Source organism: Kitasatospora sp. NPDC058115 (assembly GCF_042884635.1).
Classification (GTDB): domain Bacteria; phylum Actinomycetota; class Actinomycetes; order Streptomycetales; family Streptomycetaceae; genus Kitasatospora.
On the sequence record NZ_JBHVTL010000001.1, the window covers coordinates 57,672 to 172,241 of the forward strand.

Annotated in this window: 89 protein-coding genes and 1 pseudogene (2 of these 90 running past the window's edge); 26 read left to right on the plus strand and 64 right to left on the minus strand. The window is 75.5% G+C overall.

Annotation, left to right across the window (positions count from 1 at the left end; genetic code table 11):
* From ACFVVL_RS00200 to ACFVVL_RS00235, 8 genes are all read right to left on the minus strand, one after another.
* Positions 1–80 carry the 5' portion of a hypothetical protein gene (locus tag ACFVVL_RS00200; RefSeq protein ID WP_387670121.1) on the minus strand. The gene continues 1,294 nt to the left of window position 1, outside the view, so 80 of the gene's 1,374 nt are visible here — the first part of the coding sequence; its start codon is at positions 78–80; its stop codon lies beyond the left edge, outside the window.
* A complete protein-coding gene (locus ACFVVL_RS00205; protein WP_380293457.1) occupies positions 77–721 on the minus strand; it encodes a DUF6084 family protein in 645 nt (214 codons plus the stop codon). Before ACFVVL_RS00205 ends, ACFVVL_RS00200 begins: the two co-directional genes overlap by 4 nt.
* The gene (locus ACFVVL_RS00210) at positions 718–1,371 is read right to left on the minus strand and encodes a DUF5947 family protein (protein ID WP_380293455.1); all 654 of its coding nucleotides are present in this window, start codon (positions 1,369–1,371) and stop codon (positions 718–720) included. The genes ACFVVL_RS00205 and ACFVVL_RS00210 overlap by 4 nt, the downstream gene beginning before the upstream one ends.
* Entirely contained in the window at positions 1,368–1,850 is a 483-nt protein-coding gene (locus tag ACFVVL_RS00215) for a thioredoxin (RefSeq protein ID WP_387670124.1), read from the minus strand. The genes ACFVVL_RS00210 and ACFVVL_RS00215 overlap by 4 nt, the downstream gene beginning before the upstream one ends.
* Entirely contained in the window at positions 1,847–3,631 is a 1,785-nt protein-coding gene (locus ACFVVL_RS00220) for a nickel-dependent hydrogenase large subunit (protein ID WP_387670126.1), read from the minus strand. The genes ACFVVL_RS00215 and ACFVVL_RS00220 overlap by 4 nt, the downstream gene beginning before the upstream one ends.
* Before the next feature lie 85 nt (positions 3,632–3,716).
* On the minus strand, positions 3,717–4,772 hold the full coding sequence (locus ACFVVL_RS00225; protein WP_387670128.1) for a hydrogenase expression protein HypE: 1,056 nt from the start codon (positions 4,770–4,772) through the stop codon (positions 3,717–3,719).
* 132 nt (positions 4,773–4,904) lie between these two features.
* Entirely contained in the window at positions 4,905–6,587 is a 1,683-nt protein-coding gene (locus ACFVVL_RS00230) for a hydrogenase maturation protein (protein WP_387670621.1), read from the minus strand.
* A 117-nt stretch (positions 6,588–6,704) separates the two neighbouring features.
* Entirely contained in the window at positions 6,705–6,899 is a 195-nt protein-coding gene (locus ACFVVL_RS00235) for a hypothetical protein (protein ID WP_387670130.1), read from the minus strand.
* Positions 6,900–7,261: 362 nt separating this feature from the next.
* On the opposite strand from ACFVVL_RS00235, the gene ACFVVL_RS00240 reads away from it, so the two are divergent.
* Together ACFVVL_RS00240 and ACFVVL_RS00245 are read left to right on the plus strand one after the other, a co-directional pair.
* Positions 7,262–8,908 (plus strand): ABC-F family ATP-binding cassette domain-containing protein, encoded by a 1,647-nt coding sequence (locus ACFVVL_RS00240; RefSeq protein WP_387670132.1) that lies wholly within the window; start codon positions 7,262–7,264, stop codon positions 8,906–8,908.
* A gap of 42 nt (positions 8,909–8,950) precedes the next feature.
* Entirely contained in the window at positions 8,951–9,514 is a 564-nt protein-coding gene (locus tag ACFVVL_RS00245; RefSeq protein WP_380293443.1) for a CGNR zinc finger domain-containing protein, read from the plus strand.
* A 120-nt stretch (positions 9,515–9,634) separates the two neighbouring features.
* On the opposite strand, the gene ACFVVL_RS00250 is transcribed toward ACFVVL_RS00245, so the two are convergent.
* On the minus strand, positions 9,635–10,069 hold the full coding sequence (locus ACFVVL_RS00250; protein ID WP_380293441.1) for an Ohr family peroxiredoxin: 435 nt from the start codon (positions 10,067–10,069) through the stop codon (positions 9,635–9,637).
* Between the two features lie 256 nt (positions 10,070–10,325).
* On the opposite strand from ACFVVL_RS00250, the gene ACFVVL_RS00255 reads away from it, so the two are divergent.
* The 3 genes from ACFVVL_RS00255 (at position 10,326) to ACFVVL_RS00265 (ending at position 11,957) form a co-directional block, all read left to right on the plus strand.
* Complete coding sequence (locus ACFVVL_RS00255) at positions 10,326–10,748, plus strand: XRE family transcriptional regulator (protein WP_380293439.1); 423 nt, start codon at positions 10,326–10,328, stop codon at positions 10,746–10,748.
* 92 nt (positions 10,749–10,840) lie between these two features.
* Entirely contained in the window at positions 10,841–11,392 is a 552-nt protein-coding gene (locus tag ACFVVL_RS00260) for a ParH-like protein (protein ID WP_387670135.1), read from the plus strand.
* Complete coding sequence (locus tag ACFVVL_RS00265) at positions 11,385–11,957, plus strand: MAB_1171c family putative transporter (RefSeq protein ID WP_387670137.1); 573 nt, start codon at positions 11,385–11,387, stop codon at positions 11,955–11,957. Before ACFVVL_RS00260 ends, ACFVVL_RS00265 begins: the two co-directional genes overlap by 8 nt.
* A 70-nt stretch (positions 11,958–12,027) precedes the next feature.
* On the opposite strand, the gene ACFVVL_RS00270 is transcribed toward ACFVVL_RS00265, so the two are convergent.
* From ACFVVL_RS00270 to htpG, 3 genes are all read right to left on the minus strand, one after another.
* Positions 12,028–14,232: a tetratricopeptide repeat protein gene (locus tag ACFVVL_RS00270; RefSeq protein ID WP_387670139.1), complete on the minus strand. Its 2,205-nt coding sequence runs from the start codon at positions 14,230–14,232 to the stop codon at positions 12,028–12,030.
* 49 nt (positions 14,233–14,281) lie between these two features.
* The gene (locus tag ACFVVL_RS00275; protein ID WP_380293431.1) at positions 14,282–15,493 is read right to left on the minus strand and encodes a hypothetical protein; all 1,212 of its coding nucleotides are present in this window, start codon (positions 15,491–15,493) and stop codon (positions 14,282–14,284) included.
* Between the two features lie 462 nt (positions 15,494–15,955).
* Positions 15,956–17,872 (minus strand): molecular chaperone HtpG, encoded by a 1,917-nt coding sequence (gene htpG, locus ACFVVL_RS00280; RefSeq protein WP_387670141.1) that lies wholly within the window; start codon positions 17,870–17,872, stop codon positions 15,956–15,958.
* A gap of 203 nt (positions 17,873–18,075) precedes the next feature.
* On the opposite strand from htpG, the gene ACFVVL_RS00285 reads away from it, so the two are divergent.
* Together ACFVVL_RS00285 and ACFVVL_RS00290 are read left to right on the plus strand one after the other, a co-directional pair.
* Positions 18,076–18,879, plus strand: coding sequence for a glycerophosphodiester phosphodiesterase (locus tag ACFVVL_RS00285; protein ID WP_380293427.1), 804 nt, complete (start codon positions 18,076–18,078; stop codon positions 18,877–18,879).
* On the plus strand, positions 18,876–20,264 hold the full coding sequence (locus tag ACFVVL_RS00290; RefSeq protein WP_387670143.1) for an MFS transporter: 1,389 nt from the start codon (positions 18,876–18,878) through the stop codon (positions 20,262–20,264). Before ACFVVL_RS00285 ends, ACFVVL_RS00290 begins: the two co-directional genes overlap by 4 nt.
* A gap of 21 nt (positions 20,265–20,285) precedes the next feature.
* Here ACFVVL_RS00290 and ACFVVL_RS00295 read toward each other — a convergent pair whose 3' ends face one another.
* From ACFVVL_RS00295 to ACFVVL_RS00370, 16 genes are all read right to left on the minus strand, one after another.
* Entirely contained in the window at positions 20,286–21,311 is a 1,026-nt protein-coding gene (locus ACFVVL_RS00295) for an LLM class flavin-dependent oxidoreductase (RefSeq protein ID WP_387670145.1), read from the minus strand.
* Between the two features lie 163 nt (positions 21,312–21,474).
* Entirely contained in the window at positions 21,475–22,473 is a 999-nt protein-coding gene (gene gap / locus ACFVVL_RS00300) for a type I glyceraldehyde-3-phosphate dehydrogenase (protein ID WP_387670147.1), read from the minus strand.
* Between the two features lie 186 nt (positions 22,474–22,659).
* Positions 22,660–23,619: a GlxA family transcriptional regulator gene (locus tag ACFVVL_RS00305; protein WP_387670149.1), complete on the minus strand. Its 960-nt coding sequence runs from the start codon at positions 23,617–23,619 to the stop codon at positions 22,660–22,662.
* A 137-nt stretch (positions 23,620–23,756) separates the two neighbouring features.
* Positions 23,757–24,479 (minus strand): DUF998 domain-containing protein, encoded by a 723-nt coding sequence (locus ACFVVL_RS00310; protein ID WP_387670151.1) that lies wholly within the window; start codon positions 24,477–24,479, stop codon positions 23,757–23,759.
* Positions 24,480–24,634: 155 nt separating this feature from the next.
* A complete protein-coding gene (locus ACFVVL_RS00315; RefSeq protein ID WP_387670153.1) occupies positions 24,635–25,933 on the minus strand; it encodes a diaminopimelate decarboxylase in 1,299 nt (432 codons plus the stop codon).
* A 289-nt stretch (positions 25,934–26,222) separates the two neighbouring features.
* Positions 26,223–27,098: a nitroreductase/quinone reductase family protein gene (locus ACFVVL_RS00320; protein WP_387670155.1), complete on the minus strand. Its 876-nt coding sequence runs from the start codon at positions 27,096–27,098 to the stop codon at positions 26,223–26,225.
* Between the two features lie 62 nt (positions 27,099–27,160).
* The gene (locus ACFVVL_RS00325; protein WP_387670157.1) at positions 27,161–28,186 is read right to left on the minus strand and encodes an RNA ligase family protein; all 1,026 of its coding nucleotides are present in this window, start codon (positions 28,184–28,186) and stop codon (positions 27,161–27,163) included.
* 108 nt (positions 28,187–28,294) lie between these two features.
* The gene (locus tag ACFVVL_RS00330; RefSeq protein ID WP_387670159.1) at positions 28,295–29,899 is read right to left on the minus strand and encodes an amylo-alpha-1,6-glucosidase; all 1,605 of its coding nucleotides are present in this window, start codon (positions 29,897–29,899) and stop codon (positions 28,295–28,297) included.
* Positions 29,899–30,738 carry a carbohydrate ABC transporter permease gene (locus ACFVVL_RS00335; RefSeq protein ID WP_380293406.1) on the minus strand — a complete coding sequence of 280 codons (840 nt, stop codon included), beginning with the start codon at positions 30,736–30,738 and terminating at the stop codon, positions 29,899–29,901. The genes ACFVVL_RS00330 and ACFVVL_RS00335 overlap by 1 nt, the downstream gene beginning before the upstream one ends.
* A gap of 9 nt (positions 30,739–30,747) precedes the next feature.
* A complete protein-coding gene (locus ACFVVL_RS00340) occupies positions 30,748–31,722 on the minus strand; it encodes a carbohydrate ABC transporter permease (RefSeq protein WP_387670161.1) in 975 nt (324 codons plus the stop codon).
* Positions 31,719–33,035 carry an ABC transporter substrate-binding protein gene (locus ACFVVL_RS00345; RefSeq protein WP_380295644.1) on the minus strand — a complete coding sequence of 439 codons (1,317 nt, stop codon included), beginning with the start codon at positions 33,033–33,035 and terminating at the stop codon, positions 31,719–31,721. Before ACFVVL_RS00345 ends, ACFVVL_RS00340 begins: the two co-directional genes overlap by 4 nt.
* Before the next feature lie 84 nt (positions 33,036–33,119).
* Complete coding sequence (locus ACFVVL_RS00350) at positions 33,120–33,890, minus strand: SDR family NAD(P)-dependent oxidoreductase (protein ID WP_387670164.1); 771 nt, start codon at positions 33,888–33,890, stop codon at positions 33,120–33,122.
* The gene (locus ACFVVL_RS00355) at positions 33,887–35,005 is read right to left on the minus strand and encodes an ATP-NAD kinase family protein (protein ID WP_387670166.1); all 1,119 of its coding nucleotides are present in this window, start codon (positions 35,003–35,005) and stop codon (positions 33,887–33,889) included. The genes ACFVVL_RS00350 and ACFVVL_RS00355 overlap by 4 nt, the downstream gene beginning before the upstream one ends.
* The gene (gene gcvPB, locus ACFVVL_RS00360; RefSeq protein WP_387670168.1) at positions 35,002–36,576 is read right to left on the minus strand and encodes an aminomethyl-transferring glycine dehydrogenase subunit GcvPB; all 1,575 of its coding nucleotides are present in this window, start codon (positions 36,574–36,576) and stop codon (positions 35,002–35,004) included. The genes ACFVVL_RS00355 and gcvPB overlap by 4 nt, the downstream gene beginning before the upstream one ends.
* The gene (gcvPA, locus tag ACFVVL_RS00365; protein ID WP_387670170.1) at positions 36,573–37,922 is read right to left on the minus strand and encodes an aminomethyl-transferring glycine dehydrogenase subunit GcvPA; all 1,350 of its coding nucleotides are present in this window, start codon (positions 37,920–37,922) and stop codon (positions 36,573–36,575) included. The genes gcvPB and gcvPA overlap by 4 nt, the downstream gene beginning before the upstream one ends.
* Positions 37,923–38,022: 100 nt before the next feature.
* Positions 38,023–40,014: a beta-galactosidase gene (locus ACFVVL_RS00370; RefSeq protein ID WP_387670172.1), complete on the minus strand. Its 1,992-nt coding sequence runs from the start codon at positions 40,012–40,014 to the stop codon at positions 38,023–38,025.
* Between the two features lie 157 nt (positions 40,015–40,171).
* On the opposite strand from ACFVVL_RS00370, the gene ACFVVL_RS00375 reads away from it, so the two are divergent.
* Complete coding sequence (locus ACFVVL_RS00375; RefSeq protein WP_380295632.1) at positions 40,172–40,816, plus strand: GntR family transcriptional regulator; 645 nt, start codon at positions 40,172–40,174, stop codon at positions 40,814–40,816.
* Positions 40,817–40,924: 108 nt separating this feature from the next.
* Here ACFVVL_RS00375 and ACFVVL_RS00380 read toward each other — a convergent pair whose 3' ends face one another.
* Positions 40,925–41,389 (minus strand): peptidoglycan-binding protein, encoded by a 465-nt coding sequence (locus ACFVVL_RS00380; protein WP_387670174.1) that lies wholly within the window; start codon positions 41,387–41,389, stop codon positions 40,925–40,927.
* 368 nt (positions 41,390–41,757) lie between these two features.
* Here ACFVVL_RS00380 and ACFVVL_RS00385 point away from each other — a divergent pair, with 368 nt between their 5' ends.
* Positions 41,758–42,249 (plus strand): AfsR/SARP family transcriptional regulator, encoded by a 492-nt coding sequence (locus ACFVVL_RS00385; RefSeq protein ID WP_387670176.1) that lies wholly within the window; start codon positions 41,758–41,760, stop codon positions 42,247–42,249.
* Between the two features lie 145 nt (positions 42,250–42,394).
* On the opposite strand, the gene ACFVVL_RS00390 is transcribed toward ACFVVL_RS00385, so the two are convergent.
* From ACFVVL_RS00390 to ACFVVL_RS00435, 10 genes are all read right to left on the minus strand, one after another.
* Positions 42,395–42,928 carry a MarR family winged helix-turn-helix transcriptional regulator gene (locus ACFVVL_RS00390; RefSeq protein WP_387670178.1) on the minus strand — a complete coding sequence of 178 codons (534 nt, stop codon included), beginning with the start codon at positions 42,926–42,928 and terminating at the stop codon, positions 42,395–42,397.
* Positions 42,929–44,218: 1,290 nt separating this feature from the next.
* The gene (locus ACFVVL_RS00395; RefSeq protein WP_387670179.1) at positions 44,219–45,496 is read right to left on the minus strand and encodes a WD40 repeat domain-containing protein; all 1,278 of its coding nucleotides are present in this window, start codon (positions 45,494–45,496) and stop codon (positions 44,219–44,221) included.
* Between the two features lie 210 nt (positions 45,497–45,706).
* Entirely contained in the window at positions 45,707–47,632 is a 1,926-nt protein-coding gene (locus tag ACFVVL_RS00400) for a N,N-dimethylformamidase beta subunit family domain-containing protein (RefSeq protein ID WP_387670181.1), read from the minus strand.
* A complete protein-coding gene (locus ACFVVL_RS00405) occupies positions 47,629–49,077 on the minus strand; it encodes a condensation domain-containing protein (RefSeq protein ID WP_387670183.1) in 1,449 nt (482 codons plus the stop codon). The genes ACFVVL_RS00400 and ACFVVL_RS00405 overlap by 4 nt, the downstream gene beginning before the upstream one ends.
* Positions 49,074–49,364, minus strand: coding sequence for a hypothetical protein (locus ACFVVL_RS00410; protein ID WP_380294774.1), 291 nt, complete (start codon positions 49,362–49,364; stop codon positions 49,074–49,076). Before ACFVVL_RS00410 ends, ACFVVL_RS00405 begins: the two co-directional genes overlap by 4 nt.
* A complete protein-coding gene (locus ACFVVL_RS00415; protein WP_387670185.1) occupies positions 49,361–49,585 on the minus strand; it encodes an MbtH family protein in 225 nt (74 codons plus the stop codon). Before ACFVVL_RS00415 ends, ACFVVL_RS00410 begins: the two co-directional genes overlap by 4 nt.
* 5 nt (positions 49,586–49,590) lie before the next feature.
* Positions 49,591–52,662, minus strand: coding sequence for an amino acid adenylation domain-containing protein (locus tag ACFVVL_RS00420; protein ID WP_387670187.1), 3,072 nt, complete (start codon positions 52,660–52,662; stop codon positions 49,591–49,593).
* On the minus strand, positions 52,659–54,188 hold the full coding sequence (locus ACFVVL_RS00425) for a class I adenylate-forming enzyme family protein (protein WP_387670189.1): 1,530 nt from the start codon (positions 54,186–54,188) through the stop codon (positions 52,659–52,661). The genes ACFVVL_RS00420 and ACFVVL_RS00425 overlap by 4 nt, the downstream gene beginning before the upstream one ends.
* A complete protein-coding gene (locus ACFVVL_RS00430) occupies positions 54,185–59,797 on the minus strand; it encodes an amino acid adenylation domain-containing protein (RefSeq protein ID WP_387670192.1) in 5,613 nt (1,870 codons plus the stop codon). The genes ACFVVL_RS00425 and ACFVVL_RS00430 overlap by 4 nt, the downstream gene beginning before the upstream one ends.
* Positions 59,794–63,108: an amino acid adenylation domain-containing protein gene (locus ACFVVL_RS00435; protein WP_387670194.1), complete on the minus strand. Its 3,315-nt coding sequence runs from the start codon at positions 63,106–63,108 to the stop codon at positions 59,794–59,796. The genes ACFVVL_RS00430 and ACFVVL_RS00435 overlap by 4 nt, the downstream gene beginning before the upstream one ends.
* 436 nt (positions 63,109–63,544) lie before the next feature.
* On the opposite strand from ACFVVL_RS00435, the gene ACFVVL_RS00440 reads away from it, so the two are divergent.
* A complete protein-coding gene (locus tag ACFVVL_RS00440; protein WP_387670196.1) occupies positions 63,545–66,079 on the plus strand; it encodes an ABC transporter permease in 2,535 nt (844 codons plus the stop codon).
* A gap of 82 nt (positions 66,080–66,161) precedes the next feature.
* Here the strand turns inward: ACFVVL_RS00440 and ACFVVL_RS00445 are convergent, their stop codons facing one another.
* Positions 66,162–66,992, minus strand: coding sequence for an oxidoreductase (locus ACFVVL_RS00445; protein WP_387670198.1), 831 nt, complete (start codon positions 66,990–66,992; stop codon positions 66,162–66,164).
* 98 nt (positions 66,993–67,090) lie between these two features.
* Here ACFVVL_RS00445 and ACFVVL_RS00450 point away from each other — a divergent pair, with 98 nt between their 5' ends.
* On the plus strand, positions 67,091–67,993 hold the full coding sequence (locus ACFVVL_RS00450) for a LysR family transcriptional regulator (RefSeq protein ID WP_387670200.1): 903 nt from the start codon (positions 67,091–67,093) through the stop codon (positions 67,991–67,993).
* Between the two features lie 28 nt (positions 67,994–68,021).
* On the opposite strand, the gene ACFVVL_RS00455 is transcribed toward ACFVVL_RS00450, so the two are convergent.
* Positions 68,022–72,329, minus strand: coding sequence for a CHAT domain-containing protein (locus ACFVVL_RS00455; RefSeq protein ID WP_387670202.1), 4,308 nt, complete (start codon positions 72,327–72,329; stop codon positions 68,022–68,024).
* A 168-nt stretch (positions 72,330–72,497) separates the two neighbouring features.
* Between ACFVVL_RS00455 and ACFVVL_RS00460 the strand changes: the two genes are divergently transcribed.
* Positions 72,498–73,055, plus strand: coding sequence for a hypothetical protein (locus ACFVVL_RS00460; RefSeq protein ID WP_387670623.1), 558 nt, complete (start codon positions 72,498–72,500; stop codon positions 73,053–73,055).
* Here ACFVVL_RS00460 and ACFVVL_RS00465 read toward each other — a convergent pair.
* Entirely contained in the window at positions 73,000–74,304 is a 1,305-nt protein-coding gene (locus ACFVVL_RS00465) for an MFS transporter (RefSeq protein ID WP_387670204.1), read from the minus strand. The two genes, ACFVVL_RS00460 and ACFVVL_RS00465, sit on opposite strands and share 56 nt — an antisense overlap.
* A gap of 27 nt (positions 74,305–74,331) precedes the next feature.
* Here ACFVVL_RS00465 and ACFVVL_RS00470 point away from each other — a divergent pair, with 27 nt between their 5' ends.
* The 3 genes and pseudogenes from ACFVVL_RS00470 to ACFVVL_RS00480 all read left to right on the plus strand — a co-directional run.
* Positions 74,332–74,859, plus strand: a complete 528-nt coding sequence (locus ACFVVL_RS00470) for a CGNR zinc finger domain-containing protein (protein WP_380294579.1) — start codon at positions 74,332–74,334, stop codon at positions 74,857–74,859.
* 137 nt (positions 74,860–74,996) lie between these two features.
* Complete coding sequence (locus ACFVVL_RS00475) at positions 74,997–76,247, plus strand: serine hydrolase domain-containing protein (protein WP_387670206.1); 1,251 nt, start codon at positions 74,997–74,999, stop codon at positions 76,245–76,247.
* 161 nt (positions 76,248–76,408) lie between these two features.
* Positions 76,409–77,290 (plus strand): annotated as a pseudogene (locus ACFVVL_RS00480) (alpha/beta hydrolase); the annotation flags it as partial.
* On the opposite strand, the gene ACFVVL_RS00485 reads toward ACFVVL_RS00480, so the two are convergent.
* Positions 77,282–77,722, minus strand: coding sequence for a nuclear transport factor 2 family protein (locus tag ACFVVL_RS00485; RefSeq protein ID WP_387670625.1), 441 nt, complete (start codon positions 77,720–77,722; stop codon positions 77,282–77,284). The pseudogene ACFVVL_RS00480 and the gene ACFVVL_RS00485 overlap by 9 nt on opposite strands.
* 143 nt (positions 77,723–77,865) lie before the next feature.
* On the opposite strand from ACFVVL_RS00485, the gene ACFVVL_RS00490 reads away from it, so the two are divergent.
* The gene (locus ACFVVL_RS00490; protein WP_387670208.1) at positions 77,866–78,438 is read left to right on the plus strand and encodes a TetR/AcrR family transcriptional regulator; all 573 of its coding nucleotides are present in this window, start codon (positions 77,866–77,868) and stop codon (positions 78,436–78,438) included.
* 59 nt (positions 78,439–78,497) lie between these two features.
* On the opposite strand, the gene ACFVVL_RS00495 is transcribed toward ACFVVL_RS00490, so the two are convergent.
* From ACFVVL_RS00495 to ACFVVL_RS00520, 6 genes are all read right to left on the minus strand, one after another.
* On the minus strand, positions 78,498–79,748 hold the full coding sequence (locus ACFVVL_RS00495) for an MFS transporter (RefSeq protein WP_387670210.1): 1,251 nt from the start codon (positions 79,746–79,748) through the stop codon (positions 78,498–78,500).
* Between the two features lie 1,252 nt (positions 79,749–81,000).
* Entirely contained in the window at positions 81,001–84,159 is a 3,159-nt protein-coding gene (locus tag ACFVVL_RS00500; protein WP_387670212.1) for a hypothetical protein, read from the minus strand.
* Positions 84,160–84,188: 29 nt separating this feature from the next.
* Positions 84,189–84,818: an FHA domain-containing protein gene (locus ACFVVL_RS00505; RefSeq protein WP_387670214.1), complete on the minus strand. Its 630-nt coding sequence runs from the start codon at positions 84,816–84,818 to the stop codon at positions 84,189–84,191.
* Positions 84,806–85,543 carry a 4Fe-4S cluster-binding domain-containing protein gene (locus tag ACFVVL_RS00510; protein WP_387670216.1) on the minus strand — a complete coding sequence of 246 codons (738 nt, stop codon included), beginning with the start codon at positions 85,541–85,543 and terminating at the stop codon, positions 84,806–84,808. Before ACFVVL_RS00510 ends, ACFVVL_RS00505 begins: the two co-directional genes overlap by 13 nt.
* Positions 85,531–87,771, minus strand: coding sequence for an AAA family ATPase (locus tag ACFVVL_RS00515; RefSeq protein ID WP_387670218.1), 2,241 nt, complete (start codon positions 87,769–87,771; stop codon positions 85,531–85,533). The genes ACFVVL_RS00510 and ACFVVL_RS00515 overlap by 13 nt, the downstream gene beginning before the upstream one ends.
* Positions 87,761–89,197 (minus strand): hypothetical protein, encoded by a 1,437-nt coding sequence (locus ACFVVL_RS00520; RefSeq protein WP_387670220.1) that lies wholly within the window; start codon positions 89,195–89,197, stop codon positions 87,761–87,763. The genes ACFVVL_RS00515 and ACFVVL_RS00520 overlap by 11 nt, the downstream gene beginning before the upstream one ends.
* Positions 89,198–89,509: 312 nt before the next feature.
* Between ACFVVL_RS00520 and ACFVVL_RS00525 the strand changes: the two genes are divergently transcribed.
* Both ACFVVL_RS00525 and ACFVVL_RS00530 read left to right on the plus strand, forming a co-directional pair.
* Positions 89,510–90,235: a hypothetical protein gene (locus tag ACFVVL_RS00525; protein ID WP_387670222.1), complete on the plus strand. Its 726-nt coding sequence runs from the start codon at positions 89,510–89,512 to the stop codon at positions 90,233–90,235.
* Between the two features lie 4 nt (positions 90,236–90,239).
* The gene (locus ACFVVL_RS00530; RefSeq protein WP_387670224.1) at positions 90,240–90,905 is read left to right on the plus strand and encodes an RES family NAD+ phosphorylase; all 666 of its coding nucleotides are present in this window, start codon (positions 90,240–90,242) and stop codon (positions 90,903–90,905) included.
* A 57-nt stretch (positions 90,906–90,962) separates the two neighbouring features.
* Here ACFVVL_RS00530 and ACFVVL_RS00535 read toward each other — a convergent pair whose 3' ends face one another.
* The 3 genes from ACFVVL_RS00535 to ACFVVL_RS00545 all read right to left on the minus strand — a co-directional run bounded on the left by ACFVVL_RS00535 (position 90,963) and on the right by ACFVVL_RS00545 (position 93,773).
* Positions 90,963–92,129, minus strand: a complete 1,167-nt coding sequence (locus ACFVVL_RS00535) for a PQQ-binding-like beta-propeller repeat protein (RefSeq protein WP_387670226.1) — start codon at positions 92,127–92,129, stop codon at positions 90,963–90,965.
* Positions 92,130–92,271: 142 nt separating this feature from the next.
* Positions 92,272–92,823 carry a hypothetical protein gene (locus tag ACFVVL_RS00540; protein WP_387670228.1) on the minus strand — a complete coding sequence of 184 codons (552 nt, stop codon included), beginning with the start codon at positions 92,821–92,823 and terminating at the stop codon, positions 92,272–92,274.
* 149 nt (positions 92,824–92,972) lie between these two features.
* The gene (locus ACFVVL_RS00545) at positions 92,973–93,773 is read right to left on the minus strand and encodes a siderophore-interacting protein (RefSeq protein ID WP_387670230.1); all 801 of its coding nucleotides are present in this window, start codon (positions 93,771–93,773) and stop codon (positions 92,973–92,975) included.
* A gap of 179 nt (positions 93,774–93,952) precedes the next feature.
* Between ACFVVL_RS00545 and ACFVVL_RS00550 the strand changes: the two genes are divergently transcribed.
* Positions 93,953–94,360: an ASCH domain-containing protein gene (locus ACFVVL_RS00550; protein WP_387670232.1), complete on the plus strand. Its 408-nt coding sequence runs from the start codon at positions 93,953–93,955 to the stop codon at positions 94,358–94,360.
* A gap of 24 nt (positions 94,361–94,384) precedes the next feature.
* A complete protein-coding gene (locus tag ACFVVL_RS00555; protein WP_387670234.1) occupies positions 94,385–94,846 on the plus strand; it encodes a hypothetical protein in 462 nt (153 codons plus the stop codon).
* Positions 94,847–95,163: 317 nt separating this feature from the next.
* Here the strand turns inward: ACFVVL_RS00555 and ACFVVL_RS00560 are convergent, their stop codons facing one another.
* Positions 95,164–96,189: an erythromycin esterase family protein gene (locus ACFVVL_RS00560; RefSeq protein ID WP_387670236.1), complete on the minus strand. Its 1,026-nt coding sequence runs from the start codon at positions 96,187–96,189 to the stop codon at positions 95,164–95,166.
* A 78-nt stretch (positions 96,190–96,267) separates the two neighbouring features.
* On the opposite strand from ACFVVL_RS00560, the gene ACFVVL_RS00565 reads away from it, so the two are divergent.
* Both ACFVVL_RS00565 and ACFVVL_RS00570 read left to right on the plus strand, forming a co-directional pair.
* The gene (locus ACFVVL_RS00565; protein ID WP_387670238.1) at positions 96,268–97,080 is read left to right on the plus strand and encodes a MerR family transcriptional regulator; all 813 of its coding nucleotides are present in this window, start codon (positions 96,268–96,270) and stop codon (positions 97,078–97,080) included.
* Positions 97,005–97,481 carry a hypothetical protein gene (locus tag ACFVVL_RS00570; RefSeq protein WP_387670240.1) on the plus strand — a complete coding sequence of 159 codons (477 nt, stop codon included), beginning with the start codon at positions 97,005–97,007 and terminating at the stop codon, positions 97,479–97,481. Before ACFVVL_RS00565 ends, ACFVVL_RS00570 begins: the two co-directional genes overlap by 76 nt.
* Before the next feature lie 66 nt (positions 97,482–97,547).
* On the opposite strand, the gene ACFVVL_RS00575 is transcribed toward ACFVVL_RS00570, so the two are convergent.
* Together ACFVVL_RS00575 and ACFVVL_RS00580 are read right to left on the minus strand one after the other, a co-directional pair.
* Positions 97,548–98,090 (minus strand): MOSC domain-containing protein, encoded by a 543-nt coding sequence (locus ACFVVL_RS00575; RefSeq protein ID WP_387670242.1) that lies wholly within the window; start codon positions 98,088–98,090, stop codon positions 97,548–97,550.
* A 43-nt stretch (positions 98,091–98,133) separates the two neighbouring features.
* On the minus strand, positions 98,134–98,493 hold the full coding sequence (locus ACFVVL_RS00580) for a putative quinol monooxygenase (protein WP_387670244.1): 360 nt from the start codon (positions 98,491–98,493) through the stop codon (positions 98,134–98,136).
* Positions 98,494–98,593: 100 nt separating this feature from the next.
* Between ACFVVL_RS00580 and ACFVVL_RS00585 the strand changes: the two genes are divergently transcribed.
* Positions 98,594–98,905, plus strand: a complete 312-nt coding sequence (locus ACFVVL_RS00585) for an ArsR/SmtB family transcription factor (protein WP_380296683.1) — start codon at positions 98,594–98,596, stop codon at positions 98,903–98,905.
* A gap of 11 nt (positions 98,906–98,916) precedes the next feature.
* Here the strand turns inward: ACFVVL_RS00585 and ACFVVL_RS00590 are convergent, their stop codons facing one another.
* A complete protein-coding gene (locus ACFVVL_RS00590) occupies positions 98,917–99,450 on the minus strand; it encodes a GNAT family N-acetyltransferase (protein ID WP_387670246.1) in 534 nt (177 codons plus the stop codon).
* A 184-nt stretch (positions 99,451–99,634) separates the two neighbouring features.
* Here ACFVVL_RS00590 and ACFVVL_RS00595 point away from each other — a divergent pair, with 184 nt between their 5' ends.
* Both ACFVVL_RS00595 and ACFVVL_RS00600 read left to right on the plus strand, forming a co-directional pair.
* Positions 99,635–100,165, plus strand: coding sequence for a MarR family winged helix-turn-helix transcriptional regulator (locus ACFVVL_RS00595; protein WP_380296687.1), 531 nt, complete (start codon positions 99,635–99,637; stop codon positions 100,163–100,165).
* Positions 100,162–100,992 (plus strand): alpha/beta fold hydrolase, encoded by an 831-nt coding sequence (locus ACFVVL_RS00600; RefSeq protein WP_387670248.1) that lies wholly within the window; start codon positions 100,162–100,164, stop codon positions 100,990–100,992. The genes ACFVVL_RS00595 and ACFVVL_RS00600 overlap by 4 nt, the downstream gene beginning before the upstream one ends.
* A gap of 78 nt (positions 100,993–101,070) precedes the next feature.
* Here ACFVVL_RS00600 and ACFVVL_RS00605 read toward each other — a convergent pair whose 3' ends face one another.
* From ACFVVL_RS00605 to ACFVVL_RS00640, 8 genes are all read right to left on the minus strand, one after another.
* Complete coding sequence (locus tag ACFVVL_RS00605) at positions 101,071–102,831, minus strand: dynamin family protein (RefSeq protein WP_387670250.1); 1,761 nt, start codon at positions 102,829–102,831, stop codon at positions 101,071–101,073.
* Positions 102,828–104,807, minus strand: coding sequence for a dynamin family protein (locus ACFVVL_RS00610; protein WP_387670252.1), 1,980 nt, complete (start codon positions 104,805–104,807; stop codon positions 102,828–102,830). The genes ACFVVL_RS00605 and ACFVVL_RS00610 overlap by 4 nt, the downstream gene beginning before the upstream one ends.
* Positions 104,804–105,241, minus strand: a complete 438-nt coding sequence (locus ACFVVL_RS00615) for a hypothetical protein (RefSeq protein WP_387670254.1) — start codon at positions 105,239–105,241, stop codon at positions 104,804–104,806. Before ACFVVL_RS00615 ends, ACFVVL_RS00610 begins: the two co-directional genes overlap by 4 nt.
* On the minus strand, positions 105,241–106,821 hold the full coding sequence (locus tag ACFVVL_RS00620; protein WP_387670256.1) for an Hsp70 family protein: 1,581 nt from the start codon (positions 106,819–106,821) through the stop codon (positions 105,241–105,243). The genes ACFVVL_RS00615 and ACFVVL_RS00620 overlap by 1 nt, the downstream gene beginning before the upstream one ends.
* A gap of 58 nt (positions 106,822–106,879) precedes the next feature.
* Positions 106,880–107,185, minus strand: a complete 306-nt coding sequence (locus ACFVVL_RS00625) for a hypothetical protein (protein ID WP_387670258.1) — start codon at positions 107,183–107,185, stop codon at positions 106,880–106,882.
* Complete coding sequence (locus ACFVVL_RS00630) at positions 107,185–109,431, minus strand: Hsp70 family protein (protein ID WP_387670260.1); 2,247 nt, start codon at positions 109,429–109,431, stop codon at positions 107,185–107,187. Before ACFVVL_RS00630 ends, ACFVVL_RS00625 begins: the two co-directional genes overlap by 1 nt.
* A gap of 224 nt (positions 109,432–109,655) precedes the next feature.
* Positions 109,656–109,913, minus strand: coding sequence for a hypothetical protein (locus tag ACFVVL_RS00635; RefSeq protein ID WP_380296701.1), 258 nt, complete (start codon positions 109,911–109,913; stop codon positions 109,656–109,658).
* A gap of 171 nt (positions 109,914–110,084) precedes the next feature.
* Positions 110,085–111,503, minus strand: a complete 1,419-nt coding sequence (locus tag ACFVVL_RS00640) for a helix-turn-helix domain-containing protein (protein ID WP_380296703.1) — start codon at positions 111,501–111,503, stop codon at positions 110,085–110,087.
* 453 nt (positions 111,504–111,956) lie between these two features.
* Between ACFVVL_RS00640 and ACFVVL_RS00645 the strand changes: the two genes are divergently transcribed.
* A protein-coding gene (locus ACFVVL_RS00645) for a M28 family peptidase (protein WP_387670263.1) crosses the window boundary here: on the plus strand, positions 111,957–114,570 show its 5' portion. The gene runs 578 nt beyond the window's last position; only the first 2,614 of its 3,192 coding nucleotides appear in the window; it begins with the start codon at positions 111,957–111,959; the stop codon falls past the right edge of the window.

Sequence of the window (114,570 nt, forward strand, 5' to 3'; positions counted from 1 at the left end):
AGCACGGCGTCGGCGATCTGCCGGGCCTGGGCGAACCTGGCCTCGATCTCGGGGGTGAAGGCGGGGCCGGGGGCGGTCACCGGGCCGCCTCCCCGACCTCGGCGCCGGCCAGCAGCGCGCGCACGGTCGCCTCCCAGGACGGCAGGGCGCGGCGCGAGCGGTAGGCGAGCAGCGCGTCCATCAGGTCCTCGGGCAGCCGCAGCCAGCCGCAGCCGGGGAAGTGCCGGTCGATCGCCTCGCGCCACACCCGTACCGGCATCCGCACGGTGGCCTCCCGGTCCCAGGGCACCGGGGAGACCTGGAAGCCGCCGGGGCCGGCGAAGGCGGTGCCGGAGAACAGCAGCAGCAGCGGGACCTCGCCGTCGTCCAGGGCCCTGAGGTAGCGGGCGGCGGCGACGTCCTGGTCGTAGGTGCAGGGGACGGGCAGGTCGAGCTCGGTCTCGCCGGTGAAGCCGGGGACCATCAGCGGCACCTGGGCGAACTCCACGGGGTGGAGGGTGGTGCCCCAGCGCGCGCGCTCGCCGAACAGGTCGGCGAGCCGGCCGGCCTCCGCCTCGGCGTAGCCGCGCCGGGCGGGCTCGATGCGCAGTTGGCAGCGCAGGGCCAGGGCGTGCACCCGGGCCCCGGGCGGCGCGGTGATCCGCAGCCGGAACAGCAGGGTGGGCCCGGCGGCGTGCTCGGCCGCGCGGACGGCGGTGCAGGTGAAGGCGAGCGGGGTCATCGGGGTCCGTCCTCTCGCAGCGGGCGGGCGCGTTCGGCGAGCCGGGCGAAGAAGGCGTCGAGTTCGGCCCGGGCCTCGGCCCCGCCGTCGAACCCCTTCCAGCAGCGCCGCAGCCGGCCGACCAGTTCGTAGCAGGTGTCGATCGGCACCAGCAGGCAGTGGATCCCGGCGTCGGTGCGGCGCAGCAGCAGCGCCTCCACGTCGGGTTCCAGGACGGCGGCGAGCCGGCTGCCGCCGAGGGCGGCCTGCCAGGCGGCCTCGTCCGGTTCGCTCTCGGTGGCCCCGCCGGGGCCGGGGTAGAGCAGCACGAGCCGCTCCTGGCGGGCGTTGCGGAAGAGGAAGGCGGTGCCGACCGGGATGCCGAGGGCCGCCCAGGCCCGCTCGTCGATCCGGTGACCGGGGTCGGGGTCGGTGAGGTGGCGGTCGGGGACGTGCCGGTAGCGGCCGCCGGCCGCGCCGGGCCGGCGGAACAGCAGCGCGCAGGCGGTGCAGACGCAGGTGAGGTTCTGCTCCTCGGTGTCCACCAGGTGCCGGTGGGACGCGGGGACGCCCTGGCCGCAGAAGGCGCAGCGCTCGGGCTGCGGCGGTACGGGCTCGCGCAGCCGGTGCAGCAGGGCGGTGCCGGGGCGGGCGAGTCGGCGGGCGCTCACCGGGCGGCCTCGGCCGGCTCGCCCGGGCGGGTGCCGATCTGCAGCAGCCGGGGGGCGCTCTCGAACACCAGGGTGGTCACCTCGGGGGCGTGGCAGGCGAGCTGGGCCTCGATGTCCTCCTCGGAGCAGCCGCAGCCGCCGCCGGTGCGGCGCAGCCGGGCGGTGCCGGTGGCGGGGTCGAAGCCGGCCGTCTCGACCGTCCCGGGCAGTGCGGCGAGCGCCCGGTGGATCCGGGCGGTGGTGTCCTCGGGGTGCAGGTCGTGCAGGACGAGCAGGGCGGCGACGGCCGGGTCGTCCAGCAGCGCGGCGAGGGCGGGCGCGGGCAGCGCGCCGACGATCCGGGCGAGGCCGTCGTGGTAGAAGTCCATGAGGTCGCGCACCAGTTGTTCGCCGGCCTGCTGGGCCGCCCCGTCGCCGCCGATCCGGTCGAGCCGGTCCAGGGTCTCCTGGACGCGCCGGCCGGTCCGTTCGGCCGTCATGCGGTGAGTCCGCTCAGGCCGGTGGGCACGTGCATCTGCTGCACGGTCCGCCCGCCGCCGACGTACATGTGCACGCCGCAGGGCAGACAGGGGTCGAAGCTGCGCACGGCCCGCATGATGTCGATGCCCTTGAAGCTGTCCGGCGGGTTCTCCTCGAAGATCGGGGTGTTCTGCACGGCGTCCTCGTAGGGCCCGGGCGTGCCGTGGCTGTCGCGCACGCTGGCGTTCCACGGGGTCGGCGGGTACGGGTGGTAGTTGGCGATCTTCCCGTCGCGGATCACCATGTGGTGGGACAGGACGCCGCGCACGGCCTCGGTGAAGCCGCAGCCGATGGACTCGTCCGGCACCTCGAAGCGCTCCCAGGTCTGGCTGCGCCCGGCCCGGACCTCGTCCAGCGCCTTCTCCGCGAAGTGCAGGGCGCAGGCGGCCGCGTAGGCCTGGAAGTAGGTGCGGGCGCGGTTGCGTTCGAGGGCGTTGCTCCACTGCGGGATCTTCCACTCGAAGGTGGTCTCCGGCTTGGTCATCGAGCGCGGCAGGTTGATCCGCACGCTGTGGCCGGTGGCCTTGACGTAGCCGATGTCGACCAGCCCGGACAGGGCGGTGGACCAGAGCCGGGCGATCGGGCCGCCGCCGGTGTCCAGGGCGAGGTGCTCGGTGCCGTCGAACCAGCGCGGGGACATCACCCAGCTGTACTTGTCGTCGAAGTCGCGCTTCTGCGGGGCGGGGATGGTGTGCTGGTTCCAGGGGTGGCGGGGGTCGACCGGGTTGCCGAGCGGGTCGTGGGTGACGAAGAGCTCCTCGCCCTGCCAGTCCCGGTAGTAGGAGCTGCCGAGTAGGATGCGGATGCCGAGGTTGATCCGGGTGAGGTCGTTGGTGACCAGCTTGCCGTCGACCACCACACCGGGGGTGACGAACATCTTCCGGCCCCAGTCGGTCATGTTGCGGTAGGTGAAGTCGCAGTGGTCGGGGTCGTTGAGGCTGCCCCAGCAGCCGAGCAGGACGCGCCGGCGGCCGACCTCCTCGTAGCCGGGCAGCGCCTCGTAGAAGAAGTCGAAGAGGTCGTCGTGGAGCGGCACGACCTTCTTCATGAACTCCACGTAGCGCATCAGCCGGGTCAGGTAGTCGGTGAACAGCTGGACGGTGGCGACCGTGCCGACCCCGCCCGGGTAGAGCGTGGAGGGGTGCACGTGGCGGCCCTCCATCAGGCAGAACATCTCCCGGGTGTAGCGGCTGACCTGGAGCGCCTCGCGGTAGAACTCGCCCTCGATGGGGTTGAGCGAGCGCATGATGTCGGCGATCGTGCGGTAGCCGTGGTCGCCGGCGTGCGGGGCCTCGGTGCGCTCGGCGCGCTCCAGCACGCCGGGGTTGGTCTCGCGGACCATCTTCTCGCAGTAGTCCACCCCGACCAGGTTCTCCTGGAAGATGTTGTGGTCGAACATGTACTCGGCGGCCTCGCCGAGGTTGATGATCCACTCGCCGAGGTGGGGCGGCTTCACGCCGTACGCCATGTTCTGCGCGTAGACCGAGCAGGTGGCGTGGTTGTCGCCGCAGATGCCGCAGATGCGGCTGGTGATGAAGTGGGCGTCGCGGGGGTCCTTGCCCCGCATGAAGACGCTGTAGCCGCGGAACACCGAGGAGGTGCTGTAGCACTCCGCGACCTTCTTCTGCTTGAAGTCGATCTTCGTGTGGATGCCCAGGCTGCCCACGATCCGGGTGATCGGGTCCCAGGACATCTCCACCAGGCCGCTGCCGTCCCCGGCCGCCCTGCTCGTCGCTGTCATCGTCTCTGTCGTGCCCTTCTCTGGAGGCGGGGAGGGGGTGCGGCGGCGGGGCCGCCGCGCACGGTGCGCGCGGCGGCCCGTCCGGTCACCGCGGCGGGCGGTAGCCGGTGGTCAGGGTGTGCCCGGTGTGGCGCCACCGGGGTTCCTCGTCGAGCGTCTTGAGGGTGATCGCGCGCAGCCGCCGGATCACCGAGCCGTAGGACCGGCTGACCTTGGTGGAGACGGTCGAGCCGGGCGGCGGGTCCATGAACGGCATGAACTTGTCGGGGAAGCCGGGCATGGTGCAGGCGATGCAGATGCCGCCGACGTTCGGGCAGCCGCCGATGCCGTTGATCCAGCCGCGCTTGGTGACGTTGCACTTAACGACCGGGCCCCAGCAGCCGAGCCGCACCAGGCACTCGGGGGTGCCGTAGTCGGTGGCGAACTGCCCCTGCTCGTAGTAGCCGCCGCGGTCGCAGCCCTCGTGCACGGTGGCGCCGAACAGCCAGAGCGGCCGCAGCTTGTCGTCCAGCGGGATCATCGGCGCCGAGCCGGCCAGCTGGTAGAGCAGGTAGGTCAGGGTCTCGGCGAAGTTGTCGGGCTGGATGGGGCAGCCGGGCACGCAGACGATCGGCAGGCCCGCCTTGGACTTCCACCCCCATCCGAGGTAGTCGGGCACGCCCATGGCACCGGTCGGGTTGCCCTCCATGGCGTGGATGCCGCCGTAGGTGGCGCAGGTGCCGATGGCGACGACCGCGGTGGCCTTGGGGGCGAGGCGGTCCAGCCACTCACTGGTGGTGATCGGCTGACCGGTATCCGGATCGTCGCCGAAGCCGCACCAGTAGCCCTCCTCCTTGATCCGCTCGTTCGGGATGGACCCCTCGACGACCAGGACGAACGGATCGAGCTCGCCGCGGTCCGCCTTGAAGAACCACTCGACGAAGTTGTCGGCGCCCTGGACCGGGCCGCACTCGAAGTCGATCAGCGGCCAGTGCACCGCGACCTTCGGCAGGCCCGGCAGCGCGCCGGTGACGATCTCCTCGATGCTCGGCTGCATGGCGGCGGTCAGCGCGACCGAGTCGCCGTCGCAGCTCAGACCCGCGTTGATCCAGAGAATGTGCACCACGTCGGTGTCGGTGGCGTTCGTTGCTGCAGCACCCATGAGGATGCCTCCTCGGAACTGGGAGCCGGACGAAATGGCTCAGAACCGTCATAACAGCCCCCGGCCGGTCCCGCCGGTCCACGGAGCCGGACGGAGCGTCCGAACGGCCGCAATCCGGGTGGACCGTCCGGGTCACGCCCCAGGGGCGGGGGCGGGCAGCTTGCGGACGAAGGCGGAGCGCAGCGCGTGGTAGGGCGCCTGCGGGTCGAAGAACTGGCGGTGCATCACGGCCAGCTCCGCCGTCCGGTGGTCGGCGAGCGGCCGGACGCGCTCGTCGGCCTCCCGGGCGGCCTTCTTCGCGGCGATCCGGCCGTACACCGTCGGCGAGGCGGCGGTCAGCCGGGCGAGGCGGGCGGCCGCGGGCCCGAACTCCTGCGGGGTGCAGGGCAGGACCCGGTCGACCAGCCCGGCCCGCAGGGCGGCCGCGGCGCTCACCGGCAGGGCGGCTCCGGTGAGCCTCGCGGCCTGCGCCGCGCCCACCCGGCGCGGCAGGCTGTACGTCCAGTACTCCGAGCCGTGCAGTCCCATCAGCCGGTAGTGCGGGTTGAGCACGGAACCCCGCCGGCACCAGACCTCGTCGGCGGCCAGCGCCAGCATCACCCCGCCGGCCGCCGCGTTGCCGCCGAGGGCGGCGACCACCAGGCGGTCGGTGGTGGTGAGGACCGCCTCGACCAGGTCGTCGATGGCGTTGATGTTGGCCCAGGACTCGGCCGCCGGGTCGGCGGCGGCCTCGATCACGTTGAGGTGGATGCCGTTGGAGAAGAAGTCGCGACCGCCCCCGAGCACCAGGACGGCGGTCGGGCGGGTCAGCGCGAAGCGGTAGGCGTCGAGCAGACGGCGGCAGTGGCCGGTGCTCATCGCGCCGCCGGGGAAGGAGAAGCGCAGGAAGCCGACCGGCCCGTCCTCGCGGTAGCGGATGTCCGACCAGACCGGGTCGTCCCCGGCCGGCATCACCGGGGCGGGCAGCTCCGGCAGCGCGGGCAGCGCGTCGCCGAGGGCGGTGACGGCGGGCAGCTTGAAGGTGGCGGGCCCGCCGGGGGTGCGGCGCCGGCGCAGCTCGGGGATCCACACCGCGCCGTCGCGGGTCGCCCGGCACAGCGCCCCGGCCCGGGTGGCCAGCAGCTCGCCGGGGCGCCCGCGCAGCGCCCGTTCGGGGTGGCCGCCGTGCAGGTACCAGGCGCCGCCGAGCAGTTCGTCCAGCACGCCGGGCCGGGAGTCGGCGGCCCGCAGCTTGAGCACCACCGTGTCGGTGGTGTCGCGCGCCCAGTCGATCCGCCGCACCTCCTGGCGCAGGAAGGGCCGGGTGTGGTCGGGCGCCCGCCAGTCGGGGCCGCTCTGCGGGCGGGGGGTGTGGGTGCCGGAGGCGAAGCGCCGCACCGCCCGCAGCACCGCCTCGACGGCGGCGTCGGAGACCTCGTTGCGGTAGAGGTCGCTCTTGGCGACGGGCGGCAGCGGGCAGGGCGCCGAGGCCCAGACGGGGCCGGCGTCCATCAGCTCGTCGGCCTGGAGCACCGTCACGCCCCAGAGGGGTGCGTCCTCGTGGATCGCCCAGTCGAGGGCGGACGGGCCGCGGTCGCCCGGCGGGCCCGGGTGCACGATCAGGCAGGTGACGGCCGACCAGACGTCGCGCGGCAGCGCCGTGGTGAGCATCGGCGCGATCACCAGGTCGGGGGCGAAGCCGCGCACCGCCGCCCGCAGCGGCTCGTCGCCCGCGGTGGCGAGGTGGACCTCGACCGTGTGACGGCGGTCCCGCAGTTCGGCGTGGACGCGCTGGGTGAGGCTGTTGAACGCGCTCGCGACGAGCAGGATCCGCATCTGCGCCTCCGGCGGTGTGGGCACCCGTGGACGCGGTGATCATCTCCCCCGGGCGCGCCGGGGCCCGCCACGCCGCTCCGCCGGGTCACCCGGGCGGCGGGCCGGGCCTCGGAGGGCCTACAGGCCGAAGTCGACGGCCAGGCAGTTGTAGAACCGGAAGGCGCCGTCGGGGTCGTAGGCGCCGCCGTTGCCGTCCTCCGGTGCGGCCGGCACCTCCTGCGTCATGTCCTCGAAGCGGATGCGCTCGGGGAGGCGGCCGAAGCGGGCGAGCCTCGCTTCGGCGGCGGGATCGTCGGTGCGTTCGCTGCTCATGACCACCCTCCGGGTCGGGAACGGTCCCAGGATGCGCCCCCGTTCGTCACCTGTCAAGGCGGTGACTGCACGCTTCCGGCCAGGGTGCCGGCCGGGCGGGCGGCGCGGCGGCCCGGCGCGTCCCTCGGCCGTCGCGGGTGTCGGGCGTAGCTGTTACGCTCCGAGGGCCCAGGACCTTTGAGCGAGGAGTGGCGGACATGGCGGGTGACGACGACATCTCCGGGTGAGAACCGGAGTCGACGGCCACCGGCCGGCGTGTGGAAGCGCCGGCGGCGTGGTCCGTTCCGTCGTGTCCCGCTCCGTGCCCGCCCCCGGGCAGCGGTGGTTCCGTCCCGCTGCCCGCAGCCGTCCCGAGGTTCCCCGTGCCCCACTCCGCCCTGCTCGCCCGTGACCTGGTCCGCAACCTCGCGGGCCGACGCGTCCTCGACGGCGTCCACCTCACCGCCTCCCCCGGCCGGCGCATCGGCCTGATCGGGGAGAACGGCGCCGGGAAGTCCACCCTGCTGAGGGTGCTCGCCGGCGTGGACGAACCCGACGGGGGAAGCGTCACGCGCCCCGCCGACCTCGGCTTCCTGCACCAGGAGCTGCCCTTCGCCGCCGGCTCGACCGTCGCCGCCGTGCTCGACGAGGCGCTGCGCGAGGCCCGCGCCGACCTCGCCGAACTCGACCGGCTCGGCATCGAGCTCGCCCGCGTCCCGGAGGACTCCCCCGGCCACCGGGAACTCCTCGACGCCTACGGCCGGCGCCTGGAGCAGGCCCGGCACCGGGACTCCTGGGACGCCGACCGGCGCGCGGCGCTGGTCCTGGAGGGCCTCGGCCTGGGCGGGGTCGCCCACGACCGCGCCCTCGGCTCGCTCTCCGGCGGCCAGCGCGGCCGGCTCGCCCTCGCCGCGCTGCTGGTGCGCCGCCCGTCGGCGCTGCTGCTGGACGAGCCGACCAACCACCTCGACGACCGGGCCGCCGCCTTCCTGGAGGAGCACCTGCGCGCCCTGCCCGGCGCGGTGGTGGCCGCCAGCCACGACCGGGCGTTCCTGGACGCGGTCTGCACCGAGCTGATCGACCTCGACCCGGCGGTGGACGGACCGGTCCGCCACGGCGGCGGCTACAGCGCGTACCTGGCAGCCGGGCGCGCCGAACGCGAGCGCTGGGAGCGGCGGTTCGCCGAGGAGCAGCAGGAGCTGGCGGAGCTGCGCCGGCAGGCGGGCGTCACCGCGCACCGGGTCGCGCCGGACCGGGGGCGGCGCGACAACGAGAAGATGGGCTACGGCCACCGGGCGGGCCGGGTGCAGAACCAGATCTCCCGCCGGGTGCGGGACGCCGCGCGGCGGCTGGAGGAGCTGGAGCGCGCCCAGGTCGCCGAGCCGCCGCGTCCGCTGCGGTTCGCGGCCCCGGCGCTGGCCGCCGCGCCCCCGGAAGGGACGGGGACCGCGGACGACCCGGGGCCGCTGGTGGCCCTGCGGGAGGTCCGGGTGCCGGGCCGGCTCGCGCCGGCCACCCTGGAGGTGCGGGCCGGCGACCGGCTGCTGGTCACCGGCGGCAACGGCGCGGGGAAGTCGACGCTGCTCGCCGTGCTCGCCGGTCTGGTCGCCGCCGAGGGCGAGGTGCGCCGCCGGCCCCGGCTCACGGTCGGGCTGCTCGCCCAGGACACCGTGTTCGAGCGGCCGGAGCGCACCGTCGAGGACACCTACCGGTTGGCGCTGGGGGCGGCGCGGGCCGAGCGGGTGCCGCTGGACTCGCTCGGACTGCTGGACCCGGCGGACCGGGACAAGCCGGTCGGCCGGCTCTCCGTCGGCCAGCGGCGGCGGCTCGCACTGGCGCTGCTGGTGGCCCGCCCGCCGCAGTTGCTGCTGCTCGACGAGCCCACCAACCACCTGTCCCCGCGCCTGTGCGACGAGTTGGAGGAGGCACTGGGCAGCGGCCCGGGCGCGATCGTGCTGGCGAGCCACGACCGCTGGCTGCGCCGACGATGGCGGGGGCGTGAACTCCGGCTGACCCCGGGGGTGCGGTGACCTGTCCTTGCGCCGGTCACAGTCACCTGTCAGCATGGTGATGTGAATCTCGACCATGTCTTCGTGTGCGGGCACCCGGCCCTGGACTTCGCGGCCACCCTCCGCGCCCGGCGCACGGTCCGCTTCGAGATGTTCGTGACGCCGGAGCGGCTGAACGCCTGGTACCTCGACAGCGGGCTGGTGGACACGATCACCCCGGGCGACGAACGCGACGTCCGGGAGGCGAGGACGGTGCGCGAGGCCGTCTACCGGCTGGTCACCAACCGGGTCGCCGGGGAGGAGTTCGACCGCGAGGCGCTGGCCGTGCTCAACGCCGCCGCCCGCAAGACCCCGGTGACCCCGCAGCTCACGGTGGCCGGGCGGCACAACGAGGCGACCCCGGAACAGGCGCTGGCGACCGTCGCCCGGCAGGCCGTCGAACTCCTCAGCGGGCCCGACGTACCGCTGCTGAAGGAGTGCGGCAACCCGGAGTGCACCCGGATCTACATCGACCGCTCCCGGGGCATGCGGCGCCAGTGGTGCGGCATGGAGTCCTGCGGCAACAAGATCAAGGCCGCCGCCTACCGCGCGCGGAAGAAGACCGCCGCCCCCGCCGGCCTGCGCTGAGTCCCGGCCGGACGACACCGCCCCTCGGCCCGGCCGTGAACCGGCCGGGGGGCTTGCGGCATGGTGCGGGTCCCGCGCAGGGGGAGGGCGCGGGACCCGCGGTCCGGGGGTCCGGCCGGGTCACACCGCCCCGGCGGCCCGGGCGTTGACGGTCACCGGGATGTTGTCGCGGGTGGCCTTGGAGTAGGGGCAGGTCCGGTGGGCGGCCCGGGCGAGCTCCTCGGCGGTGGCCTGGTCCACCCCGCCGAGCACCGGGTTGAGGACGGCGGAGAGGCCGAACTCGCCGTCGTCGCCGTGGGTCAGCGTGATCTCGGCGGTGACGGCGGTGCTGGTGAGCCGGATCCCGCGGGCGCCGGCGGCCAGGCGCAGCGCCCCGAGGAAGCAGGCGGCCCAGCCGGCGGCCAGCAGCTGCTCGGGGTTGGTCGCGGTGCCCGCGCCGCCGAACTCCTTCGGGATGGCGAGAGCGGTCTCCAGCAGACCGTCCGAGGAACGGACCCTGCCGCCGTTGCGGCCCTCCCCGTCGACGTCGACAACGGCGGTGTAGGTGACTGCCATGACTGGTGCTCCCCATCTGGATCGACTGCGGTCCGGCCACCCCGGAGTCACGGACCCTTTTCCCGTCACCGGTCGAGGTGGTGACGCCAGCATGGCAGCCATGCGCGTCACCAGTCAAGGCGGTGACGACGAACGAGGTGACGGCCCGTCCGGCGGCTCCGCGCGGGGCGAGGGGGAACTACAATGGGCGACCGTCGCGCGTGCTCGATCCACACACGCACCGCGCGTGTGCCCGGGGTGAGGGGAGAGGTGTGCCGTGCCCGACGCAGACTCCGGTACGTCCACGCTCGCAGGGAAGATCGACCGGCTCTTCGACGTGGTCCGCCGTCCCGACCGCGAGCCGTACACCCACGAGGAGGTCGCCCGCGCCTGCCGCGAGGCGACCGGTGAGAGCTTCTCGGCGACCTACCTGTGGCAGCTGCGCACCGGCCGCCGGGACAATCCGACGAAACGTCACCTCGAAGCTCTGGCCCAGTTCTTCCAGGTCCCGCCGGTGTACTTCTTCGACGACCGGCAGAGCGCCCGGATCGCCGAGGAGCTGGCCCTGCTCGGCGCCCTGCGGGACGCGGGCGTGCGCGACGTGGCACTGCGCGCGGTGACCCTGTCGCCCGAGGGGCTCGGCACGATCCGCGACATGATCGAGGCGATCGCCCGGCTGGAGGCCGGCGGCGGCAGGTAGCGGAAATCGGCGTCGAAGCGGTTCTCCCGGCGCGTCCCCGTCCGTAGGATCACCTCCCGGCTGAGGGTGGTCGAGCACCGGGGGGAACGGACGTGGGGCAACCGGGTGGGGCGGAGCGACGCGGGCTCTGGCAACGATGTCGCACCGTCGCGGACTCGCTGCCGCTCCCGGAGCCGTTCGGCATTCCGGCGCTGACCGAGGCGCTCGCCCGGCGGCGCGGCCGGCCGATCGAGCTGATCCCGCTCTCCGGCCCGCTCGACGCGCCCTGCGGCGCGCTGGTCAGCACCGACCGGGCGGACTACATCGGCTACCCGCTCGACACCACCGCGCTGCACCAGCAGCACATCGTGCTGCACGAGATCGGCCACCTGCTCTGCGGGCACACCGGTGGCACCGGGCCGGGCGCGAGCGTCGCCCAGGCCCTGTTCCCCCGGCTGCCGGGCGAGTTGGTCCACCGGGTGCTCGGCCGGTCCGCGTACTCGGAGCGCCAGGAACAGGAGGCCGAGCTGGTCGCCTCGCTGGCCCTGCACCGGGCGCTGCACCGGCCCCGGGCCACCGTGACCGCGCGGCTCGCCGAGCGGATCCTGCGGCTGGGGTACGCGCTCGACCGCCCACGGCCGCGCGGTGCGGCCCGGCGTGGCTGACCGACGCCGCAGCCGCCTCCCCCGGCTCCGGCGGGCCGTGCGCCGCGCCGTCCGGCGGGCCGACCCGGGCGGCCGGGCCGGGGCCCGGCGTGACCACCGCCGGCTCGGGCCGCTCTGGTCGGTGCTGCGCTCGGAGCTGCCGGAGATCGAACTCATGACGCCGGAGCGCGAGTTCGGTCCGGCCGGCGGGCGGCGGGACATCCGGTTCGCGCTCTACCGGCGGATCATCGAGATCCGCGACGGCCAGCTGGCCCTGCGTCCCCATCTGCACCCCCGGGTGGCGCACTGGGTGCGCGAGGTCGCCCGCCCCTCCGGTCCGGAGGAGTTCGCGGCGCTGGTGGAGGCCGCCGCGATCGCCGCCGCGCTGGAGGCCGCCCGGGCCGGGCACCGCTTCCCCGCCGGGCCCGGCCCCGGGTGGGTGCCGCACCCGGTGGTGGCCGGGCTCCGCGAGGAGGCGGCGTGGCTGGTCAAGGTGGCTGCCGCGTACCGGGGTTCACCCGTCATGGCGCACGTCCGCCGCCGGGTGCGGGCCGAACTGGCACAGGCCGGCGCCGCACCGTGCTGAGGTCCGTCCCCGGTCCCGGGGGACGCCGGTGGCGAGGACCGGGGACGGACCGGCTGGGGTGCGGGCCGCTTCAGGCGCGGGCCAGCTCGGGCATCAGCTCGTACACCTGGCCGGCGGAGTCCGGGTCGGCCGCCAGGCAGGCCAGCAGGTCCGCCCTGGCGGTCTCCGCCCGGTCCAGGCCGATCAGGCAGCGCGCCCGCTGCAGCCGGGCGTCGACGTCCTCGGTGGACTCCACCACCTCGTCCAGCAGCCGGACGGCCTCGCCGTAGCGCCCGGCGTCGTGGTGGACCACGGCCAGGTTGAACCGCAGGCCCGGCTCGGCGGACAGCTCGACGGCGCGTGCCAGGTTGCGGCCCGCTCCGTCCAGGTCGCCCTGCTGGTAGCGCAGTTCGCCGAGCAGGGCCCAGGCCTGGGCGTAGTCGGGGTCGGCGGAGAGCGCGGCCGCGTAGGCGTCGGCGGCCGCCGCGGGGTCGTCCGCCGCGGCCAGCAACTGGCCCTGGAGGCAGAGCAGCCGGGCGTTCCCGGGGGTGCGGGCCAGCCCGGCCCGGACCTCCGCGCGGGCGGCCTCGTGGGCACCGGCCTCGAACAGCAGCGAGGCCCGGTTGAGCCGGGCGTCGTCGAACTCCGGGTCCAGCTGGAGGACGTAGCCGAAGTCCGCCACCGCCGCCTCGGTGTCGCCGAGTTCGGCCAGCACGTCGGCGCGGTTGAAGTACGCCTCGGGGAACGGCGGGGAGAGCCGGACGGCGCGGTCGTAGTCGGCCAGCGCCCGCTCCGGTTCGCCGAGGTCGCGCCAGAGCATGCCCCGGTCGAAGTGGTACTCGGCGTAGTTGGGGTCGCAGTCGATCACGGCGGTGTAGTCGGCGACGGCCTCGGCGTGCCGGCCGAGGGCCGCGTACACCTGCGCGCGGTTGTAGCGCAGCACCGAGCGGTGCAACGCGTGCTCGTGCGGCTCCAGGGTCTCGTCCAGCTGCGCGATGCAGGCGTCCAGCAGCTCCAACGCGGCCTGCGGGCGGCCCTGGTGGACCTCGATCAGCGCGAGCCCGTTGCGGTTGAACACCACGCGCGCCTCGCGCTCCTTGGGGTCCGGGTGCCAGCGGGCGAAGGCGATCGCCTGGTTGGCCCAGGCGCGGGCCAGTCCGTGGTCGCGCCGGCCGGCCTCGAAGTGCCGGGTGTGCAGCATCGCGGTCGCGTACGCGGCCTGCATGTGGACCTCGGGCGAGGCGCTGAGCGTACGGGCCTCGTCGTAGAGCGGCAGGGCGCGCTCCGCCAGGCCGAGCGCGGCGAAGGAGGTGGTCATCTTGGTGGTGAAGGCCCACCAGTGGGTGGGGTGGCTCTCGTGGGTGACCAGCCGGCGGCCGCGCTCGCCGAGGTCGACGACCGCGTGGTAGTAGCCGAGGTCCATGCAGTGGTCGAGGGCGTGGCGCAGGATGTCGGCGCCGACGCCGGACGGGTCGCTGCCGTGCTCGGCGTGCCAGGCGATGGCCCCCAGCCTCAGCGAGGACTCGCCGACCGTCTCCAGCTCGGCGCGGCGCAGGTCGTGCAGCCGGGCGCGTTCGTCGGCCGGCAGCGCCCGGTAGGCGGCCAGCGCGGCGGGGTCGTCGCCGGTGCCGTCGGCGACGACGTGGGCGCGGCCGAGCCCGGGCCCCGAAGCGCCCGCCCGCGACGGGCCGTCCTCCCGGGCGGCGGGGACGTCCAGCACGGCGCAGTGCGCGGCGAGCGCGTCCGGCAGGGTCTCGCGGCCCGGACCGTCCGGGCGCTCCAGGGCCTCGGTGCCGGTGGTGACCACCACGGTGAGCAGCCCGGGGTCGATCCGCCGCAGCAGGACGGCGAGGAACTCGCCGTCGGTGGGGTCGGCGCGGTGGGCGTCGTCGACGACCAGGGTGCGCGGGCCGTCGCCGGCGGCGCGCAGGTACGCCTCCAGGAACTCGACCAGGCCGTGGGCGATCCGCAGGGTGCGCAGCGCGGAGTAGAAGCGGGTGCGCTCCTTGGGCACGGCCAGGGAGGTGAGCGTCTCACGGGTGGCGGGCACCAGCTCGCGCAGTTCCGGAGTGGTGGAGAGGAGTTCGATGTCGTGCCCGGAGACGGCCTCGGGGCAGCGGGCGAGCGCGTCGGGCACGATCGCCCGCAGCACCGAGCCGACCGCCGTGTAGGGCCCGCGCAGCCGGCGGTCGGCGTTCACCACGGCGAGCACGGGCGGCAGCTCCAGCCGGTCGCGGGCCTCGACGCGGGCGGAGCGCCGGGCGGCACGGACCCAGTGGTGGCGGTGTTCGGCCATGGCTCAGCTGCCTTTCGTGCGGTGACGTGGGATCAGGGGGAACGCGGTGTCAGAGCGCGCGGGCGGCACGCCGCTCGCGCAGGGCGATGACCACGACGACGCCGGTCTGGGCGAGGCTCAGCAGCATCAGCAGCAGCGAGTCGAGCCGTCCGGCCACGGACGCCTCGCCGGTCAGCCGCAGCCACATGTCGCGCAGCAGCCGGTAGGCGGTCGGTACGACGACGCCGGCGAACATGGTGAGCGTGAAGGCGTAGCCGGTCACCATCAGCCAGGCGTACCAGCGTGCGACCCGCCGGTCGACCGGGTGGTGCACCGACAGGTCCACCGGCGGGCGTCCGGTGAACCTCCGTGCGGCGTTGCGCAGGACGTCGCTCGCGGCGGCGTGCAGGTCGACGCAGCCCAGCGCGGTGCAGAGCAGGACGTAGAGGTCGGTGCGCAGGTAGAAGAAGGCCTGCCAGGCGAGCCGCAGCACGGTGGCGTAGGCGATCGCGAGGCAGAGCCGGGCGGCGCCCGCGTCGATCCCGCGCAGGAGGTCGGCGGTCAGGGTGAGCACGGCGATCGCCAGGACGTCGGCCAGCATGCCGGCCAGGATGGGCAGGTAGCGCTTGCGGCGCGGCACGCTGACCAGTCCGTCGAGCGAGGTCTCCAGCACCAGGTAGACCAGGCGGCGGCCGATCGAGAGCTTCGAGCGGAGCCCGAGCCGTCGGCCGGCCAGCGCGTGGAAGGCCTCGTGGAGGGCGAGCAGCGGCGCCTGGCCGAAGAACAGCAGCAGCACGACCAGGGTGTAGGAGGGGCTGAAGAACAGGTTGTCCATGCTCGGGACCAGGGCGGGCACCCGGATCATCTCGGCCGCGGCGAGGGCGGCGAGGAGTGCGTAGCCGATCAGCGCGGGCCGGCTGAAGACCGCCCGGCCCAGCCGCTGCCAGCGCACCGGCGCGGTCGCGGCGGCCGGCACCCCGGCGGCCTCGCCGGCGGGGCGGAGCAGGTCGAGGTCGGCGAGCACCTCGACCAGGTCGGCGATGTCGACGCTCTCGCCGTGCGCCTGCCGGTAGCGCTCGGCGGCCTCGCGGGGTGTGGCGCCGTCGGCGAGCAGCCGGACCAGTTCGGCGCCGTCGGCCGGGAAGACGGCGTAGGTGTCGTTCTCGGGGCTGCCGATGGTGACCTCGTCGCCCTCCTCCAGGTAGACGAGCCGGCGCAGCGGCAGCGGGCGGTCCAGGTCGAGGCCCGGGGCGTCGGAGCCGCTGTCGACGGAGGAGTACACGGGTCCTCCTGTGGGAGGTGGGCGGCGGACGGACGGGATCCGGGCGGGGCGGAGCGGTGCCGGCCGGGACGCACCCGGCCGGCACCGCGTTCCCCCGTGCCCGGAGCCGGGATCAGAGCTGCTGGGTCACGATGCAGTCCCACGGCAGGTACAGCGCGCGAGCCGTGCTGGTCAGACGGACCGGGCCGGTCTTGCGGACGACGATCTTCTTCATGACGGACATCTCCTTCCATGACGGGCGGTCAACAGAGTCGGCCATGAGCTGAGATGAATAGGAGTTTGACTCCCAGTCACCTCAGCTCGGCCAGCACCAAGGGTGGTGAACGTGAGCGGCCCGCGTCAAGAGATGCGCACCGGGTCTCGCGGGGTAGCGCCCCGGCAATGAATAAACTGAAATGAATGGCACGGGAACGCGACGACCCCGGCCGCGGAACGGCGGCCGGGGTCGCGGGGCGGGTGCGGTCAGAGGCCGCGGGCCAGCCGCTCGGTGAGCAGCCGGGTGAAGCGCGCCGGGTCGGGCAGGTCACCGCCCTCGGCCAGCAGCGCGCCGCCGTGGACCAGCTCGGCGATCTCCGCCAGGGCCGGGTTCGCGGGGTCGGCCTCGTGCGCCGCGCGCAGCCCGGTGATCAGCGGGTGGGCGGGGTTGAGCTCCAGGATCCGCTTGACCGGGGGCACCTGCTGCCCCATCGCGCGGTACATCTTCTCCAGGGTCGGCGTCATGTCCTGGGCGTCGCCGACCACGCAGGCCGCCGAGGTGGTCAGCCGCGAGGAGAGCCGGACCTCCTTGACCTGCCCGGACAGGGCCTGCGTCAGCCACGGCAGCAGCGCGGCGAACTCCTGCTCCCGCTTGGCCTTCTCGGCCCCGGCCTCCTCGTCGCCGCCGTCCGGGCCGTCGAGGTCGACCTGCCCCTTGGCGATGGACTGCAGCCGGTGGCCGTCGAAGTCGGGCACCCGCTCGACCCAGACCTCGTCGACCGGGTCGGTGAGGATCAGCACCTCGTACCCCTTGGCGGCGAAGGCCTCCATGTGCGGGGAGTTCTCCACCGTGGCGCGGTCCTCGCCGGTCAGGTAGTAGACGGCCTCCTGGCCGTCCTTCATCCGCCCGACGTACTCGCGCAGGGTGGTGGGGCGCTCCGCGTCGTGGGTGGAGGCCGCCGAGACCAGCTCCAGCAGGGACGCGGTGCTGTCGGCGTCCTCCAGCAGGCCCTCCTTCAGCACCCGGCCGAACTGGTCCCACAGCTTCAGGTAGCGCTCGGTGTCCTTGGCCTGGATGTCCTTGAGCGCGCCGAGGACCTTCTTCACCAGGCGCCGGCGCACCCCGCGGATCTGGCGGTCCTGCTGGAGGATCTCCCGGGAGATGTTCAGCGACAGGTCGTGGGCGTCCACGACGCCCTTGACGAAGCGCAGGTAGTCGGGCATCAGCGCTTCGCAGTCGTCCATGATGAACACCCGCTTGACGTACAGCTGCACGCCGCGCTTGGCGTCGCGGGAGAACAGGTCGAACGGCGCCTGGGAGGGGATGAACAGCAGCGCCTCGTACTCGAAGGTGCCCTCGGCGCGCATGTGGACGGTCTCGGCCGGGGCGAGCCAGTCGTGACTGATCTGCTGGTAGAACTCGGTGTACTCGGCCTCGGTGACCTCGCTTCGCGGCCGGGCCCACAGCGCCTTCATCGAGTTGAGGGTGTCGACCTGCCGGGTGGTGGTGCCGTCGGCGTCGGTGTGCTCGCTCGCCATCCGGATCGGCCAGCGGATGAAGTCCGAGTACTGCTTGACGATCTGGCGGATCTTCCGGTCGGCCAGGTAGTCGGCCAGGCCGTCCTCGCCGTCGGCGGGCTTGAGGTGCAGGGTGACCGAGGTGCCCACGGGAAGGCCGTCGACGGCCTGGATCTCGTAGGTGCCCTCGCCGTCCGACTCCCACCGGGTGCCGGCTTCGGTACCGGCCCGGCGGGTGTGCAGGGTGACCCGGTCGGCGACCATGAACGCCGAGTAGAAGCCGACGCCGAACTGCCCGATCAGGCTCTGCGCCGCGGCGGCGTCCTCGGTCTCCTTGATCTTCTCCAGCAGTCCGGCCGTGCCGGACTTGGCGATGGTGCCGATCAGCTCCACGATGTCCTCGCGGCTCATCCCGATCCCGTTGTCGCGGACGGTCAGCGTCCGCGCCTCGGGGTCGGCCTCCAGGGTGATGTGGAGGTCGGAGGTGTCGGCGTCGAGGCCGGAGTCGATCAGTGATTCCAGCCGCAGCTTGTCCAGGGCGTCGGAGGCGTTCGAGATCAGCTCGCGCAGGAAGATGTCCTTGTTCGAGTAGATCGAGTGAATCACCAACCGGAGCAACTGGCGCGTCTCGGCCTGGAATTCCAGCGTCTCGACAGTGCTACCCACTCGGGGGGCTCCTCTCTGGGGCGGTGCGTGAGCGACGGACGCGGAGGGACGCCGGGCGGCCCCCTCCGCATCCGCATGATAGGCGGCCACGCGGCCCCGTGGGCGTTACATCTTGACATCGGATGTAACAATGTCACGCGCCGCGGAGCACCTCCCGGGGCACCCCGTGGAGCACCCATGGAGCACAGAGCACGGAGCACCGCATGCACCCCTTCCTCGACCACCCGGGGCCGCTCGCCTTCGCCCACCGGGGCGGCGACCTCGGCCGCCCGGAGAACTCGCTCGCCGCCTTCGAGGCCGCCGTCGCGCTCGGCTACCGCTACCTGGAGACGGACGTGCACACCACCGCCGACGGCGTGCTGGTGGCGTTCCACGACCACCGGCTCGACCGGGTCACCGACCGCACCGGGGTGGTGGCCGAGCTGCCCTGGCGGACCGTCCGGCAGGCGCGGATCGGCGGCACCGAACCGGTCCCGCTGCTGGAGGACCTGCTCGACGCGTTCCCCGGCGCCCGGTTCAACATCGACGTCAAGGCGGCGCCGGCCGTCGGGCCGCTGGTCGAGGCGGTCCGCCGGACCGGGGCCTGGGACCGGGTCTGCGTCGGCGGCTTCTCCGACGCCCGGCTCGCCGCCGTGCGCGCCGCCGCCGGGCCCCGGCTGGCCACCTCGCTCGGCCCCCGCGAGGTCGCCCGGCTGCGGCTGCGCTCGCTGGCCGGGCCGCTGGCGCGCGGCGGCACGGCGCCGTGGGCCGGCCTCTGCGCGCAGGTGCCCGAACGGCACCGGGGCGTCCGGGTGGTGGACCGGGCCTTCGTGCGCGCCGCGCACCGCCTCGGCCTGCAGGTCCACGTCTGGACCGTGGACGACGCCACCCGCATCCGCTCGCTGCTCGACCTGGGGGTGGATGGCATCATGGCCGATCGCATCGACGTCCTGCGCGACGTCCTCCGCGAGCGCGGCTGCTGGACCCCCGGCGGCGACGGCTCCAGCACGGGGATGGGAACAGCATGAGCACCACGACAGACCGGCCGGAACATCCGGCGACCGCCACCGAGGACGACCGCCGGGCACTGCGCCGGATACAGGTCGGGTGGTACGTCAACGACTGGGCCAACGCGGCCTTCTCCGCCACCGTCCTGACGGTGTTCCTGGGGCCGTACCTGACCTCGGTCGCCAAGGCGGCCGCCGACGCCGACGGGAACGTCCACCCCCTGGGCCTGTCGATCCGGGCCGGCTCCTACTTCCCCTACACGGTCTCCTTCTCCGTGCTGCTCTCGGTCGGCGCGATGCTGCTGGCCGGGACGGTCGCCGACCGCACCGGGCGGCACAAGGAGCTGATGGGCGGCTTCGCCTACCTCGGCGCGACCGCCACCATGGGCATGTTCTTCCTCGGCGGCGACCGCTACCTGCTCGGCGGCGCCCTGCTGGTGGTCGCCAACCTCGCGTACGCGGTGTCGGTCGCGCTCTCCTACGCCTACCTGCCGGGCCTGGCCGCGCCCGACGAGCGCGACGCGGTGTCCTCCAAGGGCTGGGCGTACGGCTACGCCGGCGGCGGGCTGCTGCTGATCGCCAACCTGGCGCTGTTCCAGGGCCATGACGCCTTCGGCCTCACCGAGGGCACCGCCGTGCGGATCTGCCTGGCCTCGGCGGGCCTGTGGTGGGCGCTGTTCACCGTCGTGCCGATGCTCCGGCTGCCGTCCCGGGCCGGGGTGCTCCCCGGTCGCGCCGCCGCCGAGGTCCGCAGCGAGCCGGCCGCGGGCAGCCTGCGGGAACTCGGCCGCACCCTGCGCGGCATGCGGCGCCACCCGCTCACCCTGCTCTACCTGGCCGCCTTCCTCTGCTACAACGACGGCATCCAGACCGTCGTCTCGCAGGCCTCCCTCTACGGCAGCGAGGAACTGGGCATGGACCAGACCTCGCTGGTCACCGCCGTGCTGCTGGTGCAGGTGGTGGCGATCGGCGGCGCGCTGCTGCTCGGCCGGATCGCCCACCGCTACGGCGCCAAGCGGACCATCCTGGGCTCGCTGCTCGGCTGGGTGGTCACCGTCGCGCTCGGGTACGTCATGCCGGCCCACCAGCCGGCCTGGTTCTACGCCCTGGCCTGCATGATCGGCCTGGTGCTCGGCGGCAGCCAGGCGCTGTCCCGCTCGCTGTTCTCCCACCTGATCCCGCCCGGCAAGGAGGCCGAGTACTTCAGCGTCTACAAGGTCAGCGACCGCGGCACCAGCTGGATGGGGCCGCTGGTCTTCGGCCTGGCCTACCAGGTCACCGGCAGCTACCGGTCGGCGATCGTCTCGCTGCTGGTGTTCTTCGTCGTCGGCTTCGCCGTGCTGCTGAAGGTCCCGGTGCGGCGGGCGATCGAGGCCGTCGGCAACCCGGTGCCCGAGCGCCTGTGACGGCCCCGGCCCCGGCCCCGGTCAGGCGTCCTCGGCCGGCTTCCAGCCGAGGGCGGGGGCGAGGTTCGTGGCGATGTCGGTGAGGATCTGCACGTAGTCCTCGTGGCCGAAGGTGAACGGCAGCGCGAAGACCACCTCGTCGACCTCCCGGAACCCGGCGTGGGCGTACAGCTGTTCGGCGATCTCGGCGGAGCTGCCGATCAGGTCCCGGGCGTACATCACCCGCGCCGGGCCCTGCGGGGCGGTGGTGCGCGCCGTGCGGCCGTCGACGTAGGCGTGGTAGCGCGCCCGCTGCTCGGCGGTGGCGCTGTCGGTGGGGATCACCACCAGGCCCTGCGAGACCCGGGCCCGCGCACCCAGCGGGTGGCGCTCGCGGAAGGCGGCGATGTGCGAGCGCTGGATCTCGGCGAAGTCCTCGGACTCCTCCGCCCGCACCACGTTGCTGGTGAGCAGGCCGAGCCCGCGCTCACCGGCCCAGCGGGCGGAGCGCAGGCTCCCGCCGCCGTAGCGCAGGCGGTCCGCCAGGCCCGGCGAGACCGGCTGCACCCTGTCCGAGTACACCTCGATGCCCTCGACCCCGCTGAAGTCGGTGGCCGGGTCGCCGCGCAGGAAGCCCAGCAGCCGGTCCACCCGCCGGTAGCCGAAGTCCTCGGCGTCGGCGGTGTCCGGGTAGAGCGCGCCGGACACCTGCTCCCAGTGGCCGGGGCGGCCCACGCTCACACCCGGGTCGAGCCGGCCGCCGGAGAGCAGGTCGACGGTGGCGAGGTCCTCGGCCAGCCGCAGCGGGTTCTCCCAGCCGACCGGGATCACCGCCGTGCCCAGCCGGATCCGGCTGGTGCGCTGGGTGGCCGCCGCCAGCACGGCGACCGGGGAGGAGATGCCGTGCTGGAGGTGGCGGTGGCGCACCCAGGCGCTGTCGAAGCCCAGCCGCTCGCCGAGTTCGACGAGCCGCAGCGTCGACTCGTGGCCGGCGCCCGGGTCGGCCGGGTCGAACAGCCCGATGGTCAGGAAACCCAGCTTGCGCAGGGGCTGCGTGTGCGACGGCACCGGTCGTCCTCTTTCCTCGGTTCCCGCCCGGCGGGCGGACGGCCGGGCGTGCCGTCCACCGTCACACACCGGCCGGGGCCGCTCAAGGGCCGCCGGAGGATCGCCACGGGGCGCAACATCCGCGTCACACCCCCGCAGCGGTTCCCGGCGGCCCGGGCTCCCGTCAGCCGCGGGAGAGCAGCTCCAGGGTGTCGACGACCCGGTTGGAGAAGCCCCACTCGTTGTCGTACCAGGCGACCACCTTGACGTGCTTGCCGTCGACCCGGGTGAGGGCCGCGTCGAAGATGGACGAGGCGGGCTCGCCGGTGATGTCGCCGGAGACCAGCGGCTCGTCGGCGTAGTCGAGGATGCCCTTCAGCGGGCCGTCGGCGGCGGCGCGGTAGGCGGCGAGCACCTGCTCGCGGGTGACCTCGCGGGCGACGGTGGTGTTCAGCTCGACGATCGAGCCGACCGGGACCGGGACCCGGATGGAGTCGCCGGAGAGCTTGCCGTCGAGGTTCGGCAGGACCAGGCCGATCGCCTTGGCGGCGCCGGTGGTGGTCGGCACGATGTTGACGCCGGCGGCGCGGGCGCGGCGCAGGTCGCGGTGCGGGCCGTCCTGGAGGTTCTGCTCCTGGGTGTAGGCGTGCACGGTGGTCATGAAGCCGTGCTCGATGCCGGCCAGCGCGTCCAGCACGGAGGCGAGCGGGGCCAGCGCGTTGGTGGTGCAGGAGGCGTTCGAGACGATCACGTGCTCGGCCGGGTCGTAGGCGTCGGTGTTGACGCCGTAGGCCAGCGTGACGTCGGCGCCGTCGGAGGGGGCGCTCACCAGCACCTTCCGGGCACCCGCCGTGAGGTGGGCGCGGGCGGCCTCGGCGGAGGTGAAGCGGCCGGTGGCCTCCAGGACGAGGTCGACGCCGAGCTCCGCCCAGGGCAGGTTCGCGGGGTCGCGCTCGGCGAGCACCTTGATCCGGCGGCCGTCCACGACGAGCTCGTCCCCCTCGACCCGCACCGGGTGGCGGAAGCGGCCGAGCGAGCTGTCGAAGCGGAGCAGGTGGGCGAGCGAGTCGACGGGGGCGAGGTCGTTGACGGCGACCACCTCCAGTTCGCTGCCGCGCTCCACCAGGGCGCGCAGGCTGTTGCGGCCGATGCGGCCGAAGCCGTTGATGGCGATGCGGGTCATGAGGGCTCCCTGGGTCGGGCCGGGCGGTCCGGGTGCTCCGGGCGGTCCGTTCGTTCGGTGACGGTTCAATCATCGGACCGTTCGAAGCCGCCGGACAGGGGCTGGATCGACATGGTGCGCAAGGATCCCGCCAGCATCCCTGCCAACGGTCGCAAGGATCCCGCCACGCCCGGCCGGAGGGCGGCGTCAGTCCTCGGCGCGGGCCGCGAAGGTGTGGCGGTACTCGGTGGGCGAGGTGCCGAGGACGCGGTGGAAGTGCAGCCGCAGGTTCGCCCCCGTGCCCAGCCCGGCCCGGTCGGCGATCTGCTCCACCCCCAGGTCGGTGCGCTCCAGCAGCTCGCGCGCCAGGTCCACCCGGGCCCGCAGCACCCACTGCATCGGCGTGTAGCCGGTGTCCTCCACGAACCGGCGCGAGAAGGTGCGCGCGGAGACCCGGGCGTGCCGGGCGAGCCCCTCCAGCGTCAGCTGCTCGGCCAGGTGCTCCAGCGCCCACTCGCGGGTGCCGGCGAAGAGGTCGCCCAGCGGCTCGGGCACGCTGCGCGGCACGTACTGGGCCTGGCCGCCGCTGCGGTAGGGCGCGGCCACCAGCCGGCGCGCCACGTGGTTGGACAGGCCCACCCCGTGGTCGCGCCGCACCAGGTGCAGGCAGAGGTCGATGCCGGAGGCCGCGCCGGCCGAGGTGAGCACGGCGCCCTCGTCGACGAACAGCACGTTCTCGTCGACCCGGATCCGCGGGTGGCGCTCCGCCAGGACCCTGGCGTAGTGCCAGTGGGTGGTGGCCCGCCTGCCGTCGAGCAGCCCGGTGGCCGCCAGCGCGAACGCCCCGGTGGAGATCGCGGCCAGCCGGGCGCCCCGCCGGTGGGCGGCCACCAGCGCCTCGACGACGGCCGCCGGGGGTTCGGTGGTGGCCGGGTCGCGGTAGCCGGGCACGAAGACGGTGTCGGCGTGCTCGACCGCCTCCAGGCCCTCGGCCACGTGGTAGGAGAGACCGTCGCCGCCCGTCACCAGCCCGGGCGCCGGACCGCAGACCCGCACCGTGTAGGGCATGCTCGGCCGGCTGGAGAACACCTGCGCGGGGATGCCCACGTCCAGCGGCTTCGCCCCCTCCAGGACCAGCACGGCCACCTGGTGCTTCCTGCGGCCCATCGGACCTCCTCCGCTCCCCGCGGGTGCCGGCGGGCGCCGCGGCGCGCCCCGGCCGGTCCGACACCGGCCGCAAGCATCCTGCCATCGGCGCGGGTCCGCGGTCCGGCCCCGGCCGGGGGCCCGGGCCCCCGGGGCCCTCAGGGGCCGGCGGGGGCGGCCCGGCCGGCCGGGCGGGGGGCCGGACCGGCGAGGGCCTCGCTCTTCACCAGCCAGGCCACGCCGAAGGCGAGCACGGCGACCGCCTCGCCCAGGTAGGGCACGGTCAGCGGCCAGTCCCGGGCCAGGTGGAGCACCCCGGCGACCGCGACCGCCCCGACGGCCGCCACGATCACCCAGCCGCAGACCAGGTAGACGAGGTCACGCGCCGGCCGCCGGCCGCCCTCGGCCGGCGAGTCCGCGAACAGCCGCAGGCAGAAGTAGGCCAGCACGCCGAACAGCCCGGCAGCGAAACCGAGGTGAACCGTCCCGACGGCCGTCTGGGCGCCGCTGGGGTGCGCCGTGACGGAGTCGGGCGGCTCGGTCGGGAAGAGGGCCACCCCGATCGCCAGCACCCCGGCCACCGAGCTCAGCCGGTCCTCCCGGCGGTCGTGGCGGTAGCAGATCAGGAAGACGCCGATGGCGCAGAGGCCGCCGACGAAGACGTTGCGCATCGAGGTGTAGTAGGACGCGCTCATCGAGCTGAGCAGGGCGATCCGGGCGGAGGTGAGGCTGTTGCCGACGGGCAGCACGATCGGCAGCAGGGAGCCGAGCAGCCCGATCCCCAGCCGCAGACGGCGCACGGTGCGCGCGTCCTGGGCCTGGGGTGCGGCGGGGGGACGGACGGTGCCGGGGGGACGGACGGCGTCGGGGGTTCGGGGCATGACGAGGCCTCCTTCGACGAACTGAGGCTGTCGCGCCGCGGCCGGGAACGGCGGTCGCGGTCGCGGCAGGGTGATACCCGCCCTGCACCGCCCGGGAACCCCCACGGCCTGCCGTTCTGACAGAACGTCACCGGCCCGTCACCCCCGACGCCGGGTCAGCCGACCGGCCTCAGCAGCTCCTCGACGCGCTGGGCCCGGCGCAGCGGCTCGAAGCGCACCTCGCCGGCGGCGTCCACGGTGAACCCGTGCACGGCCGGCTCGGGCAGGCTGTTGTACTGGAAGTGGGTCGTCGCGTAGTACGCGCCGGTGTCGAGCAGCGCGACCAGGTCGCCCGGCTCCAGCGGCGGCAGCTCCCGGCCCCTGGCCAGCAGGTCACCGGCGAAGCAGCAGGGCCCGGCGACGTCCTGGGCCACCGGCGCCCCGTCCTTGGCGGCGCCCGAGGGGTGGTGCGCGGTGATCCGCAGCGGCCAGGCGTCCGGCATGAACACCGTGCGGGTGGCGACCTGGGCACCCGCGTGGGTGACGGCGATCCGGCGGCCCCCGGCCTCCTTGGTGTACTCGACGTACGCGGCGGTGAAGCCGTTCTTGGCGAGCAGCGAGCGGCCGAACTCGGTGGCCAGCCGGTACCGGCCGTCGAACAGCTCCGGGGCGTGCGCGCGCAGCCGGTCCACGTAGTCGGCGAAGCCGGGCGCGGTGGTGTCGTCCGCGAAGTTGACGGGCAGTCCGCCGCCGAGGTCGATGCCCGTCACCCGGCGGCGGCCCGGCTCGGCGTTGACCCGCTCGGCGAAGGCCGCGGCCCGGGCGACGCCCTCGGCCATGAGGTCCAGCGGGCAGCCCTGCGAGCCGACGTGCACATGGATCCAGGTGAGCCAGGGACGCGCGCGGAACGCCTCCACCAGCCGCTGCGCGTTCCCCGCGTCGGCCAGGGTGATGCCGAACTTGGAGGTCGCGGTGGCGGTGCTCATCGCGCCGATCCGCCCGGCGCCGACCTGCGGGTTGACCCGCACGCCGATCCGGGAGGCGGAGGCACCGGCCCGCAGCAGGTTGTCGACCCGGTCGAGCTCCTGCCAGTTGTCGATGTTGACGGCGGCGCCCAGCTCCAGGGCCCGGACCAGCTCCCGGCGGGTCTTGGCGGGCGAGTCGAGGACGATCCGCCCGGGGTCGAAGCCGGCCGCGAGGGCCTGGGCGAACTCGCCGGGGCTGGCCACCTCGCAGCCCAGGCCCAGCCCGCGCAGCCGGGCCAGCAGCGGGACCAGGCAGTTCGCCTTGGCCGCGAAGGTGTGCAGCACCTCGACCCCGGACGGGAAGGCGGAGTGCAGGTCGGCGACGCTCGCGGCCACGCCGTCGAGGTCGACGAAGGCGGCGAGCAGCGCGTCCTCCGGGTCGAGCAGCCGGTGGCGCACGGCCTCGCGCAGCACGAGTTCACGGCGGGCGGCGGGCTGGGGAAGGGTCATGGTGGGGCGCTCCACGGGCTCGTCGGGCGGCGGGTGGCCCGGCGGTCCGGCGGTCCCCCGCTCCGGGCGTGGCACCAGGCTGCCGGGCGGACGGCGGCCGCGTCCGCGTCCCACGGCGCGGATGTCCGGGAACGGCCCCGCATCACCCGGCCGGACGGCGCCGCCGGAGCGGGCGCACCGGTGCCCCGCGGCGAGGACGGGGCCGCCGCACCGCCGTGCGCGGCGAACCGGCAGTGCCCGGTCCCGGCCCCCGCCGGGGGTGCGCGGCGGCCGGCCGGGGAGGGGTCGGTCAGGACGGGTGGGGGACGTCGAGGGCCGGGAGCAGGTGTTCCTCCTCGTAGGCGAAGTGCTCCTCCAGGCCGTCGGTCACGCGGTCGAGTTCTGCCGCGAGTGCGGCGAGGTCGTCGTGCTCCGCCGCGAGGAGCCGCTCCAGGCGGGCGAGGGCCCGTTCGACCACCTCGTGTTCCTCGCGCAGCCGGGTGATCGCCGGTGCCAGGTGCGGGAAGTGCTGCTCGAAGGCGGTGAAGGAGCCGTCCTCGCGGGTGTGGTGGAGTTGCAGGCCGTAGCAGAACGCGAGGCAGCGGCGGTGGAGTTGCCGGGTGAGGTCGGGGGCCGGGCGGGCGGCGGGCCCGCCGTTCAGGGCGGCCTCGACGGCGGCGCGGACCTCGGCGATCCGGTCCCGCAGCTCGTTGTGGTGGGCGATCAGCTGGCGGCCGATCATCCGGTTGCGCTCACCGTCGGCGGAGAGGTCCAGCGAGTGCAGGGCGACCACCGGGATGACCCGGGTGGTCTTCTCCCGGTACTCGCGGAAGGCCGGGTTCACCCGGCACTGCCGCTCGTAGAGCTGGTCGCGCTCCTCGCCCTCCAGGACGACGGCGCGGGTGGCGAGGGGCTTCACATGCCCTTCCCCGGTGCCGGTCTCCAGGGTGACCTGCGGCGAGGCGACCAGGTTGTGGTACCAGTCGGGGTGCTCCGGGCCGCCGCCGTTGGAGGCGAACACCACGTACCGGCCGCCGTCGCGCAGCTGGACCACCGGGGTGGTGTGCGGCCTGCCGGTGCGGCGGCCCGCGGTGGTGAGGAGCACCAGCGGGACGCCCTCGAACACCCCTCCCACCCGGCCGTTGTTCTCCCGGAACTCCTTGATGATCCGTTCGTTCCCGCTCATGCGGACACCCCCATCGTTTGCTTTGAAAGCAAAGGCAAACTAACGGGGGCCGCCGAGGCCCGTCAACTCCCCCCGTCCGCAAGGGATCGGACGCCGCTCCGGTCGTCCGCGTCGAACCGGGCCAGGGTGCGGGCGGCCGGGGCGAGGGCGCGGTGGAGGGCCTCGCGGGTCCCGGCGGAGAGGCCGCCGAGGGCCTCGGCGAGTTCGTCGGTGACGTCGTGGGTGATCTCCCCGGCGACGGCGGCGGGCGGGGTGCGGGGGCCGAGCTTGCTGACGGCGGCGGCCGCGCGGGCCGGGGTGAGCAGCGCGGCGGCCTGGACCAGGAGCCAGGCGGGGACGCCGGCCGCGCCGTCCGGCGGCGGCAGGTAGGGGCGGGCGCCGTCGTAGCGCTCGTCCTCGGCGAAGGCGGGCTGCTTGACCTTCCGCAGCGGTCGCGGCCCGGCCTCGGGCGGCCAGGGGCCGGCCGGCTTGAGGACGTAGCCCTCGGCGAGGTTGCCGGACAGCGCGGGCAGGCCGAGCAGGGCCGGGACCCTGGTGGGGAAGGCGGCCGGCAGCTCCTGGAGGGCGGTCAGGGCGCCGTGCCCGAGGGCGGGCGCGCAGACGAGCCCGGCGGCGGCCGCGGCCTCCCGCAGGGTGCGGTCGGCGAGCCAGCGGCGCCCGGCGGCAGTCTCGACGGTGGCGTCGAACGGCAGCCAGTGCAGGCCCGGGGCGTACCAGACGCCGGTCTGCACCGGCTGGACCCCGTCGGCGGCGGCCACCCCGGGGTGCGGGTAGCCGCCGCCGGCGAGTTCGCCGTAGACGGTCACCACCGCCGCGGGGTCCGCGGCCTCGCGCACCGCCGCGGCGAAGCGGGCCGCCGCCACCGCCAGGGCCGGCCAGATCCGGCTGACCCCGAAGAAGTCGTCGAGCCCGTCGTCGCCGAGCAGTTCGCGCCGTTTCGCGGGCCGCACGCCCGACCGGTCGCAGACCACGGCGAAGTGCGCGCCGTGCACCTTCTCCACCGCGACCCAGGCGCGGGCGCCGGAGGCCGCGACGCCTCCGCGCGCCGGGATCTTGGGATAGGGCTGCAGGGCACGGTCGACGGTCATGCCACGGATCATCACCGGCCCGCCGCCGCCCGCGCAACGGGATTGCGGCGGGCCGGGCGGCCGGGCGCCGCGCGGCGAGGACGGCAGGGCGGGACAGGGGTGGTCAGATCATCCGGCCGCCCTGGCGAGGTCCAGGAACAGCGCCGCCGACCAGCCGAAGCCGGAGGTCGCGCGGGCCGCGCGGGCGCCGGTCAGCGGGTTCCAGTACTCGTAGAGGCCGCCCGCGTCCCGGACCATGGCGAGGGTCCGTTCCCTCAGCTCGGCGGCGGTCCCCGGGAAGCCCGAGCGCTCCAGGCCCTCGGCGAGCAGGTAGTTGACGTTGAGCCAGACCGGCCCCCGCCACATCGCCTCGGGGTCGAAGGCCGGGTCGTCGAAGGCCACGGTCGGCACCGGCCGCTCGCCCCAGTAGGCGGGCGAGCGCAGGGTCCGTTCCAGGGCCGCGGCGATCCCGGCGGGCAGCCGGCCGCTGAACAGGGGCATCAGGTCGAGCGCGGTGCGCACCGGCACGCGCGCGCCGGCCGACAGGGTGGTGAAGCGGGTGCCGTCCCAGCGCCGCTCCACCAGCAGCCGGGCGTGGGCGGCGGCGCGCTCGCGCCAGCGGGCGGCCTCGGCGGGGCGGCCGAGGGCGCCGGCGATGTCGGCCAGCCGATCGGCCTCCAGCACCAGGTAGGAGTTGAGGTCGGGCGGCTCGGCGCGCGGCCCGTAGTCCCAGACCGGGCTGTCGTCCAGGCCGGAGGAGTAGGGGTGCAGGTACTCGGGCAGGCCGTCGCCGTCCGGGTCGGAGGCGGCGAACCACCAGGTGTGGGCGCGCACCAGCCGGGGGTAGACGGCGGCGAGGAAGGGGACGTCCGGATCGGTCTCGTGGACCTTCCAGACGGCCCAGGCGGCGAGGGGCGGTTTGGTGACCGGGACCGGCGCGCGTTCGGGGCGCGCGCCGTTGGCGCTGCCGACGTGCTCGGCGAGCCTGGCGTGGTCGGCGCGCGGCAGGTCGGTGGTGTCGGCCAGCACCCCGTGCTCGTGCACCACGTCGGGGAGCCGGCCGTCCGGCAGCTGGTGGTCCAGGAAGAGCAGGATCTGGTCGCGGGCGAGCGCCGGGTCGCCGTGGCGCAGCGCGACGGCGTGGAACAGGGCGTCCCAGTTCCAGACGCCGACGTAGCCGTACTTGGACGGGACCAGGCCCTCCCGCCCGGCGATCGGCAGCAGATTGACGGCCAGCGTCCACCAGGCCGTCCGGGCGCGTTCGGCGAGGTCGGGGCGGACCGCCGGCATCCGGGCGAACCAGTCGTTCCAGCGGGCCTCGGCGGCGGCGCGCACCGCGGGGGCGGACCACTCCCCCGGCGGGCCCACCAGCACGTGGCAGCCGTCCAGCGCGAGGGTGCGCCCGGTGCCGTCCGGCAGCCGCCAGGACGCCCGGGCGCCGTGGCCGGCGAGCACCAGGGTGTCCGGGTCGGCGAACAGCAGCGAGACGCCCCCGGCGAAGGCGACCTCGACGGGCGTGGCCGCCACGACCGGCAGCGGGCGCCCGTCGGCGTCGTGCAGCAGGAGCCCGGTGAGTTCGGTGGTGGCGGCGAGCGGGGTCTCGTACGCGGCCCGGGCGACCCGCAGGCCGTCGGCCGGGGCGGGGCCGGCGGTGACCAGCAGATGCGCGCCGCGTTCGGTGAACGGCCGCTCCACGAGGTCGAGTTCGAAACCGAACGAAGGGGTCGGGGACATCAGCGCCCTCCCAGGCCCGAGGAGGCCATGCTGTTGAGGATCTTGCGCTGCCCGATCAGGAAGGCGATCAGCATCGGCACCACCGTCATCGCGGACAGCGCCGCGGTGAGGCCGTAGTCGATGCCGCCGCGCTGGGAGTTGAAGGAGTCGAGCAGCAGCGGGACGGTGAACAGCTCCGAGGTGTTGAGGAACACCAGCGGGAAGAAGTAGCTGTTCCAGCTGGCCAGGAAGACGATGATGCCGAGCGTCCACAGGCCGGGCCGGATGTTGGGCAGCACGATCCGCCAGAAGATCGTCCAGCGGCCGGCGCCGTCGATCCGGGCCGCCTCCTCCAGCTCCACCGGGACGGCCCGGATGAACTGGCGCAGCAGGAACACGGCGAAGGGGTTGGCGACGGCGGGCAGGATCAGCGCCAGGTGGGAGTCGATCAGCTGGAGTTTGGCCAGCATGATGTAGAGCGGCACGATGGTGACCTGGGCCGGGACCATCTGGGTGGCCAGGAAGAGGCCGAACAGCGGCCCGGAGCCGCGGAACGGGATGCGGGCGAAGGCGTAGGCGGCCATCGCTCCGGTGAGCAGGGTGGCGGCGACGGTGATCGCCGCGATGTACATGCTGTTCCAGTAGGCCCGCCCGATCGGCACCTCGCGCAGCACGTCGGGGTAGTTCTTCGCGCGCCAGGGCGAGGGCAGCCAGGACAGCGGCTCGTTGATCATCTGGCTGACGCCCTTGAAGGAGGTCAGCACCATCCAGACGAACGGGAACAGCATCAGCAGGCCGCCGAGGACGAGCGCGGTGTGCAGGAGGAGCTGCCGGGGGGCGGTGGAGTGGCGGACGGTCATGGCGGCGCCTCAGGACTCGTAGTGGACGAGGCGCTTCTGCGCCTGGAACTGGACCGCGGTCACGATGAGGGTGAGCAGCAGCAGGAGCAGCGCGGCGGCGCTGGAGAGGCCGAAGTGGAACTCCCGGAAGCCCTGTTGGTACACCTTGTAGACGATGGTCTGGGCCCCCTCGTTGTGGTCCGGGTTGACCAGCACGTAGACGAGGTCGAAGGCCTGGAACGAGCTGATCACCGAGACCACCACGGTGAAGAAGACGGTGGGCGACAGCAGCGGCAGGGTGACCGAGCGCAGGGTCTGCCACGGTCCGGCGCCGTCGATCCGGGCGGCCTCCAGCAGGTTGGCCGGGACGGTGGCGAGGCCCGCCAGGAAGATCACCACGTTCAGCCCCAGCGAGGACCAGACGGTCACCACCGCCACGGCGACCACCACCCAGTCCGGGTCGGCCAGCCAGTCCGGCAGGGTGATGCCGAACAGGTCGTGGACGGTGCCGTTGAGGATGCCGTCCGCGCCGCCGCCGAGGATCATCTGCCAGATCACCGAGACCGCGACGGAGCTGGTGACGACGGGCAGGAAGTAGACGACCCGGTAGGCGGTGCGCCCGCGCACGCCGTGCAGGGCGAGTGCGATCAGCAGGGCGAGGACCAGGCCGCCGGGCACGGTGATCAGGCCGATCTTGAGGGTGTTCCAGACCGCGCGGCCGAACTCGGGGTCGGTCAGCTGGGTGCGGAAGTTGTCCAGACCGACCCAGGTGGCGTCGCCGAGGCCGTCCCAGCGCATGAAGGACAGCACGACGGCGAAGCCGAGCGGGCCGACCAGGAAGACCAGCAGCCCGAGCAGTTGGGGGGCGAGGAAGACCAGCGCCCAGCGGCGGTCGCGGCGGCGCCAGCGCGGCTCGCGGCCGCCGCGCGCGGCGGGGGCGGCGGGGGCGGTCCCGGCGGCGGAGCGCTTGCGCCGCCGGGCCGCCGCCTGGGTCACGGCGCTCACCCCTGCTTGCCCTTCATGCCGTCGACCAGGGTCTGGAGCTGGGTCATGCCCTCGTCGAAGCCGACCTTGCCCTCCCAGATCTTCATCAGCTGGTCGTTGATGGCCTTGGTCAGCCCGGGGACGGCGACCTCGTCCGGGTAGTTGGCGAAGCCCCGGTCGCGCACGTCGAGGAAGGTCCTGGCGTGCGGCGGGTAGTTGCCGTCGGTGACGAGGTTCTCGGCGCCGCGGACGGAGGGGACGGCGCTGCCGCCCTTGAGCCGCAGCTGCTGGCCCTCCTTGCTGACGAACTCGGTCAGGAAGGCGAAGGCCTCCTTCTGGTGCTTGCTGTCCTTGTTGATCGTCAGGTACGAGGCGGCGACGGCGCCCGGGATCGGCTGCCCGGACTCGGAGGGGAACGGCACGACGTCGTAGCCCTCGCGGTCGCCGCCCTTGTCGATGCCCTCGATCACCCAGCGGCCGCCGGCGTAGAAGCCGGCCTTGTGCTTGATGAACTGGGTGGCCGCGCCGTTGCCCTCGGGCAGCAGGTCGGCGGAGGCGAAGGTCTTGTCCCGGTAGCCGTCGGCGAGGGTCTTCAGCGCCTGGCGGGTCTTCGGGTCGGTGGTCGCGACGAACTTCCCGCCGTCCCACACCTTGCCGCCGAAGCCGTTGACCATGCTGTAGTTGGCGCCGTACCAGTTCCAGAAGATCGTCCCGATCCGGTCCGCCGCCTTGAGCTTGGCGTTCATCTCCCGGAACTTGGCCATGGTCCACTGCCCGGCCTCGTCGAGCGCGGCCGGGTCCTCGGTGATGCCGGCGGCGGCGAGCGCCTTCTTGTCGAACCAGAGGACCTCGGGGTTGGTGTCGTTGGGGACGCCGTAGGTGACGCCGTCCTTCTTGGCGCCGCCGTAGATGCCCTCGAAGAAGTCGGCCGGCTTGCTGTGGCTGTCCGGTCCGGCGAGCCGTTCGTCCAGCGGGGCGAGCACGCCGTCGGAGACGAGCTTGCCGATGTAGTCGTCGCCGACGTAGAGGACGTCGGGGGCGGTCCTGGAGGTGAGCTGGGTGAGCAGCTTGGGGTGGTAGTCCTCGTAGGAGGCGACCTGCTCCAGCTTGAGGGTGATGTCGGGGTGTTTCCTGGCGAACTCGTCGGTGAAGGCCTTGAAGACCGCCGTGTCCTCGGCCGAGCCCCAGGTCGACCAGCGGAGGGTGACCTTGCCGCCGTCGGCCGAGCCGCCGCCGGCGCCACCGGCGCCGTTGGTGCCGCTGCACGCGGTGACGGTGGCGGCCAGCGCGGTCGCGGCGGCGACCAGGGCTGTCCTTCTGGTGAGAGCGGACATCGGATGCCTCCTGGGCTTTCGTGAGGGTGGGGGGTGAGGGTGGGCGCGGGTGGACGGGGGGTGGGGGACGTGCGGGTACCGGAGTCAGGCGAGGCCGCCGCCGTCGACGACGAGGGCGGAGCCGGTCATGTAGCTGCTGGCGTCGCCCGCCAGGAACAGCACGGCGGCGGCGATCTCCTCCGGCGAGCCGGCCCGGCCCATCGGCCGGTCGGCGGCGTCCTTCTCGAAGGCCGCCCACTCCTCCTGGAGCTGGCGCGCCTCGTCGCGGAGCATCGGCGTCATGGTGTCGCCCGGGTTGACCGAGTTGACCCGGATCCCGGCGGCGGCGTGGTCGATCGCCAGGGCGCGCGTCATGTTGACCACCGCCGCCTTGGAGGCGCAGTAGGAGAGCGCGTTGGCACCGCCCTTCAGCCCCCAGCCGGAGCCGGTGTTGATGATCGAGCCGCCCTCCGTCATCGCCGGGACGGCGAAGCGGCACATCAGGTAGACCGAGCGGACGTTGACCGCCATCACGCGGTCCCACTCGTCGGCGGAGATCTCCAGCGCGGTCCGGCGGCGGATGATGCCGGCGTTGTTGAACAGCACGTGCAGGGCGCCGTAGGTCTCCACGGCGATGGTCACGATCCGTTCGCAGTCGGTCTCGGAGGAGACGTCGGCGCGCACCGCGACCGCCCGGCCGCCCGCCGCCTCGATCTCGCGGACGACCTCCCCGGCGTCCGCGAGGTCGGCGACGACCACGGCGGCGCCCTCGGCGGCGAACAGCCGGGCGGTGGCCCGGCCGATGCCGGAGGCACCGCCGGTGACGACGGCGACCTTGCCGCGCAGGGTGTGCTGGGAGGGGGTGGGGTGGTTCATGGGAGCTCCTCGCTCGCGGACTGGATGCGGTACAGCACGGATTCACGGTGTCCGGTGACCACCCGGACGTGGCCGGCGAGCGCGGCGTCGGCCAGCGGGTCGCCGCTGTCGACCAGCAGCGGCCGCCCGCCGAGCGCGGCGAGCTTCTGCTGGGTGGCGAGCACGACGATCCCGGCGAGCGCGTCCAGCACCCGGGGGCTGAACTGCTGGTTGCCGCGCCCGATCACGAAGCCCTGGCCGCCGATCACCGACAACACGCCATGCGTCACCTGTGACATGGCAAGGGTGAGCAGCCGTTGCTCCGTGACGTCACGGGCGAGCACGGCGCCGTCCCGCACGACGTCCACGCCCAGCGGCGTCAGCTCCAGGCCGAGCGCCCGCCCGACGGCGAGGGTGGTCGCGCCGGGCCCGAGCGCGTACGCGGTGCCCGGCCGCATGGCCGCCACCACCGCCCGGGCGATCGACTCCGCGGAGCCCGGCGGCGCTGCCGAGGAGCCGGTCTTGCGCCCGCTCAGCCGGGCCCGCCCGGCCGGCACCCGCAGCGTCCCGTACAGCCGGGCGCCGACGCCGCCCGCGCGGTGGGCCTCCTCGTCGAGGTCGACGACCTCCGCCTCCGCGGTCCGCCCGTCGAAGGCGGCGGCCGCCGCGCCCGCCGCGGCCGGGCTGACCGCGAAGCAGCCCGAGTAGACCTTCACCCCGGCCGGCACCCCGAGCACCGGCGGGCGCGGCCCGGCGTCCAGGACGTCGCGCGCCGTGCCGTCGCCGCCCGTGAACAGCAGCAGGTCCACCACGCCGAGCGCCGCCACCGCCGCCCGGGTGTCGGCCGGGCCGGTCGCCGCCCGGCCCCTTCCCGCCGGCCCCGGCCGGTGGGCGACCTCGAAGCGCACGCCCGCCGCGAGCGCGCTGTCCTCCCCCATCGGCCCCGCCACCGTACGGACCAGGGCGTCCGGGCGGCGGGCGTGCAGGGCGCGCAGCGCGGCGGCGGCGCGGGCCCGGGCCCGGGGGACGGCGCCCAGCTCCAGCGCCCTGGCCTGGACCTGGGCCCCGTCGCTGCCCTTGAGGGCGACGGCGCCGCCGAGGCCCGCGACCGGGTTCACGATCAGGCCGACGATCATCCCGGCCGCTTCGCGCCGTGCTTGCGCAGGTAGGCGCGCCAGCTGGGCGACCACTGGGCCGGGTCGTCCAGGGCGGCCGGGTCGGTCTTGTGCACGGTCTGCCGGTAGGGGGCGCCGCGGACGAACTCCGGGTCCTTGCGGGCCTCGTCGGCGACATGGGCGAGGATCGCCGCGTACTCGTCGAGGTCCTCGCGGGAGTAGGACTCGGTCGGCTCCAGGGTGAACGGCTCGGGCACCACGTACGGGTGGTGGCTGGTCCAGTAGTGGACCCCGAAGTCCGCCGCCCGGATGCCGATCTCCTCCGAGTGCACGCCGGTCTCCTCGGCGAGCTGCTGCCAGGAGTAGCGGACCTGCTCGACCCGGCGGCGCCCGGCCCACGGCACCGAGGCGCCGGGGATCCGGGCGACCTTGGCCAGCAGGTAGTTGTTGTTGAGCACGGCCGTCTCGGCGACCTCGCGCAGACCCCGCGCGCCCAGCGCCATCACCCAGGCGTAGGCCCGCACCACGTTGGGCGTGACGCCGAGGAAGGGCCGGATCTTGCCGACCGAGCGCTCGGGGGCGGTGAGGGTGAAGGCGTCCCCCGCGCGGTCGACCACCGGCCCGGGCAGGAACGGCACCAGCGCCTCGGAGACGCCGCACGCCCCGGCCGCCGGACCGCCGCAGGCGTGCGGGGTGGAGAAGGTCTTGTGCAGGTTGAAGTGGCACAGGTCGAAGCCGGCGTCCCGGGCCCGGGTGATGCCGAGGATGCCGTTGGCGTTGGCCTGGTCGTAGCAGGCCAGGCCGCCCGCCGCGTGCACCAGGTCGACGAACTCGCGGATCCGGGGGTTGAAGATCCCGGTGTCCTCCGGGTTGGTGATCATCAGGGCGGCGGTGCGCGGGCCGACGGCGGCGCGCAGCGCCTCGATGTCGGGGTTGCCCTCGGCGTCCGGCATCAGGGTGATCACCTCGTACCCGGCGACCTTGGCGCAGGCCGCGTTCGACGGGTGGGAGAACATCGTGGTGATCACCTGGTCGCGCTGCTCGCCCTCGCCGCGGGCGGCGTGGTAGGCGCGGATCATGGCGATGTTGGCGTAGATCGCGGCGGAGCCGGCGCCGGGCTGCAGCGAGACCCGGGCCATGCCGGAGATCTCCTTGAGGATCTGCTCCAGCCGCCAGTAGATCTCCAGCACGCCCTGCACGGTGGACTCGGGCTGCAGCGGGTGCAGGGCGGCCACCCGCGGGTCGCGGGCGAAGGAGTCGTTGACCTTGGGGCTGTACTTCATGGTGCAGGTGCCCTGGCCGACGTCGATGTTGAAGTCGGCGCCCAGGGTCTCCTGGGAGAGCCTCAGGTAGTGCCGGACCACCTGGTTCTGGGACAGCTCGGGCAGCGCGGGCGGGGTGCGGCGGGCGACGCCCTCGGGCAGCTCGACGGCCGGCGCGCCCGGGGCGGGCACGCCCACGCCGCGCCGGCCCGGGCGGGACAGCTCGAAGACGATCTCCTCGTCCCAGCGGGCCTGGTGGAAGCGGCGCAGGGCCGGCTTCGGCGCCACGGGCAGGGTGGCGAACGGTTCGGGGGCTTCGTGCGTGCTCACCGGGCTCCTCCGGGCGTGGAAAGGGCGTCCCCGAAGGCCGCCGCGAGGGTGTCGATGTCGGCGATGGAGTGCTGTTCGGTGACGCAGACCAGGACCTCCCGGGGCCCGAGCCGCACCCCGCCGAGGATGCCGCGCCCGCGCAGGGCGTCGAGCAGCGCGTCGGCGTCCGGCACCTCGACGGCGAACTCCCGGAAGTGCAGGGCGTCCTGGTGGCGCACCACGGCGCCGGCGGCGGCCAGCGCGCCCATCGCGTACCGGGTGCGGGCGAGGATCGTCTCGCCGACCTCCCGCATGCCCTGCGGGCCCATCAGCGCCAGGTAGACGCCGGCCGTGATGCCCCACAGGGCGGCCGCGGTGCCCACCCACTCCTTGCCCTCCTCGCGCAGCGCGAAGGAGGTGCGGTCGTAGAAGACGTCGCCGAAGCCGTACTCGCCGGGGACGGCGGTCGGGGCGATGCCGAACAGCCGGGACGGGAACTCGGCGACCAGCCGCTCGTCGTCGTGGCTCGCGATGAACCCGGCCTGCCCGCCGCCGTACTGGGGGTGCATGCCGAGCGACTGGATGTCCCCGCAGACCAGGTCGGCGCCGTAGGAGGCGGGCGGGGCGAGCACGCCGAGCGAGATCGGGTCGGTGCCGACCACCAGCAGCGCGCCCACGCCGTGCGCCAGGTCGGCGAGTTCACGGCCGCGGGTCTCGACGACCCCGTGCACGGTGGGCGTCTCCAGGTACAGGGCCGCAAAGGTCTCGTCGAGGCGGACCTCGCCCGTCTCGCCGGAGGCCGCGACCGGGGCGAGCAGCACCTCGACGTCCGGGGCGAGGTAGTCGCGGATCTTGGCCAGCTTGTCGGCGGCGAGCGCCCCGCTGACCATCACCCGGGAGCGGCCGGTGCGGCGGGCGGCCATCCGCAGCGCCGTGCCGGCCGCCTGGTAGCCGTCGTAGGTGGGGACGTTGACGACGTCCATCTCCAGCAGCTCGGCCATCATCGAGACGTACTCGAAGAGCGCCTGGAAGCGGCCGTGGTCCTCGTAGGGCTCGCCGGCGTAGGCGGTGAGGAACTCGCCGCGGCCGTTGACCTCGTCGCAGACCGCCGGGACGTAGTGCGGGTAGCAGCCGTGGCCGAGGAAGCTCAGCAGCGCGGCGGGGTCGGTGTTGCGCGCCAGCAGGCCGCGCAGGTGCCGGGTGAGGCCCTGCTCGTCGGCGAACGGCTCGGGCAGGTCGAGCGGGCGGTCCAGGCGCAGGTCGGCGGGGATGTCGCGGTAGAACTCCGCGACGTCGGGGGCGCCGATCTCGGCGAGCATCGCCGCCCGCGTCTCGGGCCCCGCGTTGGGGATGTAGGGGTGGGACACGCGCACTCCTCAGGGCGTGGTCGGTCGGGGCGTCATCGGTCGGGACGGCGCCGGTTCAGGGCGTGGTCGGTCGGGGGGTGGTCGGTCGGGGCGTGGTCGGTCAGGGGGTGGCCGGTCGGGCTTCGAGGACGACGGCGTCGCCCGGGGCGACGGTCACCGGGCCGCCGGGCAGCGCGCGGCCGGTCAGCAGGTCGGTGAACGCGGTGTCCGCGGGCAGCTCGACGGCGGCGGGCTGCGTGCCGTGGTTGAGCAGGAAGAGGTGGCGCCCGCGACGGCAGGCCTCGACACCGGCCGGCAGGCCGGCCCCGGTGACGCCGGTGACACCGGCGGCGGCCAGCACGGCGTCCAGCAGCGGGGCCGGGTCCTCGGGCAGGCAGCTGACGTAGGTGGCGGCGCCGCGCCGGGTGACGGCCGGGCGGCCGTGCAGCGGGCCGCCCCGGTAGCGCGCCAGCACCTCGGTGTCCCCGGCGGTCTCCAGCCACTCGGTCCAGGTGCGGGCGAGCAGCCGGGTGCCGTCCGTGGTGACGACCTCCTGGACGGCGCCGTCCGGCAGCGGGCGCCACTCCTCGACGCGCACCCCGAGCAGGTCGCGCAGCGGGCCGGGCGCGCCGCCGTGGTGCACCTGGTCGGCGGCGTCGACCACGCCGCTGAACGGGCCGACCACCAGCTGCCCGGGGAAGGCGGCCAGCGCGGCGGCGTGCCCGGCGGTGCACAGGTAGAGGTTGGGGGCGATCACCAGCCGGTACCCGGAGAGGTCGCGCCCCGGCGGGGCCAGGTCGACGGCGACGCCCCGCTGGTGCAGCGGCGCGTACCAGGAGAGCAGCAGCTCGTGCAGCCGCAGCCGGTCGGAGGGCATCGACTCGGGCGCCTCCAGCCCCCACCAGCTGTCCCAGTCCAGCAGCAGCGCGACCTCGGCCCGGGTCCCGCTGCCGGCCACCGCGGCCAGCCGCCGGACGTCCGCGCCGAGCGCGAGCGTCTCGCGCCACTGGCGGGTGCCGGTGCCACCGTGCGGCAGCATCGCCGAGTGGAACTTCTCCGGGCCGTACCGGGCCTGGCGCCACTGGAAGAACATCACGCCGTCCGAGCCGTGGGCGAGCGCCTGGAGGCTGTGCAGGCGCATCACGCCCGGGTCCTTGGGCACGTTGACCGGGCGCCAGCTGACCGCGCTCGGCGCGGACTCCAGCAGCAGCCAGGGCTGCTGCTTCAGCGAGCGCATCAGGTCGTAGCTGAGCGCGGCCTTCACCGCGGCGCGCGGGTCGGCCGGGTCCGGGTAGGCGTCGTCGGTGACGACGTCCTCGGCGGCGGCCCAGCTCCAGTAGTCGAGGTCGCGCAGCACGCTCATGAAGTTGGTGGTCACCGGGACGTCCGGGGTGACCTCCTTGAGGACGGCGCGCTCCGCCTCGAAGCAGGCGAGCAGCGCGTCGCTGGAGAAGCGCCGCCAGTCCAGCAGCTGCGCCGGGTTGACCGGGCCGGGCGCCTTGCGGGGCGGCTCGACCTGCGTCCAGTCGGTGTAGTGCTGGCCCCAGCAGGACGTCCCCCAGGCCGTGTTGAGGCCGTCCAGGGAGCGGTGGCGGCGCTGGAGCCAGCGGCGGAAGTCGCGGGCGGACTCCTCGCAGAAGCACTCGGCGGTGTGGTCGGCGTACTCGTTGCTCACGTGCCACATCACCAGCGCCGGGTGGTCGCGGTAGCGCTCGGCCATCGCGCGGGCGAGCCGGACGGTGGCGGCGCGGAACACCGGGGAGGAGGGGCAGTAGCCCTGGCGCGAGCCGAACTCCAGCCGGGTGCCGGCGGCGTCGACGGGCTGGACCTCCGGGTGGGCGCGGACCAGCCAGGGCGGCGGGGTCGCGGTGGCGGTGGCGAGGTCGACGGCGATGCCGTGGGCGTGCAGCAGGTCCAGCACGCGGTCGAGCCAGCCGAAGTCGTAGCTGCCGGACCCCGGTTCGAGCCGCGACCAGGAGAAGACCGCGACCGTGACGAGGTTGACGCCGGCCTCGGCCATCAGCCGGACGTCCTCCTGCCACACCTCCTCGGGCCACTGCTCGGGGTTGTAGTCACCGCCGAACAGCAGACCCGGCACCCGTGTCAGGCCCATGCTGCGCCTCCCGCCTCCCCCGGGGTCGGAGCACCCCGGAAAACCCGTCTCCACGTCGTCCCGCATTTTGTATTCAAAATGCATAGTGCAGTACACTGGAGCGGGTCAAGAGGTGTGCATCGATCCGGACGGCCCGTCCGGAGGTCAGGGGGACGTGATGGCGATCGAGCGCCGTCCGCTGCGCGAGCAGATCCGCGACGAGCTGATGGACCGGCTCACCCGCGGCGAGTTCGCGGCGGGGACCGATGTCAACGAGGCCGTACTGGCCGCCGAACTCGGTGTCAGCCGCACCCCGCTGCGCGAGGCGCTGATCGCGCTGGCGGGCGAGGGCGTGCTGGAGAGCAGCCAGGGCCGCGGCTTCCGGTTCGCGCCGGTCAGCCGCAAGGAGTTCCGCGAACTGGTCGCGATCGTCGCGGCCCTGGAGTCCCTGGCGCTGGAGTCCTCCGACCCGGAGCACCTGCGGGCCATCGCCCCCCGGCTGCTGGACCTCGCCCAGGGGTTCCCCGACCAGGTGGCCGCGCACTCCACGGTCGACCGGCGGGACGACGAATGGCACGGGCTGCTGCTCAGCGGCTGCTCCAACGAGCGCCTGCTGGACCTGCTCACCCGGGTCAAGGCCGGGATGCGGCGCTACGAGAACCTGGTCGTCGCCGAGGACGAGCCGGTGGCCCGCGAGTCGGCGGAACACTGCGAGATCGCCCGCCGGCTGCTGGCGGACGACCTGCCGGGCGCCATCACGGCGCTGCGCGCCAACTGGATCGGCGGCATGGAGCGGATGCTCGCGCACCTCCCGGAGGACTGAGGCGCGCGGGCGGGCGGGCCGCGCCCCGGACGACGGCGGGCCCGCCGCCCGGGGTGCGGGCGACGGGCCCGGGGTGCCGGGGTGCCGGGGCGTCAGGATGCCGGGGTGTCAGGGCTTGGGGACGCGCAGGCGCGCCCAGGACGAGGCGCCGGGCCAGCCGTCCGCGTCGGCGCCCGTGTGGCCGAGCTTGCGCTGCCAGCGGGCGTAGCTCTGACGGTCGGCCTCGCCCCACTGCGGGCCCGGTCCCTGCTGGTAGGCGCCGCAGCCCTCCTCCACCAGTCGGCGGCCCATCGCGGTGATCAGCGGGCTGCGCGGGGCGGAGCGGAACCACTCCGCCCCCGGGAACGGCGCCGGGCCGCCGGCCGTGCCGGAACCCGCGCCCGGGTCCAGCGCGCCCGAGGTGACCAGCTGGTAGAGCGAACCGCCCGGGCACTCGGTGGCGTAGCCGTCCCGGTGACCGCGGATCTCCCGGCCGGCGCCGTTGGCCCGCAGGTAGGCGATGGCGTCCCGCAGGCCCGTGACCTGCTCGGCGGTCGGGCTGGTGAGGCCGGTGTCGCCGACGAGGGCGAGCACGGCGAAGTGGTTGCCCAGCGGACCAGCCAGAAGTAGTTGAAGGGCCGGCCGGGGGCGAGCCGTCCGGTGGGGATGTCAGGCCGGAGCAGACCCGGGGAGACGGCCGCCGCGCCCCGGCCCAGCTCGCCGCGGTGCTCGCCGGGCGCCGGCGGGTCGAGGGCGCGGACCTGCCAGCGCAGCCGCACCTCCTCCGCGGGGAGGTCGGGCCAGAGCATTGGTAGCGGACCTCGCTGCCCGGGGTCACCGGGCCCTCCGGTTCGGCGACCAGGTACGGGGCGGCGCCGACGCCGTCCCCGGGTGCGCCCAGCCGCTGCATCCGCTCGTCGAAGGCGCTGCGCAGTCCGGCGCTCGGCGGCCCGTCCGGCTACGTGCTCACCGTCCAGGAGGAGCAGCTCGACTACCGGCGCGCCGAACGGCTCCTCGACGCCGCCCGGGCCGCGCTCGCCGCCGGCGACCCGACCGCCGCCCACGCATCGGCCCGGGCCGCCCTGTCGCTCTGGCGCGGCCCGGCGCTGGGCGGGCTCCAGGACCTCCCCGCGTTCCAGTGGGAGGCCGCCCGGCTGGACGAAATCCGGCTCGGCGTCGAGCAGTTGATCGCCGAGGCGGACCTCGCGCTCGGCCGCTCGGAGGAGGCGGTGGCCCGGCTCCGCCGGCTCGCCACCGGACACCCGCTGTGGGAGCAGCCGCAGGCGCTGCTGATGCGGGCGCTCTACCGCACCGGCCGGCAGGCGGACGCCCTCGCCCTCTACCAGCGGACCCGCCGCCGGCTCGTCGAGGAGCTCGGGATCGAGCCCGGCGCCGAGCTCGCCGGCGTCCACCGCGCCATCCTGCGCCAGGACCCGCTGCTCGGGCGGGTCTGACTCCCCTGCGGGCGAGGGGCGTTGCCCGTTCGGGTAGCGCGGGCCGGTGCGCGTTGACACCCCTGCGGGCCTGGTCCACCGTAGTCGCAGAGCCGGGCCCCGACCCGACGGGGGCCCGGTGAACGCGCCTGTCAGCGGCGCGACTTCACCGCGTCCCGGGTCCGCGTCCCCCGGCGGACCCGGGACGCGGTGCTGTGGCGGCGGGGCAGCGGGGTGAGGCGGAGGCACCGTTCTCGTAGGCCTCGATGGTGCGCACGAACAGGGCCCGCTCGGCGGGGGCCAGCGGCTCGAAGGCGCTGCGCCAGGCCGCGGCGCCGTTGGCCAGCCAGCCTTCGATCGCCGCCCTGGTCTCCGGTTCCTCGGTGATGGTGACGATGGTGCGGCGGCGGTCGGCCGGATCGGCCTTGCGCTCCACCACGCCCTGCCGGCTGAGGTCGCTGACCATCAGGCTCACCGTCGTCGGCGCCACTTCCAGGCGCGCCGCCAGCCGGCTCACCGGCATCGGCCCGTCGAAGAGCAGATAGGACAGCATCGACAGGTGCCGGGGCGCCAGGTTCGCCGAGCGGAGCTGCTCGGGCACCGGCGTGCGCTTCAGCCGGGCCGCCACCCTCGGCATGAACAGCAGCATCGCCCGGACCGCCTCGTCCGCGCTCAGACCGTCCCCGGGTGCTGTGGACATCCGCTCCGACCCCTTCTCTCGAAGCTCACACCGTACCGGAGCAGCCGTGATCGGCTCCGCGCACGGCTACGGGTTGGTGGCGATGTCCGGGACGTTCACCGGGGCGGGCACCACCTCGAAGCGGAACACCCGGCCGAACTCGGCCGGGTCGCAGATGAGCTGGACCACCGGAATGCGCTCGGTCGCCCCTCCCCACCACCTGCACCAGGAAGCCGAACCCTCCGCCTTCCCACCCCCGCACCACCACCGCTCCCACGAAGAGCGAGCGCTCCCTCACCGGGCACCCTCGCCCACCACCGGAGCAGGAAGTCGACCCCGCCGACTTCCCACTCCAGCACCAGCCTTCCGCATCCGCGCGGAAGATGAGTGAACGTTTCGCCTCCCGAAGAGGCGCGCTGCCGACAGGCGGGGGCTCCTGCCCTGCGGAGTGGAAAGTCGGACCCGCCGACTTCCTGCTCCAGCAGCCGCCCCGCGCACTGGCTGGGGAGGTGAGTGAACGTTTCTCCACGCGGGCGAGGGGGCGGAGAGGCGGGCCGGCCACGCGCACAAGCTCACCAACGTGCAGAAACGCTTCCCCTCCGGAGCAGGAAGTCGAACCCGCCGACTTCCCACTCCAACACCGGCCTTCCGCACCCGCACAGAGGGTGAGTGAACGTTTCTCCGCGCGCGCCGGGGGCGGAGAGGCGGGCCGGCCACGCACACAAGCTCGCCAACGTGCAGAAACGCCCCCCCCGGAGCAGGAAGTCGACCCCGCCGACTTCCTGTTCCAGCACCGGCTTTCCGCATTCGCGCGGGAGGTGAGTGAACGTTTCTTCTCCCGAAGAGGCGCGCTGCCGATAGGCGGCGGGCTCCTGCTCTGCGGAGTAGGAAGTCGGACCCGCCGACTTCCTGCTCCAGCAGCCGCCTCGCGCACCGGCTGGGGAGGTGAGTGAACGTTTCTCCGCGCGGGCCAGGGGGCGGAGAGGCGGGCCGGCCGCACGCACAAGCTCGCCAACATGCAGAAACGCTTCCCCTCCGGAGCAGGAAGTCGGACCCGCCGACTTCCCACTCCAACACCGGCCCTCCGCATCCGCGCGGAAGGTGAGTGAACGTTTCTGCTCCCGAAGAGGCGGGGGGCTCCTGCTCTGCGGAGTGGGAAGTCGGACCCGCCGACTTCCTGCTCCAGTGCCGGCCTCGCGCGCCGGTTAGTGCTGTGGCCGCACAGGTGCGCCGGGTTGCGCAGCCGCTGGGTGCGTCTTGTCCTCATCGCCGGGGCGGAACCGGCAACCGTCCGGTCACAGCACTAACGGCTCACGGCGCAGTAGAGCCAGGGGCGGCATGCAGGGACAGGACCGCGACGTCGCCGCCGAAGCCCACCACGAGCGAGCCTTCCGGGGTCACGGTGAGCGCATGGACCGGCGCGGGAAACACCAGCTCCCGGCCGATCTGCCGCCCGGCGGCCAGCTCCCACAGGCACACCGTTCCATCCGAACCACCGGTGACGACCCGGAGTTCTCCACCGATCACCGCGGTCACCACCGCGGACACGGTGCCCTCGTGGCCGACCAGCCTGCCGACTTCCCGCCCCATGACCAGGTCCCACACGCGTACGGTGGCGTCGTGACCTGCCGTGATCGCGTGGGCTCTGCCGCTGACGACCGCTGTCGCGACCGCCCACGCCTCGCCGTCGTGGCCCGGCAGGGGCTCCCCGACCGGTTGTCCGGTGGTCAGGTCCCACTGCCAGACCTTGCCACCGCTCATACAGCCCACCGCATGGGGCCTGCCATCGATCACCAGCGTGTCGATGGCCATCAGGAAGTCGTCGTGTCCGGTGAGTTCGCCGACCTGTTCCCCACTGGCCAGATCCCACACCCGCACGGACACGTCGTCGTCGCTGGCGAGCGCGCACGGTCGCCCCTGGACGACAGCCGTGCCCAGACACCACACCTCACCGTTGATCCCCGGCAGCTCGCCCGTCCGCCGGCGGGTGGCCAGGTCCCACGCGCGTACCGCCCAGTCGCCGGCCGTGACGAGGCACGGCCGACCGTCCACGACCTCCGTCGCCACGGCCCACACTCTGCCGTTGAGGTCACGCATGGGCCCGCCGACCGGTTGGCCGGTCTCAAGGTCCCGCACCCGGACCGTCCGGTCCTTGCTGCCGGTGACCACGACGTGGCGGCCGTCCGAGAAGGACGTCACCACCGCGTCGACACCGCCGGTGTGACCGGACGGGTTCATCCGGAAGTGCGGGTCACTCTGCGCGCCGGTGGACCACAGCACCTGCCACGGCTCGGTGTCGACATCCTCCACTGACACGGCGGCAATCCGTGCCGACAACTCCCGGTCCCCGTACCGAGCCGCGTCCAGGGCCAGCAGCTGCCGCCGCACCCACGCCGGCGCGTCCCGGTGTACGTCCACCGACGCCCGGTAGACCGCAGCCATCAGTCGCGCATCGGAATCCGCATCGGGAGCCGGCAACCCCAGAACCCGCTCCGGATCAGCGTTCACCAGCCATGGCAGGTCCGTCCACCACCCTTGCGCCCCCGACGGATCCGATGCCGAAGCGGACACATGAACGTCGTCACTCATGGCCGGAACTCTAGTGATGCGGCCGGACAGGTCCGCCATGACCCAAAGGGTGCGCGAGCAGCCGGTCGGGGTGTTTCTGGCGGGCCCGGCCGGAGCCTGCGGCCCGGCCATGGACTTTCCGCAGGTAGGCGGGAGGCGTTTGCCCTGCGGAGTGGGAAGTCGGACCCGCCGACTTCCTGCTCCGGCATCGGCGCGGGCGGGGGGGCGGGGTCAGGTGGGGTGGGTGAGGAGGTGGGCGGTGGGGGTGGTGGTGAGGAGGTGGCCGGCGTGGGAGGTGAGGGTGAGGGCCGGGGGGAAGGGGGTGGTGGGGGTGAAGGGAGGCTCGGGAGTGGTGGTCGGGGGGCGGGTGGTGAGGCCGGTGGGAGTGGTGGCGTGGAGGCGGCCGCCCAGGACGGCGAGGGTGGTGGCGCCGGCCGCGGGGCAGAGGGGGCGCCAGGGGGCGTCCGGGTCGGTGGCGGGCCGGTGGTGCAGGGTGTCGTCGTGCGGGGTGATGGCGAACAGGGTGCCGTCGCACATCGCGAGCGCGCCGGTGCCGGGCGGGGTGCGGCCGAGGGGCGTCCACGGGGCCGGGCCGGGGACCGGGTCGCGGACGAGGAGCCGGTCGTCCTCGGTGACGGCGAGCAGGGCGAGCGGGACCGGCCCGGCGGCCTCGCGCGGAGCGGTGAGGCAGCGGATCCGCGGGGACGGCCCGGCGGCCGGCGGGCACGGCGTCCACGGGAGGTTCTGGTCGGACGGTTCCCGGTGCAGCAGCGTGGTCCCGTCGGCGGCCACCGCGAACAGCAGGCCCTCGCAGGCGGCGAGCGCCCGCACCCCGTCCGCCCGGCCGACGACGTGCCAGCGCGGCGCCGGTACGGCCCCGCCGAGGCGGTCCAGCACGTTGCGGGTGATCCGGTCGACGACCGGATCACCCAATGCCCGGCCCCAGTTGATGGTGGCGGCGTTGAAGACGGTCCCGGCGCCGAGCCGGAAGACGCCCATGGTCGCCCAGCCGCCCTGCCCGTAGCGGCGCCAGTGCCGCAGGTCGGCGGTGGCGAGCACGGCGAAGGAGCGCGGGGTGCCGTCCCGTCCGGTGGCGCGGGGCACGCCCGCGGACCAGTCGAGTTCGGCGGCGTCGGTCTCGTAGCCGAGCGAGCCCCGCGCGAAGGCGTCCCCGTCGGCGAGCCCGGTGCCCTCGAAGGCCCAGTGGTCGGCGAAGCGGACGGTGTAGGACTCGCGGCCGATGACCGCCATGCCGTCGCCCCACGCGCCGGCGCCGTGGCGGAAGCTGACGCCGGTCATGCCGTTCTCCGGCCGGTCCACCGGGGAGCTGGACCACTCGACGGTGGCCCGGCGCGGGTCGGTGGCGGTCACCGGGTCGGCGGCCGCGTCGCGGTGGCAGACCATCGCGCGCCCGCCGTCCGGCTCGTCCTCGACCCGGATCTGCCACCAGGCCGTGTTGGCCGCGAAGAACGCCAGGTTGCCGCCCCGGCGGGCGAACTCCTCGACGCTGTCGCGCATGCCGGCCGACCAGTACTCGTCGTGCCCGTTGACCACCAGCAGGCGGTACCGGGCGAGGGAGGGGGCGAACCCCGGGTCGTCCAGGTCGAAGCCGGAGCAGTACTCGACGGGATACCCGGCCCGGGGCAGCCAGCGCAGCAGCGGCTCCTCCCAGCGCTCGGGCGGCGGCCCGCCGCCGGGGGCGTCGAGCCGGACCCGGGCGGCGCGGCCGGGCTGCTCGGCGTAGTAGAGGCCGCGGCCGGGCTGACCGGCCCGGTGGTAGGCGCGCCAGGTGGCGAACGGGACCGAGACCAGGATGCCGGAGGCCGAGCCGGGACGGGCGGCGCGCACCACGAACCACACCTCGTGCTCGGCGTCGCGCTCGGGCGCGGGCTGCTCGGGACGCTCGTCGTGGAAGCTCGCCCGGTAGAGCGAACTCGGCCAGTGCGCCGGGACGTCGAGGTCCCACCGGGTGACGCCGCCGAGGGCCGCCTTCAGCCGCACCTCCCCGCTCACCTCGTCCGTGACGACCACCCGGCCGCGCAGCGGACGGCCCTCGACGCCCCGCGCGCCGAGGCGGAACCGCAGCCGGCCGCCCTGGACGCAGGACGTCGCCCCGGCCTCGGCCAGCGGACGCGGGACGGGGTCGCCCGCCGTCACGAGACCTGGTCCCCGCGGTCGGTGAACCGTTCCAGCAGGCCGGGCAGCGCCGCCAGCCGGGGCGGGGCTCCGGCGGCGGAGGCGACCACCAGTTCCTCGATCGCCCGCAGATGGGCGTGGATCGCCGCGGGCGGAAGGTGGGCGGTGTCGGCGGTGAGGGTGACGGTGAGCGCGGAGTCGTCACCGGTGAGGTGGAGGCAGTAGCGGCAGGCCACCAGCTCCTGGGTGGCCGGGAAGTCCAGCACGGTGCGGGAGCGAAGTGCGGCCAGCTCCCCGGCCGTCGGCAACTCCGAGGCCGTCAGCGGCCGTTCGACGAGCCGCATGTCGTTGAAGCAGCAGTACGGGTGCACCTCGGTCCCGCGTTCACGGGCGATCCGGGCGAGCAGCGCGTCCCACTCCACCGGGTCGTAGGCGGCCGCCCGGTAGCCCGCCAGCGCGGCCCGCCACGCGGTCGGCAGCAGATCGGTGAAGACGGCGCCGCCGTCGAGGTCCTCGGGCAGGTCCAGGACGACCAGCGCGTCCTGGGAGAGCGTGCTGACCAGGTCTCGGTGGTCGGCGGCGGTCCGGTTCCCGGCGATCGGCATGACGGCCGCCGCCGCGTGGCCCCGGTCGGCGGCGACCAGGGCCGCACTGGCGGCGAGCAGCACGGTGGAGCCGCTGACCCGGTGGACGGCCGCCAGCGCGTCGACCGCCCGGGGCAGCGCCGCCGACACCAGCCGGCCGGTCCAGAACCGGGGCGCGCACGGCTCGGCGACAGGGTCGGCGAACATCGTCGGCGGCATCCGCCGCAGGTCGGCCTCCCAGCGGGCCAGCGCCGCGGCGCCCCGGCGGCGCCCGGCCGGGCCGTGCTGCTGGTGCGCGAGGTCGTACGGGGTGACGGCGGCGGGGCGGCCCGCCGAACCGCGCCGGACCAGCAGCCGCAGGTCGCGCACCAGCACCTCGGCGCCGTGCCCGTCCGAGGCGAGGTGGCACAGGGCGAACACGGCGTGGGTGATCCGCCCGCCGCAGCGCACCGCGCCGAACCGCACGGGCCACTCCCCCGTGTAGTCGAAGCGCCGCCCGGTGAGGTCGGCCAGCAGGTCCTCGGCGGCCCGGCCGGTGCGTTCGGGGTCGGGCTCCTCGCGCACCTCGACGGTGATCTCACCGTCGGCGCAGAGGAGTTGGCCGGGCTCGCCGTCCTCCCCGACGGCCAGCCGGGTGCGCAGCGCCTCGTGCCGGGCGAGCAGCGCGGCGACGGCCGCCGCGAGCCGGGGTCCGTCGACGGGCGCGCCCCGGTCGGCGAGCGGGAGGATCCGGCCGAGGTTGAAGTAGTGGTCGTTGGGCGCGGTGCGGCCGATGGCGTGCCAGATGGCGCGCTGGCCCCAGGTGAGCGGGGCGCGCCCGGACCGGGTGCCGGTGAAGGGGACGGCGAGGCCGGTGCGTACGGCGGTGGTCGTTCCGTTCATCCGGCGTGCTCGTGCAGTCGGGCGGCGAGGGCGGTCAGGCCGTCGGTGTGCAGGGCGGGGTCGCCGAGGTCGATCAGCAGCTCGAACTCCTCCTCCAGGCTGTCGGCGAGCCGCAGCAGGGCGAGCGAGGAGACCCCGAGGGCGGTCAACGACTCCTCGGAGGCGAGGAGTTCGGCGACGGTGAGCTGACCGTCGGTGGCGGCGGACACCAGCTCGGCGAGGCGGTCGCGCACGGCGGCGAGCTCGGCGGGACCGGCGGGACCGGCGGGGTGCGCAGGGGCGGTCATCGGGCGGCTCCGCCGGACTGCTCGGCGAGGCGGCGGCGCAGGCTGAGCGGCCGGATGTCCGGCCAGACGCGGTCGACGTGGTCGCTGCACTCCTCCTCGGTGCCGGCGAACCCCTCGGCGCGCCAGCCGGCGGGGATCGGGGCGGCGGCGGGCCAGAGGGCGTGCTGCTCCTCGTCGTTGACGACCACCAGGTACGGGGCTTCGGGGTTCGTGGGGCTCACGGGGCTCACTCCTGACGCAGGTCGGTGACGGCGGCGGCGACGCCGCGCACGGTGGGGGTGTCGAAGAAGACGTCCAACGGAACGGCCACGCCGAGCTGTTGGCGGATCCTGGCGGCGATCGCGGTGATCAGCAGCGAGTGGCCGCCGAGGTCGAAGAAGTCCTCGTCCGGGCCGAGGTCGTCCAGCCGCAGCACCTCTCGCCAGATGGCGAGCACGGCGGCGGCGGTCGCGTCGAGTCCGCCCTCCTCCCGCGCCGGGTCCGGCTCGGCGCGCTCGACGGCCGGTTCGGGCAGCGCGGCGCGGTCCAGCTTGCCGTTGGGCGTGAGCGGGAAGGCGTCGAGGACGGTGTAGGCCCCCGGCAGGACGGCGGCCGGCAGGGTGGCCGCGAGGTGGGTGCGCAGTTCCTCGGAGCCGGGCGCCGCCCCGGCGGGGACGACGTACGCGGCGAGGCGGCGGTCCCCGTCCGGTCCGTACAGGGTGGCGGCGGCCTGGGCGACGGCGGGGTGCTCCGCCAGCCGGGCCTCGATCTCGCCGAGTTCGATGCGGTGGCCGCGCAGCTTGACCTGGCTGTCGGCGCGGCCCGCGAACTCCAGGCCGCCACCGGGGTGGCGCCGCACGAGGTCCCCGGTGCGGTAGATCCGGGCACCGGGCGGGCCGTACGGGTCGGGCAGGAAGCGGCGGGCGGTCAGCCCGGGGCGCCCCCGGTAGCCGTGCGCGACGCCCGCGCCGCCGAGGTACAGCTCACCGGGCAGCCCGTACGGGACGGGCTGCAGGTGCTCGTCGAGGACGTAGGCGCGGGTGTTGGCGAGCGGCTCGCCGATGCTCACCCGGCCGTCGGGGGCGACGGGTTCGGCGAGGGTGGACCAGACGGTGGTCTCGGTCGGGCCGTAGACGTTGACCAGCCGGGCGGTGGCGGCGGCGAGGTCGGCGGCGAGCGGGGCGGGCAGGGCCTCGCCCCCGGTGAGCGCGGTCAGGCCGCCACCGGTCCCCGCGAGGCCGGCCTCCAGCAGGACCCGCCAGCCGCTGGGCGTGGCCTGGACGTGGCTGACGCCCTCCCGGGCGATGAGGTCGAGCAGCGCGGCCCCGTCCCGGTGGGCGCCCTCCGGGGCGAGCACGACGCGGCCGCCGGTGATCAGCGGCAGCAGCAGTTCGACGGTGGAGATGTCGAAGGAGAGCGAGGTCAGGCCGAGCCAGCGGTCCTCGGGTCGGGCGCCGAGGTGGTCGCGCAGGCTGCCGAGGAGGTTGGCGAGCGCGCCGTGCGGCACCTCGACGCCCTTGGGGGTGCCGGTGGAACCGGAGGTGTAGAGCACGTACGCGGGGTGGTCCGGCGACGGTCCGGCGGGCAGGTCCGCGTCCGCCACCGTGGGCGCCAGGTCCTCCGGCGCGAGGTCGCCCGGCGCGGACGGCTCCCGGGTGATCCGCAGCGCGAGGCCGGAGTCCGCGCGCAGGAAGGCGAGCCGCTCGGCGGGATACTCCGGGTCGAGCGGGAGGTAGGCCGCCCCGGCCGCCAAGGCGCCCAGCACAGCCACGAGTTGGTCCTTCCCGCGCGGCAGGGCGATGCCGACCGGGGTGCCCGGCCCGGCGCCGTGCCGGGTGAGCGCGGCGGCGGCGTGCGCGACCAGCCGGGCCAGCTCGCGGTAGCGGTACGCGGTGCCGTCGGCGACCAGGGCGACGGCCTCCGGGGTGGCGGCCGCGCGGGCGGCGAACAACGCGGGCACGGTCGCCCCGAGCAGTCCGGATTCCGCTGCGGGCGCGGCGAGTTGGGCGTCCCGTTCATTGGCGCCGAGCAGCGGCAGGCGGCCGACCGGGGTGGCGGGCTCGGCGAGGGCGCCCTCCAGCAGGGTGACGAAGTGGCCGGCGATCCGCTCGGGGGCGCCGGGCTCGAAGGCCTCCGTCCGGTACTGCAGGCTGACGTCCAACGCATCGTCACCGTCGACGAATTGGAGGTTGACGAGGTTGCGGGCGGTACCCGCGAAGCCGGTCCAGCGGACGGTGGCGGCGAGCCCGGGCCCGAAGTCGGGCTCCGGCGTGCCGGAGGGGCGGCGGCGGTAGCTGACGGAGAGCGGGGTGAGGGCGGTGCGCGGGGTGAGGCCGCGGACGGCGCGCCCGAGCGGGACGTCCCGGTGCGGGTAGAGCGCCCGCAGCTCGGCGCGCACCGCAGAAGCGAACGCGGCGAACGGCGACTGCGCCGACGGCGCGGTGAACAGCGGGAGTTCGTTGACGGCCAGCCCGACGGCGACCGGCTCGCCGGGACGCCGGACGGACAGCTCGACGGCGGTGGCGGGCGCCGGGTTGCCGTAGCGCAGCAGCAGCGCGTGCCAGGCGGCGGTGAGCAGTTCGAAGCGGGTGACGCCCAGCCGTTCGGCGGCCGCGACGAGCGCGGCGTGCCGGGCGCCGTCGATCCGGAACCCGGTCCGCTCTCCGGGGCCGGGCAGGGTGCCGGGGGCGGCGCCCGGGTCGCTGACGGTCCGCAGCCCGGGCAGCAGCGGCAGGCCCGGCTCGCGCCACCGCTCGGCCCAGTGGGCGGTGGCCGGGGCGGGCGACGGCTCCCCGGCCGCCGGGGAGGAAGCCGCCGCGGAAGGGTCCGCCGGGGAAGGGTCCGCCGGGGAGGGGTCCGCCGGAACGAGCGCCTCGCCCCGGTGGGCGGCGGCGAGGTCGGCGACCAGCCGGTCCTTGGACTCGCCGTCGAAGGCCAGGTGGTGCGCGGTGACCAGCAGCACGTGCCGCTCGGCGCCGGTCCGGTACAGGGTGAACCGGGCGAGCGGCCCGGCCGTGAGGTCGAAGCGGGCCGCGCTCTCGTCGGCGAGCAGCTTGTCGAGGTCCTCGGCGGGGCACTCGACGGTCCGCAGCGCCGGCGCGGGCGCGGGCCCGAACACCGGAGCGGGGCCGTCGGGATCGATCCGCCCGGCCAGCACGGGGTGGCGCCGTACGAGCCGGGCGCAGGACGCGGCGAGGGCCCCGGCGTCCAGCGGTCCGGTGAACTCCACCGTGACGGTGAGGTGGTAGGCGGCGCCGGCGTCGAGGGTCTGCTCGGTGAGCCAGATGCCGTGCTGGGCGGGGCTGAGGGAGGTGGTCATCGGATGGCCTCGCTGGTGGTGGGGGTCTCGCCGGCGGTGGTGGGCAGAACGGGGTCGTCGCCGGTCACCAGCCGGCGGAGCTCGCGCTTGAGCACCTTGCCGCCCTCGTTGCGCGGCAGCGCCTCGCGGAACAGCACGGTGGCCGGCAGTTCGTGCGCGGCGAGGTGGCCGAGCAGGAAGGTCCGCAGCGCGGCGGCGGTCGGCGGTTCGGTGCCGGGCGCGGGCACCACGACGGCGGCGACCACCGCGCCGAGCACGGGGTGCGGGACGCCGAACGCGGCGGCGTCGGCGATCAGCGGATGGGCGTGCAGGGCGTTCTCGACCTGGAGCGTGGAAACCTTGTGGGCACCGGACTTGACGACGTCCTTCTCCCGGTCGAGCAGGTGCAGGAAGCCGTCGGCGTCGATCCGGCCGAGGTCGCCCATCCGCACCCACGCGCCCTGGAACACCGCCCGGTCGCGCTCGCCGAGGTAGCCGCGCGGCGCGGTGGGCGAGCGCAGCCACAGCTCGCCCGCCTCGCCGGGCGGCAGCGGGCGGCCGTCGGCGTCGGTGATCCGCAGGTCGGCGAGCGAGGCGGGCTGGCCGGGCGAGTCGGGGTGCTCCGGGTCGAACAGCAGGGTGATCTGGGCGGGCGCGGCCTCGGTGGAGGTGTAGTAGTTGGCGATCTGGGCGCGCGGGAAGGCCCGGCTGAGCGCCAGGGCGACCGGCTGGGGCAGCGCGGCGGCCGTGGAGCCGACCAGCCGGACGCCGCCGAGGTCGGCCTTGGCCAGGGCCGCCGAGGCGAGCAGTTCGATCGCCATGGCGGGGACCAGGAAGACGCTGCCGATGCCGTGTTCGGCGATCAGCCGGACGAACCGCAGCGGGGTGAACTGCGGGGCGGCGACGCAGGTGGCGTGCGCGTTGAGCGCGTTGACCAGCATGGTCTGCCCGGCGTTGGTGCCGACCGGGAAGGCGTGCAGGAAGGCCTGCGAGTGCCGCAGCGGGCGGCGGCGTTCGTCGAGGGTGCAGCCGTACGCCAGGTTGGCGTGGGTGGCGGTGACGCCCTTGGGGGTGCCGGTGGTGCCAGAGGTGTAGAGGATCTGGGCCGGCGCGCCCGGGTCGACGGGCGGCAGCTCCGGCTCGGCGGGGTGGCCGGCGGCGTCGGCCTCGGTGAGCGGGCGCACCCCGGCGAGGTCCGGGGCGTCGCCGGTGTGCAGCAGCAGCGCCGCGCCCGAGTCGGCGAGGGCGTGGGCGGTGACGGCGGGGGCGAGCCGGTCGGAGAGCGGGACGGCGACGCCGCCGGCCCGCAGTACGGCGAGGTGGGCGACGGCGTAGGCCGCCCAGTCGGCGGTGCCGTGGCGCAGTGCGACCCGGTCGCCGGGCCGCAGTCCGGCGGCGAGCAGGGCGGCGGCGAGGGCCCCGGAGCGGGCCTGCCAGGCGCCGAAGCCGAGCCGGTCGGTGCCGTTGACGACGGCGGTCCGCTCGGGGTGGGCGGCCGCCCGGTGGGCAAGCAGCTGGGGCAGGCTGGTGGGGACGGCGCGGTTCACACGGCCTCCCGGGCGGCGTCCGAGGACCGGCGGGCGGCGGCGGCCCGGGCGCGCTCGCGCAGGCCGACCAGGTCGTCCGGTTCGGCGTCCGGCACCTCGCGGTCGAAGCGGGCGAGCGAGGGCAGCCGCAGGCCGACGGCGACCAGGACGAGCATGGCGAGCCCGAACAGCACGTACATCAGCGCGATGCCGCGCCCGGGGCCGGTGCCGATCAGCGGGCCGAAGACCGGCGCGAGCGCGCCGTCCGGTTCCATCAGCGGGCCGAACACGGCCGAGCCGAGCGGGGCGATGACGCCGTGGCCGAGCGGCAGGGTGGACCAGGCGACCAGGGTGTTCAGCGCGAAGACCCGGCCGTGGAACCGCTGCGGCACCTTGACCTGGACGATCGTCGAGTAGACGCCGTTGACCAGGGAGAGCGCGAAGGACATCCCGAACGCGCCGGCGGCGATCACCCAGAGTCCGGCGTGCAGGCCGGTGACGGCGCCGGCCAGGGCGAGGACGGCGGCGAGGCCGAGCATGCCGCGCAGCCGGTGACGGCGCGGTCCGCCCCAGAAGCCCATGGCGATGCCGCCGAGCAGGGCCCCGGCGCCACCGGCGACGGCGACCCGGGCGGCGCCGTCCAGGTCGGAGAAGGCGAGCACCATCGGGGTGGTGAGCAGGAACAGCGGGGAGAGGAAGACGTTCAGCCCGGCGAACCAGAGCAGCATGGAGCGGAAGCCGCGCTGGCGCCAGGAGTAGCCGAAGCCCTGCTTGATCTCCTCCACCAGCGGTTCGCGCCTGGTCCACGGCAGGGTGCGCGGGAAGCGCACCGCCAGCAGGATGGCGACGGCGATCGTGTAGCTGACCACGTCGATGATCAGGATGCCGCGCAGGCCGATCGCGGCGAGCAGCGCGACCGCGACCAGCGGGACGACGAACTGTGCTGTTCCGAAAGCCAGTTGCACGACACCGTTGGCGTGGCCGAGGTACTGCTTGGGGACGATCTGGGGCACCGCGGAGGCGTAGGCGAGGCGTTGGAAGGTGAGCGCGACGGAGAGCACGCCGAGCAGCACGTAGACCTGCCAGGAGTGCAACTGCCCCGCGAGCAGCAGCGCGAGCATGGCGGCCTGGGTGGCCCCGGCGGCGACGTCCCCGGCGAGCATCACCTTGCGCCGGTCGAGCCGGTCGACCAGGGCGCCGGCCACCGGGCCGACGACGATGCCCGGCAGCATGGCGATGACGGCGTAGAGCGCGTAGCGGGCCATCGAGCCGGTCTCCAGCAGGATCCAGATCGGCAGCGCGAACTCGGTGAGCGCCGAGCCGGTGATCGAGACCAACTGGCCTGCGGCGACGGCCAGGAAGCGGCCCATGCTGGGCTGCGGGCCGTCCTCCGCTGCGGCGGGCCCGGCGACCGCCTCCTCCTCGGGGGCGTCGGGTGCGCCGGTCTCGCCGTGGTACCACCAGGAGCTGTCCGGTCCGCGCGCCGGCAGGGTGTCGGTCCGCCCGGCGAGGACGGCGCGGTGCACGGTGGTGACGGCCTCGACGACCTCCGCCGCCCGGTACTTGACGAAGAAGTGCCCGCCCTGGTCGAGCACCGCGACGGCGGAGCGCTCGGCGAGCAGCAGCCATTCGCGGTACCGCTCCTGGTAGAAGTCGGCGGCCGGGTCGTGGTCGCCGACCAGCGAGACCAGCGGGGCGCGCAGCCGGGGCGCTCCGGCGGCGACCTCCTCGATGGCCCGGGTGAAGTACGCCTCGGCGGCCTTGGAGTCGCGGCGCATGTTGCCGACGATGAACCGGACCTGTTCCTGGTCGAGTTCGGAGGTGTCGACGCCCATGCCGGTGAGCCAGTTGAGGTAGACCCGGTCGCCGAGCAGCGGCTCCAGGGCGGCGATGCCGCTGAGCGCGGTGAGCACCTTGCTGCGGGGCTTGGCGAACGGGAACTGGGCGCCGGCGTAGACGGCTTCGAGCTCCCGGCCGGAGGCCTCCAGCAGCCGGGCGGTGGCGACGGCAAGGGCGGTGCCGACCCCGCAGTGGCCGTAGACGACGACCGGGCCCTCGACCCGCTCGCGCACCTCGGCGGCCAGCTGCTCGGCCAACTCGTCGAAGGGCAGGTGCTGTTCGGTGACGCCGATGTCGTGGCCGGGGATCGCGACGGCCCACAGTTCGGTGTCGGCGGGCAGCAGGTCGGCGACCGGCTGGTAGACGACGGCGCTGCCGCCGCCGTAGGGGACGCAGACCAGGGTGAGCCGGCGGCGCTCGGCCGGGACGGGCCGGGTGAGCCGGTGCAGCAGCCGGCGCGGGCCCCGGTCCTGCTCGTCGAGGGTGGCGAGGGCGGCGAGGTCGTGGACGGTGCGGCAGGTGAAGAGGTCCATCACGCTGACCGGGCGGGCGCCGGCCTCGGTGAGCCGCTTGCGGGCCTTGGCGACGACCTGGGTGGCGAGCAGCGAGTGGCCGCCGAGGTCGAAGAAGTCCTCGTCGGTGCCGACCTCGGGCAGGCCGAGCACCTCGGCCCAGATCTCCGCGAGCACCCGCTCGGCCTCGGTGGCGGGCTTGGCGGCGCCGGCGTCGCGGCGCAGCTGCGGGGCGGGCAGGGCGCGGCGGTCGAGCTTGCCGTTGGGGGTGAGCGGCAGGGCGGGCAGCACGGCGAAGGCGGCGGGGACCTGGTGGTCGGGGAGGACGCGCTTGAGGGCGGCACGCAGGGCGGCCGGGTCGGGCTCCTCGGTGCCGGGGGCCGGGACGAGGTAGCCGGTGAGCCGCTTGTCGCCGGGCCGGTCCTCGCGCACGACGACGGCGGCGTCGGCGATGTCCGGCCGGGCGCGCAGGGCGGCCTCGGTCTCGCCGGGTTCGATCCGCAGGCCGCGGATCTTGACCTGCTGGTCGATCCGGCCGAGGTGTTCCAGGGTGCCGTCGGGGCGGCGGCGGGCGAGGTCGCCGGTGCGGTAGAGCCTGGCGCCGGGCGGGCCGTAGGGGTCGGGGACGAACCGGGCGGCGGTGAGGCCGGGGCGGCGGTGGTAGCCGAGGGCGACCGCGGTGCCGCCGATGTGGAGTTCGCCGGGAGCGCCGGGCGGTACCGGTCGCAGGGCGGAATCCAGCACGTACAGGCGGGTGTTGTCGATCGGCAGGCCGATCGGGACGGTCCGCAGCGGGCCTTCGCACTCCCAGGAGGAGACGTCGACGGCGGCCTCGGTGGGCCCGTAGAGGTTGGCGAGCGCGCAGTCGGGCAGCCGGGTGGTGAACTCCCGTGCGGTGTCGGGCGGCAGGGCCTCGCCGCTGCACACCACCCGGCGCAGGCTCGCGCAGCGCTCCAGGCCGTCCTCGGCGAGGAAGACGGTGAGCATGGCGGGCACGAAGTGCGCGACGGTGACACCGGCGCGCACGATCAGGTCGCGCAGGTAGCCGGCGTCCTTCTGGCCGCCGGGCTTGGCGAGCACGATCCGGGCGCCGGTGATCAGCGGCCAGAAGAACTCCCAGACGGAGACGTCGAATCCGGCCGGGGTCTTCTGCAGGACGCGGTCGCCGGGACCGAGCCGGTAGGTGTCCTGCATCCACTGGAGGCGGTTGGCGATGGCCCGGTGGGTGTTGGGCACGCCCTTGGGGCGGCCGGTGGAGCCGGAGGTGTAGATCAGGTAGGCGGTGTCGTCGGGGGCCGGCCCTGCGGGGCGCGGGGCCTTGGCACGGACCTTGGGCCATTCGGCGGGGTCGTCGAGCAGCAGGACGCGGGCGGTGCAGCCGTCGGGGACGGGCAGCCGGCGCTGGGTGAGCAGGACGGGGGCGGCGCTGTCGGCGAGCAGGAAGGCCAGCCGTTCGGCGGGGTAGCCCGGTTCCAGCGGGGTGTAGCCGGCGCCGGTGCGCAGCACGCCGAGGAGTCCGGCGACGAGTTCGGGCGAGCGTTCGGCGCTGACCGCGACCAGGCTGCCGGGGCCGACGCCCTCGGCGGCCAGCCGGACGGCGATCCGGTCGGCGGCCACGTCGAGCTGGCGGTACGTCAGAAAGGCCCCGTCCTCGAAGGAGACGGCGACGGCGTCGGGGGTGCGGGCGGTCTGCTCGGCGACCAGGGCGGTGAGGGTGGTGGCCGGGCGCTCGGTCGCGGTGTCGTTGAACCGCTCGACCTCGAAGGCGCGTTCGGCCTCGGGGAGGTCGTCGAGGGCGGACAGCGGCGCGTCGGGGCGGTCGGCGATCGCGGTCAGCAGCCGGCCGAGGTGCTCGCCGAGGCGGGCGATGTCAGCCTCGGCGAAGAGGTCGGTGTTGTAGTTGAACGAGCCGAGCAGGCCCTGCGGCCACTCCTGGAGGAACAGCTCCAGGTCGAACCGGGTGCCGCTGGCGCGCACGCCGAACGGTTCGACCTCGACGGGCAGTTCGTCCGGGGCGGCGGTCTCGCGCTGGACGGCGTAGTTCTGCACGGCGAGCACGGCCTGGAAGACCGGCGGGCGGCTGACGTCGCGGGGGACCTTGAGCTCGGTGACCAGCTGGGCGAAGGGCAGTTCCTGGTGGGCGTAGGCCTCCAGGCAGGTGTCCCGGGTGCGGCGCAGCAGCTCGGTGAAGGTCGGGTCGCCCTCCAGCCGGGCGGGAAGCGCCAGCACATTGACGAACATGCCGACCAGCGGTTCGAGTTCGGGCTCGGGGCGGCCGGCGATGGGCGAGCCGACGGCGAAGTCGCGCTGGCCGCTGAACCGGGCCAGCAGGGTCTGGAAGGCGGCGAGCAGCACCATGTAGACGGTGGCGTCGTGGCGCTTGCCGAGCTCGGTGAGGCGGTCGAGCAGCGGGCGGTCGACCTCGAAGCCGTAGCCGGCGCCGTCGAAGGTCTGGCGCGGCGGGCGCGGCGCGGCGCAGGCGAGTTCGAGGGGTTCGACGCCGGCGAGTTCGCGCGCCCAGTGGGCGACCTCGGCGGCCAGCCGGTCGCCGCTCAGCCGTTCGCGCTGCCAGATGGCGAAGTCGCCGTACTGGACGGCGAGTGCGGGCAGCGGGTCGGGCCGCCCGGCGGCGTAGGCGGCGTAGCCGCGCAGGACCTCGCCGAGCAGCACCTCGCTGGACCAGCCGTCGCTGACGCTGTGGTGGACGACGAGCAGCAGCACGTGGTCGTCGGCGGCGAGCCGGACGAGGTGGGCGCGCAGCAGCGGGCCGTGCTCCAGGTCGAAGGGGACGGCGGCGGCCTCGTCGACCAGCCGTTCGGCGTGCGCGGGGCCGTCCGCCTCGGCGAGGGTGAGGTCGGCGGGGCCGGGCGGATCGACGACCAGCAGCGGGCGGCCGTCGTCGGTGGCCGGGTAGCGCGAGCGCAGGGTCTCGTGCCGGGCGAGGGAGGCGTCCAGGGCGCGGCGCAGGGCGGGGACGTCGAGCGGGCCGCGCAGCCGGCGCACCACCGGGATGTTGTAGGCGGCGGTGCCGGGGGCGAACTGCTCCATGAACCAGAGCCGTTCCTGGGCGTAGGAGAGCGGCACGGGCGCGTCGGCGGCGCGGCGGGCGATCGTCTGCCGGGGCGCGGTGCGGTTCCTGAGGCGGCGGCTGAGGAGTTCGCGCTTGGCGGCGGTGAGCCCGGCGGAGGGGACGGCGCCGGTGGGGACGGCGCCGGAGGGGGCGTCGGCGGCGGCCGGGGTGGGGGCAGGGGCCGGGGTGGGGGCGGTTTCGGTGCTCATGACGGCGTTGCGGTCCCTTCCAGGGCGTCCTGCGCGGCGAGCAGTTCCTCGGCGGCGGCGTCGGACAGCGCGTCGAGTTCGGCGACCAGGGCGACTTCGACGGCGTCGGCGAAGGCGGCCACCGTGCGGTGGGTGAAGAGGGTGCGCAGCGGCACGGCGAGGTCGGCCGCGGCGCGGATGCGGGCGACGACCCGGGTGGCGAGCAGGGAGTGGCCGCCGAGGTCGAAGAAGTCGTCGTGGACGCCGACCCGGTCGAGGCCCAGGACCTCCTGCCAGACCTCGGCGACCAGCTCCTCGGCCTCGGTGCGCGGGGCGAGGTAGGCGGCGCGCAGTTCGGGGCGGGTGTCGGGGTCGGGCAGCGCGCGGTGGTCGAGCTTGCCGTTGGGGGTGAGCGGCAGCGCGTCGAGGACGAGGACGGCGTTGGGGACGAGGTGGGCGGGCAGGGTGGCGGCGAGCGCGGCGCGCAGGTCCTCGGGCGCGGGCGCGGCCGGCCCGGCGGGCACCACGTAGCCCAGCAGCCGGTCCTCGCGGGCCAGTACGGCGGCCTGGCCGACCCCGGGCCGGGCGAGCAGCGCGGACTCGACCTCGCCGGGCTCGACCCGGTAGCCGCGCACCTTGACCTGGGTGTCGATCCGGCCGAGGAACTCCAGGGCGCCGTCGGCGCGCCTGCGCACCAGGTCGCCGGTGCGGTAGCGGCGGGCGCCGGGCGGGCCGTCCGGGTCGGGCACGAAGGCGCGGGCGGTGGCGCCCGGGCGGCCGAGGTAGCCGTCGGTGACGCCGGCGCCGCCGACGACGAGTTCGCCGGGCGTGCCGGGCGGCACCGGGCGGCCGTGGCGGTCGAGCACGGCGACGGTGGTGGCGCCGATGGGCCGGCCGATCGGCGGACGGCGGCCGGTGTCGGCGGCGCCGAGGTCGGCGGTGGTGGCGATGACGGTGGTCTCGGTGGGCCCGTAGGAGTTGACCAGCCGGACGGTGTCGCCGAACCGGGCGCGCCAGGCGGCGACGGCCTCCGGGCGGACCTGGTCGGCGCCGAGGATCAGCAGCCGCAGGCTCGCCGGCCAGGGCGTGGCGTCGAGGTCGGCGACCAGCTGGTGCCAGTACGGGGTGGGCAGGTCGAGGACGGTGAGCCCGGCGGCTGCGGGTTCGGCGAGCTGGTCGGGCAGCGCGGCGCCGGCCTCGGCGACGACCAGGGTGGCCCCGGCGGCGAGGGCCGGGAACACCTCCTCGGCACAGGTGTCGAAGGAGAGCGAGGCGTACTGCAGGACGCGGTCGGCGGCGGTGAGGCGGTAGCCCTCGCGCATCCAGGCGACCCGGGCGGCGAGCGCGCGGTGCGGGACGAGCACGCCCTTGGGGGTGCCGGTGGAGCCGGAGGTGTAGATGACGTAGGCGGCGTCGTCGGGCCCGGCGGCGGCGTGCGCGGGCGGGGTGCCGCCGGCGCCGGGGACCGGGAGCACCGGGAGCACCGGCACGGCGGCGGGCAGTCCGTCGACGGGCGCGCCGTCCGCGGTGACCAGGGCGGTGGCGCCGCTGTCGGTCAGCATGAAGGCGAGCCGGGCGGCCGGGTACTCCGGGTCCAGCGGCAGGTAGCCGGCCCCCGCCCGCCAGGCGGCGAGCATGGCCACCACGGCCTGCGGCCCGCGCGGCAGGCAGAACGCGACCAGGTCGCCGCGGCGCACCCCGGCGGCCGTCAGCCGGGCGGCCAGCGCACCCGAGGCGGCGGCGAGTTCCGCGCGGGTGAAGCGGGTGTCGCGCCCCTCGACGGCGATGGCGTCCGGCCGGTCGGCGGCCGCCCGGTCGATCGCTTCGAGCACGGTGGCCGGGTGGGCGGGCAGCGCGGGCCCGGTGGCGCCGGCCGCCGCCTCGGCGAGTTCCTCGGCGTCGAGCAGCGGCAGCAGGTGGACCGGGGTGTCCGGGGCGGCGAGCGCGGCGCGCAGCAGGGTCTCGAAGCGGCGGCCGAGCCGGACGGTCCACGCCTCGTCGAGCAGGTCGGTGCGGTAGCCGAAGACGGCGTGCAGGTCCTCGCCGTCGGGGCGGACGTCCAGGGCGAGTTCGAACTTGGCGGCGGTGTGGCCGCCGTCGGTCTCGACGCAGCGCAGGTCGGCGAAGGCGTGCTCGCCGAGGGCGCCGCCGCTCTGGGTGTGCACGGTGAGCAGGGTCTGGAAGAGCGGGGTGCGCGCGGGGTCGCGGTCGGGGCGAAGGTCCTCGGCGAGCTGCTCGAACGGCACCCGGCCGTGGCCGAGCGCGCCGAGCCAGTCGCCGCGCACCCGGCGCAGCAGGGTGTCGAAGGTGGGCGCGCCGGCGAGGTCGGCGCGCAGCACCAGGGCGGAGGAGAAGTAGCCGACGGTCCGTTCGCTGTCGACGGTGGTGCGGGCGGCGGTGGGCACGCCGACGCAGAAGTCGTCCTGGCCGGTGCAGCGGTGCAGCAGGGCCTGGTAGGCGGCGGCCAGCACCATGAAGGGGGTGAGCCGGCGGGCCCGGGCGAAGGCGTCGAGTTCGGGGCCGAGGCCGCGCAGGATCCGGGTGTGGAAGGCGCCGGCGCTGCTCGGTTCGGCGGGCCGGGGCCGGTCCAGCGGCAGGTCGAGGGCGGGTGCGCCGGCGAGCCGGTCGCGCCAGTAGGTGAGCGCCTCGGCGGCCTCGGGCCCGGCCAGCCAGGCGCGTTCGGCGGCGGCGTGGTCGGCGAAGGAGGGCGGGGCGGGCAGGTCGGGCTGCGGGCCGCCGGCGCGGTGGGCGGCGTAGCGCTCGGCGAGTTCGGTGCGCAGCAGGCCGAGGCTCCAGCCGTCGGCGACGATGTGGTGCAGCACCAGGCAGAGCACGTGCTCCTGCTCTCCGGTGCGCAGCAGGGCGGCGCGCAGCAGGGGTCCGGCGGCGAGGTCGAAGCCGCGGTTGACGCGTGCGGCGAGGGCGGCGCCCACCTCGTCCGCGGGCCGTCCGCGCAGGTCGGCGAGGTCGAGCGGGACGGGCGCCGGGGCGTCGACGACGGCGGTGGGCCGGCCGTCCTCGGCGGGGAAGCGGGTGCGCAGCGCCTCGTGCCGGGCCACCACGCCGTCGAGCGCGGCGCGCAGCGACTCGGTGGACGGCTCGCCGGTCAGGCGCAGCACGAGGGGGATGTTGTAGGAGGGGTCGCCCGGGTCCAGCTGGTCGAGGAACCAGAGCCGTTCCTGGCCGATGGTCAGGGCGGTCGGCCGGTCGGGCCCGGCGGACCCATCGGTGACGGCGGTCGGCCGGTCGGGCCCGTCGGTGCGGGCGGACGGCCGGTCGGGCCCGGCGGCCGGGCCGGACTCGTGGGCGAACTCCTGGGTGGTCGTGGGCATGACACTCCTCGGCACTCGCCTCACGGCGGGACAGGCGGTCTCTCGGACATGGTCCGGCCGCACGCCCCGTGGGGTGGGAGGGAGTAGCGCGCTCGGCGGATCGGCGGCGGGCCCCCGTTTGGCCGCCGCGGCGCGATCATGCTAGGTAGCCTCCGCGCGGAGCGTCAATGGTCTGGACCAGTTTGGCCGGTGGGACCACGGTGACCAATGGGACGAGTGGGGACGCCCCGGGCAACCGGATCCTTCGGGGTCGGCCTACCTCCCGGGGATGAGGAGCGCGGCCCCGCCCTGCGACCCCGGAATGATCATGAACGCGACCTCGCGCCGACGGAAGGCTCCCGCCCGCCTCCTACGCTCGAAACCGTCACCGGTCGAGACCGCCGGTGAGCAGCGACGACGGGCCGGACAGCGGCCGCGCGACAACAGACCGGGAACGATGACCACCTACCGCCACACCCTCGCCGAACTCCGCGGACAGCTGCGCCGGCTCCTCCTCAGCGGGGCCGCCATCGCCCTCGGCGTGGCCTTCCTCATCGCCTCGGTCAGCGGCAGCGGCGCCCTCGTCGACTCCTTCGGCCAGAGCGCCGCCGCCGAGGTCGGCCCCGGCGACATCCAGATCGGCCGCCCGGCCGCCGACGGCGCGCTGGACGCCGCCGCCGCCGACCGGGCCCGCCGGGTGCCCGGGGTCGCCGCACTCGCCCCGCGCCTGACCGGGCGCGGCGGACTGCTGGACGCTTCCGGCCGCCCGCTCGACCAGGATGCGGTCGTCAGCGCCGTCGCCGCCGACCCCGGCCTGCGCTGGCAGCTCCTCGGCTCCGGACGGTGGCCCGACGCGCCGGGCGAGGTGCTGCTCGACGACGCCACCGCGCAGCGTCTCGGCGTCCGCCCCGGCGCGGACGTCCGGCTCACCCGGGCCGACGGCACCCCCGCCACCGCCCGGCTCACCGGCACCCTCGACGGGCGCGGCGCGCCGAGCCTGTCCGGACACCCCGTCATCGGCGTCCCGGAGAACGCCGTCACCCGCTACGCCGCCGCCCCCGTCACCGAGCGGCTCGACGTCCGCCTCTCCCCCGGCACCTCCGCCACCCGCACCGTCGACGCCCTGCGCGAGGCGCTCGGCGCCACCGGCCCCGCCCCCGAGGTGCACACCCGGGAGGTCTCGGTGCGCGACGCCACCCGGGAGAGCGGCACCCTCTACGGCGTGGTGCTGACCGCCGCGCTCTCCTTCGTGCTGATCGCGCTCGCCGTCGCCCGGATGGTCGTCGGCAACACCTTCACCGTCGTGCTCGCCCAGCGCACCCGGCAGCTGGCACTGCTGCGCTGCATCGGCGCCGACCGCGTCCAGGTGCGCCGGCTGATCCGCCGCCAGGGCCTGCTGCTCGGCATGGGCGCCTCCGCCGCCGGCGTCCTGCTCGGCCTCGGCATCTGCGGCGCCACGCAGGCCGTCCTGGCCGCCGCCGACCTCGGCCCGGTCCGCCTCTCGCTCGCCCCCTCGCCGCTGGTCTGCGCGCTCGCCGCGCTGTTCGGCGTCCTGCTCACCCTGCTCGCGGTCCGGGGCCCCGCCAAGGCCGCCTCCGCCGTCCCGCCGATCGCCGCGCTCGACGGCGCCGGGCACGGCGTGGCGGCGGGCCCCGCCGCAAGGGTGCGGGCCGCCGTGTGGGCGACGGTGCTGCTGACCGGCGGCGCCGCCCTGGTCGTGCTGGGCGCGCTCGCCGCCCCGCCGCTCTCCCTGCTCGCCGTCACCACCGGCGCCATCGCGAGCTTCTTCGGCGTCCTGCGGCTCGCCCACCGGCTGCTGCCCGCCGCCGTGGCCCTGCTCGGCGCACCGGCCCGCCGCCTCGGCGGCACCGCCGGACGGCTCGCCACCCAGCAGCTGCGCCGCAACCCGCTGCGCACCGGCGCCACCGGCTCCGCGCTGCTGCTCGGGGTGACGGTGATGGTCGGCGCGGTCACCGCCCTGGACCTCACCTCGAACTCGCTGGTCCCGGCGGTCTCCGCCCGCCAGCCCGGCGTGTTCTCGGCGACAGGCGCCGCCGGTGGCGCCGTGCCCGCCGGGGCGCTCACGGCGCTCGCCGGGGAGCGCGAACTGACCGTCACACCGGTCCGCTCGGCCACCGTCCGCGTCGACGGCCGCGACACCGTGGTCGCCGCCACCGACCCCGCCCGGCTCAACCCCACCGCCGAGGACCTCGGCCGCGCCCGCGCCCTGACCGACGGCGCCGCCCTCGGCGGGCTCGACGACGGCCGCACCCTCACCGTGGCCGGCCCCGCCGGCCCCGCCGGCCCCGCCGGCCCCGCCGGCCCCGCCGGCCTCCCCGGCGCCACCCTGCGCGTCGAACCCGGCCGCAGCGCCCTCCCGTTCACCCTCCAGAGCGGCGCCACCCTGCTCGTCACCCCGGCCACCCTCGACCGGATCGCCCCCGGCGCCCCCGCCACCACCGTCTGGATCACCCCCGCCCCCGGCACCGACCGGCCCACCGCCCGCCGGGCCGTGGACCGCGCCCTCGCCGGCCACCGGCTCACCGTCACGGACACCGCCGCCCAGGGCGAGACCCTGCGCTCGCTGCTCGACCGGATGATGCTGATCTCGATGGCCCTGCTCGGCTTCTCCGTCGTCATCGCCGGCCTCGGTGTCGCCGCCGCGCTGGTCCTCAGCATCAGCGAACGCTCCCGGGAGATCGGCATGCTGCGCGCCATCGGCATGACCCGCACCCAGCTGCGCCGGATGCTCACCCTGGAGGCCCTGCTGCTCTCCCTCGCCACCGCGCTGCTCGGCACCGCCCTCGGCATCGGCTACGGCTGGGCGGCCGCCCGCTCCGTGACCGCGACGCTCGGCACCGTCGGCGGCCCGCCCGTCCTGCCCGTCCTCGGCGCGCTCGTCCTCACCGTCCTCACCGGCCTCGCCGCCGCCGTCCTCCCCGCCCGCCGCGTCGCCCGGATGACCGCCGTCGACGCCATGCGCACGACGTAGTCGGGGGCGGGGACGGGGTGGGGGCGGGGTGGGGGCGGGGACGGCGGCGGTGGCTGGTGGCTGGTGGCTGGTGCCGGGCGGCTCAGGCGTCGAAGGCCGTGGCCCGGGCCCGCTTCTCCCAGGCGGCGACGTCCTCCCGGACCTGGTCGAGGTGGGCGAGGACCGCGCCCACCCCGTCCTCGCCCAGCGGCAGCCGCAGCGGGGTGCGCTCCGCCGCCAGCGCGGCCAGGATCACCGCCGCCGCCTTGTCCGGGTCACCGGCCTGCGAGCCGTCCCCGCCGGAGACGAAGGCCCGGGTCCCGCCCACCGCCGAATACACCCCGCTGTCCGCGCTGACCCCGGCCCGGCCGGTCTCGAACAGCGAGGTCCGGAACGCCCCCGGCTCCACGATCAGCACCTTGATGCCGAACTCCCGCACCTCGTCCGCCAGCGCCTCGGAGATGCCCTCCAGCGCGAACTTCGTCCCGCTGTACGCGCCGAAGCCCGCGAAGGACATCTGCCCGCCCACGCTGCTCATCTGCACGATCGCCCCCGAGCGCCGCTCGCGCATGTGCGGCAGCACCGCCCGCACCAGGGCCGCCGGGCCGAAGACGTGCACGTCGAACAGGGCCCGCAGCTCCTCGTCCGTGGTCTCCTCGACGGCGCCGACGTGCGTGCGGCCCGCGTTGTTCACCAGCACGTCGACCCGCCCGTGCCGGGCCACCACGTCCGCCACGGCGGCCCCGATCGCGGCCGGGTCGGTCACGTCCAGCCGCAGCGCCTCCACCTGGTCGGGATGCGCGGCCACCAGGTCGGCCAGCGCCTCCGGACCGCGCGCCGCACCGACCACCACATCACCGGCGGCGACGGCCGCCCGGGTGATCGCCCGTCCGAAACCGCTGCTCGCACCGGTCACCAGCCACACCTTGGTCATCTCGACTCCCCGTCGGTCCCACGCGTCTCTCCTGACACCGGTCAGCCTGCCGCCCGAACCCGTTGCCCGTCCAAGACCCGCGGTGATAACCAACGGACATGACCCTGGACGTCCACGCCCGCGACCTCCGCTACTTCCTCGCGGTCGCCGAGGAACTGCACTTCACCCGCGCCGCCGAACGGCTCTACGTCTCGCAGCCCGCGCTGAGCAAGCAGATCCGCGCGCTGGAACTGCGGCTGGGCGCCGAGCTGTTCCGCCGCGACCGGCACGGGGTGACGCTGGCGGCGGCCGGCGAGGCCCTGGTGCCGCACGCGCGCAAGGTGCTGGCCGCCTGGGCGGACGGCGCCGCCGCGGTGGAGGCGGTCAAGGCCGAGCAGCGCAGCACCCTGGTGGTGGGCATGAGCACCAGCCCGGCCCGCGGCGGACTGCTCCCGGCCATCCGCTCGCGTTTCACCGCCGCCCACCCACAGGCCACCACCCGGCTGCGCCACGTCAGTTGGGACGATCCCACGGCGGGCCTGGCGAACGGGGCGGTGGACATCGCCTTCGTCTGGCTGCCGCTGCCCGGCCCGGAGCGCTTCCGCTGGACGGTGGTCGCCGAGGAACCCCGCCTGGCCGCGCTCCCCGACACCCATCCGCTCGCCGCCCGCGACGGGTTCGACTTCGCGGACCTGCTCGACGAGCCCTTCCTCGCCCTGCCCGCGAGCGCGGGACCACTGCGCGACCACTGGCTGGCCCTGGACGCCCGGGCCGGGCACCCGCCGCACATCGGCGCCGAGGTCGCCGGCGTCGAAGAGACCTACGAGGCCCTGATCGCCGGCCTCGGCATCTGCCTGGTGGCGGCCGGCAACGCCCCGCTGATCACCCTGGGCGGGGTCACCACCCGGCCGGTGCGGGACCTCGGCGCCAGCCGCTACGCCCTGGCCTGGCGGCGGGAGGACGAGCACCGGCCGCTGGTGCGGGCGTACGCGGAGGCCTGCCGGGCCACCGTCGCCGACTGACCCTCCGTCATGTACGGTCCGACAGAGCTCAGTTGCCCTGGTAGGCGAAGGCCGCCCAGACGTCGAGGGCGCCCGTGTCCCGGCGGGCGAGCGAGACCAGCTCCGGCGGCGCGCCCGGCGGCAGCCGGCGGTCCGGGTCGAGCGCCCACAACTGGGTGCGGCGCAGCGCCTCGACCGGCGGATCACCGGCCGCCAGGCGACCGTGGAAGACGTACATCAGCACGCAGACCATCTCGTCCACCACCTCCCAGCGCGAGCCGACCACGCCCGTCGCCCCGGCGGCGAGGAAGGCGCTGGAGAGGGTGAGCGCCTCGTCCACGTCCCCGCCGGTGTGGTCGCTGACGCAGGCGTCGAGGACGACCAGCCCGCCCGGAGAGCCCGGCGGGCGGCCCTGGGCCTGGCGCAGGATGTCCCCGACCGGCAGCCGCCCCAGCCGGTCCCCGGCGCGCGGGTCCGGCGCGAGCCCGAGGTAGGCGTCCAGCGGCGAGCGCTCGGACGGCAGCGCGTGGCAGGCCAGGTGGAGGACGGACGCCCCGGCCCGGCCGGGGGCCGGCAGCGCGGCCAGCACCTCGGCCGGGGTGCCCGCCCCCACGGCGTCCTCGACGTAGCCGAGCAGCGTGCCGTGCGGATAGTGGTCCGCGTGCAGGTACTCGGCCTCCACCTCGGCGAACATCAGCTCCCTGGTCGGGTCACCGACGATCACCGGCCGTTCGCCCAGCGGCAGCCGGGGGCGCCGGACCACCTCGCAGAACTGCCGCGCGGACGCCGCGTACGAGATCACCGCCCGCTCCACGGCCCGCACCGGCCGCCCGCCGTCCCGCAGCCCGCTGCTCAGCAGCGCGGCGTGCCAGGGGACGCCGCCGAGTTCGCCGAACGGCACCAGGACCAGCCGAGGCAGCGCGTCCGGGCCGCGGCGCGTGGCCGCGCGCAGGGCGGGGTGGCGCAGCAGCGGGCGCAGCACGGTGGTGCCGGCCCAGTCGCAGAGTTCGGCGAGGGTGGCGCGCCAGCGGCGCCGGGCAGCGGCCCGCTCCGGGTGGCGGGGCGGACAGGCCTCCAGGGTGGCCTGCCGGTCGAGGTGCGCCCGGCGGTAGGCGGCGAGCGGGCCGCGGTCCTCGGAGCGGACGGCGTCCACGCTGACGAGGGTGAGCGGCAGCAGGTGGAGGTCGCCGGCGCCGTCCTCGCCCGGCGTGACCAGCACCGCCGCGCCGCTGCGCCCGGCGCCGGGCGGCAGCAGGTAGACCAGGGCGTCGGCGCCCGCCGCGCCCAGGGCGTCGGCGATCTCCGCCACCGCCGACGGGGCCATCAGCGCCTCACCGGCCGGGGAGACGGCGAGCGCGGTGAGGGCGCGGCGGCGCAGGTCGTCCGGCACGGGGATCTCGGCGCCGCCGGGCAGGGAGGCGAGCAGGCCGCCGGGCAGTCCGAGCACCGCGTCGAGGCCGCGGCCGCCGGGGGCCGGGCCGTCCTGCGCGGCGCCGCTGGACAGCCAGGCGTCGGCGAGGTCCGGGTGGCCGGTGGAGCGCAGCAGGTCCGGGACGTCGGTGGTGGTGGTGGAGGCGTGCAGCACCAGGCCCCGGCCCAGTTCCAGGGCCGCGACGACGGCCCGCAGGTGGGGCTCGCGCTCACCGCCGGGGGCGTCGCGCGGTGCCGCGTTCTCCGGTGCCGCGTTCTCCGGTGTGTCGTGGCCCGGCGTGTCGTGGCCCGGCGCCTCGTCGTCCGGCGCCTCGTCGTCCGGCGCGTCGTCGTCCGGCGCCTCGTCCCGGTCGGTGAGGTACCAACCGGCGATCGTCAGCGCACGCGCCGCGTTCTCCCGGGCCACCAGCAGGGCCGGGCCGGCCGCCGCCTGGAGCAGGGTGGCCGCGGCGGTCTGGCGCAGCGTGGTCAGCCCGGCCTCGCGCCCGGCCCGCCGGTCCCCCGGCCCCTGCCGCAGGCGGTGGGCCCGGGCGATGATCCAGTTCACCGCCGCCAGCATCTGGGTGGGCGTCCCGTTCCGCATCCGCTCCCGGACCACCTCGGCGGAGGCCAGCGCCCCGACGATGTCCTCGGGACGCCGCGCGTGCTCGTAGCGCGCCGTCAGCAGCATCGCCCGCATCAGGTGGGCCCGGGACCCCTCCATGCTCGCCGGGTCGGTGGCGGCGATGAGCAGGTCGACGTGCTTGAGCGCCTGCTCGGCACGGCTCTCGGAGAACGGGGGCCCCATCGCCAGAAGGCTCACCACACCGGCCACCCGCATGGTCAGCACGTTCTTGTACAGGTGGCCCGGCGGCGTCCGTTCCGCCGCGTCCAGCATCAGGACCACACCCGCCATCGCCCGCTCCGGCGCCTGCCCGCTCTGGAGCGCGTGGACGAACATCGCCAAGCCGAGGTCCCCGCGCGCCATCTGCCGCAGCGGGTCGTCCTCGGACATCGCGTCGACCAGTGGTTCCAGCGCCGTCACCGTCCGGGCCAGCCGCGGGACGTCACCGGCCGCCAGGGCCTCCTGGAACTCCAGCATCAGCCTGGTCCGTTCGAGGATCGGCCGGTGGGCGGCCAGCAGCCTTTCCACGCCCGGGTGTTCCGAGTGCGAGAGGTAGGCGATCACCTCCTCGGTGTAGCGGCGGGAGGCCTCCAGGTCCTGGTGGTCGCCGGCGAGGCGGAAGCGCTGGTAGAGGTTGACGGCGAGGTTCTCCAGGTAGACCACCCGGTTGACGTCGTCCGGGGCGGCCCGGCGGAACGCGGCACGCTGGTGGCGGATCGCCGCGTCGAGGTCGCCGACGGCGTTGGTGAGCGCGAACCGCTTGCTCATCGCCGCCCCCAGCGAGCCGTGCAGGTGCTCGTCCGACCACAGGGTGCCGGTGGGCCGGGCCCCGGCGTCGTCCAGCAGGCCGATCACCCGGTCGAGTTCGGCCCGGTCGGCGGAGTACTGGCTCTTCGCGATGGAGGCGTCGGCGAGGTGGCGGAGGATGTCGCCGCGCCGGACGCCGTGGTCCTCCTCCTGCATGGTGTCCACGGCCAGGGTGAGGTGCCGGACGGCTTCCTCGGTGCGGTACGTCTGCGGGTCGTGCTGGTGCAGCGCGTTGACGAGCGTGCCGAGCACCGCGTGCGAGGGCGGCCGGACCGGGTCGTCCTCGGCCATGCCGGCCAGGCCCTCGCGCAGCACCTCGACCGCCTCGTGGACCTCGGCGCCCACACCGCCGTGGTGGAGCTCGGCCCTGCCGGCGAGGGTGCAGCCGAGCAGCCAGCGCACGGTGCCGCCGAACGGCTCGCCGGGCGGGATCAGCCGGCGCAGGTCGCACAGCCGGGCGAAGCGGTGGGCGGCGTCGTCCGGACGGATGTGCGTGCCGTCGCCGCGCGCCCAGTAGAGGTCGAGCAGGTGCAGTCCGGCGCGCAGCCGGTAGGGGGAGTCGGCGGCCGTGGTGGCCGCGACCGCTTCCAGGTGAGCGACGGCCCGGTCGGTGCGCTCCGCGTCCGGGCCGCCGTCCCGCTCGTTCAGCAGCAGCCGCACGAGGCACTCGCGGACCGCCGACTCGATCGGGTCGGCGAGTTCGGCCGGCCCCGGCTCGGCGTCGGGGGCCGGGCGGAACGGCACGCCGTCGGGGCCGTGGGGCGGTACCGGGCTCAGCCGGTCGAGCAGGCCCTCCAGGACGGCCTCGGCGGCGGCGCGGTCGGCGGCCACCCGTTCGGGCGGGGCGCCGTCGCGCTCGGAGCGGTCGGCGAGGGCGCAGCCGAGGTTGGCGAGCGCCCCGGGGTCCTGGGCGTCGTACGTGTCGTAGGCGTCGTAGGCGTCGTACGTGTCGTAGGTGTCGTCGGCGCAGGTGTCCCCGGTCCCTTCGGCCGGACCGTGCCAGGGGCCCGGCGGCACCGGGACGGGGCAGGCCAGCCGCAGCGCCTCGATCGCCCGGTCCAGGTCGTCGGCGCGGGCCGCCGGGTCCGCGACACCGGCGCTCGCCCCGTCCTCGTAGCGCGCGTGCAGCAGCATCCCGAGCCGGAACGCCGCCTCCACCCGCTCCGGCGCGTCCTGGTCGAACGCGGCCATCGTGAGCGTCAACAGCCCTGCGGCGTCGTCCCGTTCGGCCAGCACGGCGGCGCGGATCCCGTCGTCCCCGGCGAACTCCGGCTGCTCGACGGCCCTCCAGTAGCGCACCGAGAGCGTCAGCCCGACCAGGAACCGCGCCTCCGCGAGCGCCCCCGCCGGCGCCCCCGGGCCCGCCTCCTCCAGCAGCGTGCGCGCCGTCGAGAACGCGGTGAGCGCCCCGGACAGCGCCATGCCGGCGGCGCGCGGATCGGGCGCCGCGTCGTGCTCGTCCAGCAGCCGCCGCCCCCGCCCGACCAGCGTCCGCACCTCGTCCACCACCGCCACCGGTCCTCCCCTCTCACGGCCTCCCCGCGGCCCTGCCCGGCAGACAACCGCACACCCCGCCCTCCGTCAAACCCCGACGCCGGTGGGCGGCGCGACAATCCGCTGGACCGGCGCCCGTCCGGCCGGTACGGTCCGGGGACGATCCAAGGGGGTGGACAGGTGCGGCCGCTGCTGCTGCTGGACGTCGACGGACCGCTGAACCCGTACGCGGCCAAGCCCTGCCGCCGCCCCGAGGGCTACGGGACGCACCGGCTGCTGACCCCGCGCTGGGAGGCCGCCGAGCGCCGCCGGCTGACCGCGTACGGGCTGCCGAACAAGCCGCCCAAGCCCCTGCGCGTCTGGCTCAACCCCGACCACGGGCCGGCGCTCACCGCCCTGCCGTTCGAACCGGTCTGGGCGACCACCTGGGAACACGAAGCCAATGACTTCCTCGCGCCCCTGCTGGGCCTGCCCGTGCTCCCGGTCATCTCCTGGTCCGACCCTCGGCCGCAGCCGGAGGGCGGGGTGTTCTGGAAGACGCCCGACATCGTCGGCTGGGCGCGCGGCCGTCCGTTCGCCTGGGTCGACGACCTGATCACCGAGGCGGACCGGGACTGGGTCCGGGCTCACCACGACGGGCCGGCCCTGCTCCACCGGGTGGACCCCAGGACCGGCCTGACCGCCGCCGACTTCACCGCCCTCGCGCACTGGGCGGCCGCCGCGCCGCCCGGCCCGGCCGGGCGGTGAGGGCCGCGGTCAGGGCGGTGACGGCGGCGAGGGCCACCCAGGCGGGGGTGTAGCCGCCGTACGGGCCGTCCCGGGTGGTGTCGCGCAGCAGGCCGAGGGCGGGCGGGGCGAGGACCACGGCCACCTGGTTGACGGCCATCACCAGGCCGAGGGCCAGACCGGTGCGGCCCGGCGGGGCGGCCTCGGCGAGGTGGGCGACCCACGGGCCGTACCAGCCGATGCCGAAGAAGCCGAGCCAGGTGAACAGGACGGCGGCGCCCACCGGGTGGTGGCCCAGCGGGGTGGCGAGTGCGAGCAGGCCGGCCACGGCCGCCACCATGCTCGTCAGGACGGGCCGGTAGCGGCCGGCGCGGCTGCGGTCGCTCCACGCCGCGAGGCCGATCCGGCCGAGCATGCCCGCCAGTTGGGACACCACCAGCACGGCGCCCGCCGCGCCCGCGCCGAGCGAGGTGGCGTCGTGCAGGTACAGGGCGCCGAGCACGCCGAGGCCGCTGTGCACCGACACCATGGCCAGACCCGACAGCAGCGCTCTGACCAGGGCCGGTTCGCGCAGCAGCCGGAGGCGCTCCACGACGGCCGCAGCGGGACCGGCGGGCGGTGGACCCGCCGTCGGGGACCGAGGGCCGGGCAGAGCCGGCCCGGTCGGCGGCCGCCGGTGGAGCGCGGCGAACGCGCCGGCCCCCGCCAGCGCGACCAGTCCGCCGGCCAGCAGCGCCGACCGCCAGCCGTACGCGGTGGCGAGCGGCGGCAGGACGGCCACCGCGAGCGCCCCGCCCAGCGGCAGCCCGGCCTGCCGGACGCCCATCGCGAAGCCCCTCTGCCCGGGCTCGAACCAGGACGCCACCGACTTGCTGCCGCCGGGCTGGATCGTGCTGTACCCCGCGCCGACCACCAGCAGGACGGCGAGCAGCGAGCCGTACCCCGGGGCCAGGCTCCCGGCCAGCAGGGCCGCCGCGACGATCCCGGCCCCGAGGCCGACGACCCATCGCTCGCCGTACCGGTCCAGCAACTCACCGGCCACCACCAGTCCCACCAGCGGCGCCAGTTGGGAGGCGGAGAGGAGCAGGCCGAGCCGCGTCGCATCGAGTCCGAGGGCGTCCTGCAGCGGGACGGCCATCGCCCCGATCCCCTGGACGAAGAAGCAGGCGGCGGCCTGGGTGAAGGTGGCGGCGCCGAGGATCACCCAGCGGTAGCCGGGCGCGGGCGGAGCGGCCGCGAGGGCCGTCGGGGCAGCGGGGTGATGACTCATGCCGACCCATGCTGCTGTCATGGTCCAATGCACCTCAACCCTTACGGCGAGGACGCCGTCCACCTGGCCGCCGCGCTGGCGAACCGGCGCCCGGAGAGCCCCGGCGAGCTCGTGGCCCGCTGCCGCGCGGCCGGTCTGCTGATCGAGGGGCCCGGCACGCCCGCGGACCTGACGCGCACCCACGCCCTGCTGGACGCCTGGGAGGCCGTGGTCGACGCGCCGGACGAGCGCGAGCGCGCGGCCCGGCTCAATCGGATGCTCGCCGCCGGCACCGCCCACCCCCGGGTGACCGACCACGCGGGTGACGGCTGGCACCTGCACTACCGCGAGGACGACCTCCCGCTCGGCGACCTGCTGTTCGCGCTGGTCGCGACCGGCACCGCGCTGCACCTGGTGGGCCGCGGGATGCGGCGGCTGGGCCGGTGCGCCGTCGAGGAGTGCGCCACGGTGTTCGCCGACACCTCCCGCACCGGGCGCCGCCGCTACTGCTCCGCGCGCTGCGCCAACCGGGACGCCGTCCGCCGCCACCGGGCCAAGCACCCGGCGGCCGGCTGACGCACCACAGGGCCGATCGGATGGCTCATCAGCTCTTTCACCCGGCCCGCGCATCAGACGGACGGCCCGCCGGCCCCTCGTCGCCGACGATCGGCTCAGCAGCTCACCCCGCTCCGCACCGCAGAGAGGCCCGCACCATGAGAAGACGTTCCCCCGCCCGCACGCTCGCCGCGACGGCGCTCGCCGTCGCCGGGCTCCTGCCGCTGACGCTGGGCGCCGCGCCCGCCGCCGCCCCGCCCGTGCCCGCCGCGTCTGTGGCGCCTGTGGCGCCTGTGTCGTCTGGGTCGTCTGGGTCGTCTGTGGCGTCGGCCGTCACCGACGACGACGGCCGCGCGCTCAGCCCCGAGCTCCAGGCCCAGCTCGACGAGGCGATCCAGCAGGTGATGCAGCAGGCGGGCATCCCCGGCGTGCAGGTCGGCCTGTGGATCCGCGGGCAGGGCAGCTACCTGCGCGCGTTCGGCGTCGCCGACAAGGAGACCGGCGCGCCCATGACGGAGCAGCTGAACATGCGGATCGGCAGCGAGACCAAGACCTTCACCGCCACCGCCGTCCTGCAACTGGTGGACGAGGGCCTGATCGGCCTCGACGACCCGATCGCGACGTACCTGGACGGCGTCCCGTGCGGCGAGGACATCCGGGTGCGCGACCTGCTCGACATGCGCAGCGGTCTCTTCCCGTACAGCGAGGACGACGACTTCGTCAACGCGTTCCTCGACGACCCCGACCGCGTCTTCACCCCCGAGGAACTGCTCGCCTACGGTTACCGGCACGAGAACGAGTTCGCGCCGGGCTCGCGCTTCCAGTACTCGAACAGCAACTACATCCTGCTCGGCCTGCTGGTCGAGCGGGTGAGCGGCCGGAGCCTGGAGGCGTTCGTCCACGACCGGATCACCGCGCCCAGCGGCCTGCGGCACACCCTCTTCCCGCGGAGCACCGAACTGCCCGAGCCGTACGCGCACGGCTACACCGATCAGACGCCCACCGGCGCGGTCGCCGACTCCACGCACTGGAACCCCTCGTGGGCCTGGGCGGCGGGCGCGCTCGTCTCCGACCTGCGGGATCTGCGGCACTGGGCGGAGGACCTGGTGGCCGGCACCCTGCTGTCGCCCGGGACCCAGGCGCAGCGCCTGGACGTCCTGCCCACCGGCATCCCCGGCGCGGGGTACGGCCTCGGGATCTTCGACATCAACGGGTGGATCGGCCACAACGGCTCGCTGCCCGGCTACGAGAGCCTCACCATCCGCCTGCCGGAGGAGTGCGCGACCCTGGTGGTGCTGCTCAACACCGACATCATGTCCCAGGATTCCGAGCCCAGCACCCTGCTCGGCCGGGCCATCACCAGCATCGTCACGCCCGACCACGTCTACGACATCCCGCCGGGCAAGTAGCCGGGAGGCAAGCCACCGGGGCCGGAGTGGGAAGTCGGCCGGTCCGACTTCCCACTCCGGCCCCGTGCCGCCGGGCGGCCGACACGGGCAAGCTGGGCGGATCGGGCGCCGTCGGGGCGGTCCGGACGGGCGGGGCGGTCCGGACGGGCGAGGGGGCGTCGATGGGGGACGGGGACCACGGTGCGACGGCGGCGTTGGGGAAGGGCGCGCGGGCTCCGATCACCCCGGAGGACCTCCCGGCGTGGCAGCAGCGGGACGGCGGGCGCTTCGAGGTCGCCGAGCTGGACGCGGAGGGCGTGCGGCTGGTGAGCGGGCGGCCCGCCGGGTCGGACGGGCCGCTGCCGCTGCTCTACTACCTGCACGGCGGCGGGCTGGTCACCGGCAACGCCTGGTCCGTACTCCCGCGACTGCTGCGGGAGTTCGCCGGGCGACTGGGCATCGCCGTGGTCTCCGTGGCGTACCGGACGGCCCCGGCGGCGCCGTACCCGGCCGCGGTGGAGGACGGTCTCGCCGGGCTCCGGTGGACGGTCGGGCACGCGGAGCGGCTGGGCGTCGACGCCGGGCGCGTCGTCGTCGGGGGCAAGAGCGCGGGCGGCGGGCTCGCGGCGGCGCTCGCCCTGCTGGTCCGGGACCGCGGCGGGCCGGTCCCGGTCGGCCGGATGCTGCTGAGCCCGATGCTCGACGACCGCAACGACAGTTTCTCCGCCCACCAGTTGGCCGGCCACGACACCTGGGACCGGACCTCCAACGCGACTGCCTGGCAGGCCGCCCTGGGCGAGCGGCGGGGCACCGCCGACGTGCCGCCGTACGCGGCCCCGGCCCGGGCCGCGGACCTGTCGGGCCTTCCTCCCGCCTACGTCGAGGTGGGCTCGGCCGAGACCTTCCGCGACGAGGCCGTGGCGTACGCCGACGCCTTGTGGCGGGCCGGCCGCGAGGCGGAACTGCACGTCCGGCCGGGCGCGTTCCACGGCTTCGACACCATCGCGCCCGGCGCGGCGCTCAGCCGCGACGCCCGGGACGCGCGGCTTCGCCGGCTACTCCGCCCGGGGGTCGGTGGCCCACTGCGGCGCGGCGCCGAGGAGCCGGGCGAGGGCGAGGTGGTCGTGGAAGTCCCGGCTGTGCACGATGAGGCCGTCGCGCACCCGCAGCACCTGGAGGTTGGCGACGGTCTCCTGCTGTCCGGTCTCGCGGTTGCGGGCGTGGTAGTCCCACTCGGTGACGACCACCTCGGGGTCTTCGGTGGCGCGGACCACGACGTTGCGGGCGTCCAGCTCCAGCGGCGTGCGCCCGGCGAGCGCGAGGAACCGCTCACGCAGCGCCGCCCGCCCCTCCACCCGGCGCGGGCCGACCGGCTCGAACACCATCTCCACCACGGCGTCCTCGGCGTAGAACCGGTCCAGTTCGGTGAAGCGTCCGCCCGTGATGCCGTCGAGCAGCGCGCGGGAGACCTCGCGCGGCGACCGTGTTTCGGACATGATCAACCCCCGGAATGATGTGCGCCGCCAGAACCGGACCAGCGACTCCGTTTAGCTCCGTCCCGACCATACGGACCGGCCGCTCCGGTTGTCCAGGGGTGGGTGCCCGTCGATTCCGCCGACACGGAAGGGGAGTTGAAGAGTTGAGCGGCACTCAGGACCGCCCGCTCCGGGCGGACGCGGCCCGCAACCGGGCCAAGCTGCTGGACACCGCCACCGAGGTGTTCACCACGCGGGGCGTCGGTGCGTCCACCGAGGAGATCGCCCGCGCCGCCGGCGTCGGCGTCGGCACGCTGTTCCGGCACTTCCCCACGAAGGAGGCGCTGTTGGAGGCGGTGATGGTGCGCCGGCTGGAGACGATCGCGGCGAGCGCGGCCCGGGTGGCGGCGGAGTCCGCGCCCGGCGACGCCCTGTTCGCCTGCTTCCGCCTGATCGCCGAACAGTCCGCGGGCAAGAACGCCTTCGCCCAAGCCCTCGCCGCCGCCGGAGTGGACGTCCACACCTCCCTCCACGCCTCCTCGACGGCCGTGCGCGACCTGCTCGCCGACGCCCTGCACCGCGCCCAGCGGGCCGGCACTGCCCGCCCCGAACTGACCCTCCCCGAACTCGTCGCGCTCCTCGTGGGCGCCAACGCCGCCCTCGAACAACTCGGCCCCGACCCGACCGCCCGCGCCCACATCCTGGACATCCTCCTCGCCGCCCTGCGCCCCACCTGACGCCGACGCCCCGCGGAGTGGAAAGTCGGGCGGGCCGACTTCTCGATCCGGCCCGCCGGTCATCCCGTCGCTTCGACGGCAACGCCCGGCTGCGGCCGGGTCCGCGCGCCCCAGCGGGCGAGGGAGGGGCCGGCGGCGCCCAGTACCGCGAAGAACACCGCCAGCAGCAGCCAGCCCGTCATGCCGAGGCCGAGCACCACCGTGGTGAGGATCGCGGGGGCCAGGGCCTGGCCCGCGCTGAAGCCGAGACCGAAGACGCCCTGGTACTGGCCCTGGGCGTGGTCGGGGGCAAGGCCGAAGCCCAGGGCGAAGCACGCCGACGACTCCCAGACCTCTGCCAGGCTGTGGACGAAGATCGCCGTCAGGATCAGTGCGGCCGTGGCCCAGACCGGGGTGTACGCCCCCAGCGCCATCATCGGGCAGCTGACGAGGAAGAGCAGCCCCGCCGTGCGGAACGCCCGGCCGCCGTCGCGCAGGGTCTCGACGCGCGAGCCGATCCTGGTCTGCATCAGCACACAGAAGAGGGAGTTGACGGCGAACAGCACGGCCACCGACCAGCGCGGCACCTCGGTGTGCTCGGAGATCCAGATCGGCAGGAGCAGCGAGACCACCGGGTACTGCAGTCCCATGGCGCCGTAGAGGGCGGTGAACGCCAGGAAGGGACGGTCCGTGAGGACCAGCCAGCGCCGCTGTTGCGGCGGTGCCGCCAGGACCGGGTAGCGGGGCAGCAGGAGCAGAAGCGCCGCGCACAGGGCGAAGCTCGCCGCGTTGCCGAGGATCAGCGTGACATAGGCGCCGCGGGTGCCCGCGGCCAGCGCCAGCCCCGCGCCCACCGTTCCCAGGATGACGCCCAGGTTGACGAACGTACGCAGCCTCGCCCGGAACAGGGCCGGGCGGTCACCCCCGACCCGGACCACCAGAGCCCCCGACGCGGCCCCGCCGGCCGCCGCGGCGACCTGGTCGACCGTCGCGACGACCGTGAGCGCGGCCCAGCTCTCGACGAGGAGGAGGGCCGCCATCGACACCGCCTGGACCGCGAGGGCCGACATCATGATCGTGCGCGCCCCGCGCCGGTCGGCCAGATGCCCGCCCGGGATCCCCGCGCCCAGGCCGATCACCCCGGCGATGCTGAGCGCGGCACCGACCTGCACCGCGGGCAGGCCCACGACCAACGTGAAATAGAGCGCCGACGCCGCGTTGAACAAACCATTGCCGACCCGATTGACGAAACTGGCAGCGATCAGCACGCGCTCCGGCCTGCTGTCCCCCACCATCCGGCCTATTCGGCCTTCTAAGCCACCCTTGATCATGGTTGGCATACTAACAGCAGCGGCCCACACCGGGATCGCGCGCCGTACCCATCAACTCCGCGCCCACCACCAGCCGTTCAACGACACCCAGCGCAACGCAAGGCCCGCCGCACACCCACGCCGATCCCGGCACCGATGCCCCCAAAGCCGGAATCCGCGACGCCCGGCGGAGCAGAAAGTCAGATCGGCCGACTCCCCCATCCAACCCCTCGCACACCACACCCAGCGAGACACGATGGGCGCGATGGAGCAGAAAGTCGGACGGGCCGACTTTCCACTCCCAACCACTGCAGGATCTACGCACACAGACGCCCTCCCGGCAGAAATTCCGGCGGACGCATCGGTGCCCGGCGGAGCAGGAAGGCGGACGGGCCGACTTCTCAATCCAGCCGCTCGCGCGCCACACCGGGCGGGGTGCGGTGGGCAATGGAACAGGAAGTCGGGCCGGCCGACTTCCCAATCCAGCCGCTCGGGCGCCACGCCGAACGGGATTCGGTGGAGCAGGAAGTCGGACGGGCCGACTTTCCACTCCCAGCCAATGCGAAATCTACGCGCATAGATGCTCCCGCGGCAGAACTCCCGGCGGACGCATCTATGCCCAGCGGAGCCAGAAGTCGGGCGGGCCGACTTCTCAATCCAGCCGCCCGCGCGCCACACCGGGCGGGGTGCGGTGGAGCGGGAAGTCGGGTGGGCCGACTTCTCGATCCGGCTGCTCGCGCGCCACGCCCGGCAGGGTGAGGCGGCGCGATGGAGCAGAAAGTCGGACAGGTCGACTTCCCACTCCCAACGGTCATGCCATCTACGCGCATAGATGATCGCGCGGCCGAGAATTCCGGCGGCCACACCCACGCCCGGCGGAGCAGGAAGTCGGGCCGGCCGACTTCTCGATCCGGATGCTCGCGTCGCGTGCCGTGGCGGGCGGGGCGGGGCGGGGCGGCGCGATGGAGCAGGAAGTCGGGCCGGGCGACTTCTCGGTCCAGCTGCTCGCGCGCCACGCCGGGCGGGGTGCGGCGGGCAATGGAACAGGAAGTCGGGCCGGCCGACTTTCCAATCCGGTCGCCCGGGCGCCACGCCGAACGGGATGCGGTGGAGCAGGAAGTCGGGCGGGCCGACTTTCCGCTCCCGGCCACGGCGGTATCTACGCGCATAGATACTCTCGCGGCAGAAAGTTCGGGTGGACGGATCGGTGCCGGGTGGAGTGGGAAGTCGGGTGGGCCGACTTTTCGATCCGGCTGCTCGGGTGGGGTGTGGGTCAGGAGGTGGGGAGGTGGCGGGTGGTCCAGAGGGTGAGGTAGGCGGCGAGGGGGAGCATGATCAGGAGGGCGGCCCAGAAGGCGGAGTGGCCCCAGAGGGTGGCGAGGTCGCGGAACCAGGGGGCCAGGACGGGGATGCGGAGGGCTTCGAGGGGGCCGAGGGGCGGGGGCCAGGCGCCGAGGGCGGCCGTGCCGACCGCCGCGGCGGCCAGGACGCGGCGGGCCGCGCGGGGGGTGGCGCAGGCCGCGAGGAAGGCGATGAAGGCCAGCAGCAGCACGTAGTCGGCCTGGTAGGCCGCGCCGGTCTGGCCGGTGCCCCAGGACTCCGGGGTGAGGTGGCGGTCCCGGTCGACGACGGCGAGCCGGATCTCGACCGACGCCCACAGCAGCGCCGTCAGCACGAGCGTCCCGCCGAGGCCGAACAGCAGCCGGTCGCGGAGGCCGGTGGTCCCGGCCGCGCGGGCGCCGGGGCGGCGGGTGGCGAGGCGGCGGCGGTCGCCCGCAGCCCGTTCCGAGGCCGTGAGGGCGGGCGTGAGCAGCCAGCGCACCGAGCGGTCGTTGAGGACCAGCGCGAGCACGACCGCCGCGACCGCGCCGACGCCCGCCCAGCTCCCGAGGCCGCCCTCGAACACGACCACCCGGTCGACCACCGCCTGCGGCGGTTTCAGCACCGTCATCGGCGGCCCGAGGCGCAGGTAGCCGACGGTGAAGGAGGCCGCCACGGCGAGGAACAGCATCCGCCGCCCGACCCGGGCCGGGAAGGCGACCACCGCCACGGCCGCGGCCAGCGCCGCGCCGAGCTGGCCGGCCGTCGCCCGCGCCGCGGCCTCGCCGACGGTCCGCAGCGGTCCGCCGAACGGACCGTCGGGCAGCACCTGCGCGCCCGTGCCGAACTCGACGGCGTGCCGCCAGACGGTCCCCGACCAGAGCGTGAGGCCGAGCGAGAGGAACAGCAGCACGACCGCCACCGCACGCCGGGGCAACGCGCTGCGTGCGCCACCCCACCAGGCGCGCGCATCCGCCTTCCACTCCCCCCGGTTGCGCCCGCGCCGCGCGCCGCCCGCCCGCACGCTGCGCACCTGCAGCACGGCCGCCGCGGCGAGCACGCCCCGGCCCTCGGCCGTGGCCGGGTCGGCGGCGAACGCCCGGCGGCTCAGCTCGGACCAGTTCCGGCGGAACCGTTCGCGCGCACCGCCGCGGCGCCCGCCACCGCGCACCCGCGCCGCCACCGCGCCCACCGCTCCCCCGACCGCGGCGACCGCCGTGTGGAGGGGCGCGGGCAGCGCGGCCAGCGGGCCCGGCAGCGTGGAGATCCGCCCGACCACGACGCGCCGCTGCTGTTCCGGCTGGACGGTCAGCAGCAGCGCCCAACGCCGGGCGGTCTTGCGCTCGTTCGCACTGAGCCGGCCGTCACCGTTGCCGTCGCCGCGACCGCCGAGGGCACGCGCCTCGCGCTCGACCGCGGTCAGCACGGCCGCCAGCCGGGTGAGCCCGAGCAGCCGCTCGCAGGCCCGCCCGGGGCAGGCCGGGTGCCCGCACTCGAAGCGGGCGGCGAGCCCGGGCAGCCCGGCGGCGACCAGCTCGTCGACGAACGCCGGGCCGTCCGGCTCCCCCGCCAGCGCCGCCAGCCCGGCCGCGTCCACCCGGCGGTCGCGCACGTACGGGACGGCCTCCGGCGTGAACGCCGCGCCGAGCGCCAGCACCGCCCGCGAGGCCGCCGCCGACTTCTCGGCCGGCGTGCCGCGTTCGACGTCCTTCAGGTAGTGCAGATCGAGGACGGTGTCCTTGACCTCGTCGCGCAGCCAGTCGCGCAGCCGCCGCGCGCCGCCGCTGACCAGCCAGGCCGCCGCGTCCGCCGAGCGTCCGAGCATCGCCCCGGCGAGCGCCGCCGGGTCGTGGAAGTCCTGGCCGCGGAAGGCGATCGGCCGGTGTGCGGGCCCGGTCGGGCCCGGCTCGGGCGCCGGCGGGTCGACCCGGCTGCGCACCACCTCCGGGCTGCCGCCGCCCAGCCACGTACGAACCTGCTCCGCCGTCCAGCGGTCGGCCGGGTCCTTGGTGAACAGGCCCTGGAGCAGCAGCCGGCGGCGCTCGTCGGCGACCGCGGAGACGTCCACCTCGGCGTCCATCACCAGCCGGATCTGCAGCGCCTCGTCACTGATCAGCCCGCCGTCCGCCCGCCGGTAGCGGCCGGCGCCGGTGAACACCTCGTAGAGGATGGTGCCGAGCGCCCACCACGGCCCGGCCGGGTGGTTGTGGCCGGCGAGCTGCTCCGGCGCCATGTAGGCGACGGTGACCTGCATGTCGGTGGAGAAGCGGCGGCTGGCGGTGAGCTTGGCGACGCCGCCGAAGTCGGCGACCACGAACTGGGCGGCGGAGCGGCCGCCCTTCCCGGCCGGGCGGACCAGGATGTTGGCGGGCTTGAAGTCGACCGGGTTGCGCGCGATCGTGGTCTGCCAGAAGGCCAGCAGGTCGACCAGCTCGCGGATGATCCGCTCGCTCTCGCCGGGCCGGTCCAGGCGGCGCCGGTCGCGCAGCTCCGCGATGTGGTCGGCGAGGGTGACGGGGAGGTACTCCATCGCCATCCAGTCGCAGAGCGCGCCCGCGTGCTCGACCCGGCCGTGGCCGAGGATCTCGGGGACGTGCCGGCGGAAGGCGGGGTCCCCGGCGAGGTGGGCGAGGAGTTCGGTGTCCGCCCGTACACCGGGGTTGCCGACCTTCACGGCCGCGTCGCCGCCGCCGTCGGTGCGGCGGACGTGCCAGACGGTGCCCTCGCTGCCGGAGCCGACGCGGCCGACGGGGGCGTAGCGGTCGGCGAGCGCTGCGGGGAAGGCCCCGGCCGGATCGGCGGGCGGGTCGGCGGGCAGGTCGGAAGGCGAATCGGCGGCCGGGTCGGCCGCCGGGCCGGCCGCCGGACCGGCGGGGCGCTGCACGCGGGTGCGCGGGCCCGGGACGGCACCGCCGTCGGCGGGTTCCGGGCGCTCGCGCTGGACGCGGGTGCGGGGGCTCCCCGCGCCGGAGGCCCTGCCGTTCCCGGCGCCCCGGTCGCGCTGGACCCGGGTGCGCGGGCTCTCGGCAGGGGTTCCGGCGTCTCCCGACGTGTCCTTCCCGCGGCCCTGCTTGCGGGTGGGCGGGCTCGGTTCCGGCGGTGTGTCGGCCATCGCGCCGTTCTCCTCCTCGCGGGCCCGGCTCACCGGGGTGCGCCGAACTCGTCGATCTCGATCAGTTGGGCGTCCACGTCCCTCGCGAACCGCAGCCGCTGTCCCGGTCCGATCCGGGTCGGGGCGGTGATCCGGCGGCCGTCGACGAAGGTGCCGTTGGTCGAACCCTGGTCCTCGACGTACAGCGCGCCGTCGATCCAGCGCAGCCGGGCGTGGTGCCGGGAGATCTGGTCGAGGGCGGCCAGGCCGGGGACGGCCGCGCAGTCGGGCTCGTCGCGGCCGATGGCCAGTCCGCCGCCCCCGCGCCGGTGTTCGTCGCGGACGGGCAGCATGGCCCCGGCGATCACCAGGGCCAGCCGGACGGCCACCGGCTGCCGGGCCGGACGGCGCTGCGCGGGCCGGGTCGCGGGCTCGGGTGCGGGTGGGCGCCCGGGCCCGGGCGCGGGCTCCGTGGCGACGGCGGCCCGCGCGGGCTCCGGCGCCGGCGGGGCGGCCGCAGGAGGGGTGGACGGCGGAGTGGACGGCGGCGGCGGGACGTCCGCGGCCGGGTCGTACCGCTCCAGCTGCTGGAACATGTGCACCTGGCAGTACCCCCGGGTGGCGGAGGTCGGACACTCCCCCGGAGCGCCCACCGGGCAGCGGTAGATCACGGTCGCCACGAGGTCTCCCGGAGGGTCACGCCGCGCCGGACCAGGTCGCGTTCGATCCGGCCCAGGTCCCCGGGGCGCGGCACCCCGATCACCCGGACCTCGCCCTCGCTCACCCGGACCTGGAGTTCGGGCCGCTCCGGCCGGTGCTCCCGATAGGGCGCGTACCGCTCGCGGCCGAGCGCCGTGCGGGTGACCAGCCGCTGGTTGGCCGAGCCGCGCCAGACGAGCCGGGTGGGCTGCCCGGCCCGGTAGCGGCCGGTGATCACGGCGTCCGCGCCGTCCAGGGCGGCGGCGGTGGCCGGGTCGGCGGCCAGTTCCTCCGGCTCCCAGCCGGTGTACACCAGCAGGTCGGCCGTGGCCCCGGCCAGGCGGCGTTCCGCGTCGGCGGCGGCGAGCAGCGCGGCGAGGGCGGCGGGCTGCTCCAGGGGTTCGCCGCCGCTGACGGTGAGGCCGTCGAGACCGTCGGCGAGTGCGGAGCGCCACAGCGCGGCGAACCGCTCGACCGTCAACTCCCGTCCGCCGGAGGGACTCCAGGTGTGCCGCGACATGCAGCCAGGGCAGGCCAGCGTGCACCCCTGGAACCAGACGCCGAGCCGGCGGCCGGGGCCGAGCGCGGTCACCGGCCGGGAGACCTGGGCGACCCGGGCCACCGGCGCGGGCGCGGAGGCGCACCCGGGGGCGGACGCGGGCGCGGACGCGGGGGCGGCGGCCCCGTCGGCGCTCAGTCCTGCCACCGTTCGACCTCCAGACGGTAGCCCTCGCCGTCCTCGTCCCCCTCGACGGCGACCACCTCGATGCGCTCGCCGCGCCGGGGCGGGGTCCGGAAGACCTCCTTGGCGAGCGGGTTGACCAGCGCCGACTCGACGGCGGTCAGCACACCGCGGCCACCGTGGTCGAGCCGCCGGGTGGCCTCGACCCGCAGCACCTCCCAGGCGTCGTCGGAGAGGGTGAGGGCGGCACCGTGGACCTCCTGGACGCGGGCCGCCACCGAGGCGATGGCCTTGTCGAGGATCTGCGGCACCCACTTCTCCTGCATGAAGTCCATCGGGATGAAGTTGTCGCCGAAGCGGTTGCGCAGCTCGGGCCGCTTGATCTGGTCGTTGAAGAAGGTGTCGAAGGCCTCGCGCAGTCCTTGACGGACCAGCATCGGATCGTCGTGGCGGTTGAACTCCCGTTTGGTGGTGCGCGGCGCGGTCACGCCCGTCCCCCCTGCCCCGGTCCCGCCCGCGCCGGTCCCCTCCGCCGCCTCCCGGCCGGCCTCCGCACCGGCCGGGGCGGCCCCACCGGCACCACCGCTCCCGCCGGCCCCGGCGCTCCTGGCGGCTGCCGGGTCCTCCACCACGACGGCCTTGACGCCGAGGTTGGAGGTGAAGATCAGCACGCACTCGGTGAAGTAGACGGTGGCGCCGCGCCCGTCGGTGAGCCGGCCGTCCTCCAGGATCTGCAGGAAGAGGTCGAACAGCCGCGGGTTCGCCTTGTCGATCTCGTCGAAGAGCAGCACGCTCATCGGGTTCGCCCGGACGGCGTTGGTGAGTTCGCCGCCCGCGTCGTGGCCGACGAACCCGGGCGGGGCGCCGATCAGGCGGTCGCGGGCGTGCTCCTCGGCGAACTCGCTCATGTCGAAGCGGATCGGCCGGGCGTCCTTGCCGAGGATCATCTCCGCGACGCCCTTGGCGAGTTCGGTCTTCCCGACGCCGGTCGGACCGGAGAGGAAGAGCGTGCCGCGCGGCCGGCTGGGCGAGCTGGACGCCTGGGCGCCGTTGAGCCCGGCCGCCGAGCGCATGAAGATCTCCAGCGTGCGGCGGACGGCGTGCGGCTGCCCGATCACCTTGCTGTTGAGGAACTCCTCGCCGCCGGCGATGCGTTCGCGCAGCGCGGCGGTCGCCCACGGGTTGTCGAGCACGCCGATCCGGTACAGCCGGGCGGCCTCGTCGAGCCGTTGCACGGGGAGGTTGCGGTCCAGGGCCATCCGGCCGATCGCCATGACCTCCGAACTGCCCATCCCGTGCGAGGAGTCGGCCAGTGCCCTGGCCGCCAGCCCGGTCTCCTCGTCGGTCAGCGACGGCCCGCCGGTCGCCGCCTGGTAGCGGGCGAGCCCGCCGACCACGTGCCGGGCGGCGGCCAGCCGCTGGTCGTGCGGCGGCTGCGGCACGTTGATGACCCGCAGGGCACGGCTGCCGACCGCGAACTCCCTCGGCAGTTCCTCCTGCCGTTCCACCACCCAGAACACCGTGTTGTACGGCGTGACCGCGCTCGCGCCCTGCACCGGGCGGGCCGTGTGGCCCAACTCCTCCGCGGCGGCGAAGAGTCGGGCGACCTCCCCGGCGGCGGGCGCCTGTGGCGAGCCGATCCGGCCGGCGTACGGGACGACCAGCGCGATCGGCGGCCCGGGGTGCTGGACCACGCCGACCATCGCGTCGCGCAGGCGGTCCACCATGTCCGGCTCGTCGTCGTCCTCGCCGGAGCCCTCCGCCCCCTGGCCGCCGCCCCGCCGCCACCGCTCGTCGCGCTCGACGAAGTCCCGGATCACCTGGGGGATCTGCTGCGGGGTGGCGCTCAGCCGCAGCAGGGCGATGCAGTCGTCGACCTGGTCGACGAAGGCGATCGCGCCGTAGCCGCGGGCCGCGCACATCGACTCGATGACCCCGCCGAGGCTGTACGGCGCGAGCGTCCCGCTGCTGCCGGCGGCGTGGTCGTCGGGCAGCAGGTACTGGTCGCGGACGTTGCCGGTGAGCAGCACCTGCGGGTAGACGGTGAGGGCCATGTCCAGTTCGCGGATCCAACTGGGCGTGACGGGTCCGGAGTCGTCCTCACCGGACGGCGGCGCGGCGTCCTTGCGCAGGTCGGCGCGGTCCGTGCGGTCGGCGCGGTCCGTGCGGTCGGCGCGGTCCGTACGGTTCGCGCCCTCCGCACGGCCGGCGGACGGGGGCTGGGACGGCGGTGGCGGGGGTTCAGCGGTCACGGTGGCGCTCCTGCGGGGTGTTGCGGACGGCGGGCGACTCGTTCCGGGCACTGCCGCCCGGCTTCCTGCGGCGACGCGGCGGGGCGGCCTCGGACGGCGGCTGCGGCCACCACCCGCCCGGGACGAGCCCGGCCGCCAGCGCGCCCGGCGGCATCGCGGACGTCCGCTCCAGCCGCACGCCCCGCTGCCGCACGCCGTCCTCGATCGCGGGCAACTGCTCGTCGCAGAACCACCGTTGAACAGCCTCGTCCTGCTCCTCGTCCGCCGCGTGATCGTCGCTGCGCCCGGCCTCGCCGGGGGCGGCGTCGTCGCGCCGGACCACCGCCGTGGACAGGGTCGCCCGGTCCGGCGAGAGCACCAGCCGCAGCCCGTAGCCGGAGGCGGGCGGCTCGCCGTCCGCCTCCCCCGCACCGGCCGCCGCCGCCCGCCCGGGGTCCGGGTCGCCGAACGGCACCACCACCTCGCCCTCCTCGGCGAGCAGGTCCGCGAAGCCGTCGCCCACCAGGTAGTCCCGGTCGCGCAGCACCTCGGCGAGCGCCGCCGCCACCGGTGCCCGGTTGCGGCGCGCGTCGGCGCGGGCCACGGCCGCCTCCACGGCGGGCCGCAGGTACGCCGGGTCCTCGGCGGCGGCGAGCTCGGCGACCAGCCGGTCCCGGTCGGCCGGCTCCGCGTCCTGGGCCAGTTCCACCAGGCCGGCGCGCAGTTCGGCGCACTCCTCCTCGCGGGCGCGGCGCTGCACCGAGTGCTGGACGAACGCGGCGAGGTCGGTGAGCGTCGTCCGCACCTCGGAGACGGTGCCGGCGGCCTTCAGCGAGCGCACCAGGCCCGCGACCTGTTCGAGGTCGGCCGGGTCGCAGCGGGGCACGTCGCGGTCGAGGATCGTCTGCGCCTCGACGAGGGCGCCGGCCCGGACCCGTCCGGTCCGTTCGGCCCGCTCGCGCTCGGCGGCCTCGGCTGCCTCGGTGGCGGCTTGCGTCGCGGCAGCCGCCGCGGCCGCGGCGGCGCGCCGGTCCGAACGGGCCGCCTGACGCGGGCGTTCCGGCTCGGCGACGGCCTCCGGCAGCACCGCCGACCAGACGTCCTGCACCGCCTCCGCCAGCTCCTGCGCCGCCCGGGCGTTCGCCGCCCGCGCCCGCTCGACCGCCCGCGCCAACTCGGCCTCGTCCGCCCCGGCCGCGACGGTGACCGTCTCCACGGTGACCCGGGCCGTCCGGTAGGCGCGCCGCAACTGCCTGGCCTCGCCGCGCAGCCCCTGCGCCTGCTCGCTCAGCTCACCGAGCCGGGCCCGCAGCTCCGCCCGCCGCTCCTCGGCCCGCCGGAGGTTCTCGGCGCGCTGGGCCTCGGCGGCCAGCCGGGCCCGCAACCGGCGGCGGCGCTCGGCCTCCTGGTCGACGTAGGACCACCCGTATCCCGCGGAACTGCTCACCGGCCGCCTTCCGAGCGCGAGTCGTGACCTGCGGCGCGGACCGGGCGCGTGCCACCGGTCCGGGCCCCTGCGCACGCGCCGCCGAGGGCCGGTGCGGGTCGTGAGTGACGGCACACGGCAGTCGACCGCGCGCGATCCGGCACCGCCCCCGAGGTGCTGCTGAGCCACCATCATGCCGCAGATCCGGCCAAGGCCGTCCCACCTTTGCGAATCCGAGATCACCGCCCACGGAGCGCCCCGACGCGCTACCCTGGCGCTCGGCCGACGCGTTCGGCCGAGCGGCGGGACCGGATCGGGCGGGGGTGAGGGACGATGGTGCCGGACGAGTTGCTGGCGGAGCTGCGCACGCACTGGGCCGAGATCTGGGCACTCCTCGACGAGTCCTCCCGCGACCGGCTCCGGGCGCTCGTCGAGGACCGGACCGCCGATCCGGAGCGCCTCGCGCGCAAGATCCAGCGGCTGATGCTCGCCGCGCTGCCGGACGGGCACCCGGTACGGGAGCTGTTCGACGACTCCGTGCGCTACGCCCGGGGCGGCGACGAGGTCCGGATCGTCGGGGCCGGCGGTCCCGGCGCGATCACGATCCGGTCCGGCATCGAGAGCCTGCTCCGGACCGCGACACCGGCGACCGGCTCCTCCCCGCCGGACGACCTCCCCCCGCCGGGCGGCTCCTCGCCGCCGGACGACCTCTCCCCGCCGGACGACGCCGACGACTGGCTGCTCGCCGCGGACTCCGTCAGCGCCGCCGACTACCGCGCCGGCGGGAACGACCCCGCCGACCCCGACCTCATCCGGCTGACCGACCGCCAGGGCGCCGTCCGCCTCCCGGCGTTCCAGTTCGACGACGTCTCCGGCCTCCCGCGGCCCGTCGTGGTCGCCGTCAACCGCCTGCTCGACGCCGACGACGACCCGTGGGGCGTGGCCGACTGGTGGCTGGGCACCAATGCCTGGCTGGACGCCGTCCCCGCCCGCCTCCTGGGCACCACCGGCGAGCACGCCCTGCTCGCCGCCGCCCGCGCCGAGATCGCGGAGTGGTGACGGCATGCCCGACGTGAAGGTTCCCGCCCCGACCGTGCGCGCCACCCCGTTCCGCGAGGTGCTGCCCGCCGGGACCGTGCTGCACCGGGTGCACTCCGCCGCGTACCCGGCCACCTCGTTCAACCCGAACCCGTCCGACTCCCACTACGAGGGCGGCCGGTTCTGCTCCTACGAGGGCGACGGGACCCATCTGCCGTACCTGTACGCCGGGTTCTCGGAGCGCACGGCGGTGATGGAGACGCTGGTCCGCGGCGTGCCGTTCGACGAGCGCGGCTGGCGGCGGATCCGGCGCGCCTCGGTGCGGGGGCGGGTGCTGTCGCGGATCGAGACCACGTGCGACATCCCGCTGGTCGGCCTGATGACGCTCGATCAGCTCGCGGCCGTCCACCAGGACGAGTGGCTGATCCACTCCACCCCCGACGCCTATCCGCGCACCCGCCGCTGGGCGGCCTGGATCCGCGGCCAGGCGCCGTGGGCGGCCGGCCTGCGCTGGCCGTCCAAGCGGGACCTCGGGAGCAGCGCCTGCGTCCTCTACGAACGCGACGCCGCCACCACCCTGGTCAAGCCGGCCGGCACCGCGTCGGTCGCGCTGGACACCGCCGAGGGCGCCGAGCTGCTCAACCGGCTCCTCGCCCCGGCCCGCACCCGGATCGATCCCCCGCGCCGGTAGCGACGTCGGGGGCGGCGGCGCGGGCCGGACGGGGCGGTCCCGGGCTCAGGCCGGGCCTCAGACCGGGGACAGGGCCGTGAAGGCGCGGAGGCCGGTGCGGCTGCCCCGGTAGACGGTGGATCCGGCCACGGCGAGCGAGACCCGGGTGAACTCGGTGTCGGCCCGCAGGCGCTCCGGCTCGTCCTGCCAGCGCAGTCCGCCCGTCCGCAGGTCGTGCGCGAAGAGGCGGTCGTCGTTCGTCCCGACGTACACGGCTCCCTGGGCGGCCGTCAGCGAGCTCGTCCCCCGGCCCGCCCCCGGCGGCACGGCGGCCGTCCACCGCTCGTCGCCCGTCGCCGCGTCCAGGGCGAGCAGCTGCTTCCCGCTGAGCAGGCAGACCGTCCCGCCCGCGACCACCGGACCGATCGGGCCGCGCAGCTGCGTCCGCTTCCAGAGCACCCGCCCGGTGGCCGCCTCCAGGGCGAGCGCCGCCGAACTCGCGCCGGTCCGGTCGGTCCGGCCGGTGTCCACGAGGTGCACGAGGCCGGCGTGGACGGCGGGCGGGTCCAGGACCGCGTCGACGGCGCCCTGCTCCCACCGTTGCTCACCGCTGCGGAGGTCGAACGCGAGCAGCCCCGCCGAGCGGCCGGGGACGTACACGGTGTCCCCGGCCACCAGCGGGGTGCCGGAGACCGTCGGCGGGCCGCTCCAGAGCGCCCGGCCGGTGGCCGCGTCGAAGGAGCGCAGCGACGCTCCGTCGACGAGGATCACGCTGTCGCCCGCCACGGCGACGCCCGGGGGTGCCGGGGCCTCCCCCGCGTCCGACACCGCGGTCTCCCAGCGCGGCTCCCCCGACGCGGCGTCGAGGACCTGCACCCTGGTCGTGGAGTACACGCACACCACACCGGCGCCCTCGGCCAGCGGCCAGCCGCCCCGCTGCGCGGCGGCGTCGGCCGGTCCGACCGCCGCGGCCCAGCGGACGGCACCGGTGCGCGGGTCCAGGGCCCGGACGCCGCCGTCGTACCCCGCCACGTGGACGTTCCCCCGGGGGTCGGCCGACGGGACGACCCGCCCGCCGGTCGCCGCCTCCCAGATCCGGGGGCCGCGCGCGTTGTCCCGGACCGCCCACCAGCGGGCCCCGGCCGGCACCGCGAGCGCGCCCAGTCCGGCCGCGACGCTCAGCAGCAGGCGGCGGCGGTCGGTCCGGTGCGGACGTGGCTCATGGGGCGCGGTTTCGGCGTTCATGCCGGTCCCGACTCCGTCGGGCGCTCCGGTGGTTCCACCGGCGGCGGAGTCCTGCCCTTCCGGACACCCCGCGCGGGCACGGGTGCGCCCCGCCCGGACGGGGGCCGGGCGGGGCGGGACCGGGGGGTGCGGCGCTACCGCGTCACGGGCAGAGGCGGCCGGGGCGGCACTCGGGGTCGACCGGGCCCGTGCCGCCGGGGCGGTAGTTGGACCACCAGATCGGGGTGCTCCCGGCGTAGATGACGAGGTTGCCGCTGTTCTGGACGGCGAGGTAGGCGCCCGGGTGGTACGGGGTCCTGCTGTTCCACACCGCGCGCATGGCGGCGTCGTACGCGACGAGGTTGCCGTCGGCCTGCATGTAGAGGTAGGTGCCGACGCCGTACGTGCCGACGGCCGTCCAGATGGCGACGTTGTTCTTGTACAGCACCACGTGGCCGTCCCACTGCTGGTACAGCACGGTGGTGCCGTCCGGGGAGGACCAGCTCTCGCCGCGGTTGAGGCCCGCGGTGCCGTGGATGACGGTCTGGTCGGCGTCGGACACCGCAGCGGGAGCGGCGGCGGCCGTGGCCGCGGGGTCGCCCGCGGCGGGGGCGCCGTCGGCGGCCTGGGCGGGGCCGCCCAGCAGCCCGGCCGCCATCAGCACGGCCCCGGCGGCGACACCGGCGCGGGGAAGAAGGGAACGCGCGATTCTCATGACGGGCACTCTCCTGAAGTCGCTGCTGGCCGGAGCCCGGACACTGCCGCCGCACCCGCTCGGGACCGCGTCGGCCCGGCCAGTCTCGCCGCGTGCGAGCCGGCCGGGCCAAGCCCTTCGACCTCCCTCGAATCCGGACGCGACGCCGGTCAGTCGGCGTCCGTCTCCGCCGGCTCGTCGGCGCGCTGGTCCTCGGTGCGGCCGAGGCGCCAGTAGCCCATGAAGCAGACGGCGCGCCGGTCCCAGCCGCGCTCGCTCACCAGGTGGCGGCGCAGCTCGCGGACGGCCGAGGCCTCGCCGGCGATCCACGCGTACGGCGCGCCGTCCGGCAGTTCGGCGGCGCGGACGGCGTCGGGGAGGGCGGGGGTGCCCGGGGCGCCCCGGTGCAGCCAGGTGATCCCGGTGCCGGGGCGGGCGGCGGGCAGGTAGGCGTGTTCCTGCGGCCCCTCGACCTCGGCGAACACCCTCACCGGCAGGTTCCCGGGCAGTTCGCCGAGGATCGCGGCGACGGCGGGCAGGGTGGACTCGTCACCCGCGAGCAGCACCCAGTCCGCCCCGTCGGGCAGCCGGAACTCGACGCCACCGGCGTCCTCGACGGCCGGCCCGCAGACGATCACCCGGTCGCCGGGCGCCGCCGTCCTGGCCCAGCGCGAGCCGGGTCCGTGGTCGCCGTGGACGGCGATGTCGATGTCGACCTCGTCGGGGTCGTGGCGCCGGGCGCGGACGGTGTAGGTGCGCAGCACCGGGCGGACGGCCGGGTCCATGGCCCGCCAGCTCTGGTACCAGCCGAACTCCTCCTCGCCCTCGGGCATCAGGGGTTCGCTCTGCCCGGGCAGCGGCAGCAGCAGTTTCACCCGCTGGTCGAGGCCGCCGTTGACGAAGCCGGTGAGGGCGGGTCCGCCGAGGGTGATCCGGGCCATGTGCGGGGTGATCCGGGTGGCCCGGACCACCTGGAGCGGGAAGAGCAGGAAGCGCGCGGGGGCGGTGGTGCTGGTCAGGGCCGTCTCCTCTCACCTGAATTTAGGTAAGGCTAACCTACCGTCACGTGTGTCCGCCCCCACCCCGGTCGGCGCGGCGCCGTATCGTCGGCCGGAGACACGACCGCGACACCGGAAGAGGTGATGAGGGGATGTGGCCACGCGTCAACGGCCTGCGCTCGATGGAACTGGGCACCCCCGGCCCGATACGGGCCCGGCTGAACGCCCTGGCCCTGGCCGGCCGGAAGACGGCCACCACCGGGCTGCTGGCGGAGTACGCCGAGGAGGGGGAGAGCCTGGAGCAGCCCGGCGAACGGCTGGCGCTGACCGACGACGGCGGCGAGTCGGTCGGCGTCATCGAGATCACCGGCGTGGAGGTGAAGCCGTTCGCCGAGGTCACCTGGGAGCACGCCCACGCGGAGGGCGAGGGCGACGCCTCCCTGGAGGAGTGGCGCACCGGGCACGTCGGCTACTGGGCGCGGCTGGGCACCCGGGTGGAGGACGACACGCCCGTGGTCTGCCTGGCCTTCCGCCTCGTCGGGCATGGCAAGGCCACCTGACCGCAGCCGGACGGAGGAGCCGGGATGGAACCGGAGCACATACCCGATCGGTTCTGGGACGCCCTGGAAGCGGCCCGGCCGCACCTGTCGGCCCTTGAGGCGTGGCTGGGGTCCCAACCACGCGAGGTCCTCGAAGAGTTCGCGCTCGCGTACGAGTGCGCGGCGGGCGCGCTGGCCGACTTCTCGGAGGGCGTGCGCGTGGACGGGGACGCCTGGTCCGAGGACGGCACCGAGGACCTGTGCCTGTGGGTGGTCGGGCAGGGCCGCGGGCTGTGGCGCTCGGTGCTCGCCGGGGATCCGGGGCTGGAGGACGTCGCGCAGCTGTACCTGGGCCGCGTGGCGGCGGGGCCGGGGCAGGCGGTGCGGTGGGATACGGAGGTCTCGGACCCTCGGCACCGGGGCTACCAGTCCCCCGGGACCATCGCCCACGGCGTCTACCGCTCCCGCTTCGGCGAGGACCTCCACGAGCGGCTCGCGGACACCTGAGCGGGCACCGGAGGCCGATGTGCCGCGATCCCGGGCGGGAGCAGGAAGTCGGCGGATCCGACGTCCTGCTCCCGGATGTGGCGGGCTCGCCGGACGGCGGCGCACCGACCGCGGGTCAGGAGGGGGCGGGGGCGGGCGTTCCGGGCGGGTCCGGGAGGGGCCGGGACCGGCGGGGCGGGACGGCGATGCAGCACCGTGCGGCACTCTTCCCGCCACCGACCGAGGAGAACCGGCCGATCACCGGGAAGGATCGACCGTGCGTGCCGACCGGGCGCCGGGGCGACGACCGGCGCCCGGTCCGCATGCGTCGACGGCGTTCACGCCGCCTCGGAACCACCGTTCCCGACCTCCAGGAGCAGATCGGCCTCACCGGCCGACGGCTCCTCCGCCGCCGGGGCCAGGGCCCACGGGCCGGCGCCGCCGAGCGCTCCCGCCACGAAGAAGTACTTCTCACCACCCACCAGCGCGGCCACGATCCGGCCGGCGCCGTTCCACGTCACGTCCTTCTCCCCCATCCGCCACACGCTCGGGTTCCGTTGCAGATGGCTGTTGTGGGCGAACACGAACGTACCGCCGCGCCGTGCCTCCACCTCCCTGATGGCGAGCAGGTTGCGGGCCATGATCTCGTCCCTGGCCCCCAGCAGCCCCGCGAGCCGTTCGCCCGGCTCCCCCGGCCGCGCCGCCTGCCGGTGGTACCGCAACAACCCCGCCCCCGCCGTCAGATGCGTCCGCGCCGCCTCCCACTCCTCGCGCGACGTGGCCGCGATCAGCTCCGCCGCCCTCGCGTGGAGCAGGCCCAGCAGATCGTCCGCGACCGCCCGCAGCCGGTCCGCCTGCGCCGAGGCGCCCGGCGACATCGCCGCGTCCAGCACCGCTTCCGTCCGGCTCCACCGCTCGTCGTCCCCGGCCAGGGCCGCCACGTCGACGTCGGCCCCCAGGTAGTCGCGGGCGTGTTCGAGGTACGGGCGCGGGCTCGGGGCCGTCGTGTTCTCGGTCGGGGCGTCGAAGCCGTGGAACGCCAGCCGCTCCTGCGGCGGACGGCTGCGGTTGTACGCGCGCATCCACGCCACCAGCTCCCGGTTGGGCTCCTGCTCCCCCCACCCGTGGGTGAAGCCGTCGCGCATCGCACCGTCCAGCGACCCCGCCCCCTCCCGGACGAAGGCGTCCACCGTCAGCGCCGACACCCGGTCGGTCTCCAGGACGATCGACCGGAAGCCGCGCCCGACCAGTTGGGCGAACAGTTCGTTGCGGACCCGCCCGAAGGCCGGTTCCACGTGCGTCGGCTCGCCGAACGCCACCAGGCCGCACGACAGGGGCAGGAAGTCTCGGATGTCCTGTGTCATGAGCCTCCATCGTATCCCTGAGAGAGCGGTTGAGACTTTTCCGGTCCCGGCCCGAGGAATCTCTTGTAAAGTCTCAAAGTGCCCAGCAACCCCACCAGGAAGCGGAACCTGCGCCCGGCCGATCTCGCCCGCGAGCACGGGCTCTCCGCGCAGGCCGTCCGCAACTACGAGCAGGACGGCTTCCTGCCGCCCGCCGAGCGCACCCCCACCGGGTACCGGATCTACACCGAGCGGCACGCGGCGGCGCTGCGCACCTTCCTCGCGCTGGTCCGGGGGTACGGGCACCGGACCGCCGGGGCGATCATGAACGCCGTGCACGACGGCCGGACCGACGACGCCCTGACCGCCGTCCACCACGGGCACGGACAGCTGCTCCACGACCACCGGACCCTCACCGCCGTCCGCGCCGCCGTCGACCACCTGACGGCGGCGACCGCCCCCGCCGACCCCTCCGGTCCGCTCCCCCGCACCATCGGCGAACTCGCCCACCGGCTGCGGCTCACCCCCGCCACCCTGCGCAGCTGGGAGGCGGCCGGCATCCTGCGCCCCGCGCGCGACCCCGCCACCGGCCACCGCGTCTTCGGCGCCGCCGACGTCCGCGACGCCGACCTCGCCCACCTGCTGCGCCGCGGCGGCTACCGGCTCCAGGACATCGCGGCGGTCGTCGAGCAGGTCCGCACCGCCGGCGGCACGACCGCCCTCGCCGCCGCCCTCGCCGGCTGGCGGCGGCGGCTCACCGACCGGGGCCTCGCGATGCTGGAGGCCTCGGCGCAACTCCACGACTACCTCGGGCAGGAGGGGCTACCCTCGTCCGCATGCCCAAGCGGAAGCGCCGCCCCGCCGCCACCCCCGTCCCGGCACTCCTCGACGCCCCGGAGAACCGCGCGCTGATCGCCCACCTCCGCGAACAGGCGACCCCGCCCGACGGACCGGGCGACTTCACGCTCGGGCCCTGGCAGCTGCACACGCACCCCGATCTCTGCGACCGGCTCTCCGAGTTGGCCCCGCGCCACCCCGTGGAAGGCCTCTACGGCATGCCGGTCCTGACGTTCGAGGGCGTGGCGGCCGTCGTGGCGGCCGGCCTCGACACCCTCCTGGTCCGCCTTCCGGCCCTCCCCGAGGGCATCGAACCCGCGCGCCCGAGGCCGCCGCTCACCGACGGCGAGTGGCGCGCCGTCAAGGCCTATCCGTCGAACTGCACCGGCGCGGAGGGCACCGCCCGCCTCACCGCCCTGATCCGCGAGGCGCTGGTGCACGCCCGCGACCTCAGCCGCAACCGGCCCCGGTACTGAGCGCACCGCGGCGGCGGACCTCGGCCATGCGCGGCCGGTGCCGGAGGTCGTCCGCCAGAACCTGCTTCAGACGCGGTCGAGCGGGCGGTGCGGCCCCTCCGGCAGCTCGACCTCGATCGCGTCGCCGGGGCGGATCACACCGCCGTCCCGGACCACGCCCATGATCCCGGCCTTGCGCACCACGGTCCCGGCCTCGTCGCGCCCGACGACCTGCTTCAGCAGACCGTCCTGGAAGCGGTCGATCTGCTGGCAGGGGTTGCGCAGCCCGGTGACCTCCACCACCGCGTCCGACCCGATCCGCAGCAGTGCGCCGACCGGCAGCCCGAGCAGATCGATCCCGCGGGTGGTGACGTTCTCGCCCAACTGCCCCGGCGCCACGGTGAATCCCCGCTCCGCCACCTCGGCGAACAGCTCCTCGTGGATGAGGTGGACCTGCCGCAGGTTCGGCTGCGTCGGGTCCTGCGCGACGCGCGACCGGTGCTTGACGGTCACCCCCGCGTGCACGTCCCCTTCCACCCCGAGCCCGGCGAGCAGCGTGATGCTGTCGCGGTTCGGCTTGGTGAAGGAGTACTCCCCGTTGCTGCTGACCGCTGCGACCGTTCCACTCATCCGTGCGCATCCTCCTGCCGGGGCCCATGATCCACCCCGCATCCTAGCCCGCGGCGTCATCACCGCCCCGGGCCGTGCGCGCGTCCGGGGCGGAGCGGTGCTCGTAGGGGCTGTGCATGGTGAGCCAGCGGATCTCCAGGTCCTGCTCCAGGTACTCCATCCGGTGCTCCCAGAAGTCGCGCATGTGGGGCAGGGCGAGGTGGGCGTCGAGGTCCTCCTTGGTGCGCCAGGCCTCGTAGAAGACGAAGACGCCGGGGGCCTCGCTGTCCTCGTGGAAGTGGTATTCGAGGCAGCCGGGCTCCTGGCGGGTCGGCTCGACGAAGGAGAGCAGGAGCCGGCGCAGGTCGTCGACCCGGTCGGGCTTGGGGCGGGCGGTGCCGACGAGGGTGTAGGGCTGGGGCATGGGGGGATCCCTTCGAAAGGTATGAGTGATCTCGTACCTCTCGGACGCTAGGCGACCGGGGAGGTAAGATGCAAGTCATACCTAGGAGGCGGCGAGGACCATGCCCGACGACGAAGGACACCCGGAGCCGGCGGAGATCGAGCTCGGCCGGGTCCTCGCGGCGCTGGCCGACCCGATGCGGCGGCGCGTGGTGCGGGAGCTGGCCGCCGGGCCGGCCGACGGGGCGCGGACGTGCAGTTCGTTCGCGCTGCCCGTCAGCAAGGCGACCGTCACCTACCACTTCCGCACCCTGCGCGAGGCCGGGCTGGTCCGCCAGGTGAACCGGGGCAACAGCCGGATGGCCACCCTGCGCCGCGACGACATCGAGCAGCGCTTCCCCGGTCTGCTGGCGATCCTCCTCGCGGAGGAGTGAGCACCCGGCGCTCAGGCCGGGGCGGCGAGGCGGAACAGGACGTTGCGGCGCAGCGGGCCCTCGGGGGCGCCGGGGTCGTCGAAGTCGTCCGCCGGGTCGGTGGTCATGCCGAGCCGGCGCATGACCGCCTGGGAGCGGAGGTTGCGGGCCGTGGTGACGGCGAGGACCTCGGGCAGCGCGAGGGTCCCGAAGCCGAAGGCGAGGACGGCGCGGGCGGCTTCGGTGGCGTAGCCGTGGCCCCAGGCCGCGCGGGCGAGCCGCCAGCCGATCTCCACGCCGGTGAACGGGAGGCCGTCGTCGACGTCGTCCAGCCCCGCGAAGCCGATGAACTCCCCGGTGGCCCGGACCTCGACGGCCCACCAGCCGTAGCCGCGCCGGCCGAAGTCGGCCCGGAAGCGGGCCACGGAGGCGTCGCTCTGCGCGCGGGTGAGGACGTCGCCCAGGTGCTCGCGGACCTCGGGGTCGGCGTTCACCGCGGCCCACGGTTCGAGGTCGGACGCGCGCCAGCCGCGCAGCAGGAGGCGGTCGGTGCACAGGTCGGTCATGCCGCCCGGCCAAGGCGATCACGCCCCCGGCGGCAAGCGGGTTTCCGTGGACGACGGGCGGGCCATCGCGGCGGGGCCGGGGCAGGTGCGGCCGGTCGACGGCCCGGGGCACGTTCGGCGCGCTCGGGGCCGATCCGCCCGGCCCGCCTTCCCTTCATGACACCGCTGATGTCATGATGACACCATGAGTGTCAGCCGAGGAGCGGGCGAGGACGGCCCCGCCGTCGAAGGACTGCTGGACGAGGTGATCCGGCGGCTGTGGCCGGTGCACCGGGTGGTCCTGCGGGCGGTCGAACGCGGGCTGGCCGGGACGGGCATGACCGCCGGGCAGCACGCCGTCCTGGACGCGCTGCGGCGCGGCGGGCCGCGGACCGTGCCGCAGCTGGCGCGGGCGCTGGACCTGGACCGCCAGCCCGTGCAGCGACTGGTGAACGACGCCAAGGCGCTCGGCCTGGCCGAGACCACCGCCAACCCGGAACACCGGCGCTCCTCGCTGGTACGGCTCACCCCCCGGGGCGAGGCCGTGCTCGCCCGCGTCCAGGGAGCCGAGCGCGAGGCACTGCGGCGCCACCTCGGCGACCTGGACCCGGCCGAGGTCGCCACCGCCCTGCGGGTGCTCGACCGACTCGGCGAGGTGTTCCACGAGCTGGAGCGCGCCGCCGGGGAACGGGACCACGGCGGGCGCAACGACGATGGAGGAACGGACGGACCATGACCGACACCCGCACCGGCACCGCACCCGTCACGGGCGGCGAACTGTCCTACGAGGTCGCGGAGGGCGCCGGGCCCGCCGTCGTCCTGCTGCACGGCGGGCTGCTGGACCGGCACAGCTGGGACGAGCAGTTCACCCGGCTCGCCGCCCGCGGCCGTCACGTCGTCCGCTACGACGCCCGCGGCCACGGCCGCTCCTCCCCCGTCACCGGCGACCACTCCCACCCCGACGACCTGCGGGCCCTGCTCACGCACCTGGACGTGCCGAGCGCCGTGCTGGTCGGGCTCTCGCTCGGCGCGCGCATCGCCCTGGACACCGCGCTCACCCACCCCGGGCAGGTCGCGGGCCTGGTGCTCACCGCCCCCGGCGTCAGCGGACGGCCGTTCGCCGACCCGTTCGTTGCCCATCACACCGAGCGGCAGATCGCCGCGCTGGGCGCGGGTGGCGCGGAGGGCGTGGACCGCTTCGTGGAGCACTTCCTGCGGATGTGGGCGGACGGCCCGCACCGCTCCCCCGACCAGGTGGACGGCGCCCTGCGGGAGCGGCTGCGCGCCTCGGTGACGGCCCATGTGCTGCGCCACGCCGCCGGCTTCGGCGCCGGGAGCGCGCTGGAGGCCGGCGCGGCCGACCGGCTCGGCGAGCTGAGGGCACCGGCACTGGTCCTGACCGGCGAACTGGACGGCGCCGACATCCTCGCCAACGCCCGTGCCCTCGCCGACGCCGCCCCGCACGTCCGCGCGCTGGTCCTGCCCGGCGCCGCGCACATGGTCCCGCTGGAGCGCCCGGACCTGTTCGAGCGCGAACTCGACGCCTTCCTCGCCGCCCTCTGACGGCTCCCGGACCGCCGGGCCGCCGGGGCCCGGGGCCCGGGGCGGCGCAGCGGCCGGTCAGCGACCCCCGGAAGCCGGTCAGAGGCCGGCGGCGAGGCGTTCGTAACTGCGGCGCAGGACCTGGCAGGCCCGGCGGGTGGGACCGGCGAAGGTGGGGTCGGCGGTCAGGGTGGACCAGTGGGCGAGGCGGGCCAGGGCGTGGCGCCGCAGGGCGGGGCGGGAGGCGGCTTCCGGCAGGCCGAGGCGGGCGGCCGTGGTGGTGCCGAACTCGCCGATGACGCGGCGGAGTTCGAGCAGGTCGTCGGCGGACAGGCCGGTCAGGCGGCCGTCGTAGCAGTCGCGCAGCACGGTCAGTTCGCGGAAGGCGTGCTGCTGGACCTCCAGGTCGACGAAGCGGCCGACCGCGCGGTCGACGGCGGCGCGCAGCCGGGCGGCGGACGGCGGGTCGGGTGGCAGGAGGTCCGCGGCGAGGGTGTCGGGAAGGGTGCGGGCGCGGTCGACGATGCGGCGCAGCTTGATCAGGTCGGCGCGGGCGCCGAAGTGGTCGGCGAGCAGGCGGCGGAAGTCGGCGAGGCCACTGCGCCGGTCGAGTTCGGCGCGCAGGGTGGGCAGGTCCTCGACGCCGTCGCGGATGAGGCCGCAGGCGAGGGTGAGGCCGTAGCCGGCGAGCAGGCCGAACAGGTGGGCGCGGCGGTCGGCCGGCACGGGCAGGTCGGGGTAGGGGCGGGTGGTGAAGTACGGGCCGCGGGCGGCGCGGCGGGCGAGCAGGGCGGGTTCGACGGTGGCCAGTTCGGCGAGGTCGGCGTGGTCCGCCTCGGTGAGCTGCCCGGCGGCGGCGCCGACCAGGCTGCACAGCGGGCGCAGGTCGTACATCAGCCGGGTGCCGCCGGCGGCGGTCATCACCCGGTCGGCGACCCGGCGGCCCTCGGCCAGCGGGTCGGGGTGCTCGGGCCAGTACAGCTCGACCTTCGTGAGGGCCCCGACGGTGGTGAGCGCGCCGCCCGGGCCGGGGGTGGCGGGGGCGGCACCGGAGCCGGGGCCGGGGCCGCCGGGAGCGCCCGGGCCGAAACCGGCGCCGGTGAAGTCGGCGAGCAGTTCCTCCTCGCCCTGGGCGAGCCCGCGGGCGAAGACCAGCACCAGGGCGTCGGCGCTGCCCGCGTGGCCGATCGAGTCGGCCCGCACCTCGTCCGGTGAACGGCCCAGGAAGCGCAGGGTGTTGGCGGAGTCGGCGCCGAGCACCGAGTCCAGGCCGGGGGTGTCGACCAGGTCGAAGGAGCGCAGGTACGGGCTGGGGTCGGTGACCACCAGGTGGTCGATCGCCTGGAGCCGGGCCCGCCCGGCCTGGTCGTCGTCGCGGGCCTGGGCGGTGAGGGCGCGCAGGTCGTCCGGGTGGTGGTGGTCGGCGGGGCGGCCGTCCTTGTAGTGGACGGTGACGGTGCGCTCGGCGCCGTGGGTGAGGCGGCTGACGTTGAAGGTCAGCTCCTCGGCCCCGGTCTCCACCCGGTGGGCCCCGAGCAGGGCGTTGACCAGGGTGGACTTTCCCGCGCTGACCCGGCCGACCAGGGCGACCCGCATCGGGCGCACGGCCAGGTCGCGGTAGCCGTCGAGCGCGTCCAGGGCAGGGAGGAGGGCGGCCGGGGCGCGGTGGCGGGGGCCGAGCAGGGCGGCGGCCTCGGTGACGGCGCGCTCGGTGGCCTCGCGCACGCCCGGCTCGGGCTCGGGCTCGGGCGCAGCGGGGGCCGGCGCGGGGGCCGGGCCGGGGGCGTGCGGCGGCGCGGGCGGCTGCTCGCCGCCGCCCCGCCCGAACCGCCACCAGCGGCCGCCGCCTCCCGTGCTCACCGCGGTTCCGCGAGCAGGGCCGTCAGCCGGGCGCCCAGCCGCTCCACCCCGGCCCTGACCTCCGTCAACGGCCGCCGCTCCAGGCCGAGTTCGGCGGCCCGCCGGGTGGCCTGCTCGCGGGTGGCGCTGCGGGCGGACTCCAGCCGGGCCAGGGTGTCCCGGGCGGCGGCCTGCTCGCGGGCGATCCGGCTCTCCAGCTCGGCCCGCACCGCCTCGGCCAGCGTGCGGGTCAGGTCCCGCACCGCGTTCGCGAGGTGGGCGTACTGGCCGGCCCGCATCGCCTCCAGTTCGGCACGCAGGCTGTTGCGGCGGGCGACCTTGTCGGCGAGCTGCTGGTCCCGTACGGCGCCCCGGTACCCGGCGACCCCGCCGAACAGCGCGCCCACCACCGAGCCGATCGAGGTGCCGATCTGGGCGCCGACCGCCGTCCCGGCGCCGGGCAGCACCAGCGTCCCGATGATCGCGCCGATCGCGCCCGCCGCCAGCCCGCCCGCCGTCGTGCCCATGCCGGAGCCGGAGGTCACCGCCCGCAGCCGGCCGCCGCCGGGCGCCTGCCGCTCCCCCTCGCCCAGCCGGCCGGTCACGGTCAGCGGCGGGACGGGCGGCTCGGGCAGCCGGCTGCTCGGGCGGGCGTCCAGTTCCAGTCCGTTGCGGCGGGCGAAGTCGCCCTGGAGCTCCGCCGCCCGCAGCCCGGCCAGCTCGCCGACCGTTCCGGTGACGAGCGCCGCATCGGCCGCCAACTGGCCCACCAGCCGGTCGGGTTCGGCGATCATCGCGTCGTCGAAGAGGTACTCCGTGCGGAACCGGTGCCAGACCTGTTCCAGCTCCTGCTGCGCCCGCATGCCCAGGGTGCGGCCCAGCTCGGCGACGGCGTCGACGAGTTCGCGGCGCCAGCCGGCCTGGGAGGAGGCGAGTTCGGCGATCCGGCGCTCGCGTTCCTCGGTGTCGGCCCGGAGTTCGGCGAGCCGGGTGCGGGTGTCGTCGAGCAGGGCCTGCAGCTCGGCGTCCACCGGTTCGAGCATGGTGCGCGCCGACGCCTCCAGTTCGGCCAGCGCGCCGCCGACCAGCAGCGAGGCCCGGCGCCGGGCGAGCGCCGACCACAGGACCCGTTCGAACTCCTCGAAGTTGCTGATCTCCAGGTCCTCCGGGTCACCGTCCGCCAGGAAGTCCAGCTTGGCGCGGGCGGAGACCGGCACCAGCGGGACGTCCTGCGGCGCGAGGCCGGTCGCGGCGGCGAGCTTGCCGAGGGTGTTGGCGTGGATCGCGGTGTAGTCGCCGACGGTGTCGATCTTGCTGAGGGCGAAGACCAGCCCGTCGGTGCCGTCCAGTGCCCGCGACGCGGCGGCGGCCCGGGAGAGGAAGCGCAGCTCGCTCTCGGTCAGCGGCTGCGTCGCGTCGGCGACGAACACCAGCGCGTCGGCCTGCGGCAGGAAGCCCGCCGTGACGGCGGTGTGCGCCTGGTAGACCGCGCCCACGCCCGGGGTGTCCACCAGCACCAGGCCGGAGGCGAGCCGGGGGTTCGGCAGGTGGACGGAGATGAGCCGCACCCGTTTGACGTTCCCCGGGTTGCCGGACTCGGTGGCGAACTCGGCGATCCGCCCGCGCGGGATCTCCACCTGCTCCGGCTCGTCGTCCGGCCGGTCCTCCGGCGGGTCGAGGGTGACCACCACCTGCTCCACGGGGCCGAAGGCGGCGGTGGTGACCAGGCTGGTGGCGAAGTAGGTGTCCCGGGGGAAGAGATCGGGCTCCTCCAGCAGCGCGTTCAGCAGACTGGACTTGCCGCGCTTGAACTCCCCGCACACCACCACCGTCAACGTCCCCTCGCGCAGCCGCCGTTCGGCCGCCGCCAGCCGCTCGGCGGTCAACGCGTGCCGGGCGGCCGCGGCGGCCGGGCGCAGCGCGGCGTAGAGCGCGAGGGTGTCGGCGCGCAGTGCGTCGAGGGCGCGGGCGGGGGACGGCGGGGCGCCGGGGGTCATGCGGGTCCTCGGAGGTCGGGCGGCAGGTCGGGCGGCAGGACGGGGCCGAAGTCCCCCTGCCCGGCGAGGCCGCGCAACTGGTCCTCCATGGAGGCGAGTTGATCGGCGTCGGCGGTGAGGATGCCGTGGATGAAGTCGGTCGGGTCGACGCCCGTCACGGGGTCGACGAGCACGGCCGCGGCCTCCGCCGCAGCGCTGCCCTCCGCCGGGGACCCGGCGTCCGGGGCCTCGGTGTCCGGGGCGTCCTCGGCGAGGGCGCGCTCGGCGGCCTGCTCGTCGAACAGGTCGATCAGCTCGGTGACGTCCTCGACCAGGTCGGTGACGAACTCGGCGACCTCCCCGACGAATTCGGCGAACCCCTCGACGGCGTCGTGCTGGTCGGGCAGGTGCAGCGGGTCTCCGCCGCCGGGGTCGAACATCCTGTCGTCCTTCATCATCGGCTCCGGCGGTCCTGTGCCCGGCCCACCCCGTATCCCACCAGGTGCACCAGCCCGGCGAAGACGGCCCCGGACAGCAGGCCGACGGCGAGGTTGCCGGACGAAGCGGTGGCGACGAACGTGTCCAGCGCGAACAGCGAGGACACCAGGACGCGCCACCACCGGCGCCGGTGCAGGGCCGGGCGGGCCGCCACCGGGCCCGGCGCCGCCCCGGCGGGCCGGAGCCCGGGCGCGGGCACCGGCTCCGGCGCCCGCTGCTCGACCGCGAGCAGCCACTCCCCCGCGCTCACCGTCTCGCCGGGGGCGCGGAGTTGGCGTACGACGCGGCCCGGCGCGGCGGCGGCCAGCTCCAGCAGGGCGCCCTCGGGGGTGCGCAGGGTGCCGAGGGCGGCGCCTGCCTCGTAACCGGCGCCCAGCGGGACGCGCCACTCGGTGAGTTCGGCCGGCGCCCCGAGGTCCCAGGCGAGCGGCACCGCGCCCGGTTCGGTGGCGGCGGGCAGCAGCCGGCGCTCGGCGGAGCGGGCCGCCCAGACGGCGGCGCCGTGCACCACGGCCAGGTCCGGGTCCTCGACCAGCCGCAGCGGCCGCCCGAGCCGGTCGGCCAGGAGCGCGGCGACGGCCGGGACCCGGGTGGTGCCGCCGACCAGGAGCACCGCGTCGACGCCCCGCGGCCGCACCCCGCAGTCGGCGAGCAGCTGACGGCAGCAGGCGACCGTGCGGTCGAGCAACGGCGCGATCAGGGCTTCGAGCTGGGAGCGGTCGACCCGGCTCGACGGCGTGACCGGGGTGAAGTAGTCCTCCACCTCCGGAGCCTCGCTCAGCTGGTGCTTGATCCGCCGGACGAAGTCGCCGAGTTCGAGCCGGGCGCGGGTCGCCCCGGCGGCCATCAGCGGGTCGAGCCAGTCGCGCCCGGCGGCTGCGACGCCCGTGGCGAGCAGGGCGTCGATGTCGCGGCCGCCGCAGTCGTCCAGGGCGGCGTGGCCGAGCACGGTGTGCGAGGCTCCGTCCGCACCGATCCGCACCAGCGCGGTGTCGAAGGTGCCACCGCCGAAGTCGTAGACCAGGACCGTCTCACCGGGCGCGAACGGCTCCCCGGCGACGGTGGCGTGCGCGGCGGCCACCGGCTCGGCCAGCAGTTCGACGCTGCCGAAACCCGCCGCCGCACCGGCTTCGAGCATCGCCTCACGGCGCGGGTCCACCGGCCCGTAGGAGGCGGGCACGGTCACCACCAGCCGGTCGATGTCGCGGCCGGCCACGGCCCGTGCCTGTGCCCGGAACTCGGCCAGCACGGCGGCCACCAGGGCGACCGCGGTGAACGGGCGGCCGCCCAGCACGACGGGTGCGCGCTCGCCGAGGTCGCGCTTGAACTCGGCGCGGTAGGAGTCGGGTTCGGCCCGCTTGCGGCGCTCGGCCGCCGAGCCGACGAGCAGTCCGCCGTCCGCGCCGACGGACACCGCCGACGGCCAGGACAGCAGCCCGCTGGACGGTTCCTTCAACGGCCGCTCACGCCCGTCCAGGACGACGGCCGCCGCCGAGGAGGAGGTGCCGAAGTCGACGACGAGCACGGGTTCGGTCACGCCGCGCCCTTCCTTCCTTGAGGTGTTCCGGGGGCCGCGCCCGGGCGCGGCGGGAGGGTCAGTCGCCGTGGCGGGCCAGCCGCACCGCCCAGCCGACCGCGCCGGCGGCCAGGCCGTAGGGCAGCGCCACGCCGAGCAGCGCGGGCAGGAAGCCGGAGGCCTTCACGGACGTCAGCACGAACGCCAGCGCCAGGGCGGCCAGCGCCACCAGCCCCAGCGCCGCCCGGGCGCCGGCCGAGTGGCCCCGGCCGCGCACGGCGGCGAGCGCACAGGTCACCGCGACGGTGGCCAGCAGGGCGGCGCCGAGGATGAAGACGCCGTCGTCGGTGAGCAGCCAGCCGCCGTGGATCGTGGTACCGGACATCAGAGCGCTCCGTTCAGGACGACCAGGCCCGCGTACAGCAGGGCGCACCAGCTGGCGGCCGGCAGGCCGGAGACCCGCTCGCGCCGGAGGCGGGCGGCGGTCCCGAGCCCGCTCACGCCCCCCGCCGCGGCCACGGCGGCGGCCGTCACCACGAGCCACCGGCCGTGGGAGAGGTCCTCGGCCCCGGAGACGATCAGCGCCGCCGTGACGACGGCGAACGCCGCACCGGCCCCGAGCAGCGCGCGCGGACCGCCGGTGGCGCCGTACACGGTCAGCGCCGCGGCGACCGCGGCGGCCAGGCACGGCAGCGTGACCCGCAGGACACCCTGCCCGTCGAACACGTGGTACGCCCCTTCCGGCGCGTTCACCGCGAACCAGGTCACGGCGGCGGCGAGCACCGCGCCCGGCAGGCCGAGCCACCCCGCCCAGGGCACCGCGTCGTCCTCGCGGCGGCGGCGCCGGACCGTCAGGGCGACGGCGACCACCCCGGTGCCCAGCAGCATCAGGCCCAACTGCTGGAACTGGTACACCGTCGGGCTCTCGCCGAACGGCGGATCGGACCACGGCCGGTACCAGAACCCGATGTCACCGGCCCAGCCCGCCCAGGACAGCGCCAGCACCGCCACGGCGCCCACCGCCGCGCCCCAGGCCCGGCCCGCGCCCCACCCGGCGGCGACGGCCGCGAACAGGCCGACCAGGGCCGCGTAGCCGATGATCAGGAACATGCCCCGGCCGGGGTCGGTCCGGTGGGTCAGGCCGAGCAGGCCGTAGCCCAGCAGGAAGATGCCGAGCAGTCCGAGCATCGCCGTGCCGGTCCGCCCGCGCCAGGCCGGGCGGGGCGCCGGCGGTGGCGGGTAGCCGGGCGGCGCGGGGGCCCGCGACGCGGGGTCCGGGTCGTCGGGGGCGCCGACCGGCTGCACCGCCAGCAGCCACTCCCCGGGGCCGACGGCCGTCCCTGGCGCCACCAACTGCCGGACCATCGTGCCGGGTTCGTCGGCCGTCAGCTCCCAGAGGCTGCCGTCGGGCAGCCGCAGCGAGCCGAGTGCGGCACCGGCCGGGTAAGCGGTGGCGGCGGGGACGCTCCACCCGGCGACCTCGGCCGAATCGGCGGGGAAGCCCCAGGCCAGCGGGCGGGTGCGGGCGGCCTGGCGCAGCGGGCTGAGCCGCCGGTCGGCGGAGCGCGCGGCCCAGGCGGCGGCGCCGTGCACCACGGCCAGGTCCGGGTCCTCCACCACCCGCAGCGGGCGGTTCAGCCGGTCGGCGAGCAGAGCCCGGACGGCCGGGACCCGGGTGGTGCCGCCGACCAGCAGGACGGAGTCGAGTGCCCGCGGCCGCACCCCGCAGTCGGCGAGCAGCTGACGGCAGCAGGCGACCGTGCGGTCGAGCAACGGGCCGATCAGCGTTTCGAGTTCGTCGCGGGCGACCCGGCTGGCCGGGCCGAGCGGGGTGAGGTAGTCCTCGACCGTCGGGGACTCGGTGAGCTGGTGCTTGATCCGGCGCACGAAGTCGCCGAGTTCCAGCTGCGCCCGCAGCGCTCCGGCACCGCCCGCACCGAGCAGCGGCTCCAGCCAGTCCCGGCCGCGCTCGCGGATCCGGCCGGCGAGCAGGGCGTCGATGTCGCGGCCGCCGCAGTCGTCCAGGGCCGCGTGGCCGAGCACGGTGTGCGAGGCGCCCTCCGCACCGATCCGCACCAACGCGGTGTCGAAGGTGCCACCCCCGAAGTCGTAGACCAGGACCGTCTCACCGGGCGCGAACGGCTCCCCGGCGACGGTGGCGTGCGCGGCGGCCACCGGCTCGGCCAGCAGTTCGACACTGCCGAAGCCCGCCGCCGCACCGGCTTCGAGCATCGCCTCACGGCGCGGGTCCACCGGCCCGTAGGAGGCGGGCACGGTCACCACCAGCCGGTCGATGCCGCGGCCGATCATGATCTGCCCCTGGGTGCGGAACTCGGCCAGGACCGCGGCCACCAGCTCGCTCACCGGGTACCGCCGCTCGCCGAGCGGGACGGGCGCCCGCTCCCCGAGGTCACGCTTGAACTCGGCCCGGTATCCGGCCGGTTCGGCACGCTTGCGGTGCTCGGCGGCCGAGCCGACGAGCAGCCGTCCGGCCCCGTCCGCGCAGACCGCCGAGGGCCAGGACAGCAGCCCGCTGGACGGTTCCTTCACCAACCGCTCGCCCCGGTCCAGCACCACGGCAGCCGCCGAGGAGGACGTTCCGAAGTCCACCACGAGCACCGGCTCGGCCACGCTCCACCCCCTGGACGCACCCGGCCGGCGGTGAGGGTTCCGGCCCGGGTTCGCGGCGAGGATAGCAGCGGCGGATCGGCCCGTTCCGCCGCTTCCGGACCGCTCGCCGGGAACCGATGCGATGTCGTGATGGACAGTTCACAGAGGGATGTTGATGGACCGTCAGGTCCGTTCGCGAACCGCACGGGGCCGTCCGGGGAGGGCATCGGGCCCCCGGCCGCCGGCTACCGGCCGGTCCCCGCCACGGCGGTCCGGGCCAGCGCACCGACGGCCAGGATGGTGCCGCCGAGCAGCAGGCCCATCGAGCCGAGGACGCCGGCGGGCTGCCAGTTCTCGCCCGTCCGTGCGTCGGCGGCGAAGGCGGCGGCGATCAGCAGCAGGGACGCGAGGACGGTGAGGGCCCCGGCGCCGAACGCCCCCCGGACCAGAGCGCGGCCGAAGCGGCGCCGCCGGGCGGCGGTCGCGGTCCCGGGCGTGTTCACGGTGCTCTCCTTCTGCGGTGCGAAGCGGTGCACCTCGAAGGATGTCCGGGCCATGTCTCGGTCGCCCCGGCGGGCGTGTCTCGGTCTCCGCACCGATCGGCGGCGTTCGGGCAACGGTTGCGCAACAGCCGGCCATCGGACGACGGTCCGGCCGGTGCGCGAGGGCCCCGCTCAGCCCGCGAGGCCGTGCCCGACCAGGCGGCTGCGCAGCCCGGCCAGCTCGCGCCGCACGAGGGGCGGCAGCCCGTCCTCGCCGTCGCCCGCCGCCAGCACCGAGCCGAGCAGCTCGGCGGCGGCCCCCGGGTCGTGCGCCAGCAGATGGCAGTCGGCCACCCGGACGGTGAACAGCAGCCGGGCCGAGGGCAGTTGGTCGGGGGCGAGCAGCGCGAGCGCGGTCTCGGCGGCGCCCACGGCGAGCCGGGCGAGCCGGGGGTCGTCGACGGCGGCGGCCGCGTCGCGCAGCGCGGCGGCGGCGCCCGCCTCGACCCGCAGCCGCATCGAGGCGATGGACAGCCACGCGGCGTCGGACTCGTCGTGCACCCCGATGTGGTCGAGGTGGTGCCGGGCGCGGGCGATGTGGCGGACGGTGGCGCGCACGTCGCCGGTCATCGCGTGGGCGCGGGCCAGGCCGATCTGGCCCATGGCCCCGGCCCAGTGCCGGGCGGGGGCGACCCGGGCGATCTCGTGGGCGTAGCCGAGGGCGGCGGCGGGGTCGCCGTCGAGGCGGGCGAGGAAGCTCATGTCGCTGAGCGCGGCGACCTGGGTGGCGGCGTCCTCGGCGAGTTCGGCCCAGCCGAGGGCGCGGGAGAAGCAGGCCATGGCGGTGGCGTTGCGGCCGTCCTGCATGCGCAGCGCGCCGGCGGCGTGGGCGTACTCCCCGGCGAGCCGGGCGAGCGGGCGGCGGGCGGGGCCGGCCGGGTGGGCGGCCAGGCGGCGCAGCACGACCCGCAGGGTGTCCTCGACGGCCTCGGTGCCGGGTGCGCCGGGGTTGTCACCGGCCCGCAGGTGGGCGGCGAGCAGGCCGGCCAGGGCGTGCACGGTGTCGGGGTCCAGGGGCGGGGCGGCGGCGGGGTCGGCGGCCCGGAAGGCGGCGTGCAGGACGGCGAGGTCGGCGGGCGGGGGGACGTCGCAGCCCGCGGCGTCGTGCAGCGGACAGAGCAGTCCGTAGTCGGGGAGGCGGACCGGCAGTTGGGTGGCGAGGCCGGACGGCAGGGCGGGGGTGAGGGCGGCGACGGGCGGGCCGGGCAGCGGGGCGCGGGTCCAGTCGCCCGGGGCGGCCGGCGGGCCGGCGGGGGCCGGGGCGGCCGGGAGCGCGACGGGTGCCGGCAGGGCGCCCTCCTCGGCGACCCGGCAGGCGGCGCGCAGTTCGCCGCCGGCGAGCAGCAAGTCGTCGAGCCGGTCGGCGATCCGGGGGCTGGTGCGCCGGGTGCCGTGCTCCAGTTTGCTGACGGCGGTGTGGTCGTAGCCGATCTCGGCGCCGAGCTGGGCCTGGGTGAGGCCGGCCCGGCGGCGCCACTGGCGCAGGCGAAGCCCGAAGGCCCGCCAGGCCTCGTCCTCGGTCGGCTTGGTCGCCGCCCGGTTCCGGTGCACGGGGCTGCCCTCCCGAGTGCTTTCCGGGCCTTCCGGTGGGGAGGTCCGCTCAGAAGGACGGTACTGGACGAGGGCCTCCGTCGTACATGAGGTGGTCTCGACCACTTTCGGTAACTGGTCTCTACCTCTCCACTCTTTGGTCTCAACCTCTCCACCCCGACCGCGCCACCCCGTCCGGCGCCCGGCGCCGGACGCGCCCACCCCCCGCGACCTGGCCGGACGCCGCGTCAGCCGTCAATTCCGGTGCCTGACAGAGTTCCTGACGGCACTTGACGGAACTTGCCAACCGCCCCCCGGGCCCGTCCGGACCGTTGACCGGGCCATGACGGCATGTGAGGGTTCCGGCACCCGAGCGCGGACGCCCGCACGGCCGCCCCCCAAACGGCCCCGCGGTGAGCGCCCTGACGGCACGCCGTCCGCGATCGAGCACCCCCACGTTCGAGGAGCCTCGGAATGAAACGCAGATTGCTGACGGCGGGGACCACCCTGGCCGTCGTGGCCGGCATGCTGACCGCCACCGCGGTCGGCCAGGCCGCCGCCGACCCCGGACCGGCCGCCGCCGCGCCCCCCAGCGCGCTGGCCGCCGCCGTGAACGCTGCCGACCAGGCGGCCGCGGCGGGCCTGGACGCCCTGGCCAAGGGCCCGGGCGAGACCTACGAGCGCCAGTCCGTCACCCCGTGGCTGGGCGGCCTCTACTCGGTCTCCTACGAGCGCACCTACAAGGGCCTGCCGGTGGTCGGCGGCGACGCGGTCGTCCTCGCCGACGGCCAGGGCCAGGTGCGCGGGCTGCAGTCCGCCTCCACCGGCCCGATCGGCGTGCCCACCACCGCCCTGATCAGCGCCGCCAACGCGGAGCGGACCGCCCGCACCAAGCTCGCCCAGGTGGACGGCGTGCAGTCCCGCCGGCTGGTCGTCCGGGTGCAGGACGGCGCCGGCAGGCTGGCCTGGGAGACCGTGCTCACCGGCCGCACCGCGTCCGCCCCGAGCACCCTGCACGTCTTCGTCGACGCCCGCAGCGGCGAGGTCATCGACAGCTACGACGACGTGCGGGCCGGCACCCTGAACAGCAAGTGGAACGGCCCCTCGCCGACGATCAACACCACCGGCTCCGGCAGTTCCTACTCGCTGCGCGACCCGGGCCGCCCCGGTCTGAGCTGTGCCGACAACGCCACCGGCCAGGTCTTCACCAAGTCCTCCGACTCCTGGGGCAACGGCAGCGCCACCAGCAAGGAGACCGGCTGCGGCGACGCCATGTTCGCGGCCCAGAAGGAATGGGACATGCTCCGCGACTGGCTCGGTCGCAACGGGCACAACGGCAACGGCGGCAGCTGGCCCGTCAAGGTCGGCCTCAACGACGTCAACGCCTACTGGGACGGCTCCTCCGTCTCCATCGGCCACAGCCAGGCCAACGAGTGGATCTCCTCCATCGACGTCGTCGGCCACGAATTCGGCCACGGCATCGACCAGTTCACCCCCGGCGGCGCCAACAACGAGAACGGCCTGGGCGAGGGCACCGGCGACATCTTCGGCGCACTCACCGAGGCCTACGCCAACCAGACCTCCCCCTACGACAGCCCGGACTACCTCGTCGGCGAGATGATCAACCTCGTCGGAAACGGTCCGATCCGCAACATGTACAACCCCTCGCTCGTCAGCAACAACCCCAACTGCTACTCCGCCTCCATCCCGAGCACCGAGGTCCACGCGGCCGCCGGCCCGCTCAACCACTGGTTCTACCTGCTCGCCGAGGGCTCCAACCCCGGCGGCGGCAAGCCCACCAGCCCCACCTGCAACAACTCCTCCGTCACCGGCGTCGGCATCAAGGACGCCGGCCGGATCTTCTACGGCGGCATGCTGCTCAAGACCAGCGGCATGACCTACAAGCGCTACCGCACCACCACCCTGACCGCCGCCAAGAACCTCGACCCCACCTGCAACCTGTTCACCCGCACCAAGGCCGCCTGGGACGCCGTCAGCGTCCCCGCCCAGACCGGCGACCCGACCTGCACCGGTGGCCAGACCAACGAGTACTCGCTCTCGCTGAACCCGACCTCCGGCCAGGTCCAGCCCGGCTCCTCGACCACCGCGACGGTCAACACCCAGGTCACCCAGGGCAGCGCCCAGTCGGTCAACCTGAGCGCCTCCGGCGCCCCGAGCGGTGCGAGCGTCAGCTTCAGCCCGTCCTCGGTGCAGACCGGCGCGTCCTCCACGATGACCGTCACCACCAGCGCGACCACCGCGCCCGGCAGCTACGTGATCACGGTCACCGCCAGCGGCCAGGTCACCCACACCACGCAGTACACGCTGACGGTCGGCGGCGGCAACCCCGGCGGCAACGCGCCCGACATCAGCGTCACCAACGTCCAGGCGCACCTGGCCCAGCTCAACAGCATCGCCTCGCAGAACGGCGGCAACCGGCGCACCGGCACCTCCGGCTACAGCCAGTCGCTGGCCTACGTGAAGGCCAAGCTCCAGGCGGCCGGTTACCAGGTCACCGAGCAGACCTGCACCACCTGCACCTACCAGGCCAACAACCTGATCGCCGACTGGCCGGGCGGCCCCGCCGACCAGGTCACCATGTTCGGCGCGCACCTGGACGGCGTCAGCGCCGGCCCGGGCATCAACGACAACGGCTCCGGCTCGGCGGTCCTGCTGGAGAACGCGCTCGTCCTCGCGCAGCAGAACCCGACCCTCACCCGCCACGTGCGGTTCGCCTGGTGGACCGGTGAGGAGCAGGGCCTGCAGGGCTCCAAGCACTACGTGAGCCAGCTGAGCTCCACGGCCCGCAGCGCGATCAAGGGCTACTACAACTTCGACATGGTCGGCTCGCCCAACGCCGGCTACTTCATCAACAACGTCAACTCCACCACCTCGGCGCCGATGAAGGCCTACTGGGACTCGCTGAACCTCCAGCCGGAGGAGAACGTCGAGGGCCAGGGCCGCTCGGACGACGCCTCGTTCCAGTCGGCCGGCATCCCGACCTCGGGCTACGCGGCGGGCGCCAGCGCCACCAAGACCAACGCCCAGGCCGCCAAGTGGGGCGGCACGGCGGGCCGCGCGTACGACT

Bases quoted from the DNA above. Each gene is read 5' to 3' on its own strand.
- ACFVVL_RS00205 (WP_380293457.1), bottom strand. From the start codon at position 721: ATGACCCCGCTCGCCTTCACCTGCACCGCCGTCCGCGCGGCCGAGCAC.
- ACFVVL_RS00215 (WP_387670124.1), bottom strand. From the start codon at position 1,850: ATGACGGCCGAACGGACCGGCCGGCGCGTCCAGGAGACCCTGGACCGG.
- ACFVVL_RS00220 (WP_387670126.1), bottom strand. From the start codon at position 3,631: ATGACAGCGACGAGCAGGGCGGCCGGGGACGGCAGCGGCCTGGTGGAG.
- ACFVVL_RS00225 (WP_387670128.1), bottom strand. From the start codon at position 4,772: ATGGGTGCTGCAGCAACGAACGCCACCGACACCGACGTGGTGCACATT.
- ACFVVL_RS00230 (WP_387670621.1), bottom strand. From the start codon at position 6,587: ATGCGGATCCTGCTCGTCGCGAGCGCGTTCAACAGCCTCACCCAGCGC.
- ACFVVL_RS00235 (WP_387670130.1), bottom strand. From the start codon at position 6,899: ATGAGCAGCGAACGCACCGACGATCCCGCCGCCGAAGCGAGGCTCGCC.
- ACFVVL_RS00250 (WP_380293441.1), bottom strand. From the start codon at position 10,069: ATGGCAGTCACCTACACCGCCGTTGTCGACGTCGACGGGGAGGGCCGC.
- ACFVVL_RS00270 (WP_387670139.1), bottom strand. From the start codon at position 14,232: ATGGCCGAACACCGCCACCACTGGGTCCGTGCCGCCCGGCGCTCCGCC.
- ACFVVL_RS00285 (WP_380293427.1), top strand. From the start codon at position 18,076: ATGCACCCCTTCCTCGACCACCCGGGGCCGCTCGCCTTCGCCCACCGG.
- ACFVVL_RS00290 (WP_387670143.1), top strand. From the start codon at position 18,876: ATGAGCACCACGACAGACCGGCCGGAACATCCGGCGACCGCCACCGAG.
- gap (WP_387670147.1), bottom strand. From the start codon at position 22,473: ATGACCCGCATCGCCATCAACGGCTTCGGCCGCATCGGCCGCAACAGC.
- ACFVVL_RS00305 (WP_387670149.1), bottom strand. From the start codon at position 23,619: ATGGGCCGCAGGAAGCACCAGGTGGCCGTGCTGGTCCTGGAGGGGGCG.
- ACFVVL_RS00310 (WP_387670151.1), bottom strand. From the start codon at position 24,479: ATGCCCCGAACCCCCGACGCCGTCCGTCCCCCCGGCACCGTCCGTCCC.
- ACFVVL_RS00315 (WP_387670153.1), bottom strand. From the start codon at position 25,933: ATGACCCTTCCCCAGCCCGCCGCCCGCCGTGAACTCGTGCTGCGCGAG.
- ACFVVL_RS00320 (WP_387670155.1), bottom strand. From the start codon at position 27,098: ATGAGCGGGAACGAACGGATCATCAAGGAGTTCCGGGAGAACAACGGC.
- ACFVVL_RS00325 (WP_387670157.1), bottom strand. From the start codon at position 28,186: ATGACCGTCGACCGTGCCCTGCAGCCCTATCCCAAGATCCCGGCGCGC.
- ACFVVL_RS00330 (WP_387670159.1), bottom strand. From the start codon at position 29,899: ATGTCCCCGACCCCTTCGTTCGGTTTCGAACTCGACCTCGTGGAGCGG.
- ACFVVL_RS00335 (WP_380293406.1), bottom strand. From the start codon at position 30,738: ATGACCGTCCGCCACTCCACCGCCCCCCGGCAGCTCCTCCTGCACACC.
- ACFVVL_RS00345 (WP_380295644.1), bottom strand. From the start codon at position 33,035: ATGTCCGCTCTCACCAGAAGGACAGCCCTGGTCGCCGCCGCGACCGCG.
- ACFVVL_RS00350 (WP_387670164.1), bottom strand. From the start codon at position 33,890: ATGAACCACCCCACCCCCTCCCAGCACACCCTGCGCGGCAAGGTCGCC.
- ACFVVL_RS00355 (WP_387670166.1), bottom strand. From the start codon at position 35,005: ATGATCGTCGGCCTGATCGTGAACCCGGTCGCGGGCCTCGGCGGCGCC.
- ACFVVL_RS00370 (WP_387670172.1), bottom strand. From the start codon at position 40,014: ATGGGCCTGACACGGGTGCCGGGTCTGCTGTTCGGCGGTGACTACAAC.
- ACFVVL_RS00375 (WP_380295632.1), top strand. From the start codon at position 40,172: ATGGCGATCGAGCGCCGTCCGCTGCGCGAGCAGATCCGCGACGAGCTG.
- ACFVVL_RS00390 (WP_387670178.1), bottom strand. From the start codon at position 42,928: ATGTCCACAGCACCCGGGGACGGTCTGAGCGCGGACGAGGCGGTCCGG.
- ACFVVL_RS00395 (WP_387670179.1), bottom strand. From the start codon at position 45,496: ATGAGTGACGACGTTCATGTGTCCGCTTCGGCATCGGATCCGTCGGGG.
- ACFVVL_RS00405 (WP_387670183.1), bottom strand. From the start codon at position 49,077: ATGAACGGAACGACCACCGCCGTACGCACCGGCCTCGCCGTCCCCTTC.
- ACFVVL_RS00410 (WP_380294774.1), bottom strand. From the start codon at position 49,364: ATGACCGCCCCTGCGCACCCCGCCGGTCCCGCCGGTCCCGCCGAGCTC.
- ACFVVL_RS00420 (WP_387670187.1), bottom strand. From the start codon at position 52,662: ATGACCACCTCCCTCAGCCCCGCCCAGCACGGCATCTGGCTCACCGAG.
- ACFVVL_RS00430 (WP_387670192.1), bottom strand. From the start codon at position 59,797: ATGAGCACCGAAACCGCCCCCACCCCGGCCCCTGCCCCCACCCCGGCC.
- ACFVVL_RS00435 (WP_387670194.1), bottom strand. From the start codon at position 63,108: ATGCCCACGACCACCCAGGAGTTCGCCCACGAGTCCGGCCCGGCCGCC.
- ACFVVL_RS00440 (WP_387670196.1), top strand. From the start codon at position 63,545: ATGACCACCTACCGCCACACCCTCGCCGAACTCCGCGGACAGCTGCGC.
- ACFVVL_RS00445 (WP_387670198.1), bottom strand. From the start codon at position 66,992: ATGACCAAGGTGTGGCTGGTGACCGGTGCGAGCAGCGGTTTCGGACGG.
- ACFVVL_RS00450 (WP_387670200.1), top strand. From the start codon at position 67,091: ATGACCCTGGACGTCCACGCCCGCGACCTCCGCTACTTCCTCGCGGTC.
- ACFVVL_RS00465 (WP_387670204.1), bottom strand. From the start codon at position 74,304: ATGAGTCATCACCCCGCTGCCCCGACGGCCCTCGCGGCCGCTCCGCCC.
- ACFVVL_RS00470 (WP_380294579.1), top strand. From the start codon at position 74,332: ATGCACCTCAACCCTTACGGCGAGGACGCCGTCCACCTGGCCGCCGCG.
- ACFVVL_RS00475 (WP_387670206.1), top strand. From the start codon at position 74,997: ATGAGAAGACGTTCCCCCGCCCGCACGCTCGCCGCGACGGCGCTCGCC.
- ACFVVL_RS00485 (WP_387670625.1), bottom strand. From the start codon at position 77,722: ATGTCCGAAACACGGTCGCCGCGCGAGGTCTCCCGCGCGCTGCTCGAC.
- ACFVVL_RS00495 (WP_387670210.1), bottom strand. From the start codon at position 79,748: ATGATCAAGGGTGGCTTAGAAGGCCGAATAGGCCGGATGGTGGGGGAC.
- ACFVVL_RS00500 (WP_387670212.1), bottom strand. From the start codon at position 84,159: ATGGCCGACACACCGCCGGAACCGAGCCCGCCCACCCGCAAGCAGGGC.
- ACFVVL_RS00525 (WP_387670222.1), top strand. From the start codon at position 89,510: ATGGTGCCGGACGAGTTGCTGGCGGAGCTGCGCACGCACTGGGCCGAG.
- ACFVVL_RS00530 (WP_387670224.1), top strand. From the start codon at position 90,240: ATGCCCGACGTGAAGGTTCCCGCCCCGACCGTGCGCGCCACCCCGTTC.
- ACFVVL_RS00535 (WP_387670226.1), bottom strand. From the start codon at position 92,129: ATGAACGCCGAAACCGCGCCCCATGAGCCACGTCCGCACCGGACCGAC.
- ACFVVL_RS00540 (WP_387670228.1), bottom strand. From the start codon at position 92,823: ATGAGAATCGCGCGTTCCCTTCTTCCCCGCGCCGGTGTCGCCGCCGGG.
- ACFVVL_RS00550 (WP_387670232.1), top strand. From the start codon at position 93,953: ATGTGGCCACGCGTCAACGGCCTGCGCTCGATGGAACTGGGCACCCCC.
- ACFVVL_RS00555 (WP_387670234.1), top strand. From the start codon at position 94,385: ATGGAACCGGAGCACATACCCGATCGGTTCTGGGACGCCCTGGAAGCG.
- ACFVVL_RS00560 (WP_387670236.1), bottom strand. From the start codon at position 96,189: ATGACACAGGACATCCGAGACTTCCTGCCCCTGTCGTGCGGCCTGGTG.
- ACFVVL_RS00570 (WP_387670240.1), top strand. From the start codon at position 97,005: ATGCCCAAGCGGAAGCGCCGCCCCGCCGCCACCCCCGTCCCGGCACTC.
- ACFVVL_RS00575 (WP_387670242.1), bottom strand. From the start codon at position 98,090: ATGAGTGGAACGGTCGCAGCGGTCAGCAGCAACGGGGAGTACTCCTTC.
- ACFVVL_RS00580 (WP_387670244.1), bottom strand. From the start codon at position 98,493: ATGCCCCAGCCCTACACCCTCGTCGGCACCGCCCGCCCCAAGCCCGAC.
- ACFVVL_RS00585 (WP_380296683.1), top strand. From the start codon at position 98,594: ATGCCCGACGACGAAGGACACCCGGAGCCGGCGGAGATCGAGCTCGGC.
- ACFVVL_RS00590 (WP_387670246.1), bottom strand. From the start codon at position 99,450: ATGACCGACCTGTGCACCGACCGCCTCCTGCTGCGCGGCTGGCGCGCG.
- ACFVVL_RS00595 (WP_380296687.1), top strand. From the start codon at position 99,635: ATGAGTGTCAGCCGAGGAGCGGGCGAGGACGGCCCCGCCGTCGAAGGA.
- ACFVVL_RS00600 (WP_387670248.1), top strand. From the start codon at position 100,162: ATGACCGACACCCGCACCGGCACCGCACCCGTCACGGGCGGCGAACTG.
- ACFVVL_RS00610 (WP_387670252.1), bottom strand. From the start codon at position 104,807: ATGACCCCCGGCGCCCCGCCGTCCCCCGCCCGCGCCCTCGACGCACTG.
- ACFVVL_RS00615 (WP_387670254.1), bottom strand. From the start codon at position 105,241: ATGAAGGACGACAGGATGTTCGACCCCGGCGGCGGAGACCCGCTGCAC.
- ACFVVL_RS00625 (WP_387670258.1), bottom strand. From the start codon at position 107,185: ATGTCCGGTACCACGATCCACGGCGGCTGGCTGCTCACCGACGACGGC.